Annotated in this window: 120 protein-coding genes and 3 pseudogenes (1 of these 123 running past the window's edge); 64 read left to right on the plus strand and 59 right to left on the minus strand. The window is 67.6% G+C overall.

What is annotated here, in order from left to right; all coding sequences use genetic code 11:
- Positions 1–114: 114 nt before the first annotated feature.
- The 4 genes from IPP98_03980 to IPP98_03995 form a co-directional block, all read right to left on the minus strand.
- Positions 115–519 (minus strand): VOC family protein, encoded by a 405-nt coding sequence (locus tag IPP98_03980; protein ID MBL0178271.1) that lies wholly within the window; start codon positions 517–519, stop codon positions 115–117.
- 71 nt (positions 520–590) lie between these two features.
- Positions 591–1,220, minus strand: coding sequence for a hypothetical protein (locus tag IPP98_03985; GenBank protein ID MBL0178272.1), 630 nt, complete (start codon positions 1,218–1,220; stop codon positions 591–593).
- Positions 1,221–1,312: 92 nt separating this feature from the next.
- Positions 1,313–2,140 carry an SRPBCC domain-containing protein gene (locus IPP98_03990; protein MBL0178273.1) on the minus strand — a complete coding sequence of 276 codons (828 nt, stop codon included), beginning with the start codon at positions 2,138–2,140 and terminating at the stop codon, positions 1,313–1,315.
- Positions 2,137–2,739 carry a helix-turn-helix transcriptional regulator gene (locus IPP98_03995; GenBank protein MBL0178274.1) on the minus strand — a complete coding sequence of 201 codons (603 nt, stop codon included), beginning with the start codon at positions 2,737–2,739 and terminating at the stop codon, positions 2,137–2,139. The genes IPP98_03990 and IPP98_03995 overlap by 4 nt, the downstream gene beginning before the upstream one ends.
- Before the next feature lie 86 nt (positions 2,740–2,825).
- On the opposite strand from IPP98_03995, the gene IPP98_04000 reads away from it, so the two are divergent.
- The 3 genes from IPP98_04000 (at position 2,826) to IPP98_04010 (ending at position 4,174) form a co-directional block, all read left to right on the plus strand.
- Positions 2,826–3,200 carry an STAS/SEC14 domain-containing protein gene (locus IPP98_04000; protein MBL0178275.1) on the plus strand — a complete coding sequence of 125 codons (375 nt, stop codon included), beginning with the start codon at positions 2,826–2,828 and terminating at the stop codon, positions 3,198–3,200.
- 147 nt (positions 3,201–3,347) lie between these two features.
- Positions 3,348–3,689, plus strand: coding sequence for a helix-turn-helix transcriptional regulator (locus tag IPP98_04005; protein MBL0178276.1), 342 nt, complete (start codon positions 3,348–3,350; stop codon positions 3,687–3,689).
- Positions 3,686–4,174, plus strand: coding sequence for an SRPBCC domain-containing protein (locus tag IPP98_04010; protein MBL0178277.1), 489 nt, complete (start codon positions 3,686–3,688; stop codon positions 4,172–4,174). The genes IPP98_04005 and IPP98_04010 overlap by 4 nt, the downstream gene beginning before the upstream one ends.
- A gap of 16 nt (positions 4,175–4,190) precedes the next feature.
- Here IPP98_04010 and IPP98_04015 read toward each other — a convergent pair whose 3' ends face one another.
- The 3 genes from IPP98_04015 to IPP98_04025 form a co-directional block, all read right to left on the minus strand.
- Positions 4,191–6,911 (minus strand): PKD domain-containing protein, encoded by a 2,721-nt coding sequence (locus IPP98_04015; GenBank protein MBL0178278.1) that lies wholly within the window; start codon positions 6,909–6,911, stop codon positions 4,191–4,193.
- Between the two features lie 110 nt (positions 6,912–7,021).
- On the minus strand, positions 7,022–7,435 hold the full coding sequence (locus IPP98_04020) for a hypothetical protein (GenBank protein ID MBL0178279.1): 414 nt from the start codon (positions 7,433–7,435) through the stop codon (positions 7,022–7,024).
- A 56-nt stretch (positions 7,436–7,491) separates the two neighbouring features.
- Positions 7,492–8,145 (minus strand): dihydrofolate reductase, encoded by a 654-nt coding sequence (locus IPP98_04025; GenBank protein ID MBL0178280.1) that lies wholly within the window; start codon positions 8,143–8,145, stop codon positions 7,492–7,494.
- Between the two features lie 218 nt (positions 8,146–8,363).
- On the opposite strand from IPP98_04025, the gene IPP98_04030 reads away from it, so the two are divergent.
- Positions 8,364–8,669 carry a hypothetical protein gene (locus tag IPP98_04030; GenBank protein ID MBL0178281.1) on the plus strand — a complete coding sequence of 102 codons (306 nt, stop codon included), beginning with the start codon at positions 8,364–8,366 and terminating at the stop codon, positions 8,667–8,669.
- Between the two features lie 34 nt (positions 8,670–8,703).
- On the opposite strand, the gene IPP98_04035 is transcribed toward IPP98_04030, so the two are convergent.
- The 5 genes from IPP98_04035 to IPP98_04055 all read right to left on the minus strand — a co-directional run bounded on the left by IPP98_04035 (position 8,704) and on the right by IPP98_04055 (position 13,084).
- Positions 8,704–9,696, minus strand: a complete 993-nt coding sequence (locus IPP98_04035) for an alkaline phosphatase family protein (GenBank protein MBL0178282.1) — start codon at positions 9,694–9,696, stop codon at positions 8,704–8,706.
- Between the two features lie 102 nt (positions 9,697–9,798).
- Positions 9,799–11,037 carry an RNA polymerase subunit sigma-70 gene (locus IPP98_04040; GenBank protein ID MBL0178283.1) on the minus strand — a complete coding sequence of 413 codons (1,239 nt, stop codon included), beginning with the start codon at positions 11,035–11,037 and terminating at the stop codon, positions 9,799–9,801.
- 4 nt (positions 11,038–11,041) lie between these two features.
- A complete protein-coding gene (locus tag IPP98_04045) occupies positions 11,042–11,419 on the minus strand; it encodes a YciI family protein (GenBank protein MBL0178284.1) in 378 nt (125 codons plus the stop codon).
- Positions 11,420–11,568: 149 nt separating this feature from the next.
- Positions 11,569–12,486 carry a hypothetical protein gene (locus tag IPP98_04050; GenBank protein MBL0178285.1) on the minus strand — a complete coding sequence of 306 codons (918 nt, stop codon included), beginning with the start codon at positions 12,484–12,486 and terminating at the stop codon, positions 11,569–11,571.
- A gap of 67 nt (positions 12,487–12,553) precedes the next feature.
- Positions 12,554–13,084, minus strand: coding sequence for a dihydrofolate reductase family protein (locus IPP98_04055; GenBank protein MBL0178286.1), 531 nt, complete (start codon positions 13,082–13,084; stop codon positions 12,554–12,556).
- Between the two features lie 235 nt (positions 13,085–13,319).
- Here IPP98_04055 and IPP98_04060 point away from each other — a divergent pair, with 235 nt between their 5' ends.
- From IPP98_04060 to IPP98_04070, 3 genes are read left to right on the plus strand one after another with little or no spacing between them, the layout of a single operon-like run.
- Complete coding sequence (locus IPP98_04060) at positions 13,320–13,673, plus strand: winged helix-turn-helix transcriptional regulator (GenBank protein ID MBL0178287.1); 354 nt, start codon at positions 13,320–13,322, stop codon at positions 13,671–13,673.
- A 55-nt stretch (positions 13,674–13,728) separates the two neighbouring features.
- Positions 13,729–14,238, plus strand: coding sequence for an SRPBCC family protein (locus IPP98_04065; protein MBL0178288.1), 510 nt, complete (start codon positions 13,729–13,731; stop codon positions 14,236–14,238).
- Positions 14,235–15,086: an alpha/beta fold hydrolase gene (locus IPP98_04070; GenBank protein ID MBL0178289.1), complete on the plus strand. Its 852-nt coding sequence runs from the start codon at positions 14,235–14,237 to the stop codon at positions 15,084–15,086. Before IPP98_04065 ends, IPP98_04070 begins: the two co-directional genes overlap by 4 nt.
- A gap of 87 nt (positions 15,087–15,173) precedes the next feature.
- Here IPP98_04070 and IPP98_04075 read toward each other — a convergent pair whose 3' ends face one another.
- The 8 genes from IPP98_04075 to IPP98_04110 form a co-directional block, all read right to left on the minus strand.
- A complete protein-coding gene (locus IPP98_04075) occupies positions 15,174–15,425 on the minus strand; it encodes a hypothetical protein (GenBank protein MBL0178290.1) in 252 nt (83 codons plus the stop codon).
- A complete protein-coding gene (locus tag IPP98_04080; protein MBL0178291.1) occupies positions 15,406–16,164 on the minus strand; it encodes a sulfite exporter TauE/SafE family protein in 759 nt (252 codons plus the stop codon). Before IPP98_04080 ends, IPP98_04075 begins: the two co-directional genes overlap by 20 nt.
- A gap of 203 nt (positions 16,165–16,367) precedes the next feature.
- On the minus strand, positions 16,368–16,556 hold the full coding sequence (locus IPP98_04085; protein ID MBL0178292.1) for a hypothetical protein: 189 nt from the start codon (positions 16,554–16,556) through the stop codon (positions 16,368–16,370).
- Between the two features lie 119 nt (positions 16,557–16,675).
- Entirely contained in the window at positions 16,676–17,041 is a 366-nt protein-coding gene (locus tag IPP98_04090; protein MBL0178293.1) for a DUF202 domain-containing protein, read from the minus strand.
- Positions 17,042–17,161: 120 nt separating this feature from the next.
- Entirely contained in the window at positions 17,162–17,563 is a 402-nt protein-coding gene (locus tag IPP98_04095; GenBank protein MBL0178294.1) for a hypothetical protein, read from the minus strand.
- Between the two features lie 99 nt (positions 17,564–17,662).
- The gene (locus IPP98_04100; GenBank protein MBL0178295.1) at positions 17,663–18,301 is read right to left on the minus strand and encodes a hypothetical protein; all 639 of its coding nucleotides are present in this window, start codon (positions 18,299–18,301) and stop codon (positions 17,663–17,665) included.
- Positions 18,302–19,020: 719 nt separating this feature from the next.
- A complete protein-coding gene (locus tag IPP98_04105; GenBank protein MBL0178296.1) occupies positions 19,021–19,728 on the minus strand; it encodes a class I SAM-dependent methyltransferase in 708 nt (235 codons plus the stop codon).
- Positions 19,729–19,991: 263 nt separating this feature from the next.
- Positions 19,992–20,351 (minus strand): VOC family protein, encoded by a 360-nt coding sequence (locus tag IPP98_04110; GenBank protein ID MBL0178297.1) that lies wholly within the window; start codon positions 20,349–20,351, stop codon positions 19,992–19,994.
- Between the two features lie 392 nt (positions 20,352–20,743).
- Here IPP98_04110 and IPP98_04115 point away from each other — a divergent pair, with 392 nt between their 5' ends.
- Positions 20,744–22,408, plus strand: coding sequence for an Ig-like domain-containing protein (locus tag IPP98_04115; GenBank protein ID MBL0178298.1), 1,665 nt, complete (start codon positions 20,744–20,746; stop codon positions 22,406–22,408).
- A gap of 60 nt (positions 22,409–22,468) precedes the next feature.
- The gene (locus IPP98_04120; GenBank protein MBL0178299.1) at positions 22,469–25,189 is read left to right on the plus strand and encodes an Ig-like domain-containing protein; all 2,721 of its coding nucleotides are present in this window, start codon (positions 22,469–22,471) and stop codon (positions 25,187–25,189) included.
- 810 nt (positions 25,190–25,999) lie between these two features.
- Here IPP98_04120 and IPP98_04125 read toward each other — a convergent pair.
- The 9 genes from IPP98_04125 to IPP98_04165 form a co-directional block, all read right to left on the minus strand.
- Positions 26,000–26,392, minus strand: a complete 393-nt coding sequence (locus IPP98_04125; protein ID MBL0178300.1) for a hypothetical protein — start codon at positions 26,390–26,392, stop codon at positions 26,000–26,002.
- Positions 26,393–26,506: 114 nt separating this feature from the next.
- Positions 26,507–27,115 carry a hypothetical protein gene (locus tag IPP98_04130; protein ID MBL0178301.1) on the minus strand — a complete coding sequence of 203 codons (609 nt, stop codon included), beginning with the start codon at positions 27,113–27,115 and terminating at the stop codon, positions 26,507–26,509.
- 1,400 nt (positions 27,116–28,515) lie between these two features.
- Entirely contained in the window at positions 28,516–28,818 is a 303-nt protein-coding gene (locus IPP98_04135) for a helix-hairpin-helix domain-containing protein (protein MBL0178302.1), read from the minus strand.
- Between the two features lie 202 nt (positions 28,819–29,020).
- On the minus strand, positions 29,021–29,362 hold the full coding sequence (locus IPP98_04140; GenBank protein ID MBL0178303.1) for a type II toxin-antitoxin system PemK/MazF family toxin: 342 nt from the start codon (positions 29,360–29,362) through the stop codon (positions 29,021–29,023).
- Entirely contained in the window at positions 29,350–29,595 is a 246-nt protein-coding gene (locus tag IPP98_04145) for an AbrB/MazE/SpoVT family DNA-binding domain-containing protein (protein MBL0178304.1), read from the minus strand. The genes IPP98_04140 and IPP98_04145 overlap by 13 nt, the downstream gene beginning before the upstream one ends.
- A 187-nt stretch (positions 29,596–29,782) precedes the next feature.
- Positions 29,783–30,079: a type II toxin-antitoxin system RelE/ParE family toxin gene (locus IPP98_04150; protein MBL0178305.1), complete on the minus strand. Its 297-nt coding sequence runs from the start codon at positions 30,077–30,079 to the stop codon at positions 29,783–29,785.
- A complete protein-coding gene (locus tag IPP98_04155; protein MBL0178306.1) occupies positions 30,076–30,357 on the minus strand; it encodes a type II toxin-antitoxin system Phd/YefM family antitoxin in 282 nt (93 codons plus the stop codon). Before IPP98_04155 ends, IPP98_04150 begins: the two co-directional genes overlap by 4 nt.
- 107 nt (positions 30,358–30,464) lie before the next feature.
- A complete protein-coding gene (locus IPP98_04160) occupies positions 30,465–30,764 on the minus strand; it encodes a type II toxin-antitoxin system Phd/YefM family antitoxin (GenBank protein ID MBL0178307.1) in 300 nt (99 codons plus the stop codon).
- A 1-nt stretch (position 30,765) separates the two neighbouring features.
- Complete coding sequence (locus IPP98_04165) at positions 30,766–31,158, minus strand: type II toxin-antitoxin system VapC family toxin (GenBank protein ID MBL0178308.1); 393 nt, start codon at positions 31,156–31,158, stop codon at positions 30,766–30,768.
- A 250-nt stretch (positions 31,159–31,408) separates the two neighbouring features.
- Between IPP98_04165 and IPP98_04170 the strand changes: the two genes are divergently transcribed.
- Both IPP98_04170 and IPP98_04175 read left to right on the plus strand, forming a co-directional pair.
- On the plus strand, positions 31,409–31,690 hold the full coding sequence (locus IPP98_04170) for a type II toxin-antitoxin system Phd/YefM family antitoxin (protein MBL0178309.1): 282 nt from the start codon (positions 31,409–31,411) through the stop codon (positions 31,688–31,690).
- Entirely contained in the window at positions 31,687–31,968 is a 282-nt protein-coding gene (locus IPP98_04175; GenBank protein ID MBL0178310.1) for a Txe/YoeB family addiction module toxin, read from the plus strand. Before IPP98_04170 ends, IPP98_04175 begins: the two co-directional genes overlap by 4 nt.
- A 93-nt stretch (positions 31,969–32,061) precedes the next feature.
- Here IPP98_04175 and IPP98_04180 read toward each other — a convergent pair whose 3' ends face one another.
- The 3 genes from IPP98_04180 to IPP98_04190 all read right to left on the minus strand — a co-directional run bounded on the left by IPP98_04180 (position 32,062) and on the right by IPP98_04190 (position 33,279).
- Complete coding sequence (locus tag IPP98_04180) at positions 32,062–32,361, minus strand: BrnA antitoxin family protein (protein MBL0178311.1); 300 nt, start codon at positions 32,359–32,361, stop codon at positions 32,062–32,064.
- Complete coding sequence (locus tag IPP98_04185; GenBank protein MBL0178312.1) at positions 32,348–32,644, minus strand: BrnT family toxin; 297 nt, start codon at positions 32,642–32,644, stop codon at positions 32,348–32,350. Before IPP98_04185 ends, IPP98_04180 begins: the two co-directional genes overlap by 14 nt.
- Before the next feature lie 170 nt (positions 32,645–32,814).
- Positions 32,815–33,279: a hypothetical protein gene (locus tag IPP98_04190; protein MBL0178313.1), complete on the minus strand. Its 465-nt coding sequence runs from the start codon at positions 33,277–33,279 to the stop codon at positions 32,815–32,817.
- 807 nt (positions 33,280–34,086) lie between these two features.
- Between IPP98_04190 and IPP98_04195 the strand changes: the two genes are divergently transcribed.
- Positions 34,087–34,410: a helix-turn-helix transcriptional regulator gene (locus IPP98_04195; GenBank protein MBL0178314.1), complete on the plus strand. Its 324-nt coding sequence runs from the start codon at positions 34,087–34,089 to the stop codon at positions 34,408–34,410.
- Positions 34,411–34,515: 105 nt separating this feature from the next.
- On the opposite strand, the gene IPP98_04200 is transcribed toward IPP98_04195, so the two are convergent.
- The gene (locus IPP98_04200; protein MBL0178315.1) at positions 34,516–35,490 is read right to left on the minus strand and encodes an integron integrase; all 975 of its coding nucleotides are present in this window, start codon (positions 35,488–35,490) and stop codon (positions 34,516–34,518) included.
- A gap of 255 nt (positions 35,491–35,745) precedes the next feature.
- On the opposite strand from IPP98_04200, the gene IPP98_04205 reads away from it, so the two are divergent.
- The 6 genes from IPP98_04205 (at position 35,746) to IPP98_04230 (ending at position 41,027) form a co-directional block, all read left to right on the plus strand.
- The gene (locus IPP98_04205; GenBank protein ID MBL0178316.1) at positions 35,746–36,063 is read left to right on the plus strand and encodes an HPF/RaiA family ribosome-associated protein; all 318 of its coding nucleotides are present in this window, start codon (positions 35,746–35,748) and stop codon (positions 36,061–36,063) included.
- Positions 36,064–36,084: 21 nt separating this feature from the next.
- The gene (locus tag IPP98_04210) at positions 36,085–36,354 is read left to right on the plus strand and encodes a hypothetical protein (protein ID MBL0178317.1); all 270 of its coding nucleotides are present in this window, start codon (positions 36,085–36,087) and stop codon (positions 36,352–36,354) included.
- Between the two features lie 410 nt (positions 36,355–36,764).
- Entirely contained in the window at positions 36,765–37,907 is a 1,143-nt protein-coding gene (locus IPP98_04215) for an acyl-CoA dehydrogenase family protein (GenBank protein ID MBL0178318.1), read from the plus strand.
- A 6-nt stretch (positions 37,908–37,913) separates the two neighbouring features.
- A complete protein-coding gene (locus IPP98_04220; GenBank protein ID MBL0178319.1) occupies positions 37,914–38,342 on the plus strand; it encodes a DUF393 domain-containing protein in 429 nt (142 codons plus the stop codon).
- Positions 38,335–40,539 (plus strand): family 20 glycosylhydrolase, encoded by a 2,205-nt coding sequence (locus IPP98_04225; GenBank protein MBL0178320.1) that lies wholly within the window; start codon positions 38,335–38,337, stop codon positions 40,537–40,539. Before IPP98_04220 ends, IPP98_04225 begins: the two co-directional genes overlap by 8 nt.
- Positions 40,540–40,646: 107 nt before the next feature.
- Positions 40,647–41,027 (plus strand): hypothetical protein, encoded by a 381-nt coding sequence (locus IPP98_04230; protein MBL0178321.1) that lies wholly within the window; start codon positions 40,647–40,649, stop codon positions 41,025–41,027.
- A 107-nt stretch (positions 41,028–41,134) separates the two neighbouring features.
- Here IPP98_04230 and IPP98_04235 read toward each other — a convergent pair whose 3' ends face one another.
- The 5 genes from IPP98_04235 to IPP98_04255 form a co-directional block, all read right to left on the minus strand.
- Entirely contained in the window at positions 41,135–41,890 is a 756-nt protein-coding gene (locus IPP98_04235) for a copper homeostasis protein CutC (protein ID MBL0178322.1), read from the minus strand.
- Positions 41,878–43,206, minus strand: a complete 1,329-nt coding sequence (locus IPP98_04240) for a Gfo/Idh/MocA family oxidoreductase (protein ID MBL0178323.1) — start codon at positions 43,204–43,206, stop codon at positions 41,878–41,880. The genes IPP98_04235 and IPP98_04240 overlap by 13 nt, the downstream gene beginning before the upstream one ends.
- A 125-nt stretch (positions 43,207–43,331) precedes the next feature.
- Entirely contained in the window at positions 43,332–44,525 is a 1,194-nt protein-coding gene (locus IPP98_04245; GenBank protein ID MBL0178324.1) for a nucleoside permease, read from the minus strand.
- On the minus strand, positions 44,522–45,172 hold the full coding sequence (locus IPP98_04250; protein ID MBL0178325.1) for a DUF1080 domain-containing protein: 651 nt from the start codon (positions 45,170–45,172) through the stop codon (positions 44,522–44,524). Before IPP98_04250 ends, IPP98_04245 begins: the two co-directional genes overlap by 4 nt.
- A 130-nt stretch (positions 45,173–45,302) precedes the next feature.
- Entirely contained in the window at positions 45,303–47,216 is a 1,914-nt protein-coding gene (locus tag IPP98_04255; protein ID MBL0178326.1) for a family 20 glycosylhydrolase, read from the minus strand.
- A gap of 218 nt (positions 47,217–47,434) precedes the next feature.
- Here IPP98_04255 and IPP98_04260 point away from each other — a divergent pair, with 218 nt between their 5' ends.
- The 9 genes from IPP98_04260 (at position 47,435) to IPP98_04300 (ending at position 54,866) form a co-directional block, all read left to right on the plus strand.
- Positions 47,435–48,226: an MOSC domain-containing protein gene (locus IPP98_04260; protein MBL0178327.1), complete on the plus strand. Its 792-nt coding sequence runs from the start codon at positions 47,435–47,437 to the stop codon at positions 48,224–48,226.
- Between the two features lie 156 nt (positions 48,227–48,382).
- On the plus strand, positions 48,383–49,522 hold the full coding sequence (locus IPP98_04265) for a hypothetical protein (GenBank protein ID MBL0178328.1): 1,140 nt from the start codon (positions 48,383–48,385) through the stop codon (positions 49,520–49,522).
- 140 nt (positions 49,523–49,662) lie between these two features.
- Positions 49,663–51,165 (plus strand): Gfo/Idh/MocA family oxidoreductase, encoded by a 1,503-nt coding sequence (locus IPP98_04270; GenBank protein ID MBL0178329.1) that lies wholly within the window; start codon positions 49,663–49,665, stop codon positions 51,163–51,165.
- 16 nt (positions 51,166–51,181) lie between these two features.
- Positions 51,182–51,628 (plus strand): DinB family protein, encoded by a 447-nt coding sequence (locus IPP98_04275; GenBank protein ID MBL0178330.1) that lies wholly within the window; start codon positions 51,182–51,184, stop codon positions 51,626–51,628.
- 64 nt (positions 51,629–51,692) lie between these two features.
- Positions 51,693–52,394 (plus strand): DUF481 domain-containing protein, encoded by a 702-nt coding sequence (locus IPP98_04280; protein ID MBL0178331.1) that lies wholly within the window; start codon positions 51,693–51,695, stop codon positions 52,392–52,394.
- Positions 52,395–52,499: 105 nt separating this feature from the next.
- Positions 52,500–53,291 (plus strand): DUF481 domain-containing protein, encoded by a 792-nt coding sequence (locus IPP98_04285; GenBank protein ID MBL0178332.1) that lies wholly within the window; start codon positions 52,500–52,502, stop codon positions 53,289–53,291.
- A gap of 37 nt (positions 53,292–53,328) precedes the next feature.
- The gene (locus IPP98_04290; protein ID MBL0178333.1) at positions 53,329–53,934 is read left to right on the plus strand and encodes a YdeI/OmpD-associated family protein; all 606 of its coding nucleotides are present in this window, start codon (positions 53,329–53,331) and stop codon (positions 53,932–53,934) included.
- Positions 53,927–54,454, plus strand: coding sequence for a putative metal-dependent hydrolase (locus IPP98_04295; GenBank protein MBL0178334.1), 528 nt, complete (start codon positions 53,927–53,929; stop codon positions 54,452–54,454). The genes IPP98_04290 and IPP98_04295 overlap by 8 nt, the downstream gene beginning before the upstream one ends.
- 46 nt (positions 54,455–54,500) lie before the next feature.
- On the plus strand, positions 54,501–54,866 hold the full coding sequence (locus IPP98_04300) for a hypothetical protein (GenBank protein ID MBL0178335.1): 366 nt from the start codon (positions 54,501–54,503) through the stop codon (positions 54,864–54,866).
- A 63-nt stretch (positions 54,867–54,929) separates the two neighbouring features.
- Here IPP98_04300 and IPP98_04305 read toward each other — a convergent pair whose 3' ends face one another.
- Together IPP98_04305 and IPP98_04310 are read right to left on the minus strand one after the other, a co-directional pair.
- Positions 54,930–55,493: a RidA family protein gene (locus IPP98_04305; protein MBL0178336.1), complete on the minus strand. Its 564-nt coding sequence runs from the start codon at positions 55,491–55,493 to the stop codon at positions 54,930–54,932.
- Positions 55,490–56,971, minus strand: coding sequence for a bifunctional metallophosphatase/5'-nucleotidase (locus IPP98_04310; protein MBL0178337.1), 1,482 nt, complete (start codon positions 56,969–56,971; stop codon positions 55,490–55,492). The genes IPP98_04305 and IPP98_04310 overlap by 4 nt, the downstream gene beginning before the upstream one ends.
- A 127-nt stretch (positions 56,972–57,098) precedes the next feature.
- Here IPP98_04310 and IPP98_04315 point away from each other — a divergent pair, with 127 nt between their 5' ends.
- From IPP98_04315 to IPP98_04325, 3 genes are all read left to right on the plus strand, one after another.
- On the plus strand, positions 57,099–57,992 hold the full coding sequence (locus IPP98_04315; GenBank protein ID MBL0178338.1) for a hypothetical protein: 894 nt from the start codon (positions 57,099–57,101) through the stop codon (positions 57,990–57,992).
- A 141-nt stretch (positions 57,993–58,133) separates the two neighbouring features.
- Positions 58,134–58,592 carry a DUF411 domain-containing protein gene (locus tag IPP98_04320; GenBank protein MBL0178339.1) on the plus strand — a complete coding sequence of 153 codons (459 nt, stop codon included), beginning with the start codon at positions 58,134–58,136 and terminating at the stop codon, positions 58,590–58,592.
- Positions 58,589–58,804 (plus strand): hypothetical protein, encoded by a 216-nt coding sequence (locus tag IPP98_04325; GenBank protein MBL0178340.1) that lies wholly within the window; start codon positions 58,589–58,591, stop codon positions 58,802–58,804. The genes IPP98_04320 and IPP98_04325 overlap by 4 nt, the downstream gene beginning before the upstream one ends.
- 1 nt (position 58,805) lies before the next feature.
- Here the strand turns inward: IPP98_04325 and IPP98_04330 are convergent, their stop codons facing one another.
- Positions 58,806–59,576 (minus strand): 1-acyl-sn-glycerol-3-phosphate acyltransferase, encoded by a 771-nt coding sequence (locus IPP98_04330; protein MBL0178341.1) that lies wholly within the window; start codon positions 59,574–59,576, stop codon positions 58,806–58,808.
- A 136-nt stretch (positions 59,577–59,712) separates the two neighbouring features.
- Here IPP98_04330 and IPP98_04335 point away from each other — a divergent pair, with 136 nt between their 5' ends.
- Positions 59,713–60,789, plus strand: coding sequence for a M20/M25/M40 family metallo-hydrolase (locus IPP98_04335; protein ID MBL0178342.1), 1,077 nt, complete (start codon positions 59,713–59,715; stop codon positions 60,787–60,789).
- A 12-nt stretch (positions 60,790–60,801) separates the two neighbouring features.
- Here the strand turns inward: IPP98_04335 and IPP98_04340 are convergent, their stop codons facing one another.
- From IPP98_04340 to IPP98_04355, 4 genes are read right to left on the minus strand one after another with little or no spacing between them, the layout of a single operon-like run.
- Positions 60,802–61,845, minus strand: a complete 1,044-nt coding sequence (locus IPP98_04340; GenBank protein ID MBL0178343.1) for a HEAT repeat domain-containing protein — start codon at positions 61,843–61,845, stop codon at positions 60,802–60,804.
- A gap of 9 nt (positions 61,846–61,854) precedes the next feature.
- Complete coding sequence (locus IPP98_04345; GenBank protein MBL0178344.1) at positions 61,855–63,516, minus strand: ATP-binding cassette domain-containing protein; 1,662 nt, start codon at positions 63,514–63,516, stop codon at positions 61,855–61,857.
- Complete coding sequence (locus IPP98_04350; GenBank protein ID MBL0178345.1) at positions 63,513–64,250, minus strand: energy-coupling factor transporter transmembrane protein EcfT; 738 nt, start codon at positions 64,248–64,250, stop codon at positions 63,513–63,515. The genes IPP98_04345 and IPP98_04350 overlap by 4 nt, the downstream gene beginning before the upstream one ends.
- Positions 64,247–64,816 (minus strand): hypothetical protein, encoded by a 570-nt coding sequence (locus tag IPP98_04355; protein MBL0178346.1) that lies wholly within the window; start codon positions 64,814–64,816, stop codon positions 64,247–64,249. The genes IPP98_04350 and IPP98_04355 overlap by 4 nt, the downstream gene beginning before the upstream one ends.
- A 68-nt stretch (positions 64,817–64,884) precedes the next feature.
- Here IPP98_04355 and IPP98_04360 point away from each other — a divergent pair, with 68 nt between their 5' ends.
- From IPP98_04360 to IPP98_04445, 18 genes are all read left to right on the plus strand, one after another.
- Positions 64,885–65,271 (plus strand): PDZ domain-containing protein, encoded by a 387-nt coding sequence (locus IPP98_04360; protein MBL0178347.1) that lies wholly within the window; start codon positions 64,885–64,887, stop codon positions 65,269–65,271.
- Positions 65,268–65,729 (plus strand): GAF domain-containing protein, encoded by a 462-nt coding sequence (locus IPP98_04365; GenBank protein MBL0178348.1) that lies wholly within the window; start codon positions 65,268–65,270, stop codon positions 65,727–65,729. The genes IPP98_04360 and IPP98_04365 overlap by 4 nt, the downstream gene beginning before the upstream one ends.
- Positions 65,726–66,565 (plus strand): alpha/beta hydrolase, encoded by an 840-nt coding sequence (locus IPP98_04370; GenBank protein MBL0178349.1) that lies wholly within the window; start codon positions 65,726–65,728, stop codon positions 66,563–66,565. The genes IPP98_04365 and IPP98_04370 overlap by 4 nt, the downstream gene beginning before the upstream one ends.
- Complete coding sequence (locus IPP98_04375; protein ID MBL0178350.1) at positions 66,562–67,197, plus strand: hypothetical protein; 636 nt, start codon at positions 66,562–66,564, stop codon at positions 67,195–67,197. Before IPP98_04370 ends, IPP98_04375 begins: the two co-directional genes overlap by 4 nt.
- 1 nt (position 67,198) lies before the next feature.
- Entirely contained in the window at positions 67,199–68,917 is a 1,719-nt protein-coding gene (gene polX / locus IPP98_04380) for a DNA polymerase/3'-5' exonuclease PolX (protein ID MBL0178351.1), read from the plus strand.
- Complete coding sequence (nth, locus tag IPP98_04385) at positions 68,917–69,573, plus strand: endonuclease III (protein ID MBL0178352.1); 657 nt, start codon at positions 68,917–68,919, stop codon at positions 69,571–69,573. Before polX ends, nth begins: the two co-directional genes overlap by 1 nt.
- A gap of 99 nt (positions 69,574–69,672) precedes the next feature.
- Entirely contained in the window at positions 69,673–70,122 is a 450-nt protein-coding gene (locus IPP98_04390) for a peptidylprolyl isomerase (GenBank protein MBL0178353.1), read from the plus strand.
- Between the two features lie 89 nt (positions 70,123–70,211).
- A complete protein-coding gene (locus IPP98_04395) occupies positions 70,212–70,538 on the plus strand; it encodes a hypothetical protein (protein ID MBL0178354.1) in 327 nt (108 codons plus the stop codon).
- Entirely contained in the window at positions 70,538–71,128 is a 591-nt protein-coding gene (locus tag IPP98_04400) for an HAD family hydrolase (protein MBL0178355.1), read from the plus strand. The genes IPP98_04395 and IPP98_04400 overlap by 1 nt, the downstream gene beginning before the upstream one ends.
- Complete coding sequence (locus IPP98_04405) at positions 71,125–72,537, plus strand: cardiolipin synthase B (GenBank protein MBL0178356.1); 1,413 nt, start codon at positions 71,125–71,127, stop codon at positions 72,535–72,537. Before IPP98_04400 ends, IPP98_04405 begins: the two co-directional genes overlap by 4 nt.
- 25 nt (positions 72,538–72,562) lie before the next feature.
- Entirely contained in the window at positions 72,563–73,117 is a 555-nt protein-coding gene (locus IPP98_04410) for a sigma-70 family RNA polymerase sigma factor (GenBank protein ID MBL0178357.1), read from the plus strand.
- Complete coding sequence (locus IPP98_04415; protein ID MBL0178358.1) at positions 73,110–73,439, plus strand: hypothetical protein; 330 nt, start codon at positions 73,110–73,112, stop codon at positions 73,437–73,439. Before IPP98_04410 ends, IPP98_04415 begins: the two co-directional genes overlap by 8 nt.
- A complete protein-coding gene (locus IPP98_04420) occupies positions 73,436–74,008 on the plus strand; it encodes a hypothetical protein (GenBank protein MBL0178359.1) in 573 nt (190 codons plus the stop codon). The genes IPP98_04415 and IPP98_04420 overlap by 4 nt, the downstream gene beginning before the upstream one ends.
- Positions 73,995–75,323 (plus strand): TolC family protein, encoded by a 1,329-nt coding sequence (locus tag IPP98_04425; GenBank protein MBL0178360.1) that lies wholly within the window; start codon positions 73,995–73,997, stop codon positions 75,321–75,323. Before IPP98_04420 ends, IPP98_04425 begins: the two co-directional genes overlap by 14 nt.
- A 68-nt stretch (positions 75,324–75,391) precedes the next feature.
- The gene (locus IPP98_04430; protein MBL0178361.1) at positions 75,392–76,078 is read left to right on the plus strand and encodes an ABC transporter ATP-binding protein; all 687 of its coding nucleotides are present in this window, start codon (positions 75,392–75,394) and stop codon (positions 76,076–76,078) included.
- Between the two features lies 1 nt (position 76,079).
- On the plus strand, positions 76,080–77,573 hold the full coding sequence (locus IPP98_04435; GenBank protein ID MBL0178362.1) for an efflux RND transporter periplasmic adaptor subunit: 1,494 nt from the start codon (positions 76,080–76,082) through the stop codon (positions 77,571–77,573).
- 7 nt (positions 77,574–77,580) lie between these two features.
- Positions 77,581–78,786, plus strand: a complete 1,206-nt coding sequence (locus IPP98_04440; GenBank protein MBL0178363.1) for an ABC transporter permease — start codon at positions 77,581–77,583, stop codon at positions 78,784–78,786.
- A gap of 110 nt (positions 78,787–78,896) precedes the next feature.
- The gene (locus IPP98_04445; GenBank protein MBL0178364.1) at positions 78,897–81,206 is read left to right on the plus strand and encodes a carbohydrate binding family 9 domain-containing protein; all 2,310 of its coding nucleotides are present in this window, start codon (positions 78,897–78,899) and stop codon (positions 81,204–81,206) included.
- A 93-nt stretch (positions 81,207–81,299) separates the two neighbouring features.
- Here the strand turns inward: IPP98_04445 and IPP98_04450 are convergent, their stop codons facing one another.
- A complete protein-coding gene (locus tag IPP98_04450) occupies positions 81,300–81,758 on the minus strand; it encodes a hypothetical protein (GenBank protein MBL0178365.1) in 459 nt (152 codons plus the stop codon).
- 152 nt (positions 81,759–81,910) lie between these two features.
- Between IPP98_04450 and IPP98_04455 the strand changes: the two genes are divergently transcribed.
- From IPP98_04455 to IPP98_04465, 3 genes and pseudogenes are all read left to right on the plus strand, one after another.
- Complete coding sequence (locus IPP98_04455) at positions 81,911–83,359, plus strand: hypothetical protein (GenBank protein ID MBL0178366.1); 1,449 nt, start codon at positions 81,911–81,913, stop codon at positions 83,357–83,359.
- A 407-nt stretch (positions 83,360–83,766) separates the two neighbouring features.
- Positions 83,767–86,199 (plus strand): annotated as a pseudogene (locus tag IPP98_04460) (DUF3131 domain-containing protein).
- An 809-nt stretch (positions 86,200–87,008) separates the two neighbouring features.
- Entirely contained in the window at positions 87,009–90,359 is a 3,351-nt protein-coding gene (locus IPP98_04465) for a hypothetical protein (GenBank protein MBL0178367.1), read from the plus strand.
- On the opposite strand, the gene IPP98_04470 is transcribed toward IPP98_04465, so the two are convergent.
- The 4 genes and pseudogenes from IPP98_04470 to IPP98_04485 form a co-directional block, all read right to left on the minus strand.
- Positions 90,343–91,851 (minus strand): peptidase S41, encoded by a 1,509-nt coding sequence (locus IPP98_04470; GenBank protein ID MBL0178368.1) that lies wholly within the window; start codon positions 91,849–91,851, stop codon positions 90,343–90,345. The genes IPP98_04465 and IPP98_04470 overlap by 17 nt on opposite strands.
- Positions 91,852–91,937: 86 nt before the next feature.
- Entirely contained in the window at positions 91,938–92,147 is a 210-nt protein-coding gene (locus tag IPP98_04475; GenBank protein MBL0178369.1) for a hypothetical protein, read from the minus strand.
- A 154-nt stretch (positions 92,148–92,301) separates the two neighbouring features.
- A pseudogene (locus IPP98_04480) lies at positions 92,302–92,911 on the minus strand (response regulator transcription factor).
- A 16-nt stretch (positions 92,912–92,927) separates the two neighbouring features.
- Entirely contained in the window at positions 92,928–94,019 is a 1,092-nt protein-coding gene (locus IPP98_04485) for a GAF domain-containing sensor histidine kinase (protein MBL0178370.1), read from the minus strand.
- A 1,104-nt stretch (positions 94,020–95,123) separates the two neighbouring features.
- Between IPP98_04485 and IPP98_04490 the strand changes: the two genes are divergently transcribed.
- The 4 genes from IPP98_04490 to IPP98_04505 all read left to right on the plus strand — a co-directional run bounded on the left by IPP98_04490 (position 95,124) and on the right by IPP98_04505 (position 96,827).
- Positions 95,124–95,426 carry a hypothetical protein gene (locus tag IPP98_04490; protein ID MBL0178371.1) on the plus strand — a complete coding sequence of 101 codons (303 nt, stop codon included), beginning with the start codon at positions 95,124–95,126 and terminating at the stop codon, positions 95,424–95,426.
- 51 nt (positions 95,427–95,477) lie between these two features.
- Complete coding sequence (locus IPP98_04495) at positions 95,478–95,978, plus strand: hypothetical protein (GenBank protein ID MBL0178372.1); 501 nt, start codon at positions 95,478–95,480, stop codon at positions 95,976–95,978.
- Positions 95,975–96,247 (plus strand): hypothetical protein, encoded by a 273-nt coding sequence (locus tag IPP98_04500; protein ID MBL0178373.1) that lies wholly within the window; start codon positions 95,975–95,977, stop codon positions 96,245–96,247. The genes IPP98_04495 and IPP98_04500 overlap by 4 nt, the downstream gene beginning before the upstream one ends.
- A gap of 199 nt (positions 96,248–96,446) precedes the next feature.
- Positions 96,447–96,827, plus strand: a complete 381-nt coding sequence (locus tag IPP98_04505; protein MBL0178374.1) for a Rieske 2Fe-2S domain-containing protein — start codon at positions 96,447–96,449, stop codon at positions 96,825–96,827.
- Between the two features lie 18 nt (positions 96,828–96,845).
- On the opposite strand, the gene IPP98_04510 is transcribed toward IPP98_04505, so the two are convergent.
- The 6 genes and pseudogenes from IPP98_04510 to IPP98_04535 all read right to left on the minus strand — a co-directional run bounded on the left by IPP98_04510 (position 96,846) and on the right by IPP98_04535 (position 102,407).
- The gene (locus IPP98_04510; protein MBL0178375.1) at positions 96,846–97,271 is read right to left on the minus strand and encodes a hypothetical protein; all 426 of its coding nucleotides are present in this window, start codon (positions 97,269–97,271) and stop codon (positions 96,846–96,848) included.
- On the minus strand, positions 97,268–98,677 hold the full coding sequence (locus IPP98_04515; GenBank protein MBL0178376.1) for an Ig-like domain-containing protein: 1,410 nt from the start codon (positions 98,675–98,677) through the stop codon (positions 97,268–97,270). Before IPP98_04515 ends, IPP98_04510 begins: the two co-directional genes overlap by 4 nt.
- Positions 98,674–99,318, minus strand: a complete 645-nt coding sequence (locus IPP98_04520; GenBank protein MBL0178377.1) for a hypothetical protein — start codon at positions 99,316–99,318, stop codon at positions 98,674–98,676. The genes IPP98_04515 and IPP98_04520 overlap by 4 nt, the downstream gene beginning before the upstream one ends.
- A gap of 374 nt (positions 99,319–99,692) precedes the next feature.
- Positions 99,693–100,739 carry a hypothetical protein gene (locus IPP98_04525; protein ID MBL0178378.1) on the minus strand — a complete coding sequence of 349 codons (1,047 nt, stop codon included), beginning with the start codon at positions 100,737–100,739 and terminating at the stop codon, positions 99,693–99,695.
- Entirely contained in the window at positions 100,667–101,743 is a 1,077-nt protein-coding gene (locus IPP98_04530; protein ID MBL0178379.1) for a protein kinase, read from the minus strand. The genes IPP98_04525 and IPP98_04530 overlap by 73 nt, the downstream gene beginning before the upstream one ends.
- Positions 101,733–102,407 (minus strand): annotated as a pseudogene (locus tag IPP98_04535) (protein kinase). The gene IPP98_04530 and the pseudogene IPP98_04535 overlap by 11 nt, the downstream one beginning before the upstream one ends.
- Between IPP98_04535 and IPP98_04540 the strand changes: the two are divergent.
- Positions 102,406–102,693, plus strand: a complete 288-nt coding sequence (locus IPP98_04540; protein ID MBL0178380.1) for a hypothetical protein — start codon at positions 102,406–102,408, stop codon at positions 102,691–102,693. The pseudogene IPP98_04535 and the gene IPP98_04540 overlap by 2 nt on opposite strands.
- 42 nt (positions 102,694–102,735) lie before the next feature.
- Here the strand turns inward: IPP98_04540 and IPP98_04545 are convergent, their stop codons facing one another.
- A complete protein-coding gene (locus IPP98_04545) occupies positions 102,736–103,365 on the minus strand; it encodes a carbonic anhydrase (protein MBL0178381.1) in 630 nt (209 codons plus the stop codon).
- Positions 103,366–103,513: 148 nt separating this feature from the next.
- Positions 103,514–104,332 (minus strand): zinc ribbon domain-containing protein, encoded by an 819-nt coding sequence (locus IPP98_04550; protein MBL0178382.1) that lies wholly within the window; start codon positions 104,330–104,332, stop codon positions 103,514–103,516.
- Positions 104,333–104,532: 200 nt separating this feature from the next.
- Between IPP98_04550 and IPP98_04555 the strand changes: the two genes are divergently transcribed.
- The 4 genes from IPP98_04555 to IPP98_04570 all read left to right on the plus strand — a co-directional run bounded on the left by IPP98_04555 (position 104,533) and on the right by IPP98_04570 (position 108,839).
- Entirely contained in the window at positions 104,533–105,555 is a 1,023-nt protein-coding gene (locus IPP98_04555) for a hypothetical protein (GenBank protein ID MBL0178383.1), read from the plus strand.
- 68 nt (positions 105,556–105,623) lie between these two features.
- The gene (locus tag IPP98_04560; protein MBL0178384.1) at positions 105,624–106,448 is read left to right on the plus strand and encodes a 4Fe-4S dicluster domain-containing protein; all 825 of its coding nucleotides are present in this window, start codon (positions 105,624–105,626) and stop codon (positions 106,446–106,448) included.
- Positions 106,403–106,993 (plus strand): NAD(P)-binding domain-containing protein, encoded by a 591-nt coding sequence (locus IPP98_04565; GenBank protein MBL0178385.1) that lies wholly within the window; start codon positions 106,403–106,405, stop codon positions 106,991–106,993. Before IPP98_04560 ends, IPP98_04565 begins: the two co-directional genes overlap by 46 nt.
- A 181-nt stretch (positions 106,994–107,174) precedes the next feature.
- Entirely contained in the window at positions 107,175–108,839 is a 1,665-nt protein-coding gene (locus IPP98_04570) for a hypothetical protein (protein ID MBL0178386.1), read from the plus strand.
- Positions 108,840–109,522: 683 nt separating this feature from the next.
- On the opposite strand, the gene IPP98_04575 is transcribed toward IPP98_04570, so the two are convergent.
- Complete coding sequence (locus IPP98_04575) at positions 109,523–109,789, minus strand: hypothetical protein (protein ID MBL0178387.1); 267 nt, start codon at positions 109,787–109,789, stop codon at positions 109,523–109,525.
- Between the two features lie 479 nt (positions 109,790–110,268).
- Here IPP98_04575 and IPP98_04580 point away from each other — a divergent pair, with 479 nt between their 5' ends.
- The 3 genes from IPP98_04580 to IPP98_04590 all read left to right on the plus strand — a co-directional run.
- Entirely contained in the window at positions 110,269–111,048 is a 780-nt protein-coding gene (locus IPP98_04580) for a hypothetical protein (protein MBL0178388.1), read from the plus strand.
- Positions 111,049–111,271: 223 nt separating this feature from the next.
- Positions 111,272–111,688 (plus strand): hypothetical protein, encoded by a 417-nt coding sequence (locus IPP98_04585; GenBank protein ID MBL0178389.1) that lies wholly within the window; start codon positions 111,272–111,274, stop codon positions 111,686–111,688.
- 816 nt (positions 111,689–112,504) lie between these two features.
- Positions 112,505–113,100, plus strand: partial view of a hypothetical protein gene (locus IPP98_04590; GenBank protein MBL0178390.1) — the 5' portion only. The gene runs 490 nt beyond the window's last position; only the first 596 of its 1,086 coding nucleotides appear in the window; it begins with the start codon at positions 112,505–112,507; the stop codon falls past the right edge of the window.

Raw genomic sequence — 113,100 nt, forward strand, 5'->3', positions numbered from 1 at the left:
CAGTCACCGGCTGGCACGCCGGCCGGTCCGATACCCAACGCAGGAATTGCGCCGATCCTGCGGCCGGAATCACCCTCGGCGGCTCCCCGCCTGCCGGTACCCCGGGTGGTGCCCTCACCCCTCCTTGTTCTTGTCGTCCCAGGCCATCGGCTCCCAGAGCTCGACCTTGTTGCCATCCGGGTCCATGATCCACGCGAACTTGCCGTTTTCGTGCGACTCCGGGCCCTTGAGGATCTCGACGCCGCCGGCCCGGAGCTGGGACAGCATCTCGTCCATGTTGTCGATGCGATAGTTGATCATGAAGGCCGACGTGCTCGGGCTGAACCACTTCGTGTCCTTGGCCGCCGCATTCCAGACCGTCAGCCCGCCATCGCTCGCCTTGTCATCAGGCCAGCTGAGGATGGCACCGCCCCAATCCTCCAGCGACAGCCCCAGGTGCTGCTTGTACCACGCGCCGAGCGCGGCGTGGTCGCCCGTGCTCTTGAAGAAGACGCCGCCAATGCCGGTGATCCGTGCCATCGCTCCCCCTGAGTGTGTCGTAGGCATCTGCGCGCCGTGGCGCAGCCAGAGAACATACCTCGCTCGCAGGCTCAGGGGTGGGCGGGCGTTCCATCGGACCAGTTCGCGACCCCGATCAGGAACACCAGCATCGGAGGCAGTCCCTGCATTGGCGCTGTATCCGTCGACGAGAAGAACCAGTACGGGGCGGCCATGAATGGCGAGTCTGCCCCCGCAGCGCCCCAGTCCTCGGCCTCCACGCCCGCGGTGAAGAACATGACATGCGGCATGTTGTGGGTGCCCTCATCGGTGAGGTAGGCCGTGCGCGACATCATGTAGGACATGGCGCCGCTTTGGAGCGCCGGCACCTCACCATTGGTGACCGCTGCCTTGATCGCCGCCAGGATCTCCGCCTTGGGACGACCGGCCATCGCCAGCCGGCTGCGCAGGAGCACGATGGGGAGAATCGTCCGCGCCGCCTGGCGATTCATGCAGTCGGCGGCTCGTACCTTCGGGTTGTAGAACTCCGGCCAGTCGAACGCCGCCATCCAGCTGCGCGCCACCATGCACACAAAGCCGTTCGTCCCTTCGACCGCGGTCCGGTATCCTTGCGGCCCGAGGACCAGGATCGTCGCATTGCTCGAAATCGAGGTGGGCGCCGCGCTGCGGGCGAGCTGAATCTCGGCGCGTTCCTCCATCTGGTACGCACCGATCGCCGCCATCTTCGGGTAGGTCTCCGCCTGCGCCGCGGCTGCTGCCACGGCACAGAGCATCGCGAGCGCGAGGATGCTCAGCGCGCGTGTCGGTGCGCCACTCATGATGCGGCGTCGTCCATGACTGCCGGCATCGGGAAGCGCTCGTGCATCCACGCTTGCCACTGCGGGGTGGCACGTTCGACGTTGGCGATTGCCTGGTCACCGTACAAGCAGAAGGTCAGCGTCGCCATGACGAAGTCACCGAATGCGATGGTGCCGAGCGCGGCAGTGCCGGGGCCGGGCGAGTCGAGCCGCACGAGGACACCGTAGGGGCTGTCGCTGACATGCTCGATGAGTCCGCCGAGCGGAGGGGCGCCAGCTGGTGCGGCCCACGAGGCGCCGACGCTCGCATCGTCCAAGCCGAGTGCTCCGGTCAGTGTGGCCCAGGCCTCCGCCGCCGTTCCCGGCACAGGCACCATGATTCGCATGATCGCCGAGGGCTGCCCGCGGAAGTGCGCGAGGTAGAGCCGCAGGATCCGGGCGATGCCGGGCCACCCTTCTTCGGCGCCGGTCAGCTGCGCGTCCCAGTCGTCGGTGCTGGCGAAGAGGCTCTGGACCACCCGCACCACGCAGACTCCACCCGCGCGTGCCTCGACGCTGAATTCGGTGGCGATCGGCGGCGAGCCCGGAGCCCACCCTGCACCCTCCCGCGCGAACAGCTTCGGCGGATTCCATGCCGTCACCACCGAGCGGGGATCCATCGCCGGACCGAAATCGAGGTTGAGCGCGACCGGCTTTCCGCCTTCCTCCTCGAACTGTGCCGGCACGAACCACGCAGAAATGCCCGGTCCGGTCGCGATCGCTTGCCAGACCTCGTCCGGCGTGCCGGGAACCTCGATCTCGACCTCGATGGAACGACGTCCAGAGGCTTCTCGTTTCACGCTCATGTCAGCTCCTTGGGAGTGGATTGCTGCGGGATGGGGTGTGCCAGGACCATCAGGCGATGCGGCCGTCCGTCGGGGGCGGACGGATCGTGGTACTTCGCGCTGAGCGTCGCGATGGCGCCGGCGAGCTCCTTGCTGAACGCCGCGCGATCCGACGCGGACCGAAAGCAGATCTCGGTGTCGACACTCAGCGTCGCCAGACGCTTCCCCGCCTTCTCCGCACGGCGCACCAGGTCGGCCACTTCGCGGATGATCCTGGCACCCACGGCGATCAGGTAGCTCGCGGAGAGTCGATCGACTTCGCGCTTCGGATCGATGGCGACCGGCCCCATCGCCCCTGGGCTGACGACATACGACGCGGCGGTCGCGACCAGCAGCCGTTCCGTCAGCCCTCCCCACTTCCGCTCCTCGGCCAATCGCACCAATCCGTGCGCCTCGAGGGCGTGCAGGTGGTAGTTGACCTTCTGCCGGGCCAGACCAACCCGGGCGGCCAGCGTTGCCGCTGACGCTGGGGTGGCCAGTTCAGAGAGGAGCCGGTTGCGGATCGGCTCGAGGGCCGAGGAGGCCGCGGCCGGGTCGTCGATGACGTGGATATCAAGCATGGAGAGAGCATACCTTTGACAAAATATATTGTCAATGGTGACCCCAGGAAGTCTTGCCCTCGTCCCGGTTCGCTAGTTTTGAGAGAATGGCCTATCGTGTCCTGCTTCAGATGCCCTACGTCCGGGTCTGGTTCTCCGGAACCCTCACCGGGGCCGACCTCCGCGAGGTTGCGGGCGAGTTGCGCGCCCACGAGCGTGAGCTCGGCCGAGTGCCGGATCGTCTGGTGGACATGTCCGCCATGGTGGCCACGGATACCACCTTCAACCTCGCCATCTTGGCCGCGCGGGTCCGCGGCGTGCAGCGCTTCCCCAATGCCTTCCGTTCCGCCCTCGTGGCCCCGACCGTCGCGGTCGCCGGCTTCGCGCGGATCTTCCGGATTCTGAATCGCAATCCCCAGATCGAGGTCCACGTGTTCGAGGACGTGGACGCCGCAGAGCGGTGGCTGAGCCAACCGTCTTGATGCGCCAACGCACCGCCACTTGATCCGCGTGAGCTCGTCGGCCAGCGGACGCTATGGGACTTAACACTTAGGTATTGACCGAAGTGTTGTCGGGTGCTAGACTGTCTCGCGCAGGTCAGCTCACCCGCCACTCGGATGGTGCCAGACATGGTCCAAACCGCAGCCACCGATGCCGTCTTCCACGCCCTCGCCAACCCGACCCGACGTAAAGTCCTTGAGCGCCTCTCCGCCGGACCCGCGACCGTCACCGACCTCGCAGCGCCGTTCGCCATGCAGCTCCCCTCGTTCGTCCAGCACCTCGCGGTGCTCGAGCAGAGCCGATTGGTGAAGTCGAGAAAGCAGGGGAGGGTCCGCACGTACGAGCTCGCGCCCGAACGGCTCAAGGTCGTCGACGATTGGCTGACCGCGCGGCGTCATGAGTGGGAGAAGCGACTCGACCGCTTCGACGCCCACGTCAAACACCTCAAGCAGAAGGAGTCCGCATCATGAGTCAGCACTTTGGCTTCAATCCGACACTCGACTTCGCAATCGAACGCACGATCGACGCATCACCGCGCCTTGTCTGGGAGGCATTGACCAACCCGGCGCATCTCAAGGAGTGGTACATGCCGAGAGAGTGGGGCAGGGTGGCGCGGGCAGAGCTGGAGTTGCGCCCCGGCGGCATCATCCGCATCGACATTGTCGTGGGTGGCGGGCAGGAGGTGCCGAACGTCGGTTGCGTGCTCGAGGTCGTGCCATGGCAACGTCTCGTCTGGACGTCGATGCTCTTCCCCGGCTATCGGCCGGCAGTCTTCGATGACATCCCGATCACCGCGATCATGAAGCTGGAGGCCGCGGGCACCGGAACGCGCTACGTCTTCACGGCGCTGCACCGGAGCGAAGCCGACCTGACTGCCAACAAGGAGTCGGGCTTCTACCAGGGAACCGAGATCGCCATCGACCAGTTCGTGGCGCACGCCCTGGCATTGAAGTAGTGCGCCCAGACATTCGCTACCGCAGGCGCGTGGCGGTGAACGGGAAACGGTACTCCTGCGGGGGATCTTGCAGCACCTCGTCCTCGGTGACCCACCAGATCCATATCGAAATCGTGCCCGTCATGGTGGTCCCAGTACGCGTGGCCGTGAAACGAGAGGCGCCAGAAGGCCCGGTCTGAACTCCGGCGTCCTTCACAGTGTAGACCATGGTCCCGAAATTCGACTGACCGGTCATCGTGCCGCTGTTCAAGTCGGTCGTGGACTGCGTCCAGAAATTCGTGCCCCACCCAGTGAAGAACGGCCCCAGGGCAAAAACCTCCGTCGGCACATGGCCGAGGGGGAAGTCGAACTCACCTGCGCGACGTGCGACCCCTGGGAACGGGTCGGTCGGGTCCCACGGCGTCGTGAGGATCCGCAGTTCAAGCTCGCTTGTGGTGACGGTCTGCTGACTCACGGAGATCAGGCCCATGCCGGGCGATGCCAGGAGACGCCGCAAAGCGGCATCGTCGGCGAAGTCGTCTGCCGGATCCAGTGGAAGGTAGTGGTTCGGATCGGTGATGGACGTCAGCCGCCAATGCGAGACGGCATTCGCCTGCACCTTGACAGTGTCCGCCGCAAGGCTGGCGCCGCTGGCTTCATCAAAGAGGGTGGCGATGACCGTGTAGTCCTTCACTTCCGGGTACGAATGTGTCGCCGTCGTGGTATTGCGACTCACCGTGGTGCTGCCGGCTCCCCAGTCCCATTCAATGAGATACCCGGTGGCCGGGGGTGAAGACACGGTTGCCGTGAAGGTGAGCGGAGCAAACGCCGCAGTGAAGTTCGAGATTTCGGGCGACACCGTGAACGGGGCCTTGGTGACGGTCAGGAGATGTGCCGACATCTGCCGTAGCAGTCCACCAACCCGCGCGAAGGGCGACACCACCATCTCGGTCGGGACGCCATCGGGAATCGCGGCGAAGTTCGACAGCGAGGTCACCGGTAGATCGGTGCCGTTCGCGCGGCCGACCTCAGCGCCTGTCGTCGGCAAGTTGATCACCCAGCCGGTCGTTCCCCCACCGATGCTCGGCACGCGAATGGTGGTCGAACTGTTCCGAACGACGATGGTGTTGTTGCTGATCGGAGTGAACGAGCCGCCGGGCGCGCTCTGGACTTCAACGGCCACCTCCGGGATACCGGCCGAGGCACCCATCGCATCGTTCTTCTGGCGACGCGCAGTCGCCGCCGATTGCGCGAGGGACGCCAGGTCCGACAGGGTTGCGCTGATCTTGCTGAAGGTGGTGGTGAACGAGGAGACGGGGATCGCGGTACTTACCGTCACGAGGGCCTGGTCGGCGGTGACGTGGGTGGCAAGTGCCGCATATCCCGCTGCCACCGAGCGGCTCCAGATCACCGGGGCGTTCTCCGCCGGATTGAGCAGGGTGAGGTCGGCAGCCGTCCCGGCAATCGCCGTGGCGAACAGCGCCGGGGCTTGGCCAGTGCCAAAAAGTGCCACCGGCACCGGCTGACCCCCGATGGCGAGTGACGCCACAATGTTGTCGTGCAGCAATTCATCGCGCACCGTACTCGACAGTGTCGACAGTGCGGAGAAGATGGAACTGAATGTTCCGCTGCTGGTCTGGACTTCGGCCTGCGCAATCTTCGCCGCGGCGAGCGGTCCCTTGTCTGCATAGAATCCTGGCGTAGCCAGTGGCTTGACAACGTTGCCGAGCAGTACGGAAGCAGTCCCGGCCAGCGACTGCAACGCGGCCAGTCCGGCACTGAAGCCGTTGGGCGCCTGTGCCGATCCATGGTCCAATACGGGCCAGCGGCCGATCGACGGGGCGACCACTGGTCCGGCCGGCGCCACGGGGACGAGCATCGAGACGGGGATCAGTTGACCCACGGAGAAGCCCCGGCTCGTGCTGAGCAGCCCCGGCTGTGCGCCAGGCCCACGGAGCAGATCGCCGCGGAGGTGGGTCGTGACGACGCGGATCGATGTCGAGGTGCGCGCCACCGTCGGCATGACCTCCATGACGCCGCGCGATGGGTCGCGCATCACCAGCACGACATCGGTGCCCGGAGCGCGCGTGATCGGCACGTCGATGGTCATCAGCTGGGCACCGCGCGGCTGGTCGGTCGCAATCTCCAGCATCGGGCCGACGGCCTGGTAGCCGGTTGGCAGGGACGGCGGACTCTGGCCAGCGAGATTTCGCAGTCGAATGACGCCACTCGCGGCGAAGGTCCCCGCCGGCACGGTCACCTGAAGGCCCTGATAGGGTTCTCCTGCGGCCGTGATCTGGATGGTTCCCCCGCCCGTGCCGATGGTGCCCTCCACCCCCCCCGTGCCGGCCACACTCAGCGTGGCCTGAAATGTCACCGCCGCCAATGAGCCCACCTGGGCCGCCAGTCGCTGTGCGCCTGCCGGGCCAAGGGTCCACTGACCCAGACGAGCGACGCCGCTACCATCCGTGAGGGCGTTGGCTCCCGTGATCGTACCGCCCCCGCTGGTCACCGAAAAGTGAACGGTGGCACCAGCCACTGGCGCCTGCGCGGCATCGCGGACGAGTACTGCAGGGGCGACGGGTACCGCCACCCCGGAGGCGGCTTGCTGCTGGTCGCCGGCCGTGATGGCGATCGACGCAGGGCTGCCAGCTGGTGGCGTGGTGCCGGTGCTGCCTCCCCCGCATGCGCCGAGCACCAGGAGCAGTAGCGTGGCAGCGCGGCGGGAGAGCGGGAAGGCACAGGTGGAATGGCACATGGGGTCTCCGGAGATGGCGTACACTACCAGAGACGCGCCGAAATGGCCGGCGGAGGCTCACTCATCGCAGTGAGTCGGCCCCGGCGGCCGCATCATGTGCGGGACCGCCGCTACTTCTTGGTCCGCAACGACTGGATGGTTACCGGCCCAAGCCCGGTATGCACGAACGGGATCCGATTGCGGGCAATGGCCTGATCGACCAACGCCACGACGGCCGGACGCTTCAGGGTCGCCGCGCTCTCCACGGTGATCCACCGGGTCAGCTTGGCAGTGCCCTGCAGGAGCTTCTCCGGATCGGCCAATCCCTTGCCCGGATTGAAGTACACCCGGACCTCGTCCTCGCTCGTGCGGATGCCGAGAATGCCCTCCATGCCGCGTCCGCTCGGCGAAAAGCTCAGGACGACACAGTCGGCATACTCGTAGACCAGTTCATGGGCTGCCGGGAGGCGCGTTCGCAGCCAGCGGCGCACGGTGGCGGTGAGTCGTTCCTGCGTGGGGGCGATCGTGGCCAGCAAGCCACGCATGGTCGATTCCGCTGCGCGTCGCTCGGCCGCAGGCTGGCTGCTTGGCGCTGAGGGGCTCATGAGAGGACCCGCCGCAGAACAACGTGCGTGGCCTTCTCCGTGGCCGCCATCTCGACGCACGCGTAGCCGAGTTCGCGCATGTCGACCCCGTCGAACAGTCTCTCGCCCGCGCCAAGCAGAACCGGGGCAATCGCCAGATGGAGTTCGTCGATGAGGCCGGCACGAAGGTACTGCTGGATCGTGGTCGCCCCGCCGCCGATCCGCACGTCGAGGTCACCCGCCGCGGCGCGTGCCCGGTCGAGCGCCTCGTGAATGCCGCCCGTGACGAAGTGGAAGGTCGTGCCGCCCGCCATCTCGAGCGGTGGCCGCGCATGATGCGTCAAGACGAAGACGGGAAAGTGATACGGTGGATTCTCCCCCCACCATCCCTTCCACTCCAGGTCTGGCCAGGGGCCGCGGATGGGGCCGAACATGTTCCGCCCCAGAATCCATGAGCCGACATTGCGGAAGCCACGCGCGGCGAAGTCATCGTCCACCCCGCGGGTGCCGTCCTCGTTGCCGAACAAGGCGCGTTGCAGGGTGTGGGTCGGGAAGAGCCATTGATGCAGATCGGAGCCGCCAACGCCGAGGGGATTGTCGATGTCCTGCTGCGGGCCGGCGCCGTAGCCGTCCAGGGAGATGGTAAAGCTCTCGACTCGGACTCGCGTCATGGGTAGGTCCCTGTGGGCATCGATCCGTTACTCGTGGCAGTGGCTGGGGGCCGGCGGGGGGTGGTGCACCCAATCTCCAATCCTGTCATCACGTCGGCAAGTGCGGCGACTGTGAGCCTCTCCCGGATCCGGCGACGGGATGTGTTCATGCGGCTCGCCCACCGCGTCTCCGCTCGTGCAAGCCTGATGACACAGCCCCACGACACTGGAGAAGGACCATGAGCAAGGACAAGAGCGGGTACATGCACAGCAGCAGCGACAAGGCGCTCGATGAGGCGGCGCGATCGAAGAAGGAAGTCGCCGAGGCCGACGCGCATGCGCACCCCGGCCATGACGCCGACGACGTCCGCAAGCACGACGACAGTGGCAAGGACCGGATGTTTGAGGGTCGCGAGCAGCACGACGATGCCGACATGAAGAGCGAGAAGAACCGACTGGCCAAGGATCAGGCCAAGCATGATCACCCGACCGAGGGCAAAGGCGCCGTGACCGAGTCCAACATGCACGTCAAACACAAGGACTGATCGCGACGGCAGGCCGACGGAACGGTGTCTCGCCTCAGCGCCCACCCGGCCGCAGAAACGAGATGCCTTCCATCTCCCGTGCCACCGCCGCCGGGACGGTGATGCCCAGATGCTGCAGGATCGAGGGGGCGATGTCCACAATCGCCAGCGCTCCACTCCTGAAGCGCGGATCGAGCGCCGACTGATTGGTCGCGATCCATGTCGTGCGCTCGCGCGCGGATTGTCCGCCGTGGCCCTTGCCGGTGCTGGCGTCGCGCCCGTGGTCGGTAGTCACGACGATCATCCACTCCTCGCCCATCGCCTGACGCTGCTTGACCGCCTCCCAAATGCGCCCCACCATGGCATCCGCCTGCCGCACCGCCGCGAAGAACCCCTCGCCATCGCCGTTCGCGTGCGCGGCATCGTCCGTATGCTGGAGATAGACCCACGAAAGGTCGGGTCCCTTCGCCGCGATGTACGCGGCGGCATCCGTGGCCACCCGTTCGTCGATGGCCAGGATGTAGCTCGACGCAGCATCGTGTGGGAAGGCGACGGTGTCCCGCTCGAAGCCGTCTGCTGTGTGATCGAGCCGGAAGTTGCCCGCATCCGGACGCCCTTCACCGAGCAGCACCGTTCGGTTGTCGAGCCAGGTGGAAAAGAGCGCGGTCTGACGGGACGGGTCGACCGATTCGACGATGCGGAAGATGTTCCAGTAGTTGTAGTTGGGCGACAGCTTGCTGTTCCCGCGGACGTTGTGCTTGTTGGCCCACGTCGCCGTCAGGAGACTCATGTAGCCCGGTGCGGAGATGGTCGGTGTCTCGGTGGGGCCGCCGAGCTCGCCGCCCACATGGGCACGCGCGTAACCGCCGGCTGCGGCGATCGCATCGATCGAAGGCGTGGCGACCCGTTCGATCACGTCGGCCGGGATGCCATCGAGGATGATAAACACCGCCTTGCGGGGTACCGCCGCGCTCCTGACCAGCGGTTGGCTGCACGCAGACAAGGTGCCCACCGCGAGGAGGAATCCGACCATCGGTCTGAGCAGCATCAGTACACTCTTCTGTGGTCCGATCGTTGTGCGGCGTCCGAGGGCCGCGCCTGCCTACGGAAAGCCAGGGTCCGGAATCTGGCGATGCGAGTGGGGTGCTGTCTATCGCCCGTCGAGCAGCCGCGCGCACCGCTGCTCGAGGTACCTGCGTGCCGCGATATCCGTCGTGAGCGAGATGGCGCGCTGGTACGCCTCCACCGCCAGCTCTGAACGCCCCGCCTCGTCGAGCAGGTGCGCGCGCGTCGCCCATGCCGGCTGGAAGCGGTGCGCGGCATCGTCGGTGATTGCCCCGAGCATATCGAGCCCCGCCTGCGCGCCCTCGACTCGTCCGACCGCCGCGGCGTAGGCGACCCGCGCACCGAGCGTCGGCGCAATCGTGACGAGCGCGGCGTGGAGTGTCCTAAGCACCGGCCAGTCGGTGACGCCGGAAGTCGCGCGCGCGCAGTGGACCGACTGGATCGCCGCCTCGATCTGGAAGCGGCCCATCCCGCCGAGTGCACTGGCCCGATGCAGGAAATGTTCGCCGAGCGCGATGAGTTCCGCGTCCCAGCGCGACGCATCCTGCGCGTCGAGTGGCACGAACTCGCCGGCCGCGCCGCGCGCAGGGCTCCGCGAGAAGGACAACGAGATCAGCGCGGCGAGGCCCAGCGCCTCGGGCGCGTCCGGAAGCAGCTCGGCCAACGTGGTGGCGAGATAGTGGGACTCGGCCGCGAGGGAATCGCGCGGCTCGCTGCCAGCAACCAGCGGGAAGTCGATCGCGTAGGTGCCGTAGACCGCTTCGAGCACCGGTGCGAGGCGCTCCGCCATCTGGCTGCGTTCGGGCACGACGAACGGGATGCGCGCGTCGCGAATGCGGCGCTTGGCGCGTACCAGGCGTTGCGCCATCGCCGCCGGCGGGATCGCGAACGCGCGCGCGATCCGGTCGGCGTCGAAGCCGAGGACCGTCTGGAGCATGAGCGGCGTGCGCACCGCCGGGTCGATCGCCGGGTGTGCGCAGACGAAGAGGAGGGCGAGCCGCCGGTCGGGGATCGCGCCGGGGTCGAACTCCGGCACGACCGGCAGCGCACCACTCCGTGCCGCATCGTCGAGCAGGTCGGAGAGTCGATGCGCCGCCGATCGGCGGAGATCGTGGCGTCGATTCCGCGCCACCGTGAGGAGCCAGGCCTCGGGATTCTGGGGGACGCCCGTCGCGCCCCATGAGCAGAGTGCTTCCGCGAACGCATCGGCGAGGCAGTCCTCGGCCAACTCGATGTCACCATCCTTTGCAGCGAGGATGGCGAGCAGGCGGCCGTACGCGGCGCGGGCCACCTCCTCGGCGCGCGCCGCGGCGTCCTGAGTCATTGGTTCATGCCGCGCTCGTCCATGCGCCGTCGACGAAGCGGACCCCCGATGGGCGGATCTCGACGGTGCCCCACTGCGCCGCCGGGCACTTCTCGGCCCACGCGAGCGCGGCGTCGAGGTCGGGGACGTCGACCATGAAGATGCCGGCGAACGCCTCCTTGGTATCGGCGAAGGGGCCATCCTGCACCCGGAGCTTGCCCTGCTGGAGCGACACGCTTGTTGCGCTGGCGATCGTCTGGAGCACCTCGGCCGAGCGGAGGACGCCGGCGTCATCGAGCGCCTTGGCATAGCCGTGGAAGGCGGCCATGCCCGCCTTGACCTCGTCCTCGGTCAGCGTGGAGACGGCGGGCTGCGGGTAGTGGATCAGGAGTGCGTATCGCATCGTCGGATATCCGGGCTGGGGTGGAGTGGGGAGGCTGGGTACCCGAATGACGAAAGAGGGAGGGCGGAATCGACATCAGCCCGGGAGGGCTGCGGTCCCCCCACCCGGAGAGTCCCTCGGGACCTCGAACGCAGCGCACCCCCGAGTTGCTAGTTGCCCTCGCGCCGGTAGTCGAAGCGCCGAGGGGTGCCGCCCTTCATGAAGCCGATCGTGGCGGTCAGTGCGCCGTCGGCCGAGAGCTCGTAGACGATCCGCTTCGGGTAGTCGTGGCGTGGATTGGCAAAGACGGCGCGCGTCGACGTCAGTTCAGTGAGCACGAAGTCGGTCGGCGCGGCCCCGTTGGGCTGGGCGATGTAGACCAGACCGCTGTCACGCTCGACCATGCGCAGGTACTCGAACGCGGACATCCGGCCGCGGGAGACGGTGCGCGAGACGCCGAGCATCGCGCCGCCGAGCGGCGGACTCCACCGCTCCTCGATCGTCGACCCCGAGCTCCGCGTGCCGGTCCACGCGCCGGCCAGCCAGCCGATGCCGCCGATCGTGGCCTTGGCCGGGGTGGGCATCGCGATGTCTTCGGCATGGCGGTAGAGGGCAATCGATTCATACGGGCCGGTCGGTGCGGAGACCGCGCGGACCACGAGCCCCTCGGGCGTGCTGCGGAACTCGCGCCGGATCGTCCCGCTCGGCGTCGCGCTCGTGCCGCGCACGAAGTCGACCTGGTAGCTGAACGCGCCGTCCTTCCACGCGCCACGGTAACGCACCACCTGCGTCGAGTCGGTGATCGTGGTGATCGTGCCGTCGAGCGCGATGCGAACGTTGGCATGCCCGGAGCCGTGGCCGCGGACGAGGATGACCGCGTCCTGCTCGACGCGCATCGAGAATGTCGAGCTCATCGGCGGGCCGAGTTGCTCGAGGGCGCGCTCGGCGGTGCGATCCTCGACGTAGATCCACTCGCCCTCCAGTGCGCGTGACCCCTTGGCCTGCGCGGACAGCGTGCCTGGAGTCGTCGCGGCACCGAGGGTGACGAGCAACGCGAGCGCTGTGGATGGCCGGATGCGGAGCGTCACGGCGAAGCCTCCCTGGGTGAGGCGATCAAGAACCGCTGGCGACCCCGCCGTGCGGAGAGTCGCGACATTACGCCGGAACGTACACCAGCCGGATCACATCCTCGCCCATCGGATCATGCGCGATGAGGCGAAGCGGCGGCCGGGGTCCGGCGAAGTACGGCGTGCCGTGACCGAGTACGACCGGGTGCAAATAGATGCGATACTCGTCGATGAGGCCGAGGGCGGTGAGGCTTCGCGCCAGGTCCGGGCCGGCAACCTCGATCTCGCCGTCGCGTTCGGCCTTGAGCTCACGGATCGCGCGCTCGAGATCCTCACCCAACAGCGTGGCGTTGGGACCGACCGACGGCAACGTCCGCGACACGACCCATTTCGGCTGCCTCCGCCACGCCATCGCGAAGGCGTGCTCGTCCGCATTCCATTCGGGATGGTCGTCGTCCCAGTACCGCATGATCTCATACATGCGGCGGCCGTACACGCTGCCCGCCTGCCCCTCCGCTTCCTCGACGAAGTGTCGGAAGAGCCTGGGACCTGGTGCGAACCCTGTGTGGTCGACATACCCGTCCAGGGACTGATTCATTCCGAATACGAGCTTCGCCATGTTCGCTTCCTCATCCTGCGCTTGGGAGATGGTGTTGCGGGCAAAGGGGTGCGGGGGTCAGGCCCCGATCACGGCGGTCATTGGGGATGCCTCCCGATCCTTGGAAAGCCGCCGCCGCAGATCCAACCGACCACTGGGCACCCAAGAAGAGGCTGAGGTTGAAGTATCACCCCATAGCCTTGACTGGAAAGGTGCACTTTTGTATATAATCATATCCTTATAGAACGTGGCGGTTATGCAAATCTCGGAACACCTCGACCTGACCTTTGCTGCCCTGGCCGACCCCACGCGCCGAGCCATCCTGGCGCGGCTGGCGACGGGGGAAGCCACCGTGACGGAGCTCGCCAAGCCGTTTGCGATGAGCCAGCCGGCCATTTCCAGGCACTTGAAGGTGCTGGAGCGCGCCGGCCTCGTCTCGATGGACGTCGATGCGCAGCGGCGTCCGCGCAAGCTCGAACCGAAGCGGCTGGCGGAGGCCGTCGACTGGATCGAACGGTACCGCGAGCTCTTCGAGCAGAGCTACCGGCGCCTCGATACGCTGCTCGACGAACTCCAGGCCAAACCGTCCGCGCAGAAGACCGCCAGATAGCCCACACCGGCCGGCGCACCGATCGCGCACTCGACACCGTACCCAGGAGAAGCCGATGCCCAAGCCCGCAGAAGTGACCTTGCCGAATGATCGGGAGGTGTGCGTCACCCGGACGTTCAATGCGCCCCGCCAACTGGTGTGGGATGCGCATACCCGTCCCGATCTCGTGCGCCGGTGGCAAGGCTATGACGGCTGGGATATGCCGGTGTGCGACATGGATGTGCGGGTTGGCGGGACGTACAAGTGGCTCTGGAGAAATCGCGACGACGGCCAGCAGTTCGGCTTCTTCGGCAGGTTCACCAGCGTGGACGAACCGTCCACGCTGGTCCACGAACAATTCTTCGATCCGGGCAATGCGGACTTCGCCATGCCAGTTGGCGATCCCTGCGTCGTGGCGCTTGAACTCACCGAGGACAACGGCATCACGACGCTAATCTGCCGGTTGACCTTCGCGTCGAAGGAAGCGCGTGACGAGGCGGTCTCCACCGGCATGGCCGACGGCATGGAGCATAGCTACACCCGCCTCGATGACCTGTTCACGGCTGCGGCGCCAGGGGGCGGATGACCATGCGGCTCACACCATTCCTCCTGCTGATGCTGGCGACCACGGAGCTGCCGGCGCAGCAGGGTCCAACGACCGGGTACGCGCCCGTCAATGGACTCAACATGTACTACGAAGTGCACGGCAGCGGTGCCCCCGTGGTGCTGCTGCACGGGGCGTTCATGCCGATCACGGTCAATTGGGGCGGGTGGATCGACGAACTGTCCAAGACCCGCCAGGTCATTGCCGTCGAAATGCAGGGTCACGGACGAACGGCAGACATCCCGCGCGACCTCACCAGCGAGAACCTGGCCGATGACGTGGCGGCACTGCTCACCGTTCTCAAGATCCCCCGAGCGGACCTGATCGGATACAGCATGGGTGGCGGCGTCGCCATGCAGGTTGCCGTTCGACATCCAGACCGGGTGCGCCGCGTTGTGGTCCTGTCGGCACCGTTCCGCCGTGACGGCATGGTGCCAGGGGCCCTCGAGCTCATCCGGACCCTCACGGCGGACGCCTTCAAGGACTCGCCGATCGAGACGGAGTACAAGCGACTGAGCCCGACGCCGGATCGATTTGCGACGTTTGTTGAGCGCGTGGTTGCCGCTGCGTCCACGGGCAGCGATTTGCGTGTCGATCAGCTGCGGTCAACGACCGCCCCGATGCTCTTCGTCCAAGGTGATGCGGATGGCATTCTACTCCAGCACGTCGCGGAGATGTTCCGCGCGAAGGGTGGCGAGACGCACGGCGACATGGCCCCGCGCTCGGCGTCGCGACTCGCCATCCTGCCCAACACCACTCATGTGACGCTGCTGCAGCGCTTCTCCCTCATCGTCCCGATGGTGAACGACTTTCTCGACGCCCAGCCGTAGCCCTGAGGGGCGCGGCCCCCCCCCGTCAACGCCGTTCGCTGCGGCTCGGCACGGAGGCCGTGTGCGCAGTGGCGCGACATCGTGTGGCTATCGTCCCAGCAGCGCTCCCATGAGGGCGATCGCCACCGTGATCAGTGCGGTGACGCCGACCCGCGGGGCATGGCGCAGCATCGCCACGCCGACGCCGGCCAGGACAACCAGCGGAGCGGCTACGACGACCAGCACGGCGACGGGGAGCAACCGCGGGTGTCCCGCGAGTCCCGCCAGGATGAGGGCGAGTGCCAGCAGGCCCAACGCGCCGAGGGCCCGCGCCACCTGTTCAGGGTAGCGCGAGTCCACGCCGCACCATCTGGATGGCCACCCCCGCGAGCACGATCGCGAACACCGCTTTGAGTCCACGCGAGTCGATCCGGTGCCCGACGCTCGAGGCGCCGAACGATCCCAGCACCGTCCCGAGCATCACTGCCACGGTGAGGTGGACATCCACGTCGCCCCGCACCGCGTAGACGAGGGCCCCTGCCGCGGTGGTGATCCCGATCATGTAGATGCTGGTGGCCGCGGCGCGATCGAACGGCAGGTCGAGCATCAGATTGAGCACCGGCACCTTGAGCACCCCACCGCCGACGCCGAGCAGCGAGGAAACCACGCCCGCGCCGAGGGACGAGGCGCGCGCGAGCCCCATGCGGCGCCGGGTCGCAGGTGCCCGTTCCGTGCGGCCGAGCGGCCACATATGCCAGGCGGAGAAGAGCAGGATCAGGGCGAAGCCGAGAAAGAGCGGGCCGGCGGGGATCACCGCGGCAAGGAGTCCGCCGATCATGGCGCCGCTCACCGTGAATGCCTCGAGGTCGATCGCGAGGGGAATGTCCACCCGTCCCCGCGGCAGGTGCACCACCGAACTCGTGATCGACGTGGCGACGATGCACACCAGTGACGCCGCCGCCGCGGCGCGGAACGGCACCCCCGCGATGAGGGCGAGGCCGGGGACCAACAACACCCCACCGCCAATCCCCAGCAGCGCGCCGAGCGCCCCCGAAGCGGCGCCCAGCGCCATCAGTTCCAGGAATTCGCGGAGTGGCATTCCCGCAATCTAGCCCGACGGCACGCATGGGCCGGAGATCAATCAGACAGCCGAAGCCCGACGTGTCGAGCGCCACGGGGCGGATCATTCCAGCAATCATGGACACGCTGGCGCCGCGCGGACCTCGTGTCGAAACCGTCCGTCGCGCGATGGAACGCGGTGTATGGCACGCGCCGTTGGGCGTCACGCCGCCGCGCCGCTGACTACTTCGAACGTGCCCAGGCAAGTGCCATGAGGGCGCCGCCAAGACACATGCCTGTGCCGATGAGATGCACGAAATCCACCGTCCGAATGGTGGCGAGGCTCGGGCGAGTGAGCATGCTGCCAAGGCTCAGGAGACCAAAGGCGGCGAGCACGAAGACGACTCGAAGCGATTCGCGGCGTGAGCTCATGGACTATCACCTCTTGAGCGTGGTGGACGAGGAATCGGAACGTCAGGTGACGGTGGCGCTCGAGCTCACTCGAGCGTGTGATGGCATCCCTCGCGTCACCCCAATGGCCCGTGGGTCGGTCATACCAGCAAGACCACGCCGAGTACCACCCCGACCACCATGATCGCCAAGGCCAAGCTCAGGACCACGCCCGGGCTGCCGGAGAGTGGACGCTGGCTTTGGGGTAGTTGTCGCAGGAAGCGACGCCACTGAACTGCGCCCGCCGCGATGGCAAGGACACCCAGACCGACCAGGGCGGCGCCGAGATAGGGTGACAATCCATGTGAGGGACTCGCTCCACCCTGAACGGGGAGGAGGCGGAGGAAGAGGCCGAACCGCGCCACCACGAAGCCGAAGGCCATGATGGCGATGCCGGTGCGCAGCCATGCGAGCATGGTCCGTTCGGCCGCAAAGTACGTTCGCGGATCGGGCGACGGTTCAGACATGCTGGACTCGGACCATGATGGGGCTCTCCGTGGAGCGGCCTAACGTAGGGCGGGTCTGCCGCGGGGCGTGGTCCGAGGCGTCAGGCCCCGACCGCGCCGACCGCGTGTTGGGCCGACCGCCTACGCCGAAGGACAGAGCCGCGCCCGTACCGCCGCGGCCAAGGTAGCTGGCTCGATGGGTAGCCACTCCTTCCCACCGGTGACGGAGCCCGTGAGCCTGCCCGAAGCATCGACCGCCGACGCGAAGATGAAGCGCCACTGGGCGTGCTCGCAGTTCACCTGGAGGTTCATGGCGGTCCATGGATCTGTCTCTGGGGCGATGGTGGGATCCTGCTTGAGCACCACCGCGCGGTCCCGGCGAACCGAGACCGACAGGACGCCTGATGCCACCTTGACGCTCGACTGCAGGAATTCCACGTCCCGTGGGCCGTTGGCGGCTTGCCATCGAAGTGGCACCCAGTCGGGGGTCGGGACGCTGGCAAGCGCGATCGCGAGGAAGGCGCTCGTAACAATTGATGGCATGGGTCCTCGCAGGGGCGGGTGGACGTGTTCAAAAGCAGATCATCAGGTCGAGTCACGCACGACGTCAGGCCGTCCACTGAATACCCGTGCGGGCAAGTGCTACTGAGGCTTCACTGCCGGGCTCAGCGTCATACGGTACAACTGGATCATGAAATCGCCATCTGCCGCTTCCTCGAGTGCGTACGCGAGGTCAGGCGCGGCAAATGCCATGAGTGGCTTGGCGATGATCCCACTTCCGAGCGATTGCCCGTTGCGGACATCCAGGAGGTCGTAATAGAAGGACAGGTAGCGCCCCATGTCCAAGGCTGGGGTTCCATCTCCCTCTTTGGACGTTGCCCGCCGCCGCGGGGCTGCGGGCGCCCAGTTCGGCGCGGCTGCCGCATGCAACACAACCAGTGTATCTGCGCCGCGCATGCTCAGGGCGAGGATGCGCGGATAGGGCCTCGCGATATGCGGCGGCCGATTGTCGACCGAAATGATCTTCGCCGAGGGAAAGCGTGGGCTCTTGACTGGCACCAGGGTCGCGCGTCCGGTGGTGACCTCGAACAGCGCGAATTCGTACGCGGTGACGGGACTCACGACGATCGAACGATTGCTGTGCCGGGCAAGGCGACGAAAGGGAACATCGCCGGCCATATCGGAGAATGGATCCTTGATCGTCCTCAGGGAGTCGAGGGTCCCGCTCCACACTGCGAAGGGATCGCCTTGGCCACCAGGCATGATCAGTTTGGTCTGCACAATCGTGTTCGGGGGTCCACGCCCACCCAATCGCGACCGTCACGACTGTCGACTTGCCGTTCAGCGAGATCTGTCATGGCCGTGACGATGGAGAAGCGTGCGTCGCCCACAGCAACGCGACCGTCCGGCAACGCCGTGACGGAATGGATGGCGCCGAGTTCTCCCGGGCCCTCACCGCGGCGTCCCGTCAGCCGCTGGAAGCGCCCCTGTGCGTCGAACCACGCGATGCGGCCTACCTCGCTGATCGGTCCAACCACGTAGCCGCCGCTCGGCAGCCGACTCACTTTGGTCTGCTCGGTGAAGCTGAAGCTTGAGGTCGCAGCGACTTTCAGTTGGAGCGTGGGTGTGAAGGTGGCCGTGACCTGAGCCGATGACGGTAGTGCCGAGAGGCATACAAGTGCCGCGGCGCCGGCGACGACCCGTGCACCACGGAGAGGGAGTTTGCATCGAGAGGAGATCGTTCCCGTCATGGTGCCTCCACTCCGTTCGCTGGGACGTCGTCCGCAGTGGTGGAACGCCGTGGCCAATCGGCCGAACGACCTTGGCCATCGGCCGCGAGCGCCGCTGCCGCGATCGCCGGCGGCACGGGCTCGTTGGCCTGTCACGCTGTCCGACGATCAAGTCCGCGGCTTCGTGGCGCCGGCGATCCCGTCCGGGCCACGTACACCGACGAGCAATCGGCGGTTGACGATTGCTCCGGGCCGACCAATCTGCGCCGTCTAACCTGGCCCCGCCTTGCTGCCGATCACGTAGCCGAATTGAATCGATCCAAACGTGATCGCGGTCAGCAGGTATGAGATGATTCCCTGAACCCCCTGCGCATCGAGGCCGGCATCGCGCAGGGTGGCGGCGTATTGCCGGATGTGGCGCACGTCCACGATCAGCACATGGCCGCCGGGCTTGAGCACGCGCGCGATCTCGCGCACGGCGGTGTGCCGCTCGCCGGCGTTGTAGATGTTGTGCAACGCCATGCTCGAGAGGACGACGTCGAAGCTGGCGTCGTCGAAAGGCAGCTGGCGTGCATCACCGGTGTGCACCTCGACCTTGTCGGCCACGCCCTCGATCACCGCGTTGTGGAGTGTCCCCGCGGCGTTGTTGTCGCTCAGATCTTCTTGCTGCCACTTGTCGATCCCGACCGCGCGGCCGGTGGAGAGCCGCTTGGCGGCGCCGATCAAGAACAATCCGAGACCGCACCCCACATCCAGCACGCGCTCGTCACCCCGCCAGGCAATCATGTCGAGGAATTGTTCGCGCTCGCGCGCCTTGCCGATCTTGCTGTCGCAAAGCATCCAGGCGCCCATCGCGCCGCTGCCCAGGCCAGCCGCGATCAATGGCCGCCCGATCACCGCGATGAGGTCCTCCCTTGACCACACGCCGAGCAGCCGCGTGATCAGCGCGATCACTCCCAGCGCCGCCACGATGAACAAGTTGCGCACCGCGACCGGCGCGTCGATACCGTAGTTGGGGGCGGGAGTGGCTTTCATTCAGCGGCACCATTCAAGGTTTGTTTGCGCACGATGCCACCAGGTGACGGGACGCTGACCAAGCCAACGGCGTGCGTGTCCGAGGATCAGGCCCCGTCCGCCGCAAACGCTTGTTCGACCGCAACTCCATACAGTCCAACAGTGTCAAGCAAATCCAGAACCCACACTTCCACATGCAACGCCGTATGCCGGGATTTGAAGCGATCCTACGTCAGGCCTCGGCTCGATATCTGGATGGAGTTGCCGGCAGGGTCCTTGGCGTTTGCAAACTCGTGATTTGGTGCTTCATGAACGACGCCAAACTTCAGGCCAAGGGCCGCCTGTTGTGCCTTGAACGCGCGCACATCGCTCACGGCGAAGACAATCTTGATTTCTGACCCTCGCTTCTGGGACACAGCTGCCTGGTGCAGGGCGATCGTGCAGCCGCCGGCGGGGGACGCCATTTCTTGCCAACCAACCTCGGTTTCAGGCAACACCGTGAAGCCGAAATGCTTCTGGTAGAAGGCCCCGACCTTCGCGATATCTCGAACGTAGAGGATCACTCGAGCGACGGCCACAGGTTTCATCATCTGCTCGCACTTGTGAGAAAAAGGGGCCCGACTCAGGAAGTCGCGGTCTAACGTCGTGCGTTTCTGCGGCGGGGCCTGCCGAGGCCCGCGCGTACCTCAATGAGTCTACAGCGCGTGGGCCGAGGTGTCAGGCCCCGACCGCAGCAAAGGCTTGTCAGGCGGGCGGACACTCGAAGTGTGCGTCGGAATGATACGCCATGCACGATCAGGACACGTCGTCCGGACCGATCCCGGCACGCGTCGCCCGCCCTGCCAGCGGGCGGGTGACACAACGTCCTGCACCGCGGGACAGTCGGGTGGCCTCCCTCCAACCTCCCCCTCGCATCCCCCGTGACACACCACCACGGGCTTTCCCGCTTACAGGGTAGCGTACTCCTATCGAGGCCATCATGTCCCGCATTTTCCGACCCCTCTCCTTCGCCCTCCTCCTCCTGGCGGGTGCCTGTTCTGATCCCGGCGTGACGAGCCCGCCTGATGCGGTCGTGTCGAGTATCACGCTCAGCCAGAGCGCTGCGACGCTGACACCGTTACAGAGTGTGACGATCACCGCGACTCCCCGTGACGCTGCTGGCGATCCCCTCACGAGCCGCACCGTCACCTGGTCGACCACCGCCGCGTCAGTGGCGACGGTGGCCGGTGGCGTCGTGACGGCCGTGGCCGCCGGAAGCGCGACGATCACGGCGACGAGTGAGGGGAAGAGCGCCTCGGCGGCGATCACGGTGGAAACGACGGTGGTCCCCGTCGCCTCAATCGTGCTCAGTCAGACATCGGCCACGCTCGACGTCGGCACCACGACAACGCTCACCGCCACCCTTCGCGACGCGGCGAATGGCACGCTCACCGGTTGGACCGTGACCTGGAGCACCAGCAATGCCGCCATCGCGACCGTCTCGCAGAGTGGCGTCGTGAACGGTGTGGCGGCCGGCGGGCCGATCACCATCACGGCGACCAGTGAAGGAAAATCAGCGACGGTGAACATCACGGTGACTGCGGACTTTCGTCTTGCAAGCCTTGCGATCGGCAAGGACCACAGTTGCGGCATCACCTCCGCTGGTGTGGCCTGGTGCTGGGGCAGCAACAACGCCGGGCAGATCGGGATCCCGACCACCACGGCGCAGGTGGCACATGCAACGCTCGTGAGCGGTGGCAATATCTTCGCCTCGATTGCCACAGGCTCCGCGAACAGCTGCGGGTTGACCGCGGCAGGCGCCGCGCTCTGCTGGGGCGTCGATCTGACTGGCGCGCTACCAGGTGGGGTGAGCAGCACCCCCACCGCACTCCCCGGCGGATTCGCATATACCACGCTCGGGCTCGGAAGCCTGCACGGCTGCGGACTGCTGAGTAGCGGCATCGCACGCTGCTGGGGCAGGAACGATTTCGGCTCCCTGGGTGACGGGACCAACCTTGATCGCCCAACGCCGACGCTGGTGGCGGGCGGCAAGGTCTTCAAGGAGATCGATGCCGGCATTCTCTTCACCTGCGCACTGACCACCACTGGCGAAGCGTGGTGTTGGGGGCTGAACGACGCCGGGCAACTCGGCAACAACACCACTGCAGCGAGTGCCGTCCCGGTGGCCGTGAGTGGTGGACACATCTTCGCGTCATTGTCGTCCGGGGCGCGCCACACCTGTGCGCGCAAGGCCAACGGTGAAGTCTGGTGCTGGGGGCGAGGCAACGACGGTCAGATCGGCGATGGCTTCGCCGTCAACCGACTCGTCCCAACCAAGGTCAGTGGCAGCGGTGTCTTCCAGTCGATCGTCAGCGGCGAAGGCCACTCCTGCGGCCTGCTGGTGAGCGGGCTGGCAAGCTGCTGGGGCTACAACGCCAGTGGTGCGCTGGGTGATGGCACGCTCGTGCAGCGTTCGACACCGATCATGGTCTCCGGCGGCATGGTGTTCACCGCCATCTCCGTGAATCAGGGCGATCATACCTGCGCACTCGCGGCTGGGGGCATCCCATGGTGCTGGGGCGGCAACATCCACGGTGAATCGGGCGACGGGACACTGACGGATCGCCCGGTACCTGTCAGGGTGCGCACCGCGCCACCGACCTGAGCCACCATGCCGATGCAATGCGCCTTCCAGAGCACACCTCTCCTATCCGGGACCGTCGCCATGCGCGTCTGCAGCCTTGCCACACTCGCTTCACTGCTCCTCGTCGCCGCCTGCAAGGACAGCGGTACCACCACGCCCGGTGCGACCGTGGCGAGCGTCACCCTCAATCAGAATGCCGCGACGCTCACGCCCGGCGGAAGCGTGACACTCACCGCAACCGCACGTGATGCCGACGGGGACGCGATCACCGGACAGACGATCGCCTGGTCGAGCAGCGCGCCCACCGTGGCAACGGTCTCCGGTGGCGTGGTGAGTGCGCTCGCCGTTGGCGCAACCACCATCACCGCATCGAACAGTGGCAAGAGCACCACGGCTTCGATCACCGTGACGGCCGCACCGCCCGCGTCGGTTACGATCGCGCCGAATCCGGTCGATCTCCCCTTGGGGATGCAGGTGCAACTGACCGGCGTCGCCAAGGATGCCCTCGGCAACGCATTGCCGGGGAAAGCGATCACCTGGACATCGTCGGCTGGCGGCGTTGCGACCATTGCACCGACGACGGGCCTGGTGAGCTCCGTTGCGATCGGCGCCACCATCATAACCGCGACGAGCGAAGGCATCACCGCACAGATGACCCTCAACGTGCGCAGCGATCCCTCGACCCGCACCATGGCGACTGCCACCGGCGGCGGCACGACCTATGTTCCGGGGCGCGGCGTGTACGTGGTTCCTCTTTCGACCGTGTCGACCTGTGCGATTGCCACCACGCAACGCGCCTACTGCTGGGGTCAGAACTACATCGGCGAACTCGGCGACGGCACCTATCTCGACCGCGCCGTCCCCACCCCCGTGTCGCTCCCGGCATCACTCCTGGCGATCACCGTCGGTCAGCTCCACGCCTGTGCCCTCGACACCTCGAAGCACGCCTGGTGCTGGGGCAACAACTCGGCCGGCCAGTTCGGCAATGGCGGCACGCAGAGTAGCCCGGTCCCCGTGGCCGCAGGCGGGGTGCACAGTTTCAATGACATTGCGGCCGGCAACAATTTCGTCTGCGGAATCACCACGGCGGCGGCAACGTACTGCTGGGGCAGCAGTGATCACGGATCACTCGGCAATGGCGTCGTCGGACTCAACTCCCCCGCAACCGTGAACTCCACTCCGATTCGGATCACTGGCGACCCGGGCCTCGTGTCGCTCAGCGCCGGATCATATTCCGCCTGCGGCCTCACGGCCCTGGGAGCGGCATGGTGCTGGGGCTCTTATGAGCTCTTCGCTTCACCCGGCAGCACGGTGTTCCCGAAGCTGGTGACCGGCGGGCCCGCCTTCGCGAAAATCTCGGTCGGTGTCAATCACCGCTGCGCACTCAGCATGGACCGACACCTGTACTGCTGGGGTGAGAACTACGCCGGTCAGCTCGGTGATGGCACCACGACCACGCGCCTCACGCCGACGCTGATCGCCGCCGCAACCACCTGGCGCTCGGTGTCGGCAGGAAATACGGGCACCTGCGCGATCGCGACCGACGGCCGCACCTTCTGCTGGGGGCAGAATGCACTGGCAACCGGGGTCAGCGGGCTGGTGCCGAGTCAGGTGACCGGCGCACCGGCCTACGCGGTCGTGAGTGCGGGCGTGTCACAGACGTGCGGCATCACGCTCGAAGGCAGCGGATACTGCGCGGGGCGGCGCGGCGGCCTGGGCAATGGCGAATTCTTCTATGCCGCGGCGCCAGTGCAGGTGCTGAGCGCCAGCAACGCGGTCGATATCGCGCGCGGCTATCCAGCAGGGTGCTATGTCAGTACCGCAAAGCTGGTCCAGTGCTGGGCCGAGACGCCTGATGCGACCAGCGCGCGCCTCCCGTCGTTCGGATCACTGGCGGTCAAGGCGGTGACGATGCGTGCGCTCTTCGAAGAGGGCAGCGGCGGCTGTGCCATCCGGGACGCGGACAGCAGAGTGGTGTGCTGGGGAAGCAACAACTTCGGTGAACTCGGCAACGGCACCACCACGACGGCCGCGACTCCGACCCTGATCGCATCGACGAGGTCGTTCGTCTCAGTCGCCTCCGCGCTCTTCAGCGCGTGCGGAACCACCACGGCAAAGGAGCTCTTCTGCTGGGGTGGCCGACCAGGGGTCGGCTCCGCATTCCTCACGCCGGTGCAGATGCAGGCGGGGATCAATTTCACTTCGGTCTGGGGCACGGGCGGCGACATCTGTGCCATCTCCGATGTCGGGAAGGCCTACTGCGGCACACTCCCCAACGTGCCGACGCTGGTTGCTGGATCGCAGCAATGGATGGCGATGACGACTGGCAACGATTTCAAGTGTGGCCTCACCAGCACCAACGATGCGTGGTGCATGGGGAGCAATGCGCTGGGGCAACTCGGCGACGGCACCGCGACGGATCGCACCGTCATGACGGCAGTCGCTGGTGGACTCAAGTTCTCACAACTCGTGGGTGGCAATGCCTCAGCGTGCGGACTGACGCTTGCCGGCGCCGCCTACTGCTGGGGAGACGGACAGAACGGTGCACTCGGCGCAGCGCCTGGCGTGTCATCGCTGGTGCCGAGGGCCGTGCCAGGCGGACTCGTCTTCACGAAGCTTGCCTCGAGCTGGTCCGGCACCTGTGGTGTGACCAGTGCCGCCACGGTGTACTGCTGGGGAGATCGCACGTCCAGTGGGCTGGGCAATGGGGAAACCGATTCGCGGCCGACACCAGTCCCGATGACGGGAGGGACGCGCTTCCTGCTGTATGAGCCAGGAAGCGCGGGGTTCCGGGCGCAGTAGAACGAGACACGAGAGACGACTGGTGCGGCCCCTCTAGAAGCCGCACTGGATTCTCCAGGTGGTAGCCCTCGGGTGACATTGCTCCCGCACGGCGTGCGTTGTTGCGGCCGAGGCGTGAGGCCCCGACCGGAACAAACGCTTGTTCGGCAACGCCGGTCAGGCTCGTCACCTCGACCACGCCAGACCGAGCCCCGCTGACACGAGATGCATGTCCTTGCGATACACACCGGCGCCGGCCATCCCACCTAGCGAGCGATCATAGCCGGCCCAGAGGACCGGGCGCAGCGTAGAGCGGACGGGGAGCAGCGTACCGATGGCCACCGAGGCAGCGGGCGCTCGGCGAACTGAATTCTCGCCACAACCCGACGCGCCCTGGAGGCACAACGTCGGTGTCGACCAGAAGGCCACGCCCCCGCTGACGCGGACGAACAGGCCCGCGCGCGGGATGACAGAGCCAATCACCCCGGCAGAGATCGTTGAGAAGCCCTCGGAGGGATTCGTCCATCGGATCCCGCCGAGCCACGGCCGGAGCCGGTGACCAGTCGGCAGACTGGCGCTGACTGTTCCTGCCCAGCCCCCTTCCGGAAAACCACTCAGGCACGTGGCGCATTTCCACGCGAACCCTCCGCGTGCGGCGCCAACACTGAGCGTGGGGAGATTCGGTGAGACACTCTGCGCGACGCCGACGCGGATGACGAAGAGCGTGGAGAGCAAGGTCAAGTTGAGAGTGCGCAAAGGAGCTCCTTCCGATTGCCTAACGTCGTGCGTTTCTGCCTCGGGGCTTCTGGACTCGTCCGCAGCAAGCGCGGGTTAGACGGCCTGCTCACGGAATTGAAGCACGTTGCCTTCCGGATCAATGCCATCGCACACCTTCACGCCGTTGTACAGCCACTCCTTCTCTATCCCATTCAGAAGACCACCATGCGTCTCGGCCGCCGTGCGTACCTTGGCGATACTGGGTACGAAGAACACCAATTTCACGGCAGCGTCCGCTCGGCGAACGGGGGGCGCAGCAATGTGAATCCTCGCCGCGATGTGGTTCGGCATGGTTCGGACCACGAGCTGAAAGCCTGGCGACTCGAGCCGCACGTGCTCCTCGTCATGCTCCGCCAGTGTGAGGCCGAGGATGGCGGCGTAGAAGGACGCGACAAGTGCCATATCCTTCGAATAGAGAACTGCACCCGCTCTGAGGCCCTCGCTCACGTTTCTTGCTCCGCTCCGAGTAGTGCTGGTGAGTCTTGAACGTCTAACGGCGTGCGTTTCTGCGGCGAGGCATCAGGCCCCGACCGCAGCACGCGCTGGTTAGGCGGCTTGCCGTCACCCTGATGCCCTTGCAATGCGATACCTCCCCACGCCCTGAAGCCCGCTCTCGTCTTCCTCGAGCGTCCAGATCTGGTCTCGATCTGCCACTTGAAGGATTGCAGACTTCGGGAGCTGGAGCGTCCCGACATGGCGCCCCGTGGCATCCAGTACCCACCACAAGTGGCCTCCGCCGGCCGTGTCGAGCTCAAGCCACACCGATCGGTCTCGGCCGACCACAAGCCCCAGCAGCGGCGGGAAATACTCCCGGAGCTTCATCGTGCGATAGAGAGGTACGTTTTCTGGGTGTGACGTATGGGACATCCGAAACGCGAGGACACTGTCCGCGAACGCCCGGGTGAGTGCCCGAGCCGGCACGGGAAGCTCTCGAGTGAAGACCGTGCCCCCGGCGCTGTCGATCGCCGTCACCCGGGCTCGGACATTGCCGATCTTCTCGCCGACGGCCAAGGCAGAGACGACCCACGATCCATCGTCGGCGAACGCCCTCGTCTCAGGTTCGCAGAAGGGTATCGGTATGCTGCGGCCACCCTTGCCGAACTCACACGGGTCATCGTCTGACTCCTTCACGACAATCCGCTGCAGGTTGCCGTTCGCATCGAGCTTCACGACTCCACGGAGGTTGCCCCCTTGGTCACCGCTCGACGTGCTATTCCGCCATTGCGACAACGCGAGGAATGCGCCGCCTCTAAACATCCGTTGCGGAAACGCGTGGATGAGGCGAACCGCCGACCCATCTGGCGCTCTTGCCAAGGGAAAAGCCACCGGCAGTCGGCGGCTTCCCAGCAGGACGCCTTGATCAGAGAACTCCGTGACTCGTCCGAGGACCCGGTCTGGCACCACGAGCGTATCACCAACCCATTGAACGGGTCCGGGGAGGCGAAACTCTCCGGGCCCTGCTCCGGCCCGCCCCAGCACCCGCTTGGCGCCTGACGCCGAGTAGACCAGGACCGTACCATCTTCGGGTTGACCAATCGCGATCTGGCCATGGGGCCCGACCGAGAAGTTGCCCACCCGACTCAAGTCCGCTGTGTCCGGACTGATGAACAGCTCCCGCTTCGCGAGCAGTGTGGCCACCCGAGACTGCGCCGGGAGCGGGTGAGGCATCAGCATCACGGTCAGGACCGCGCTCCAGCCACCCACGATCAGGTGGGCGAAACTCCTGGGGCGTGACGCCCGCTGCACGCGGTTCACCATGATCACCCTCACCAGTATCTGTCCCGCTCAATGCTGCCGCCTAACGGCGTGCGTTCCTGCGGCGAGGCGTCAGGCCAAGAGAGCAGCAAACGCGGGTTAGGCCGCCTCGTGGGTCCTATGCTCTACGACGAGGCGGCGGCGATTCGCGGCGGCCATAACGTGCGACACCGCAACCCCCGCGTTGGCGAGCATGAACGCTCCGGTCGCGAGCCCCAACCAACCGGGCGTCGTCGGCGAGCCAAGGAGAGCGATCCACAGACCGATCGGAATCAGGGGCACGAGGCCCCACGTGACCCCGACGAGGGCGTAGAGTCCTGGCGAGGGGACGCGGGGAGCAACCCAAGCTTCCAACCACGCCATCGCTGGACGAGCAGCAAGTTCCATCGTCAATGCGACCACACCGCAAAACAGCGCGTGTTGGGCGATCGACGCTCCAACCGAGGTTGCAGTGCTGGCCCCCGCCCGCCAGACCCCGCCGCCCAACATGACGCCGGCGAAGCTCCACATTCCAACTGCGGGCGCGAGATAATGGGTCAACCAGACACGAGTGTCGGGGCGGTCCGAAGACGTCTGGAGGTTAGACTCACCCATCATGCACCTCCACGGCGTATCGCTGGATTACTAGGTTGGCCTAACGGCGTGCGTTTCTGCGGCGGGGCCTGCCGAGGCCCGCGCGTGCCCTCGTAAGACTACAGCGCGTGGGCCGAGGCGTCAGGCCCCGACCGCAGCAAACGCTTGTTAGGCGGCCAGTCGTCGGGCCGATGCACTGAGCGCCTGGTCCATCGCGGCGACGCCGCGAGTGGAACAGCGCGCTACTTCGCCTGCGCTCTCCGCCGCCCCACAGCCTTCCGCTCCGCCGTGAACGACCACCACGTTTTCGGCTCGCCGCCATTGATGAATGCGGTCACCGAGAGGAACACATCGATGACGCACGGATCCTGATTCGATCGGGTGATCGCACAGAGCTGATCAAACATTTCGTAGGGGTCGCGCCCCCGCAGATCACGTGGCTGCTCGATGCCCAGCAGTCGTAAATCGCCGGCAGTGGCCTCACCGACATTGGGGAGGTCAGTGAGTGTGACCACGTTGCTCCGGACGACTTTCGCTGGATTCACTCTGGCCACCTTAAGGGGCTAGATGTAATCGTGCTGCCCAATCCCCACGAACGCTACCGCCGTATGGCAACTCACGGAAGCCGCGGATAACGCCGGGTCCTCCCCGTCCGTCGGCGGCAACCAGAATCCAGCGACGCTCATCCCCCGCCGGGCACTTGACGCGTCAGGCCCCGTCCGCAGCAAACGCTTGTTAGCATGCCGACTACGCGGCGAACATCTCCTGGAGGACCCCCAGCACCCGCTCCAGAGTCGATGGACCGAGCCGCCCGACCTTCTTCGTGAGCCGGGCTCGATCTACGGTCCGCAGCTGGTCAAGCACCACGTGGCCGGACTTGCCGGCGAAGCGACAGGGAATCCGAAATGGATACGGATGCGGCCCCGTGGTGAGTGGCGCCACGATGAACGTGGTGAGCGCGCCATTCAGCTCATCGGGTGACACGATCACGCAGGGGCGGGTCTTGCGGATCTCTCGGCCGAGTGTCGGGTCGAGCGCCACGAGGAAGACGTCGCCGCGGGTGACCAGCTCCGAACTCACCACGTCCATTCATCCTGGTCGAAGGCGGTCGGACGGACGGCGTCGAGCAGGCCCTCCTCGGTCGCCGCCAACTCGGCGGCTGCGGCGGCCCACCCGGCGCGCGTCGAAGCCAGTGGGCGGATCACCACGGTGTTGCCGTGGACTTCCAGCTGCACGTCCTCGCCGAGTCCGGCCTGCTCGATCAGGAGTTTGGGCAGGCGGATACCACGGGAATTGCCGATACGGACCAGCTTGGTCTTCATGGGAGGCTCGGGAAGCGATGTAGTTACAATGTAACTACGGTCCCCCCGGACGCAAGTGACGGGTGTCGGTCACGCTAACGGCGTGCGTTTCTGCGGCGGGGCCTGCCGAGGCCCGCGCGTGCCTCAATGAGTCTACAGCGCGTGGGCCGAGGCGTCAGGCCCCGACCGCAGCAAACGCTTGTGAGGGCTACGACTCCAAGGTGTGCTCCTCGAACATCCGCCGACCATGCCGGATACTCAAGATGAACACGTGCTTCGGGTCACGACGGTACATCACGCGATAGGGCCGCACGATCAGTTCCCGGAGCTCAGGGCGACCCACTTCAGGAATCGCCCGGCCGCCATCGGGAAACTCGGCGAGCGTCGCGACTCCCGCGAGTAGCTGGTCGAGCCAACGCACTGCCGCCGTGGGTCGGTCGGCTTGGATGTACGCAAAGGCCTCGGCAGCCTGGTGCTCGGCCAAGGCGGTCCACGTGACCTTCACTTGAGCAGGCGGGCCTTGAGTCGACGGGCCACGACACTGTGCGGTGCCACCTTACCGGCCTCGATCTGGCCTTCGGCAGTCCGGATATCACGTAGCAACGCGACCTCGTCCAACAGAGCCTCATACACCCCAACGTCCAGCAGCACCGCGGCACTGCGTCCGTGCTGGGTGAGGACGACCGGGCGCTTGGTGCTCTGGACCTGATCGAGAAAGGCGGAGGCGTTGGCCCGGAATTCGGTGACCGGTCGGACGTCAGTGGAGGGGCGGATGCGGGACATGCGGGCTCCGGGATAAGGACGTTGCAACGTACAGTATACCGTACGTCCGTCTGCCCAGCAAGTCAGGCCACATCACGATGTCGGTCGTTAGCCTAACGGCGTGCGTTTCAGCCGCGGGCCTTGCGCTTCGGTGTCGCCCGCTTGGGCGATGGCTTCGGGCCCGTCGGCTGCAAACGCTTGTTAGGCAACCCGGCTTCGCGGCCTTCGCGAATGAATGCGAGGATTTCCGGCAAGGTGACGTCCGTCGTCACCGCTGGGATGTCGAGCGGGGACGCCACCGAGCGTACCGGCTGGAGCGCGAAGAGCCGGCCGTCGCGTCGACGGATGCGCACTTCTCCCTTGCGTGATGCCTCATCGAGGAGGCCCGCGAGCTGCTGCCGGGCTTCGGTGTACGTGTACGTCTTCATCTCACACCTCGAGGACGGAAATGCGGCTTGCCACAGCCGCCTTGTGCAAACTCTGGTCAAGCGTGAGCAAGGGCGCACGCAGCGCCAGACAGGTGGCGAGGAGATACGCATCGTACGCGTAGAGCCGATGACGGTGGGCCAACTCCAAGGCCGTCGCCAAGTCCACCGGAACCAACCGAATGGGAATCTTCTCGTAGGCTGCCGCGGCGGCTTGCGCGATGTCGAGGGAGAACCGCCGCCGCTTCAGGCTGGCACTCAACGCATTGCCCATCTCCCAGGGCAGGGAGGCCGGCGCACAGAGGGTGGCCCCGGCGGTGACCGCCACGACTTCGTCCCGGTGGGGCTCATTCAGTAGAACGGCGAGCAAGGCCGACGCGTCTACCACGATCTGCACGGGCAACTCCGGTGACATGTACAGTGGTACAATACCACTTAGGGCCGGGTCGCGCCAGTCTTGGTGCCAGTTTGCCTAACGGCGTGCGCTTCTGCGGCGGGGCCTGCCGAGGCCCGCGCGTGGCCTCGTAAGACTACAGCGCGCGGGCCGAGGCGTGAGGGCCCGCCCGCAGCAAACGCTTGTTAGACCGTGCCTTGACAGGAATGTCCATCCTGTACAGCTTTCCTGTACAACTATGCCGGAGCCCTTCATGACGGTCAAAACAAGCTACAGCCATGCCCGCGAGAACCTCGCTACCCTCTGGGATCAGGTCGAGGATTCGCGGGAGGCTGCGGTGATTCAGCGGCGTGGCCATGAGGACATGGCCCTCATTCCTGCTGACGAGCTTTCCACTCTTCGCGAAACCGCGTACCTCCTTCGCTCCCCCGAGAATGCAGTGCGATTGCTTTCCGCCCTGACCCGAGCGCGCCGCGGGCGCACCAAGGCCACCGACCTCGCGGCACTCCGTCGCGAATTGGGGGTGGCCCCCTGACTGCCCGTCCGAAGCGTGCTCGCGTGGCGGTGATCCAGGACGAATGCCTGGAGGATCTTCGCTATTGGGTCGACACGAATCGGAAGACGGCGCTTCGCGTGTTGGACTTAATGGAAGCAACACTTCGGGACCCAACCGACGGGATCGGCAAGCCGGAGCATCTCAAGCATTTCGGCGGCAATGTCTGGTCTCGCCGGATCAATGAGGCGGATCGGTTGGTCTATGAGATCTTCGCCGACCGCGTCGAATTCCTCCAAGCCCGCTACCACTACGGATGATGAAGGCTTCGGTCTAACGGATTTGCAAATCAGCGGCGAGCGCGTGGGCGGCGCAGCCGCATCACAAGCGCGCTCGTCCGCTGCATTTGCCGGTTAGGCCTTCGTCTTGCGACGGTGTCGGCCCCGCTCCTCCGCAACGCGCTCCGCCAGGTAGACCTTCATGAGGCTCTGGTACGGGACGTCTTGCTCGTTCGCGAGCCGCTTCAGGTCCGTGAGCAGCGTCTCGGGCAAGCGCATCGAGATGGGGGTGGTCGTGGGCTTCAGGTTGGGGAAGACGACACGACGCGCCTGCGTCCAATCGAAGTACTCCGTCGTATCCGCCGTGGCCCAGAACTTCTGCTCAGCGGCTTCGGTCGCAAACTTCGGGATCGGCTTGAGCTTAGGCTTCGGCATATCGCTGACGCTCCTTCCGGTTCATGTCGCGCGCGGACAGAGGGCGGATCCGGTCGCCCCGCAGGGTGAAGACAATCGCAAGGGTCCGCCCCTCCGCGGTCTGGCCCCACGCGGCCCACCGCTCTTCGACCTTCGAATGCCGAGGGTCCGGGGCAATGAGCAGGGGCTCGTGAAAGAACACCTGCTCGCATTCCCCAGGTGTGACCTGATGGCGCGCCACGACCTTGGGAGCATTGCCGGCGTCCCACTCAAAGCCCGTGCACTGGGCCAATCGGTCAAAGATGTCGGCGGCCACGGTGGATGTATATACCCGGTCTATACGAGGCGCAAGAGTCCGGCGATAGGCCTAACGTCGTGCGTTTCTGCGGCGGGGCCTGCCGAGGCCCGCGCGTACCCTCGTAAGACTACAGCGCGTGGGCCGAGGCGTCAGGCCCCGACCGCAGCAAACGCTTGTTATACCGCAGCCACGCTCACCAGGCGGAACGGGCGTGACTCGTGGCCTTCGCTACTTGGTGACGTCCGGGGCTCTTCCGCGCTGGGCATGAGCACGCGCGCTGACTCCCCATTCGCCGGGTTCGAGTCGTGACCACGTCGAGTCAGCGTGCGGCTGAGCGCGGCGACCGCTACGCCGAGCAGTCCGGCCATGAGCACGGCGAAGTACGTCGGCCCACCCTGCGCTGCCTCGATGCCGAAGATCAGGTGAATCACCAGGAGGGAAATCAGGGCGACGGAAAGGCCGCCCAATGCGATTTGGGCCACCCTGGCACGGAACCGGAACGCAAACCACACCCCGATGCCAGCGGCCAAGATGTTGCGCACGGCGGAGACCGTCCAATCTGGGGGCACCAGGTGGCCCAACCTGGTCAGAATGGTGAGCGCGACCCAGAAGGCGAAGGCGGCCTTCAAGTTGGCGGCCACCGGAGCCCAGCGCGAAGGTGGGACAGGCGGATGGACAGTCGGCACGACGGAATCTGGCCCAAGCTCGGCCGCGGCACGATCGAACGCTAGGGGATCGATCCCTGCTTCGATCGCGGCGGCGCGGAGCTCGACAAGGGAGACGGCGTCTCGATGCTGCGAATCAAGAGCCACTGCACGCGCGAGTAGTTGGTGCGCCTGCTCCTCCGTGAGCCTTGGAGATGGTACCGTGGAATCGTCCATCCTAGCTCTCCCAAGTCTTGGTGTGTCATGCGGTATAACGTCGTGCGTTTCTGCGGCGAGGCCAGGTGAGGCCGCCGCGTACCTCAATCTAGATCGGAAGCGCGGCGGCCGAGCCGCCATGGCCTCGACCGCAGCAAACGCTTGTTAGGGCGTCGCTTCGCACTTGCCTCCCCTGAGGACATCAGCTGGCGCGTAGGACCCGGCGGCTCGCGCAGGATACTGGAAAGCATACTTGACATAATGGAAAGGATGCTTTACAGTTAAGGCAACCCTAGCTGTGAGGCTTCTGTGAGCGAGTACGCAGACACCAAGTGGTACCAGTACCAGCGGACCGCCGGCACCACCTTGGCAGGACCGTGGCTGCTGGCCTGGATGGTCTCGACGATTGCCTTGGGATATCTGGATGCATCGAGCCCGCTTCGGGTAGTGGTGGCACTCTTGCCGCTCCCATTCTTCGGGTGGTTCCTGTGGCGCTTCCTGCAGTTGATCCGCAAGGCGGATGAGCTGGAGAGTCGGATCCAGCTCGAGGCCCTTGCGATTGCATTCCCGCTGTCGATCGCGACGGTGATGGTCTTCGGACTCTTGGAGCGGGCGGGATTGCAGCCGGTCAGTGGTTGGCCCCTGAAGGGATTGTGGATCTACTTCGTGGTGTTCTACTTGGTCGGCCGAAATGTCGCGCGCCGGCGGTACGCCCTAGGTGCCGGCCAAGAACACGGTCCGCCAACTGCGGACCAGCCACAGTGGTCACAAGCCGAGTTGGCGAGCCGGCTTGAGGTGTCCAGGCAGACCGTAAACGCGATCGAGGCCGGGCGATACGAACCGAGCCTCACGCTCGCACTAAAGATTGCGCGTGTCTTCAGTAAGCGAGTCGAAGAGGTCTTTGAGCTTTAGGTCGCACTGCCAGGCAGTCACCAGAGTGCAGTGCGATCGGCCCTAACTAACAATTCAACTCCGCCGTCTACGGCGGAAACCGTCCCTACGCTACGCCCGTGCAAGCTAAACCGCCAACCCGCCGAGAAGGTCGCCAAGACCGCCTCCATCCGCCGGACTCGTCACCCCCAACCCGCCACGATTCAGGACATGCGTGTAAATCATCGTCGTCGTCACACTCCGATGCCCGAGCAGCTCCTGCACCGTCCGGATGTCCGCCCCACTCTCGAGAAGATGTGTTGCAAACGAATGTCGCATGGTGTGGCAACTCGCCCGCTTCGTGATCCCACTCCGCCGAACCGCCGACGTCATCGCCCGCTGCATCGCCGACTCGTGCCAGTGATGCCGCACCCAATGCTCGCTCCCCCCGTCGCGATAGCGCCGGCTCGCCGGAAAGAGCCACTGCCACGCCAGGCTCCGACCCGCCCCCGGATACTTCCGCGCCAACGCCTCCGGCAACATCACCCACCCCCCGTCACCCCCCGCCGCGCAGTCCTCCCGATGCAACGCCGCCACCCGCCGGATCTGGTCGCCGATCGCCCCACGTACCGCCCGAGGCAGCACCGTCACCCGGTCCTTTGCCCCCTTCCCACGACGGATCCGGAACTCCCCCCGCTCCAGGTCGACGTCCTTCACCCGCAACGTGAGACACTCGGTCAGCCGCATCCCGCTTCCGTACAGCACCACGCCAATCAGCCGAGCCACTCCGTCCAGCTCCGCCAACACCCGCCTCACCTCCTCCCGCGTCAACACCACCGGCAATCGCTCCGGCTGCTTCGCCCTCGGCAACGGCCCCAACGCCTCCAAGGGCTGCCGCAACACCGCACCATAGAGAAAGAGCAACGCCGCCAAGGCCTGGTTGACGCTGCTCGCGGAGAGCTGCCGCGCCCCGGAGAGGTGGGCAAGAAAGGCCCGCACCTCCTCCGCTCCCAGCTCCCGCGGATGGCGCAAGCGGTGAAACCGGACATACCGAACCACCCAGGCCAGATAGACCTCCTCGGTCCGGGGTGAGAAGTGCCTCAGGCGCAAATTGGACTGCATGGCGCGCAGGAGGGGCGAATTGTGCTGCACAGGGAACTCCGCGATGAGAACGCGGAACCATCGCCGGCTACCCGGACGACCATCGGCACCCAGAAATGCGATCCGGTACCCCGTTCACCGTTCACCCCTCACCCCTCACCCCTCACCGTTCACCGCTCACCCGCGCCGCCTCCGGCGGCGCGCTGTCCATCCTCCGACCGATTGCATCGTCTCCACTCGGCATCGACATTCGAACACCTCACCACGGAGCACCCCATGCTCGTCCAGTTCAACAGCGATCGTCACATTGCCGGCGGCGAAGCCCTCGCCGACGCCTCCGAGACATCGGTGCGCGGCGCCCTCGGCGGATTCGTCGAACAGATCACCAGGGTGGAGATTCATGTCAGCGACGAGAACGGCGCCGACAAGGGTGGCATCAACGACAAGAGCTGCCGGATCGAGGCGCGGCTCAGTGGCCGCCCGCCGATTGCCGTGCACGCCGTCGCCGACACGGTGGCGAAGAGTGTCGACGGCGCCGCCGACAAGCTGCGCCATGCCGTCGAGAGCATCATCGGTCGCAGCCACCAGCACTGACCACCACCAGGAGTCCTGTCGATGTCCAGACCGAAGAAGCCCCGCCGCAAGTACAGCAAGCTTCCCACGGCGTTGCGCCGCGCCGCCCCGTCCGATGATGGCACCACGACGCAGCCCGAGTATCCCGCGCTCGAAGGGCGTGACCCGCTCCCCGAGGAGATCACCGGTCGTGCCTCCGGCACGCGGGACGATCTGGTCGCCTTGTTCGACAGCACCGACCGCGATCACCTCGCGGACGGCTTCCGCGGTGGCAGCGAAGACGACGATGCCGCCGAGGATCCCCCAACCTAGCGCTCGCCCTCCTGACCGCTCACGATCGCACTCGCTCCCGCCAACTCTCAGATCATCCCTTCGGTGGATGCACCGATCATCGGCGCCGGCACCATGTCGCAGCCGCTGACCGTGGTGGCACCAGAGGCGCGCGCGGTGACGTTGCAGTTCGATACTGGGATTCGGTGAGGACTGAGACTGAGCAGTGAGGGGTGAGGGGTGAGGGGGCAAACGCCGTCATCCCGAGCGCAGCGAGGGACCTGCGTATTCGCGAATACGCAGGTCCCTCACGTTCTTCGGGATGACAGGCCCCCCCTCACCCCTCACCTTCCGTCCCGTTCACCATTCACCGTTCACCCATCATCCACCCTACCCTCAAACGTCCCGTCCGGCGATCTTCCGCGCACCTTTTTCCTTCGAGTTTCGCAGTCATGGATTTCAGTCTGACCCCCGAGCAGGAACAGATCAAGCAGATGGTGCGCGATTTCGCGGCCACCGAGATCCTTCCGCACGTGATGGAGTGGGATGAGGCGCAGCACTTCCCGCTCCCCACCGTGAAGGCCCTCGGCGACCTCGGTCTCCTCGGCGCCGTCTTCCCGGAGCAGTACGGTGGTGCGGCACTCTCCTACATCGACTACGTCAACATCCTCGAGGAGCTGGCCGCAGTGGAATCGGGGATCGCCCTGATCGTCGCCGCGCACAACTCCCTCGGCATCGGCCACATCAACGTCGCCGGGTCGGACGAGTTGAAGCAGCGCTACCTGCCGAAGCTCACCACCGGTGAGTGGATCGGCTGCTGGGCACTGACCGAACCGGGTTCCGGCTCCGACGCTTCCGGGATGCACACCGTCGCCGTGCGCGATGGCGATGACTGGATCCTCAACGGGACCAAGAACTTCATCACCAACGCCACGCACGCGCAGCTCGCCACCGTGCTGGCGGTCACCGATCGCAACGACCAGAAGCACGGCATCACGGCGTTCGCGATCGAGATGAGCACCCCCGGCATCCGCGCCGGCAAGAAGGAGAACAAGCTCGGCATGCGGATCTCCGACACCGCCGAGCTGATCCTCGAGAATTGCCGGGTGCCGAACGCCAACGTGATCGGCCAGGTCGGCTACGGCTTCAAGGATGCCATGAAGACGCTCGACGGCGGTCGCATCTCGATCGCCGCGATCGCCCTCGGCATCGCGCGCGGCGCCTACGATGCGGCCCGCAAGTACGCCTCGGAACGCACCGCGTTCGGGCAGCCGATCGCCGGTTTCCAGGCGATTCAGTTCATGCTCGCCGACATGGCCACGGAAATCGAGGCGGCGCGCCTCCTCTGCTACAAGGCCGCCACCATGAAGGATGCCGGCGAGCGCGTCACCACCGCCTCGGCGATGGCGAAGTTGTACGCCTCGGAAGTCGCGGTGCGCGCCACCGAGAAGACGGTGCAGATCTTCGGTGGCTACGGCTTCATCAAGGAGTTCCCCGCCGAGAAGTTCTATCGCGACGTCAAGCTCACGACGATCGGCGAGGGCACCTCGGAGATCCAGCGCATGGTGATCGCCCGCGCCATTCTGGCGATGTAACGCATCATGGTTCCCGGACCGGTGCTGCTCTACGACGGCCAGTGCGGCTTCTGCAACAGCACCATCCAGTGGATCCTCCGGCACGATCCGCACGGCTCGCTCCGCTTTGCGCCCCTCGATGGGGTGTTTGGCAAGGCGCTTCGCGTGCGGCACCCCGAGCTGGCCACCCTCGACTCGTTGATCTGGGTCGTGCCGGGCCACGGCGACACCCCGGAGCGGCTGTTCACCCGTTCCAACGCCGCGCTCGAGGTCGTCCGGTACCTCGGCGGCCGTTGGCGACTCGCCGGGCTCGTGGCCATCATTCCCCGCCCGCTCCGCGATGCCGTGTATGACCTGATCGCGAAACACCGTCATCGACTCACCCGCGGCGAGCGATGCGTGCTTCCGACCCCGGCCCAACGGGCCCGTTTCCTCCCGGATGGTGCCGATGCGTGATCCTGCCGCCGTGCTCCTCGCCGCCGTGCTGGTCGCGGCCCCGCTCGCCGCGCAGCACCCCGCCACCCGCATCATTCCGAAGATCGAACAGGTTTCGCCTCGGGCCGGGTCGTGGCGCATCGGCGACACGCTGGTGATCATTGCCACCGATTCGCTGTCGCGCACGGAAGCGCTGCGCTTCGCCGTGACCCAGCTGCGCGAGGCCAGGCGCGTGGTGCGCGTGGTCGGCACCTCGCAGCCCGCCGCGCTCCGGCTCGCGATCCAGGGCGGGGCGGCCACTGACGAATCGTACGCGATGTACGTCGACAGCATCGGCGGATTGATTGCTGCGCCCAGCGTGCAGGGCATCAGGTACGGGCTGCAGACGCTGCGGCAACTGCTCCCGGCGCAGGGCAGCGGTCGCATCGAGGGCGTCGAGCTGCACGATGCACCCCGCTATCCCTGGCGTGGTGCGATGCTCGACGTGGGGCGCCACACCTTTCCCGTCGCCGACATCTTCCGCTGGATCGACCTGCTCGAGCGCTACAAGCTGAACGTCTTCCACTGGCACCTCACCGAGGACCAGGGATGGCGGATCGCGATCGACAAATATCCCAAGCTGACCAGCATCGGCGCGTTCCGGACCGAGACCGACAGCAGTCGCTACGGCGGCTTCTTCACCAAGGCGGAGATCCGTCAGGTCGTGGCGTATGCGGCGGCACGCGGCATCACCGTGGTGCCGGAGATCGAGATGCCGGGCCACGCGCGTGCCGCGATCGCGGCGTACCCCGAGTTGAGCTGCACCGGTGCGCCGCTCCCGGTCCCCGCCACCTGGGGTGTCTTCGGCGATGTCCTCTGCCCGACCGTCACCACCTTCCGCTTCCTCGAGGGCGTGCTCACCGAAGTGCTTGAGCTCTTCCCGTCCCACTACATCCATATCGGGGGCGACGAGGTGCCGAAGGATCGCTGGAAGGCATGCACTGAATGCCAGGCGATCATGCGACGCGAGGGGCTCAAGGACGAACACGAGTTGCAGCGCTGGTTCATCGCACTGATCGGCAGCTGGCTCTCGGAGCGCGGTCGGTCGCTCACCGGCTGGGATGAGATCCTCGACGGCGGACTGCCGAAGGGCGCCACCGTGCAGGCGTGGCAGGGCAGTGACCGCATCGCCGCGGGACTCGCGGCCGGCGCCGATGTGATCGCCTCACCCTCGGAGTGGGTCTATCTCAATCGTCCCGCCAATGAACTGCCGCTCGCGCGCGTGCTGCAGTTCGACCCCTCCGCCAACCTCGGCACCGTGGCCGGGCCGGGGAAGTTGCTCGGCGGCGAGGCACCACTCTGGACCGAACATGTGACCTCGCCGGCCAACGTGGAGTTGATGTGGCTGCCGCGATTGCTCGGCTTCGCCGAGACGATGTGGCGCGGACCGGCGGAGATCACGGAATTTCAGGCGCGCCTGGATGGCGGGGAACTCGCGCGGCTCGCTCGCGCCGGCTACGCCATCGGCCCGGCCGACGAGGACCTGCTCCGGATCGCGTTCGACTGGGACAGCGCCGCGGGCGGACTGCGCGTGCGCACCACGTCCGTCCCGGGCGTGACGGTTGCGATGCGACGCGCCGACAGCCAGACCTTCGCCGACGTCGCCGACGGCGCCCTCTTCAAGGGACGCGGCGAGTGGATCATCGAGGGGCGCTACGACGGTCGGATGGTGCGCGAACCCCGCCGGGTCACCATGGTGTCGCATCTCGCCGTCGGCAAGCCGGTGCAAATCGCCCGACCTGCCGACCCCAAGTACCCCGGCACTGGCAACTTTACGCTCACCGACGGCGTGCAGGGGAGCGCCTTCGCCGACGGCTTCTGGAATGGCTGGTTGGGGATGGACGTCGATGCCACCATCGACCTCGGCGTCGCCATGCCGGTCAAGTCGGTCGTGGTCTCCATGCTCGAGGAGGTCCGGTCGTGGATCCTCCTGCCGAAGGAAATCCGCGTCTCGGTCTCGGAAGATGGTGTCCGGTGGGAAGATGGCGGTGTGCGGTCGGTGCAACAGGAGGTCACGCCGGATGGCCGGTCGCGGCCGCGCATCACCCTTCCGCTGCCGCCGGCGACGCGCGCGCGCTACATCCGGGTCGTCGCCATCAACGGCGGGCGGCTCCCCCGTTGGCACAGCGGCGCAGGCGAAGCATCGTGGGTCTTCCTCGATGAAATCGAGGTCCACTGACCCTGGCCCTACAGGCACGCTCCTTGAAGACGATACTGGCTTATTCGCTGCCGCTCCGACGGGAGGCTCCCCGGCAGCTTCAGCAACGTCTTCCTGGAGATACCCTCATGACCATCGCCCTTCGCCAACGCGTCTCGCACGCGGGCATGGTCGGTCTCGTCGCCGCCGTCCTGGCAGTGTCGATCCAGTACTTCGTCGCGTTCCCGGTCGGCAACCAGCCCAATTGGCTGGCGCTCTTGAGCGCCGCCGCCGCCGCACCCTCCGCCTACATCATCGTCCCCATCCGCGCCCCGATCGAAGGGTGGATTCAGATGGAAGTCGGCGGCACCTCGCTCCGTGAAGCGACCACGCCGTTCGGTCCAGCGCTCCGCGCCGGGACGGATGACTTTCTCCTGATCGCGCTGGGGACCATCATCATGGTGGGGATCGTGGCGTATCTGGCGGAGGGAGTGCAGGAGATGGTCACGGAAAGAGGTGGGCGCAGGTGAACGGTGAGCAAGGTGAGACGTGAAACGTGAAAGGTGAAACGGAGCCGAACCTGGCACCCGTTTCACCTCTTACGTTTCACCTCGTGCGGCCATCGGCCGCGCCCCGTTCACCGTTCACCGTTCACCCTCCCCACAATCTCCCTAATCCTCGCTGCATCCGTCACCATCCTGATCGACTCATCCTCCGGCCAGTTCTTTCGAAACGGCACCGGCTGCGGATTGAACGACATCGTCTCGTGCAACGGCGCGGTGCCGCGCACGTGGATCTCGTGCACGCCGGTGGCGGCGATGAGCTCGGCGGCATTGTGCTCGTCGACGCTACCACCTGCCATGATCGAGATGCGGCCTGCCGCCTGCTGCACGGCGGCGGCGAGGTTCGCGCGACCATCCCAGGCGTTCTCGCGCTGGCCCGACGACAGGACGCGCTGGACGCCGAGGCGGATGAGCGTCTCGAGCGCGCCGACGGGATCGCGGCAGACATCCCACGCCCGGTGGAAGGTGAGCGGCAGACCGTCCGCCGCTTCCTTCCACGCCAGCACCGCGGCTTCGTCGACGTCACCCTCGGGAGTGAGCGCACCGATCACGATGCCGTGCACACCACACGCTCGGGCATGGGCCACGTCCGCCGTCATGATGGCAATTTCGTCGGCATCGTAGATGAATGAGCCGCCGCGGAGCCGGATGATCGGGAAGACCGGAATGCGGAGCGCATTCACCGCGGCCACGAGCACTCCGTGGCTCGGCGTGGTGCCCGCGTCGGCGAGATTGTCGCAGAGTTCGACGCGATGCGCCCCGCCGCGCTCGGCCTCGATGGCCGAGGCGACGCTGTCGACGCAGGCTTCGATGGTGATCAGAGCGACCACCCCGCGCGGTAGGTCGGCGTGATCCACTCCGGCGGCAGCGGCGTCTTGATCACGCCCTCGGGCGAGATCTCGATGATCCGCCCCGAGCGCACCGCGAGGCAGCCGTAGAGGACCATCTCGGTGAGCGGCCCCGAGTAGTCGACGAAGTTGGAGAGCGGCGCCGGGCCTTTCCCCATGATTGCGTTGATCCACTCGGCGTAGGCACCGGGCGAGCGCGCATAGGTCGGCTTCGGCGGCGTCTTGACCCACTGCTCGTGGCGCTTCGGATTCAGGATCCGGAGCGAATCGCCGTAGGCATCGGCGACCATCGCCCCGTCGGTGCCGACCCACATCTGACCACCCACCTCGCCGATCGGCCACTGATCCTTGTCGCCAAGCTCGGCGGGGCGGGCCGGCCAGATCGAGCCATCGCGCCAGACCACCTTGACTGCCGGGCGCTTCGCGGTGGCCGGGAAGTCGTACTGCACTCGTGACTGCTTCGGCGCCGTCTCTTCGAACATCTGGCTCGACTCGGGCGTGATGCGCGCCGGATTGCGGAGGTCGAACGCCCAGAAGGCGGCATCCATGGCGTGGCAGGCAATGTCGCCGAGCGCGCCGGTGCCGTAGTCCCACCAGCCACGCCACTTGAACGGCGCGTACACGGGCGAGTAGGGACGTTCGGCCGCCGGACCCTGCCAGAGATTCCAGTCGAAGGTCGGATGTGGATTGTGCGCCTCGGTCGGACGGTCGAGCCCCTGCGGCCACACCGGACGATTGGTCCAGTAGTGAATCTCGCGGATCTCGCCGATCAGGCCGGCCTCGTACGCCTCGCGGATGATCCGCGTGCCGGCACCGGCATGGAACTGGTTGCCCATCTGCGTCGCGACCTTCCGCACCTTCGCCTCGGCGACCAGCGCGCGAACCTCGTGCATCGTTCGCGTCATCGGCTTCTGCGTGAACACCGGCTTGTTGAGCTTGAGTGCCGCCATCGTCGCCACGGCGTGCGTGTGGTCCGGCGTCGACACCGAGACGGCGTCGATCTCGTTTCCCATCGTCGCCAGCATCTCGCGGTAATCCTTGAACTGCTTGGCGTCGGGGTAGCGCGCAAACGACTTCGCTCCCGACCGCCAGTCGACATCACAGAGCGCTGCGACCGACGCGCCAGCCTTCACCATCTCGGTGATGTCGGACTCGCCCTTGCCGCCGATGCCGATCGACGCGAGTCGCACCATATCGCTCGGTGCCGTGAAGCCGCGGCCGAGCACATGCCGCGGCACGATGTGGAAGGCGGCGCCAACAGCGGCGGCGGATTTCAGAACTGAGCGACGAGTTGGCATGTCGGGCCTCGGTAGGAGGATGATGGATGATGGATGATGGATGATGGATGATGGATGATGGATGCCAGCACCCCATCACTCCTCGTCCCGCATCCACCATCGATCATCCATCATCCATCATCCAATCAATGCGCTTCCACGACCGTCTTCGGCTTGAACGCCACCGCAAAAATCACAAAGATCACCACTGCCCCCAACGCCGGAATCTTCCAGATGGCGGTCCAGTCGTGGGTGCCGTCGGCGAGCTTGTGCGCGTCGACGATCCGTCCCGAGAGCCAGGAGCCGGCGAAGTTGCCGAAGCCGAGCGTGACCAGCGCGATGAAGCCCTGCGCGGCGGCGCGCACCTTCGGGCCGGCCTGCTGGTCGACGTAGATCTGACCCGAGACGAAGAAGAAGTCGTAGCAGACGCCGTGCAGCAGCAGGCCGGCATAGAGCAGCCACACCTTGGCGTCGGCGTTGCCGTAGGCAAAGGCGTAGTAACGCGCGGCCCAGGCGGCCATTGCCACCAGCAGGATCGTCTTGATGCCGTGCTTCCGGAGCAGTACCCCGATGAAGAGCATGAAGAAGACTTCGCTCATCTGCCCCATCGTCATCTTGCCCGCAGCGCTCGCCACCCCGATCTCGTTGAGGAAGGGATTGGCGAAAGCGTAGTAGAACTGGAGCGGGATGCAGAGCAGGAACGAGCCGAACAGGAAGACGGTGAACGACCGGTCCTTCATCAGCGCCAGGGCATCGATCCCGGCGGCGTCACGCCACGAGAAGGGCTTTCCCTTGCTCGGCGGCGGCGTGTGCGGAAGCAGGAAGGAGAAGAGGCCGAGGGCCACCGAGGCCATCGCCGCAATGCGGATCGGCGTGGCCGTGGCGTCGACACCGAGCTTGCCGAGCAGCAGCCCGACGGCGATCCAGCCGATCGTGCCGAGGACGCGGATCGATCCGAACTCGGCGGCAGGGTCCTTCAGGTGGCTCATCGACAGCGAATTGGTCAGCGCGAGCGTCGGCATGTAACAGAGGGCGTAGAGCAACATCCCGATGTACATCGAGTCGAAGGTGCTCAACGTCGAGACATAATAAAGCAACGCCGCCCCGATCAGGTGGAGGGCGGCGAGCATCTTCTCGGTGGGAAGGAAGCGGTCGGCGATCGTGCCGAGGCCGAAGGGCGTCACGATCGCGGCGATCGCGGTGGTGCCGTACATCAGGCCGATCTGTGCACCCTCGAACTTCAGCGTCTGGCCGAGGTAGGTGCCGAGGGTGACGGCCCAGCTCCCCCAGATGAAATACTGGAGGAACATCATGATTTGGAGCCGGAGGCGAGTGCTCACTTGATCTCCCGGATCTTGATGTTGCGGTACCAGATGGTGTTGCCGTGTTCCTGCAGGCCGATGCTCCCCTTCCGCGCCAGGCCATACGTGGGCCACTGCGCAAACTTGGTCTTGCTCACCGCCGCCTTGAAGGCGCGCGAATCGAAGTCGACCTGGTCGGCGATCTTGGTCCCATTGAACCACGTCTCGACGATCGAGCCATGCGTCATGATCCGCATGGTATTCCATTCGCCGAGCGGCTTCACGAGGTCGGGGGCCGCAGGCGCCAGGCCATACAAGGCACCGGCCGACGTGAGCGGCGAGAGGCCGTCGCGGTGGCCGATGTTGTCGAGCACCTGGATTTCCGGGGCGTTCTCGTAGACCACTTCGGTCCCTTCAGTGGCCCAGAAGAAGATGCCGCTGTTGCCCTTCGATTCGATCTTCCACTCGAGCACCAGCTCGAACGAATCGAACTGCTTGTCGGTCATGATGTCGCCGGTGGTGGCGGTCTTCACCATCATCCCGTCCTTCGCTTCCCACCCGGTCATCTGCCCCGGCTTCTGGTAGAGGTGCCAGCCCTTCATGCTCTTCCCGTCGAAGAGCAGCGTCCAACCGGCCTGCTTCTCGGCGGCGGTCAGGGTGTTCGGGGTGGCATGCATGGCGCTCATGTCATGTTGGGCGTGGGCGGTTGCCGCACCGGCAACCATCGCCACGGCGCAGGAAACGAGCACGCGAGCAGGCGCGCGTCGGAACATCGGCTGGCCTCGGAGCAAAGGGGAGTGGAGGGAACCCCGAAGCTTACGGGACCGAGGAGACTGGCGCAACGAGACGCCGCACCGCCTCCGCTCCCACCGGCCGCAACAGCCCGAAGGTCTTCCCCTCGATCGTCTTGAGCGTCGAGTCGGTGCTGGCGAGCCACGTGGCCGTCGGCTGCACCTTCCGCATCCGGTAGTCGAGGGCCTCCAGGCCGATCCGGCCCAGCGTGTTCAGCGCGCGCGCGACCGGGAGGCCATCCGTTGCCATCGGAGTCCGCCCCTTCATCGCGTCGAGCGGTGCGGTGAAGCCCTGCATCGTCTGGAAATGCTCCGCCAGCATTCTGCCTGCGCTGGCATCGCCCTGCACGGCCTGCTCGGCGAGCGCCTGCAGCCGCCATCCGTTCCACGGGTCGGGCCGTGCCGCATCGATCAGCCGGGTGAGCGGCGAGAACTGGTTGGTGCCGCGCCCCGCGAAGCCGCGCGGCCGGGCGTAATCCAACAGCCCGATCAGGGTCGCCGCATCGTCGCCCTCGGCAAAGCGGCGCACCATCCGCGCGGTGTGCGACTCATGGGTTGGCCCGACCTCCTCGAGACGGCGCGAGAACACTTCCAGCCGGCGATACATGTCGGGGACATCGCGCACCGACGCCGGCGACCAGAAGCGCTCGGCGACCCCCGCCAGCCGCGGCCAGAGGCGCGAGTCGATCGTCTCCTGCGTGATGTACTCGCCCCACATGCACGCCTCGCCGCCCAGCACCAGCGCCTGCTGCGCCGGCGTGAGGTCGTGTCCCGCGGGGAGCGGATCGCTCAGGTACATCTCGGTGGTGGTCTTGATGTGGTCCAGGTAGTAGGGCGCCGAGAGGATCGCCTGACGGCCCTGCTTGGCCGCGGTGATCAGGTAATTGGTGCCGCGCCACGACTGGATCACCGCGCCGGCAGGGAGATTGGGGGCGAGGATCTCGTCCCAGCCCACCGGCTGGCGGCCATGCTTCTTGAGGATCGCGAAGAGCCGGGTGTTGAAGTGGGTCTGCAGCGCATGCGCATCGGCGATCCGGTTCGCCTTCATCCATGCCTGAATCGTCGGGTTCGCCTTCCACTCCGTCGGCTCGACCTCGTCGCCACCGATGTGCCACGACTTGTCGGGGAAGAGGGTGACCATCTCGGCGATGAAGGTGTCGAGGAAGCGGTAGGTGCTCTCGACCGTCGGGTTGATCGCCGGATGCGACACGCCCCACTTCCGGTCGATCTGGTACGGCCCCTTGCCGCTCGCCAGCCCGGGGTAGGCCGCAAACCACGCCGTCATGTGGCCCGGCATGTCGAACTCGGGCACCACGCGGATGCCGCGATCCGCGGCATAGGCCACCACGGCCCGCACCTGCGCCTGCGTGTAGTAGTCGCCGTCCGAGCCCAGTTCGTGGAGCTTGGGGAACGCTTTCACCTCGACCCGGAAGCCCTGGTCCTCGCTCAGGTGCCAGTGCAGCACGTTCAGCTTCGCCATCGCCATCCCGTCGATGGTGCGCGTGATCACCTCGACCGGGATGAAGTGGCGGCCGGCGTCGACCAGGACACCGCGCCAGCGGAAGCGCGGCGCATCGCTGATCGTCGCCATCTGCAGCGAGGCCCCGCTGGCGTCCTGTTGGTAGAGCTGAAGGAAGGTCTCGAGGCCACGGATTGCCCCGACCACCGTCGGGGCCGTGAGCGTTGCAGTCTGCTTGGTCACGTCGAGGCGGTACGACTCATCGTCGTCGAGCGACGGCACCGCCGGAGACGCGCGTCCCACCTGCACGATCAGTCCCTTGATCGGCGCCGTGCCGCCGATGCTGCGCGGCAACGCCACCACCATCCGCGCCTCGAGTCGCCGCATCGCCCGCTGCACCGCCCGTTCCAGCCGCGGGTCCCGGTAGCCGGTGATCGCCGCGGTGAACGTCGAGTCCAGCAGCAGGGAGCCCGCCCCCATCGTCACCGAGGCCGGGACCGGGAGGAGGTTGTGCTGCTGGCCGGAACAGGCTGGCCGAAAAGGCCCGCCATCAAGGCAAGGGGTGCGAGGCGCATGGTCGGTCGGGGTTGGAGTAGTCTCAAATGTAGTCGTTAGTCGTTAGTCATTGGTCGTTAGTCATCCGTTCAGGCCCTCCTAACGACTAACGACCAACGACCAACGACTATACTACTTCCCGAATGCACCTCACCTCGCTCCACCGCTATCCCATCAAGGGCTGCCGCGGCCATGCGCTCGCCTCCGCCGAGGTCGATGCACTCGGCCTCGTCGGCGATCGCCGCTTTCTGGTGGTCGACAGCAACGACCGCTTCGTTTCGCAGCGGGAGGCCGCGGTGCTGGCGACGGTCACCCCGACCTTCGATGGCAGCATCCTCACCGTCGAGGCGCCAGGGGTCGAGGCGCTGGTGCTTGAGCTCGATCCGCAGGGCGCCTCGCGCGACGTGACGATCTGGGATGACCAGGTCACCGCCACCGACCAGGGCGACCATGCGGCCGAGTGGTTTGCCGAGGTGGTCGGCCATCCCTGCCGGTTGGTGCACTTCGGCGGCGAGGCGACCAGGCGGCTCGATCCGCGCTACTCGCCCAGGCCCGACGCGGAGACCGCCTTCGCCGACGGCTATCCGGTGCTGGCGGTGTTGCAGGAATCGCTCGACGACCTCAACCGTCGCCTCGCGGTACCAGTCCCGATGGAGCGCTTCCGTCCCAACGTCGTCCTCACCGGCGCGCCGGCCTGGAGCGAGGACACGTGGACCACGCTCACGCTGGGCGACGTCACCTTCGACGCGGTGAAGCCGTGCGCGCGCTGCACCGTGCTCACCGTCGATCAGCAGACCGGCGCCCGCGATCCGCAGCAGGAGCCGCTCCGGACCCTCGCGACCTTCCGGAACATTCCCGGACGCGGCACGATGTTCGGGGTGAATCTGGTGCCGAGAGGAAGTGGAGTTGTGAGCGTTGAGCAGGATGATCGATGATCGATCGGTGTGGGGGCCCTGTCATCCCGAGCGAAGCGAGGGACCTGCGTAGTCGCGGGCACGCAGATCCCTCACGTTGTTCGGGATGACACGCTCCATCGATCATCGATGATCGATCATCGATCATCCCTGTCACCTCTTATCGACCTACGGCCCATGACCCTCCGCCTCTACTACAGCAACGCCACCCTGCGCGACTTTCCGGCCACCATCATCGGTCACGACGGCGACCTCACGCGCGTCGTCCTCGATCAAACCGCCTTCTACCCCACCTCGGGCGGCCAGCCGCACGACACCGGGATGCTCGGCGGCGTGCCGGTGGTCGACGTGATCGACGACGAGGAGCGGATCATCCATGTCCTGGCAGCGCCGCTGCCGCTGGGCGCGGTGCGCGGCGTGGTCGATGCCGTGCGGCGCACAGATCATATGGAGCAGCACACCGCGCAGCACCTCCTCTCGGCGATCGCGGCCGACACGTTCGGGTGGGAGACGGCGTCGGTGCATTTCGGGGCCGAACACTCGACCATCGAGTTCGCGGTGGCGTACGGCAGCGGGGCACAGCTCGCCGAGCTGGCGTCGCGCGCCCAGGCGGCCGTGCGCGCGGCGTTGCCGGTCACCGTGACCTTCGAGGCATCGGCCGACGCGGTCGCCGCCGGACTCCGCAAGGCGCCGCCGCGCGAGGGTGAGTTGCGCGTCATCACCATCGCCGGGCTTGATCGGAGCGCGTGCGGCGGGACGCATGTGGCGAGCACCACGGAGATCGGACCGATCGTGCTCACCGGCGTCGAGAAGGTGCGCGGCCATCTGCGCGTCGGCTTCCTCGCGGGCGGGAGGGTGCTGGCGCATCTGGCCGAGCGTGACGCGCTGGTCGCGGCGTTGGCGCGGGCGCTCTCGTGCGCCGAGGATGAGCTGGCGGTGCTGGTGCCGAAGCGGCAGGAGGAACTCCAGGCGTTGCGTGTCCAGCTCGCGGCACTCGAGACGGAGCTCGCGGGGCATCGGGTGCGGGCATTGCTCGCCGCCGCGACGCCCGATGCCGATGGCGTTCGCCGCCTGGTGCATCACGCCACCACCGAATCGGCCACACTGCTCAAGGCGATGGCTCAGGCGGTGGCGGCCGAGCCGAAGGCCGTCCTGATCCTGGTCTCGACCCCGTCGGTGGTGCTCGGCAGCAGTGCCGACAGCGGGGTCGACGTCGGGGCCCTGCTGAAGGCCGCGATCGCGGCGCACGGCGGCAAGGGTGGTGGCTCGCCGCGGCTGGCGCAGGGGGTCGTGCCGTCCGGATGGCCGATGCCGTAGGGGCGACGCCTGCGTCGCCCTCTCGGTCGCGATCCTCGTACGGGCGACGCATGCGTCGCCCCTACACCCACTCGGAATGCCGATGTAGATTGGGCTCAATCCCCGCCACAACATCGTTACCCTCAACGCCAGGGCCGCTCATGTCGCGTCGCAAGGTCAATCGTCGTGATTTCATCGCCACCTCCGGAGCCGCTGCTGCCAGCGCCATGATCGTGCCGCGGCATGTGCTCGGCGGTCAGGGCTTCACGGCGCCGAGCGACATCGCCAACATCGCGGTGGTGGGCGCTGGTGGCATGGGCGCCAGCAACACGACGCAGATCCTCTCCGAGAACCTGATCGCCGTTGCTGACGTCGACTTCGATTACGTCGATCGGCGCGTCGGGCCCGCGGTCAACCGCGACGGGACGCCGAACAAGCTCCATCTGGCGCATGCCAAGGCGCGCCGCTATGCCGACTTCCGCGAGATGCTCGACAAGGAGAAGGGGATCGACGGCGTCATCATCGCGACGCCCGACCACACGCATGCCGTCGTGGCCAAGGCCGCGATGGAGTTGAAGAAGGCGGTCTACGTCCAGAAGCCGCTCTGCGCGACGGTCGCCGAGGCGCGGATGCTCGCCAAGCTGGCGGCGTCGAGCGGCGTGGTGACGCAGATGGGCAACCAGGGGCATTCGCGCGAGGACACGCGCCTGATCCGCGAGTGGATCCAGGCCGGGCTGATCGGCGCGGTGAAGGAAGTGCACATCTACACCGACCGCCCGCTCGGCTACTGGCCGCAGGCCGTCCCGCGGCCGATCGCGGAGGGCGGGAAGATGCCGCCGATGCCGGCGCCGGGCTCGCAGTGGAGCCAGGGCACCATCAACAACATCCTCGCCAACGGGATGTCGGCCAACGTGGTGAAGCCCGATTCGCTCAACTGGGATCTCTACCTCGGCCCCGTCCCCGAGATCCCCTATCACCCGATCTACCACCCGTTCACCTGGCGCGGCTGGCTCGACTTCGGCGGCGGCGCGCTCGGCGACATGGGTGCCCACCTCGTCGACGGCCCCTTCTACGCGCTCGGCCTCGACTACCCGACCACCGTCGAGGGGTCGTCCACCCCGTTCGGCGGGCCGCGCACGAATCCGGCGTCATTCCCGATGGCGACCAACGTGCAGTGGGAGTTCGCCGCGACGCCGACGCGCCCCGCCTTCAAGATGTTCTGGTACGACGGCGGCCTCATGGCACCGCGGCCGGCCGCGCTTCCCGACGATTTCAAGTACGTCACCGAGGGTGGTGTCTTCATCGTCGGCGAGAAGGGAGTGCTGGTGCATCAGACGTATGGTGCCAAGCCGCAGCTCTTCCCGGCCGCCCTCATGGAAGAGGCCAAGAAGGTTCCCAAGACCGAGCGACGCGTCACCACGACCCACGAGATGAACTGGGTCAATGCGATCAAGGGCACCGACGTGACGTCGTCGCCGATCGAGTACGCCGCGAAGCTCGTCGAGACGATGCACCTCGGCGTCGCCGCGGTGCGTCACGCGGCCGCACTCAACTCCGGCCCGCAGAAGCTCCAGTACGACGGGGCGAAGATGGCATTCACCAATCAGGTCGGCGCCAACCAGTACCTCACGCGGCCCTATCGTGCAGGATGGAACGTGGTCTGAGGCGCATCCACCCCCGATGCTCACTCGCCTCCTCGACCACCTGATCTGGGCCGACCTCCGCACCGCGGATGCGCTCGCCACATTGCCGATGCCCGACGCCGAGCTGCTGCGGCTCTACGCCCACCTGCTCGGCGCCGAGGCGGTGTGGCTGGCCCGGATTGCCGGGCGCAGCGGTGATGTGCTGGTGTGGCCAACGCTCTCCCTCGAGGAATGTCGCCAGCTCGCGGCCACCAATCACGCCGAGTTCGTGACGATGCAGGGCGCCCTCGACGATGGTGACGGCGAGCGGGTGGTCAGCTACGCCAACACGCGCGGTGAGCGCTTCGACAACACCGTGAACGAGATCCTCCATCATGTCTGCCTGCACGGGATGTATCATCGCGGCCAGGTGATGCTCGGCATCCGGCAGGAAGAGGGGACGCCAATCTCGACCGATTTCATCGTCTTCGCCCGCGGCGCATAACCACCCCGCAGGACCGCCGGCCGAGGCAGGGAACTCCCTGCCTCGGCCGTTTTATTATTGGCGCATGATCACCTTCCTTCTGGCGATGAGCGCCCTCGCGCCCGCCGACACGGCCAAGACCGTGAAGTTCACCGTGGACGCCGGCTTCGTGAACACCACCGGCAACACCGAGATCACCTCCGTCAACCTCGGCAACAAGATCGAGGCCACCCAGCGCGGCTGGAAGTTCACCCAGACCGGCGGCGTGGTCTACGGCAAGAACGACGGCGAGGTCAACACTTCACTCTGGCTGGCCTCGCTGCGGGGCGCACGCGATCTCTCCGCGAAGGTCTCGCTCTTCGTCGTGACGGAGTTCGACCGCAATACCTTCGCCGGCATCTCCTCGCGCTATGCGCCGCAGCTCGGCGTCGCCGCGAAGCTCGTTGATGCGGAGAAGGACAAGCTCCGCGCCGAGGTCGGCGGCGGCTACACCTGGCAGAACGCCGTGGCGGTCGGAAAGAGCGCGGAGTTCGCGGCCGGTCGCGGGGCGCTGCTCTATGCGCGCCAGCTCGGCCCCAAGGCGAGCTTCGGGCAGACGCTGGAGTTCCTCCCCAACTTCAAGACCAGCGACGACCTGCGCATCAACAGCGAAACCGCCCTCACCGCGCCGCTGGCGAGTGGCGTCGCGATGAAGGCGAGCTACGTGATCCGCTACGACGGGCTCCCCGAAACGGGCTTCCGCAAAACGGATCGGATTCTCACCACGGGGCTGCAGCTGGCATTCTGATTGGGCCGGGGGCGTCCGGGCCGCGGAAGGGTTACCTTCTGGGGATCCGGGCGCCTGGCTGGTGGCGGGCGTCGTCCTGTCGCGTCGTGCCCGCCGGAGCCACCTATGCTGCATGTCGCCCGCTGCGCCCTCCTGCTCGCCCTGCTTCCCGCAGGGCTGGTGGCGCAGGCGGGCACCACACCGCCGCCGACGGGCGCGGTGCCCCCCGCAGTGGCGCCGGCGCCTGCGCCGAAGCCCCCCAGCGTGATCAAGTTCACCGGCGATCTCGGCTACGTCAGCACCGCGGGCAATTCGTCGGTCCAGACCTTGAACCTCGGCGACCGGGTCAGCGCCAAGTTCGGCGTGGTCACCATCTCGCAGCAGTTCTCGCTGGTCCACGGTCGCAGCAAGGGGAAGACGGTCACTTCGCTCTATCGGGCGCAGGTGCGCTCGGACTATTCCCTGCAGGCCACCTTCGGGCTCTATGCCCAGGTGAACTACGAACGAAACGTCTTCGCGGGCCTGGCCTCGCGGGTCGCGACCAACACCGGGCTCACGGCACTGCTGCACGCCGACCCACGCCACCGCTGGTTGCTTGAGGGCGGCGTATCGGTCACCGCGCAGCGCTCGGTCGATCCGGTCACCCGGCCGAACCAGGACTTCCTCGGTGGGCGTGCGGCGACGTCGTACACCCACAGGCTCGGCGCCAAGGCGTCATTCGCACAATCGGTCGAGCTGCTGCCGAACTTTCGTGACCGGGAAGACCTGCGCATCAACACCGAGAGCACCGTGGTGGCGCCGATCACCAAGGAGGTCGGCGTCAAGCTGAGCTACGTGATCCGCTACGACGGCCTGCCGCAGCCGGGCTTCCTCTCGACGGACCGCCTCTTCACCTCCGGCATTCAGATCACGCTCTGATGGGGATGCGCTCGATGTCTGGTTGCGAGCCACGCGCATGACGTCGCCCCGCCCGCCGCTGGCCGAGCCGCCCGACCTGCGAGCGGCGCTCCGAGCAGAACCGGCGCTGCGCAAGGTGTTCAGCGCGCTCGCCTATACCCATCAACGGGAACACATCGAGGCGCTGCTCACCGCCAAGAAGCCGGAGACGCGGGCGCGGCGGCTGGCGAAGACCCTCGACATGCTCCGCAGCGACCAGCCAGCGCGCGTTGCCACCAATTCCACCCGGCCGACCGTCGCCAAGATGGGGCTCCGCGCCGGGCAGCGGCTGCTGGTGCTCGATGCCGACACAGCGGCGCGCGCGACCTTCGCCACGTTGCCCGCCGGTGTCGAACGCCTCAGTCGCGCGGCAACGGCAAATGCCGACGTGGTGGTCCTCTACGCCCTCACGGCCGAGGCACTCGTCCGCCGACTCCCGACGGCGCTCAAGGCGCTCGTGGCTGGTGGCACGCTCTGGGTGGCGTATCCGAAGCAGTCCTCCGGCCGCGCCACGACGCTCACCCGCGACCACGGCTGGGCGGCAATGCACGCCGCCGGCTGGCGCGGCATCACCCTGATTGCCTTCGACGACCACTGGTCTGGAGAGAAATGTCGCCATGAGTGACCCACGTTATCCCATCGGACCCTTCGTCGCGCCCACCGGGTGGGACGACCATCTCGTGGCGATGTGGCGCGGCGCGATCGCCGAACTGCCGCGCGCGCTCCGCGCCACCGTCTCGACTCTCGACGATGCCGCGCTCGACACCCCGTATCGCGACGGGGGCTGGACGGTGCGCCAGATCGTCCACCATCTGGCCGACTCGCACCTCAATGCCTACCTGCGCTTCAAGTTGGCGCTGACCGAGGAGAATCCGGTCATTCGCCCCTATTCGCAGGAGGCGTTCGCCAAGCTCCCCGACTCGACGCACCTCACGGTGGCGCCGTCGCTGGAGATGCTCGAAGGACTCCACGTTCGCTGGGGGATGCTGCTGTCCACCCTTGACGACGCGGCGTTGCACCGCACCTTTGTGCACCCCGAGTACAACAAGACCTTCACCCTGGGCCACACCCTGGCGCTCTATGCCTGGCATGGCCAGCACCATACTGCGCAGATCATCGCCCTGTGCAACAGCCGGGGTTGGTAGCGGCACCGCAGCTCACGCTCGTTTCTTCCTTTCTTGGAGATCGCAGATGGAGCGACAGAAGGTCGTCGGAATCGGGGGCATCGTCCTCTTTGCCGACAATGCGGATTCCCTCGCGCACTGGTACGAGCGCCACCTCGGCCTCTTCTTCACCCGCGAACCCGGCAGCCACGAGTGGTGGTGTGACTTCGGCGGCCTCTCCTTCTCGATTCATCAGGCAAAGCACCCGCTCGCACACGACCGGCGCCAGGTCGAGATCACCTGGTACGTGAACGACCTCGACGCCCTCACCGAACAGCTCGGCGAACTCGGCGTCACCCTCGCCGAACGGCAGGAAACCATCGACGGCGACTTCGCCTGGCTCGATGACCCGGAAGGGAATCGGGTGGAGTTGTGGCAGGCGCCGGGCAACTGAGCTGATTTGTAGCGACTGGTTATCGATCATCGATGATCGATCATCGATGATCGATGGCCAGATTCATGACCCCGGACCCATCCTGCTCCGATCCGGAAACTCACTCCTCAGCTGTGCCGTCCCCTCGATCATCACCCGCATCGCCGCTTCGGGCAGGGCACTCACGCCGACCACGGTGAGGGCCGGTGGCGCGTCCTTCCCGAGCACGTCGAGGATGGCGGTGCGCACGGTCTCGACGGCCTCGGTCGAGGGATCACGGAGGTAGACGGTCAGGCGGACCACGTCGCCGGGGACGCCGCGCGCGGCGCGCACGACGGTGACGAAGTTCCCAAGTGCCTGGCGGACCTGACCATTCAGGTCGGTGCCGACGAGGCGGCCGGCCGAATCGACCGGCACCATCCCCGAGACCTGCACCGTGAAGCCGACGCGGACCGCCGCCGGCATGCCGTCGAGCGTCGGGACGGAGGGTGCCACGATCCGCTCTGGTGTGGCGGAGGGCGTCGGCATCATCCCCGGCGGGGTGCGCGGCGCGGCGGGCGCGCAGGCGGTGAGGGTCAGTCCGATGGTGAGCAGGGCAGCGGCAGTCGGTCGCATCGTCGTCCGGGGGATGAGGGGAAGGAGTCTCATGGAGCGCCGTACACCGCACGCAGCCGATCGATCACGGCTTGGCGGATGTCGCGGTACGTGGTGATCGGTCCGAGCCCGGCGTTGCCCGGGGCGAGGTAGCCGAGGCCTTTCTCCTTGCCGGTGAGCAGGAAATCGGTGGTGGCCACGGTGTAGCGCCTCGTCGGGTCGAGTGGTGCGCCGCCGACCAGCCAGCGGTCACCGTCGCGCGTGACACCCACGGGATGGAGATAGCCACCGGTGCCGCGATTGGCCTCGCCCTGCTCCAGCACCTGCGCGAGCAGCGCACCGGTCATCGTCGTGCCGCTGACACGGCCCCCGAAGGGGAGGATGCGGATCACGTCGTACTGGGTCACCGGACCCGGAGCCAGGACATCGTCGATGCGGATCGAGCCGCCGTTCATCAGGCCGACCTCCGCCCCGGGCACTTCGGCGCGCAACGCCTCGGCGATCACCGTCGTGAGCCGACCCGGCCGTACCCGCACCGTGGCCTCGCGGCCATCCAGTGCCTCCGTCAGCGTCGTGACCGTGGCCCGCGGCTCCATCCCGGCCGCGCGGTAGGCCGAGTCGCCACGGGCGACCCAGGTGCCCACCTCCCGCGCGACGGCCGGATCTTCGCGCAGGGACGAATCGATCGGCACGAAGCGCACATCGACCACCGGCCGGGCACCGCGGCCCGCCACCGTCAGCCGGACCAACGCAACGCTACGGACATTGGCATCCGCCTTCACGATCGGCGTGAAGTGCGCGCCGCGGCGGATCAGGTAGTTCTCGTGCTCATGGCCGCCAATGATCAGCGCGATCTCGGGCAACCGTTCCGCCAGTTGCTGGTCGGCCGCGAGCGTCTGGTGCGTCAGCGCAATGATGACGTCGACGTTGCTGTCGGCGAGGGCGGCAACCTCCCGGGTGGCGGCGGTCAGCGGCTCCTCGAAGCGCGTCCAGGCCGGAGCGTTGTCACGCAGCATGACCGCGAAGAGTCCCACCCGAAGGCTCCCACCCGGGGTGCGCACCCGCAGCACCGTGCTGGCCACCGTGTTGGGAAAGCGCTTCCCGCTGCTGTCGACGACGTTGGCGATCACCACGGGGAAGCGGGCTTCCGCCATCCGGGCCCGGAACTCCGCCTCCCGCAGGTCGAATTCGTGATTGCCCAAGGTGGCCCAGCTCACGCCGACGGCGTTCAGGACCGATACCATCTGGCGGCCGGCCAGTCGCTCCCCCCCGATCTCTGCCAGGCCGAGGGCCGACGGAGAGAGGAAGTCACCACCGAGGGTGGTCACCACCCCGGGCAGGGTCCGGCGCAGCTGCTTGGCGAGGGTCGCCACTCGGGCCAGACCGCCGATCTGCCCGCCATCGATGGCACCGATCTCGTAGACGTCGTTGAAATGCAGGAAGGTCGCCGTTCTGGGCGCCCGCCCCTGAGCCGGGGTGGCTCCCGGGAGGGTGACGAGGAGGGCGAGCAGCAGGCTCAGGGCACGGCGCATGGCGGGTCCGGGAAAGAGGCAACTCCGCAATCTGCCCCCCCGGGGGGCTGGCCCGCCAGCGCTCGTCTGTGCATCGTTCCGCCCGCGGGGCGTCCCCCCCGTCGTTCACCTTACAGAGGATGTTGCCATGCGGAAGATCGGTCTGGCCCTTGCGGCCGTCGTTGCCCTGAGCGGCTGTGTCAGCAAGAAGTCCTACGACCAGCTCGTGCTCGAACAGCAACGGGTCACCGAACAGAAGGACTCGCTCGTCGCGGATGTGCTCGCGGCCACGCAGATGGTCACCGAGATCAACACCGATCTCGCCCGCGTCAAGGCGCTGGGCGTCTCGCCGGTCGCCGGCGGGGATCGGCCGCTCGCCGGCCGCGCCGAAGAGCGCGCGGTCCTCCTCGGCAAGGTGCGCGAGGTGATCGCCCGCCTCGACGCCGCCGAGCAGCAGATCGCGGCCCAGAAGAAGCGGATCGGCGGGCTGTCGGCCGAGCGGACCAAGCTCGTTGCCCAGCTCGATACCTTCCAGAAGTCGATCAATGACCTCCGCGTCGCCGCGCAGGAGCAGGAGGCGATGATCTCGGAACAGAAGGTCCAGATCGCGACGCTGACGTCGCAGGTCGACACGCTGAACCAGAAGACGGTGCAGCTGACCACCGAGAAGACCGCGGTGCAGGACACCCTCGTCCGCGTGATCGACGAGAGCAACGTCGTGTACTATGCCGTCGGTACCAAGGAGGAGCTGCTCAAGCGCGGCATTCTCGTGACCGAGGGGAGCAAGTTCCTGGTCTTCGGGAGCAAGACGCTGCAGCCGGCCCGCGACCTCAAGCCGGAGCTCTTCCAGCGGCTCGATCGCCGTCGCGACACCATCCTCACGGTGCCGGAGCCGAACAAGGAATACCGCATCGTGACGCGGCAGAGCGCCTCCTTCCTCGCCTCGACCGTGATGTCGAACGGCAAGGTGAAGGGTGACCTGCACATCTCGTCGCCGGAGTTCTGGGACGGCGGGAAGTTCCTGATTCTGGTCAGGGATTGATCTTTAGGCGTTAGTCATTAGTCGTTAGTCGTTAGTTGCGTGATCGGAGGTCGCTACCCGTGGTTCATGATTCGGGTGTGACTAACGACCAACGACCAACGACTAACGACTAACGACTTTCGTCTCCAACCGAGCACTCCCATGCGCCTCCGCTCCCTCCTCCCCACCCTCCTTCTCCTCGCCGGCGCCGCATCCGTCGCGGCGGCCACTCGCGCTCCGGCTCCGGCACCGCTGGCAATCCGCGTGGTGAAGTCGCCGTCCTGCGGCTGCTGCACGGCGTGGGTGGACTACCTGAAGACCAAGGGCTTCACCGTCACCGTCGAGGCGCGTGAGGAATTCACGGCGCTGAAGCGGGCGAACGGCGTGACGCCGGCGCTGGAGTCGTGCCACACCGCCTTCATCAACGGCTATGTCGTGGAGGGACACGTCCCGGCCGAGCTGATCAAGCAGTTGATCGCGACCAAGCCGGCGGGTGTGAAGGGCATCGCGGTCCCCGGGATGCCGATCGGGTCGCCTGGGATGGAGCAGGGGCCGCCACAGCGTTACACCGTCTACACCTTCGATGCGAAGGGGAAGGCGACGGTCTTCGCACAGCGATGAGTGAGGATCGGGTGGCGCAGATCCGCGCCGCTGTGCTTCGGATGGTGATCGGCGTCATCGCGGTGGATGCGGTGGCGCTGATCGTCTTGTATGTGGGGCACATCGACCAGCGGCCGAGTTGGCGCTGGCCGATGCTTGGCGTCTGGCTGCTCGCGACCCTCGCCGTGGTGCTCCCCGGGTTGCGCGCGGTGCGGATCGCCCGACGCGGCTAGCCTACTGCGGCTGCGGCTCCCGTGCCAGTTCGTCCCGGAGCCGGTTCCGCGCCGTCAGGATCCGCTCCCGCACCCGCTCCCGCAGCGCCGGCACATCCGCCATTGTCAGCCCTGCGGTCGGCTCGGCCGCCAACACCTCGACAATCGCGTGGGTCGTCCCGATGCGCCAATCGTGCTTGGCGATCGCGTGGCGCGTGCCGTAGAGCGCCAACGGGAGGATCGGGACGCCGGCCTCGACCGCCAGCCGGAACGCGCCGTCCTTGAACGGCAGCATCGCCTCCTCCGGTGAGCGCGTCCCCTCGGGGAAGATCATCACCGAGACATGGTCCTTCAGCCGGCGCTTGCACTCGTTCATCGCGTCCTTCGCGCTGGTGCCGCGCCCCCGCTTCACCCCGATGTCCATCGCCGCCCAGAGCAGCCAGCCGAGGAACGGGATCCGGAAGATCTCGACCTTGCTGAGCCACTTCATCTCCCACGGCAGGTGGGTGAGCAGCAGCATGTCGGCGAACGACTCGTGGTTCGACACCACCACATACGGGTGCCGCGGATCGGCCGGCATCACGCCCCGGGTCTCGAAGCGCCAGCGCGGCGTGATGAACGCCACGAACGGCCCGATGTTCCGGAACCAGCGGCCACCCCGGTAGTTCCAGCGATCCCACGGCCACGCCACCGCCCGGTAGAGCAGCACGCACGGCAGGGTCACCACCAGCGCCATGGCCAGGAGGGTCCAGGTCCAGATGGAGGCGAGGGTGGTTCGGAAGCGGGTGGGCATGGGGAGCAAACGTAAACGGTGAACGGTGAACGGTGAACGGGGGTGGGGGCCATGGGGTAAGGCCCCGTTTCACGTTTCACCCCTCGCCCCGGCCGTCACCGTTCACCGTTCACCGTTCACCATCTATTATCCCCGCATGAACCAATCTTCCATCGACCTCCTCTCCCGCCTCCTCGACGCCCCCGGCCCCTCCGGCTTCGAGCGGGCCCCGGCCCGCCTCTGGCGCGAGGCCGCCGCCTTCGCCGATGACGTTCACGCCGATGTCGGCGGCAACTCGTTCGCCACGGTGCACCCGGCGAGCGGGCCCTCCGGGGCGCTTCGGGTGATGTTTGCCGGGCACATCGACGAGATCGGCGTGATGCTCGTCCACGTGGACGAGCACGGCTTCTGTTACTTCGAGCCGATCGGGGGCTGGGATCCGCAGGTCTTCGTCGGGCAGCGCGTCGTCCTGCTGGGCCGCAACGGCGCCGTTCCCGGGGTGATCGGCAAGCAGGCGATCCACCTCATGGATCAGGTCGACCGCGACAAGCTGTCGAAGCCGCACGACCTCTGGATCGACATCGGCGCCACGTCGCGGGCCGAGGCGCTGGCGCTCGTCGCGATCGGCGATGCCGGGGTGCTCGGCTCGACCGTCACGCATCTGCCGAACGGTCGGATCGTCTCCCGCTCGCTCGACAATCGCATCGGAGCGTTCGTCGTCCTCGAGGCGCTGCGCCGACTCGCCGCCGATCGTCCCGCCCTGTCCGTGACCGCCGTAGCGACCACCCAGGAGGAGATCGCCTACAGCGGCGGTGGGGCGCGCACCTCGGCCACCTCGTTGGCGGCCCATGCCGCCATCGTGGTCGATGTCACGCACGCGACCGACTCGCCAGGGATCGAAAAGAAGCGCCATGGCGAAGTGAAGCTCGGCGGTGGCCCGGTCCTCTCGCGTGGCGCCGCGGTGAATCCGGTGCTCTTCGACCTCTTGGTGGAGACGGCGACGGCAGAAGGAATTCCATTCACGGTGCAGGGCGCGGCGAGGTACACCGGCACCGATGCCGATGCCATCTTCACCGCGCGCGGCGGCGTGGCGACGGCCCTGGTGTCGGTGCCGCTGCGGTACATGCACTCACCCAACGAATTGGCGGCGTTGAGCGACATCGAACATGCCGCAGCGCTGTTGGCCGCCACGGCGCGTCGACTCGAGCACGCCACCGACCTCATCCCGCGCTAGCCGGAGCGCGCGTCAGGCCAAGGCGCGCCGGGCATCCGGGGTGTCGATGTGTTCGAGGGCCCGCCAGGCGGCGGTGCGCACCATTTCCTCGTGGTGTCTCAGCAATCGCGCGAGCGTCGGCACCGCCGTGACCATCATCCGACGGCCTGCTGCTTCGGCCACGTCCGACACCACCTGCGGGTCGCTGCCCGTCAGTGCCGCCAGGATGGTTCCCTCGGCGTCCGGCATCTCCGCCAGTGCGGCGATGTAGGTACGTCGGGCGGCGCGGTGATGGGCGTCGCGCATCACTTCGACAATGGCGTCCGCGGCTTCGGCCCCGAAGGTCGTCAGCGCCTTGGCAATCACGCCAGGGGACGTCGGCTCGGTGAGTCGACGCGCCATCGCCTCGAGCACGCGGGGCGGGGCCAGTCGACGCCGCTCCGCACGCACGCTCACGGCATCGACGGCCGAGACGTCAAGGTTCGACAATTCGAGCAATACCTCGGCCAGCGTTGCCTCGTCGTTGTCATCCGCTGCCGCCCGACCACGTTCGAGGATCGGGTCGAGGCGTGTCGACATCCCCGCGCGCTCGACATCGGTGGTCCCGAGGGTGAGCATCTCGCCACCACCCCACTCATCGGTCGGTATCAGGCGCGGGGCGACGCCCGCGACACCGCCCGGCGCGCGGGCGGCAGACATCGGTTGCACACTGGCGCCCGGGACAATGGCGAGCAGTGCGGCGACGAACGAGGCCGGGTCGGGGTATTGGACGGGCGCCCCGACGAGCAGTTCGACGAGATCCCGCCACCGCGATGACTCCACCTGGGGTGGAATGCTCAGGCCACCCAGGCGGAGTTTGGCCAGCGCCTCGACGACCTGGGGGACGCCCGGCGCATTCGAGGGAACCGGGATGCCATTGACCAGGAGACCATCGTCATTGACCGCGATGGCGACCGCCGAGCCCCCGACGGCGCGCGCCAGCAACGACACCGCGCGCGCGTAGCTGGCCGGATCCTTTCCGGAGGCACTCGCCTCATGCAACGACGAGGCGAGCAGGGCGATGAGTGGCACGGGCATTGGTGGAATCTAGCGCGTTTGGCGGCGCGAAAGCGCGGCCGCGACCGCCAGCTGACGATCCGCCCCGGGCGGAAGGTCGAGGGCGAGGGCGGCGACCAGTGTGGCGGGAAGGTCATGCCCACCGGCGGTGAGGATACTCCGGGTCGCCCCGTCGCGAACGATCTGCCCATCGCGCAACCAGAGGGCCCGGTCGAGTGCCTCGTGGGCGAAGGAGGCGTCGTGCGTGATTGCCACCACCGCCCGCCCGCGCGCCACTCGCGCTCGGACGACGCCCGCGACTCGGCTGCGGGACGCCCCGTCCAGCGCGGCGGTCGGCTCGTCGAGCAGCAGGAGTTCCGGGTCGGTCGCCAACACCGCGGCCAGTGCCACCAGGCGACGCCGTGGCACGGGCAGGTCATAGGGGTGTTCGTCGATCACGTCGTCGAGCCCGAGCTCGGCGAGCACCGCAGCGACGGCCTCGTGAACGCGTGCGCTGCTCCACCCCGCGAGCCGGGGTCCGACCGCGCACTCGGCCCGCACCGACGCCGAGAAGAGTTGTCGTTCCGGTTGCTGAAAGAGGAATCCCACAGCGGGGGCCAGCTCTTCCGGGTGGCGGCCGCGCGTCTCGAGGCCGCGCACCGTCACGGTGCCGGAGGTCGGGTGGTCGAGTGCCATCGCCAGCCGCAACAGCGTCGACTTGCCGGCGCCGTTCGCGCCGAACACCCCGACCGCCTCGCCGGCGTGCACCGAGACCGAGACGCCGCGAAGCACCGCGGGGCCATCGCGATAGGCGAACTGCACATCGCGGCATTCGAGCAATGGTGTGCCGGCCGCGAGCGGCGCCGCGATCATCTCGACGACCCCGGTCCGTGCCGCGAGGCCAACGGCACCCAGCAACGGCGCAGCGAGGATCGGGCGCGGGGCCGGCATCTGCGCCGCGGCCGCCAGGGCGGCTGCCTCGGTCGTCGCCGCACCGGTGGCGAGGATCGCATCGCCCGCGAGTAACGGCGCCGGCGCACCGTCGAGTGCCACGGTGCCGTGTTGCAGCACCACCAAGCGATCGGCGATCTCGACGATCGTGTCGGCTTCGTCGCAGGCGATCACCACGGTGGCACCGCCCCGCGTCAGCCCGCGCAGCCACCGCTGCACGTGGGCACGGCTGGTCGCGTCGAGGGCGGAGAATGGCTCGTCGAGCAGCCAGAGCGTGGGTGACGTTGCAGCGAGCGCCGCGAGCAGCACGCGCTGCTGTTCGCCACCGGAGAGCGCACGAGGCGCCCGATCGGCGAGATGCCCGATGCCAAGCCGCTGCATCGCGTCGTCTGCGGCGGCGCGAATCTGCTCCACCGGCCAGCCGAGATTCATCGGCCCCACGGCGATCTCGTCGCGCACCGTTGCGGCGATCCCGCTCAACTGCAAGGCGGGAGTCGGACCGAGATACGCGATGCCGTGCGGGAGCGGGGCGAGCGTTGCGACGTCCCGACCGTCGAGCAACACCTCGCCGCGGCGTTCGCCACCGGTGAGACGCGGCGCGAGCCCGGCCATCGCCAGCAGGAGCGTGCTGGTGCCACTGCCGAGCGCGCCGGTGAGCCAGGTCACCGCGCCGGGCGCGACGTCGAGCGTCACGCCGTCGAGCGCCCAGTGTGATTGCGCCGGATAGCGAATGCGCAGTGCCCGCGTCGAGAGCGTGCTCATCGCATCACGCGCCACCAGAGCGTCACCAGCACCACCGCGAGTGCGCTCCAGCGGACCAGCCGATCGAGGGCCCCGTCAGCGGGTGGATCCAGCGCCGTGCGGCGTCCCGGCGCGGTGAGTCCGCGGGTCTCGAGCGCGAGCGCCTGCTCGTCGGCCTCGGTCAGCGACGCCAGCAACAACGGGAACACCAGGGCGGGGATGGCGCGCGCGCGCGTCGCGATCGATCCGCGCACCTTGAGGCCGCGCGTCCGTTGCGCTTCACGCAGCCGGGTCGCCTGTTCGCCGAAGCGACTCATGGCGTCGAGCGTGGCGACGACCAGGAACGCCACGCTGAAGGGCCAGCGCCGTGCAATCGCCGCCTGCAGAAAGCGGTGCGGGTCGAAGGCGCGGGCAAAGGCGAGCGACGCGGTGACGATCGCGGCGAGTCGGCTCCCCTGCTCGACGGCCCATGCCATGCCGGTCGCGGAGAGGGTCCCGCCCCACGGGGCGGCAATCCGCGGCCCCTCGCCCAGCACGCCATGCATCAGGAAGAGGAGGACCCAAAGCGGCGCGGCAAGCAGCATTCCGTGCCGCACGGCGCGCCCGACGCCGGTCAGGAGCGCGACGAGGCAGACGGCGGCGTAGAGCAGCGGCGGGCCATTTGGTGCCGGAACCAGCACCGCCAGCAGCACCATCGCCAGCGACACACTCCCGGCGGTGAAGGGGTGCGCCCGCGCGGCGAGGCCTCCGCTCATCGGCCGACCGCCTTGGCGCCGAGCGGGAAGCGGCCGAGAATCCGCCGCGGCAGGGCGCGCAACAGGGCGCCGACGACGAGGAAGGCGGCCGTCTTGTCGAGGACATCCGTCGAAAGGGAGGCGGCGGTGACCGCCACCGAGAGCGGCGCCCCCAGCGAGCGGAGCAGGGTGCTGACCGCCGTCACCCCGCCGGCCGTGACACCTCGAAACAGCAGGTAGGAGATCACCGAGGAGGCCGCGCCGCAGGCCAGTCCGGTCCCGACACCCCAGAGGCCCGTCCGCCACGACCCTCGGAAACCGCCGCTCCGCGCCGCCGCCACGGCCAGCACGGCGACCAGCCACTGGAGCGGGGTGAACGCCATCCACTGGTACCCGGAGAGCATCCCCGAGAGCAGTTGGGAAATCGTTCCCACCAGTAGTCCGCCGGGGAGGCCAGCCAGGACCGCGACCAGCATCGTCCCGAGGGTATCGAGGTAGACCGGGAGCGAGAGCTCGTTCACGATCCGCCCGATGACCAGGTTGATGGCGACGGCGGCGGGGATCAGGGCGAAGAGGCGTGGTGACACGGCACCCGGCGTGGTCTGGGGGGAGTGGAGCCACTAGAATCTAGGGGTACCCTAACCTGGAACGCCCAATGCGCATCCTGACCGCGCTTCTTGTCCTTGTGCTTGCTGCCTCCCCGCTGGTCGCCCAGCAGACGGTCGACCCGAAGAAGCCCGCCCCGGCGCCCGCCATGCCGACCACCGGCTACGGCGCCTGGTTCGGCTCGATCCCCGACATGGACAACTCCACGACCGGGATCTTCCTGAACGGCGTCACCGCCGGATCGCCCGCCGAAAAGGCCGGGCTCAAGGCCGGGGACACGCTGCTCAAGATGGCCGGCAAGCCGACCATCGACCTGCAGTCGATGACCGAGGTCCTCCGCGCCCACAAGCCGGGCGACACCATCACCGTCGTCTTCCAGCGCGAAGGCGCCGAGAAGTCGGTGGCGGTGATTCTCGGCGTGCGGCCCGGTTCGTGAGTCAGCCGGTGCTCGATGCCGATCGCGTCGTCACGCGACTGCGCTCGGCGTTCAACCACGCGGCCCCGCGGCAGGAGATGCTGACCCTCGCCGCGGAGCTGATCCAGGGGGCGGGCGCGCCGTACACCTCGGTGTACCTCTACATGCTGCACGGCAACGAGCTGGTGCTCGAGGCCTACAGTGGGCGCGACACCGAGCACGACCGCATCCCGGTCGGCAAGGGCGTCTGCGGCACCGCCGTTGCCACGGGGCAGGACCAGAATGTCGGCGACGTGCAGGGCCGCGAGAACTACATCGCCTGCAATCTCTTCACGCGCTCGGAACTGGTCGTGTTGATCCGCCGCGGTACCCAGATCCTCGGCCAGATCGACGTCGACTCCGATGTCCTCGATCCATTCACCCCCGAGGAGGAGCGCGCCGTGCGGCAGGTGGCGGAGGCGCTCGCCGTCCTGCTGTGACGGAACGCACCATCACGCGCCACGTGCGCGGCGTCTCGCTCTTCGAGCGGCGCATCGGCGAAGGACCCGAGGTCGTCGTGCTGCACGGCGGCCCCGGTGCGCATCACGACTATCTCCTCCCCGGCATGGATGCCCTCGCAACCCACCGCACGCTGGTCTACTACGACCAGCGCGGCGGTGGCCGCTCGCCGGTGGCGCGCGATGTTGCCGTCGGGTGGCGCGAGCAGGTCGCCGATCTCGAGGCACTGCGCGATGTCTGGGGGCTCGAGCAGCTGGATCTCCTCGGCTACTCGTGGGGCGCGCTGTTGGCCATGCTCTACGCGGTGACGCATCCAACGCGCGTCGCCTCGCTCGCGCTGGTGTCACCGGCGCCGGCCGCCAAGCAGGAGCGCGCTGTCTACGAGGCGGCACTCGCCGCCCGCAATGCCACGCCCGCGCTCCTCGCCGAGCGCAAGGCGCTGCAGGAGAGCGGGCTCCGCGCGCACGACATTCCGGCCTACAATCAACGCCTCTTTGAACTCGCCGTCGCCGGCTATTTCCACGATCCGTCGCGCGTCGGCGAGTTGACGCCGTTCCGCCTCACGGGTCGGACGCAGCAGGAAGTCTGGAACTCCCTCGGCGAAGACTTCGACCTCCGCCCCGCGCTCCGCGAGCTCGACGTGAAGGCGATCGTCGTGCACGGTGACGACGATCCCATCCCGCTCGCGACCGCCGAGGCGACCGCGGCCGCCCTGCGCGCGCCCTGCATCGTGCTGCACGACTGCGGGCACGTGCCGTATGTCGAGGCACCCGCGGAGTTCCTCGCCGCGCTCGACCCGTTCCTGCCGCGCGCATGAGCGACCGTCCGCATCCGTTCACCCTCGTCTTCGGCGGGCTCGCGGCGGAGCACTTTCCCGCGGTGCGCGACGCCGTGGGCGATGCGCCGGATCTTGACCACTTCCTGCTGGCCGAGGCGGTGGTGGACCTGTTGCACGGGATGCGGCCGGACGAGGGCGTCGGCGAGGCGATGGATGACTTCGTCGCCTTCACGCACGCGGCCTACTGCTACTGGGCGGCCGGATGCGTGACGCGGCACGTCGACCAGGCCACGACGGAGCGCCTCTGCGCGCCGACGATGGCGATCGGCACGCCGCCGCAGACCACGCAGTACATTCAGATCGCCCCGCGGCTGGTCTGGGCCCAGTTGTCCGATGGCGAGCCGCACGAGCCGCTCGACGGCTGGTTTGTGCTCCCCGATGGCGACGGGCTCCGGATGGTGGCGTGCTTCGGCGTGCATCCCGAACGTCCCGGGCTGGCGGTGGTCGTGGTGCAAGGTGATGCCCCTGGGCCGATGGCCCGCGAGGATGGCGTCGCGCTGTTTGCGCCGACGATGCCCGGCGGCGATACCGCAGGATTGCATTCGGTCGCGGCCCCTGAGGAGTTGATGCTGCTCGGGTGGCGCGCGGCCCGGATCGGAGAGGAGCGCTGAGATGGCGGTGATGGATCGGACGGCAGTCGCGCGCGCGCTCGACCAGATCGCGGACTACCTCGAACTGAAGGGCGAGAACACCTTCCGCGTGCGCGCCTTCACCGCCGCCGCCAAGACGGTGGAGGGCTTCGCCGCACCACTCGAAGACGCCATCGCCGACGGCTCGCTTGCCGACGCGAAGGGCATCGGCCCTGCCATCCTGCAGACCATTACCGAACTGGTGCAGACCGGGCGTGCCGAGCTGCTCGAGGAGTTGCGGCGCGAGGTTCCGCCCGGGCTGGTCGAGATGCTGCAGCTCTCTGGCCTCGGCGTTTCCAAGGTGCGCGCCATCCACCAGACGCTGGGCATCAACACGCTGGCCGAGTTGGAAATTGCCGCGGGCGATGGTCGCCTCGCGGCGCTGCCACGGTTCGGCGAACGGACCGCGCAGAATGTCGCCAAGGGGATCGCCTTCCTGCGGCAGGCAAGTCAGTCGCGGCTGATCCACCATGCACACGACGAGGCCGAAGGGCTCGCCGAGGCGCTGAGCCGCGTGCCGCACGTCGTGGCGGTGCACATCGCCGGCGAAGTCCGCCGCCGGATGGAAACGGTGCGCGAGCTCGTCGTGGTGCTGGTCGCCGACGTCCCGCCGGAGGAGATCTTCCGTGCGTTGAGCGCCCTGCCGGGTGCCCGCGAAATCGCCGGGCAGGACGAGCGTCGTGCCACGCTGCGGCTCGCGGCCGGCACCGCGGTGCAGGTCATCGTGACCCCGCCGCAGAATCTCGGCGCCGTCCTCGTGCAGGCCACCGGCAGCGCGGAACACCTCGCCGCCCTCGCGGCCCATGCAACGTCGCGCGGCTTCACGCTCGCCGGCACCGCGCTCTGGCAGGGCAGTCGCTTCGTCCCGACGCCGAGCGAGGAGTCGCTCTATCACGCGCTCGGCCTGCCCTGGATTCCGCCCGAACTCCGCGAGGCCGGCACCGAGCTGACGGCACCGGTGCCCCGGCTGCTTGAGCGCAGCGACCTCCGCGGCTTCCTGCACTGCCACACCGTCTACTCCGATGGCAGCAACACGGTGGCGGAGATCGCGGCGGCCTGCCTGGCTGAGGGCTACGCCTACTGCGGCATCACCGACCACTCGCGCGCCGCGGCGTACGCCGGCGGGATGCAGCCGGATGACCTGCGTCGGCAGTGGGACGAGATCGATGCGGTCAACGCGGCGATGCCGGGGATCCGTGTCCTCAAGGGGATCGAGAGCGACATCCTCGCCGATGGGGCGCTCGACTATCCCGACGACATCCTCGCCGGCTTCGACTTCATCATCGGCTCGGTGCACTCCCGCTTCACGCTCACGCGCGAGGAGATGACCGAGCGGATCTGTCGCGCCCTGACCTCGCCGTATCTCGCGATCCTCGGCCACCCCACGGGGCGGCTGCTGCTCGCGCGCGAGGCGTACCCGATCGACCTTGATCGCATCTTCGAGGTGGCCGCGGCCAATCAGGTGGCGATCGAGATCAACGCCGATCCGCACCGGCTCGATCTCGACTGGCGCGTGCTGCGCGCGGCGCGTGCCGCCGGCGTGATGATCACCATCGGGAGCGATGCGCACACGGTGGCGGGACTCGCCAACGTGCGCTGGGGCGTCGGTGTGGCACGGAAGGGCGGCCTCGGCCGGGACGACATCCTCAACTGTCGCGACGCCGACGGCTTCCTCCGCTTCGCGCGCGCTCGTCGCCCCTGATGGCGCGGGAGACCAGGGCCGCCAAGGCGAGCCGCGTACTGGAACTGCTCGCGCGGCTCAAGGCCGAGTATCCCGACGCGCACTGCGAACTCGACTACCGCAACGCCTTCGAGCTGCTCGCCGCCACGATCCTCTCGGCGCAGTGCACCGACGTGCGGGTCAACCTGGTCACGCCGGCGCTCTTTGCCCGCTACCCCGATGCGCACGCGCTCGCCGCCGCGAAGCAGGAAGACGTCGAGGAGCTGATCCGCTCCACCGGCTTCTTCCGCAACAAGGCGAAGTCGCTCATCGGGATGGCCCAGGGATTGGTGGCCGAGTTCGACGGCGAGGTGCCCCGGACCATGGCCGAGCTGCGGCCGCTCCCCGGTGTCGGCCGGAAGACGGCGAACGTCGTCCTCGGCAACGCCTTCGGCCTCAGCGAGGGGATCACGGTGGACACCCATGTCCTCCGTCTCTGCCGCCTGCTGGGCCTCTCCCGGGCCACCGATGCGGTCAAGTTGGAACAGGAGCTGATGCCGCTCATCCCTCGGGACGACTGGGCGCTGGTCTCGCACCTGCTGATCTGGCACGGGCGGCGGGTGTGCATTGCGAATCGACCCAAGTGTGGGGAGTGCGTGCTGAATGACCTGTGTCCGAGCCGGCAGGATGATGGATGATGGATGATGGATCATGGATGATTGATCGGCATATTCATCATCTATCATCCATCATCCATCATCCTATATTTGACGCTTCACCTTTTGAGGATCTCCACGATGTCCAAGACTGCCACTCTCGTCACCGCCCGCGGCACCATCACGGCCGAGCTCTATCCAGAGGCCGCGCCGGGGACGGTCGAGAATTTCGAGAAGCTTGCCAACAGCGAGTTCTATGATGGCGTGCGGTTCCACCGCGTCATCAACAACTTCGTGATTCAGGGTGGCGATCCGCTCTCGAAGGATCCGAACAACCCGCGCGTCGGCACCGGTGGCCCGGGCTGGACCATCAAGTGCGAGACCAAGGGCAACCCGCACAAGCACGCGGCCGGCTCGCTCTCGATGGCGCATGCCGGCAAGGATACGGGTGGCTCGCAGTTCTTCATCGCGCACTCGCCGCAGCCGCACCTCGATGGCATCCACACCGTCTTCGGGCAGGTGACCGAGGGGATGGACGTGGTCAATGCGATCAAGCAGGGCGATGTCATCACCTCGATCCGGGTGAGCTGACCCTGCACGTCGAACTCGCAGCCCTCGCCGACTATGCCCTGGTCGATCAGTACGGCAAGCTCTCCATCCTGGGGATCTGGCGGCACCTGATGGTCGGGCAGTTTCCTGGCGTCCACCCGCGCGCGCACCTGGTGGTGCATGTGCGCGGGCGGCGCACGGAGGTCGGCCAGCATCAAGTCACCGTGCGATTGGTCGATCCCAATGGCGACTCCCTGTTCGAGCAGAACGGGATGATGGAAGTGAACGAGCCGCCGGCCGGCGTCATGGATCTGGACGCGCCGCTGGTGCTGGTCTTCGACGTGCCGCTGTCGGTGCCGGGTGAATACGCCTTTGTCGTCTTCCTCGACGGCGACGAGGCGGCGCGCGTGCCGTTTCTCGCCTCCGCCGCCGCGCCCCAGGGCGGGATGGTGCACTGATGACCGCCACGGCGTGGCCCCGCGAGCGCGCCTGGCAGCTCATGACCGAATGGACGGCGTCGCCCGCACTTCGGGCGCACATGCATGCCGTGGAGCTCTGCATGCAGCATCTGGCGCCCCGCTACGACGGTGATCCGGCGTGGTGGGGCGTCGTCGGCCTGCTGCACGACTTCGACTACGAACGCTTTCCCAACGCCGATCAGGCCGCCGACGCGGAGCACCCATCGGAGGGCGTCCGTCACCTCCGCGCGCTTGGCTTCCCCGATGAGGGGTGCGAGGCGATCCTCGGCCACGCGGCCTTCACCGGCGTGCCCCGCGTGACCTCGCTGGCCAAGGTGCTCTTCGCCGTCGACGAACTCGCCGGCTTCCTGGTGGCCTGTGCGCTGGTGCGGCCGTCGAAGTCGCTGGCCGATCTCGAGGCGCCCTCGGTGCTCAAGAAGCTCAAGGACAAGGGCTTCGCACGCGGCGTCTCGCGCGACGATGTCCGGGTCGGCGCCGAGGAGCTGGGCGTGCCGCTCGACGCACTGATCCGCGACCTGCTCGTCGCCCTTCGCCCGCACGAACAGGCCCTCGGTCTGGGCATCGCATGACCCCCTCGCCCGTGCGCCTCCGCGCGGGAAGCGGTGGGCTCGTGCGCGCGCTGGATCGCGCGGCCGGCATTCAGGTCATCCCCGGCAACGCGGTCACCATCCTGGTCGATGGTCCCGACACCTACGCCGCCATGCACGCGCAGATCGCCGCGGCCACCCGACGGATTCATCTCGAGAACTACATCATCCACGATGACGAGGTGGGTCAGGGCTTTGCTGATGCCCTGATGGCGAAGGCGCGGGCCGGCGTGACGGTGCGGGTACTCTATGACTGGGCTGGGTCGTTCGGCACGTCGCGGCGCTTCTGGCGTGCCCTCCGCGAGGCCGGCGTCGACGTGCGGGCGTTCGGACCGCCGCGTCTCCGCGATCCGCTGCTCTTCTTTGCCCGAGACCACCGGAAGCTGTTGGTCGTGGATGGCGCGGCGGCGGTCACGGGCGGCCTCTGCATCGGAGATGAGTGGGTCGGCGATGTGGCCAAGTCGCGGCGCCCCTGGCGGGACACGGCGGTGGCGATCGTCGGCCCGGCCGTCCGTGCCCTCGAGGGGGCCTTCATTCGGGCGTGGACCTTCGCCGGGGGAGCCCCCCCGGATGACACCAACGAGCTCCCGCCCGACGTCGAGGAGGCTGGTGACACCGCCGTTCGGGTCGTGGCGACGGAGCCGGGTCGGGAACGGGCCTACCGGACGATCGACCTGATGTTGGGGGTCTCCGGGGAGCGGATCTGGGTCACCGAGGCCTATCTTGCGGCGCCCCAGCGGATGTATCAGGCGTTCCAGGACGCCGCGCGGGACGGGGCCGACGTCCGGTTGCTCCTCCCCGGATCGAGCGACCTGCCGACGATCAGAAACCTCGCGCGGGTGGGCTATCGTCCGTTATTGCGGGCTGGGGTCAGGATCTGGGAGTGGACCGGCCCGATGCTTCATGCCAAGACGATCGTCGCCGATCGGCACTGGACCCGGGTGGGCTCCAGCAACTTGAATGCGTCTTCGCTGTTGGCGAATTGGGAACTCGATATCTTTATCGACGATGAGGCTATTGGCGAAGCGATGGAACAGCAGTTTCGGTTGGACCTGACCATGGCTCGCGAGGTCCTCCTCCGGCCGCGCCGCCTCCCAGCCCTCTTCGGTCGGGTGGTCCCTGGCAAGCTTGACCTCGCGGCCCCCGCCGGGGAGGTGCCTGCCCACGCCCGGAGCGGTTGGGAGCGGGTCCGGGTGGCTGCGGTGATCGCCGGGGGGCTGGCCCAGGGGGCGCGGGCGGCCGTCTTCGGCCCCCTCGCCCTGGTCCTGTTGCTGCTGGCCGTCGCTTTCGTGCTCTTCCCGGCGACGATGGCGGTGGCGGCCGCGATCCTCTCGGGATTGGCAGGGGCCGCGCTCGCAACCCGGGCCCTCAGCCATCGGGAGCGGGGATGATCAACCTCCCCCAGCGGGGAAGCGTATGACGGGCGTGGATGAAGCCGCGCTCGCCGCGCGTGCCGCCAAGGGAGATGCCGAGGCCTTCGGGGCCCTCGTGGACCGGCACGCACCGATGGCTCGACGGGTGGCCTACACCATCCTCGAGGACCGGGAAGACGCCGACGACGCGGCTCAGGAAGGGTTTCTCTCCGCCTGGCAGGCGATCGCGCGGTACGACCCCCGTCGGGCCTTCCGGCCCTGGCTGATGCAGATCGTGGTGAACGCCGCCCGGGACCTCCGGCGGCGGCGCCGGGTTCGAACGACCGAGATGCTCGACCATGTGTCGGCCGCCTCTCGGGACGACCCGGCGAGGGAAGTGGGAGCGATGGATCTGGGCGAACGGCTGAACGCCGCGCTGGCCACCCTCCCCGAGCGGCAACGATTGGCAGTAGTCTTGTTCGATGCAGAAGGGTATCCGCAGGCCGAAATCGCGGCGATGTTGGGGATTCCCGAAGGGACAGTGAAGTCGGATGTGTTCCATGGACGTCGGGCGCTCAGAAAGGTGCTCGGCTCGGTGAAGGAGGAGTGGGATGAGTGACATCAGTCCGTTTTCGGCGACGCGGGACGACGAGCTTGGCTCGGCGGTCCGTGCTGCGTTGGAGCCGATGCATCACGAGGCGTTCGTCGCCCGGGTGCGCGCACGGATCGGCCAACAGGGGCGCGCCTGGGAAGACGAGCTGGCCGGCTGGTTCTGGCAGGGTCTCGTGGCCGCCTCGCTGGCCACGGTCCTGGCGGGCTGGGGCTGGAGCCGCCCTGCAACCAATACCACGGTCGAAGCATCGGTTGCCAGTGAGCTCCTGGACGGCAAGCGGCCTGGCGCCGACATCCTGCTGGTCGCGATGACGTCGGGGGATCGTTGACCACCTCGCGCACCCGCGCGGTCACCCTGCTGGTCACGGCCCTCGTGGTCGGGATCATCGTGGGCGGCACCGCGTTGACCGTGGCGGTGCGCGAAGGCAAGGCCGACTTCGTCTTCCGGGGGATGCGTGGTCCCGGCGGACGCGGCAATGGTGGTCGCGACGGTGGCGGGAAGCACACGGAGTGGCTGGCCCGGGAGCTCAACATCACGGTTGACGCGGTGGTGGCGGACAGCATCAACGCGATCTATTGCCGACGGGTCGTCGGCATCGATTCGGTGCTCGCCTCCTATCAGGAACGGAATCGCCCGATGATGGACTCCCTCTATGAGGGGATCCGTCCGGAGATCGAAGCCCGTCGCGATCAATCACGCTCCGGCATCCGGGCACTCCTGACGCCCGACCAACGTGCGAGGTACGACTCGATGATCGCTGTGGACGATTCCAGCCGCCGTGCAATGCGCAGCTCTGGCCCGCGACCGTTCCGCCCTGCAGGACCCTGTTATCCGGGCACCACTGACGGACCGAATGCACCGACTGGACGAGGAGGATCACCCCGTGGCACGCGCTGAACATCTCTTCCGCGCCGCGACTGCGGCGCTTTTGTTGACGGCTTCGGCCACCGCCCCGCTCTCGGCCCAGCAGGCCCCCGCGGCGATCACGCTGGCCGAGGCGCTCCGCCGCACCGAAGAGGTGACGCCGGGCGTCGTCTCGGGTCGCGGCTCGGTGCGCAGCGCCGAACTGGCGGTGCGTCAGGCCAAGTGGGCGTTCGTGCCGCAGATCACGCTGCAGCCGCAGGCCAACCTGCAGATGAACTCGGGGCAGTCGCGCGTCGACCCGATCACCGGCGCGGTCGTCAGCGGCAACACGACCAACCCGAGCTACGGCATGAACGTCTCGGCGTCGCTGCCTTTGTTCGACGGCTTCGCGCGGAACCACTCGCTCCGCGCCGCCCGCGCCCGCGAGGACGCCGCCGACGCCAACTACACCACGTCGCGCTTCTCGGCGGCACTGGCGGTGACCAACGCCTTCTTCGACGCCCTGGCCAACAAGGAGCTGCTGCAGGTGAGCGCGGCGGCTGTGGCGCGCGCCGAGGAACAGCTCAAGGTGGCAACTGCTCGGCTTCGGTCCGGATCGGGCCAGCGTACCGACTCGTTGACCGCCCTGGTGACGCTCGGCCAGGCCCGACAGAACCGCCTGACGGCCCAGGCCAACTTGGCGAATGCCGAGGCGAACCTCGGCCGTCTGGTGGGCAGTGAGTCGCGCGTCGCCGCCATCTCGGATTCGGCATTCTATCGGACACCGGCGGCGCTCGACACCACGTCCCTCCGCGTTGAGGCGATGCAACAGGCACCGGCGCTCCGCAGCTCGGATGCCAGTCTCCGTGCGGCGAAGGCGCAGCTTGGGCAGCAGAAGGCGGCGTATTTCCCGACCCTCAACGTCTCGGCGTCGAACAACTACAACGCCAGCAAGACCAACGATTACACGCTTGAGGCCCGCCGGCAGCTGTTGGTCGGTTTCAGCATCACGCCGTGGACCAACTATCAGCGCGAGACGCAGATCGAGAATCAGTCGATCGCGGTCGACAACGCCGAAGCGACATTGGCCGACCAGCGCCGGCAGATCTCCGCGCAGTTGACGCAGAATTTCGCGTCCTTGGCCAATGCGCAGGAAGCGATCGAGGTCGCCAAGGCCTCCGTGCAGGCCTCGGAAGAGAACGTGCGGGTGGCGGAGCAGCGCTACCGGCTCGGCGTGATGACGATCGTCGAGATGATGCAGATCCAGGAACAGCTCACGCAGGCGCAGGTCAACGAAGTGCAGGCCCGCTTCACCTATCTGCGCACCAAGGCGCAGATCGAGTCGATCGTGGGCCGGAGGTTGCCGTAATGGCGAAGGACATCAGCACGACCGCCGAGCGCATGGCGATGTTGCCGGCGGACGTGCCGCGGGATGCGATCATCGTGACCCGCAATCTCAAGCGCGAGTATGTCATGGGCACCGAGGTGGTCCGCGCGCTGCAGGGCGTGGACATGACGATCCGGAAGAACGAGTTCGTCGCGATCATGGGCCCGTCGGGCTCCGGCAAGTCCACGATGATGAACATGATCGGCTGTCTCGACACGCCGAGCGAAGGCGAGTACTGGCTGAACGGCTACCGGGTGAGCGACCTCGACGACGACGCGCTGGCCCGGATCCGGAACAAGGAGATCGGCTTCGTCTTCCAGACGTTCAACCTGCTGCCGCGTGCCTCGGCGCTGGCGAACGTCGAACTGCCGATGGTCTACGCCGGCGCCTCCTCGAAGGAGCGCCGGAGCCGGGCGGAAGAGGCCCTGAATCAGGTCGGCCTCGGCAACCGCATGCACCACCGCCCGAACGAGCTGTCGGGCGGGCAGCGCCAGCGCGTGGCGATCGCCCGCGCGCTGGTGAACCGTCCGTCGATCATCCTGGCGGACGAACCGACCGGCAACCTGGACTCGGCCACCTCGGTCGAGATCATGGCGCTGTTCGAGACCCTGCACCAGCAGGGGCAGACGATCATTCTCGTGACCCACGAACCTGATATTGCCGCGCACGCCAAGCGCCAGATCGTCCTCCGGGACGGCAAGGTGGCCAGCGACGCGAGCAGCATGGAGAAGCACTAAAGTGAAGCAGCCCATCCGCCTCCTCGCCGTCCTTGCCCTCGTGACGGCCACCGCCTGCAAGAAGGAAGAGCCGGCGCCGGTCTACGAGGCCGTGGCCATCGGCAAGCGCGACATCATCGTGACGGCGCAGGCCGCCGGCGCGATCAATCCCGACACGATCGTGGACGTGAAGTCGCGCGCCTCCGGCGAGATCACCGACCTCGCGGTCGAGACGGGGCAGCTGGTCCGGCGTGGCGCCCTGCTGGCGCGCGTCGATCGGCGCGTCCCGCAGAACCGGGTGTCGCAGGCGGAAGCGGCGGCGGAAGTGGCGACGGCGCGGCTCCGGAACGCCGAGGCGCAGCTGCGCCGGGCCAAGGAGCTCTTCGCGTCGCGGGCGATCACCGAGCAGGAACTCGAGACCACGACACTCGACGTCGCCAACTCGAAGGCCGCGGTCATCTCGTCGACCATCGACCTCGAGAACGCCAAGATCGCGCTCGAGGACACCGAGGTGCGCGCCCCGATCAACGGGACGATCATCGCCAAGAACGTCGAGCGCGGCACCGTCATCTCGTCGCCGGTGAGCGACGTTGGCGGCGGCACCGTGCTCCTCAAGATGGCCGACCTCACCCTGGTGCAGGTCAAGACCTTCGTCGACGAGACCGACATCGGCAAGCTGCGCGTCGGGCTCGAGGCGAACGTCACGGTCGACGCCTATCCGAACCGGCCGTTCAAGGGCGAGCTGCTCAAGATCGAGCCGCAGGCCGACACCATCCAGAACGTGACGATGTTCCCGGTGCTGGTGCGGATCGACAACAAGGACGGCTTGCTCAAGCCAGGGATGAGCGCCAACGTCCGGATCGGCGTCGGCGAGCGGCGTGACGTGCTCGCGGTGCCGAACGCAGCGCTGCGGACCGAGCGTGACGTGGCCAGCGCGGCCACGGTGCTTGGCCTGGCCGAGGCCGATTTCAAGACGATGCTCGAAGCGGCCAAGGCCGCGGCGGCGCCGCCGGCCGGCACGCCGAGCCCCGATGGCGCGCTCGAATTGCAGGGCAAGGGTGGCGCACCGGTCGACGCCAAGCCGGCGACGGATCCGAAGGCCGCGGCGGGGGCCACCGGCCAGCGTGGCGCGGCGGGTGGGCAGACCGGCCGCGGCGGCGCCGGCGGGCAGACGGGTGGCCGGGGTGGACGCGGCGGCGGCAACGGCGACGCCTTCAGCGGCGGCACCTACATCGTCTTCGTGCAGCGCGACGGGAAGCCGACGCCGGTGTACATCAAGACCGGGTTGACCGACCTCGACTACTCGGAAGTGAAGAGCGGGCTCAAGGAAGGCGACATGGTGCTCATGCTGCCGAGCGCCTCGCTGATCCAGGGCCAGCAGAACCTGCAGAACCGGATGAAGTCCATGAGCGGCGGCCTCCCGGGCCAGTCGAACACCGCGGCGCCGGCCGCTGGTGGGGCGGGCAAGGGTGGGGCGACGCCGGCGGCTGGTGGCGCGAAGCCCGGAGGGCGTTGATATGCTGATCGGCGAGACGATTCGAGTCGCGTTGGCCTCGATCCGGGCCAACAAGCTGCGGGCCCTGCTGACCATGCTCGGCGTGATCATCGGCGTCGCGGCAGTCATCACCGTCGTGGCGATGGGGACCGGGGCGCAGAAGGCCGTCGAGGACAAGATCAACTCGCTCGGCGCCTCGCTGGTGCAGATCAACGCCGGCCAGGGGATGAACCGCGGCGTGGCGACGCAGGATCGCGCGGCATTGCTCGTGGCCGACTACGAGGCGCTGCGGCGTGACGCGACGACGCTGAGCGAGGTCGTCCCGGAGCTGCAGAAGAACCAGCAGGTCCAGCTGGTGTCGACGAACATCAACACCTCGATCGTCGGCACCACGGCCAACTATCCCAAGGCGCGGAACTACACCATCACCACCGGCCGGATGTTCACCGATGGCGATGATGCGGCGCGGCAGCTCTATGCCGTCGTCGGCTCCGACGTGCCGAAGATGCTGAACGTCAACGCGGGCGCCATCATCGGCCAGCAGATCCTGATCCGGAAGCTGCGCTTCGAGGTCATCGGCGTGCTGTCGTCGAAGGGCTCGCAGGGGTGGCAGAATCCGGACGAGCAGATCCTGATCCCGCTGAACACCGCGCGCTACCGCGTCTTCGGCACCGACCGGCTCCGCTCGATCGCCGTCGTCGTCCGCGACAAGGTGCCGATGGAGCAGGGGATGGTCGAGGCCGAGCGGATCATGCGCCGCGAGCACAAGATCCGCCCGGGCGCCGACAACAACTTCCAGATCGTCTCGCCGAAGGAGTTCCTCGCGACGCAGCAGCAGACGTCCGAGACCTTCTCGCTCCTGCTCCTCGCGATCGCCGGCGTCTCGCTGCTGGTCGGCGGCATCGGCATCATGAACATCATGCTGGTCTCGGTCACCGAGCGCACCAAGGAGATCGGCATCCGGAAGGCGCTCGGTGCCACCAAGTTCACGATCATGGGCCAGTTCCTGATCGAGGCGCTGGTGCTCTGCCTCGCCGGCGGTCTCGTCGGCATCCTGCTCGGCTGGGGCGCCTCGTCGATCGTCTCGCAGAAGCTCGGCTGGAGCACGGTGATCTCGCCGGTCGCCGTCGGCGTCGCCTTCGCCTTCTCGGCGCTGGTCGGCCTCTTCTTCGGCCTCTGGCCGGCGCGGCGCGCCGCGAGCCTCGATCCGATCCAGGCGTTGCGGTACGAGTAATCGGCGATCAGCGAACAGCGAACAGCGAACGGCGGTGTCGAGGGAAGATCTCCTCCCGACACCGCCGTTCGCCGTTCGCCGTCCGCCGTTCGCTCCACTATCTTCGCCCCATGAAATTCCTCCTCCCCGCCGCCCTGCTGCTCCCCGCGCTGCTCCCGGCGCAGTCCCCGACCCATGCCGTGACGCCACCACGGGTCGAGGCCGAGGTGGTGATCGACGGCCGTCTGGATGAGGCGGTCTGGCGGCAGGCGACCCGGCTCGATGGTTTTCATCAGTTCCAGCCGGTGGACTCGCGCCCGGCCGAAGACTCGACGGTGGTGCTGGTCTGGTACTCGCCCACGGCGATCCACTTCGGCGTCCTGGCCTACGACCGGGTCCCTGAAGGGGTGCGGGCCACCGTCTCCGACCGCGACAACATCGGCAGCGACGATCAGGTCACCGTCTTCCTCGACACCTTCAACGACCGTCGCCGTGCCTACTTCTTCGGCGTGAACCCCTACGGCATCCAGGACGATGGGGTCAGGAGCGAGGGCGGCTTTTCCACCAGCAGTGGCATGTCGGGGAGCACCGACCGCAATCCCGATTTCCTCTGGCAGAGCAAGGGGATGAAGACGGACTTCGGCTGGGTGGCCGAGATTCGCGTCCCCTTCAAGTCGTTGCGCTGGGGTGGCGGGGAGATGCTGACGTGGGGACTCAACGTGCAGCGCACGACGCGCCGCACGGGGTACGACGACACCTGGACCGATGTTCGCCGCGCCAGCGCCTCGTTTCTCGGGCAGGCTGGTACGATCACCGGGATCCATGACATCAAGCGCGGGGTCGTCACCGAACTCCAGCCGACGCTGACGGCGGAACTGCCGGGGACCAGGTCGTCGAACGGCAGCTTTGACCGCGGCGACGTGCGCACCGAAATCGGCGGCAACTTCCGGCTGGGCTTCACGCAGGTGACACTCGACGGCACCATCAATCCGGACTTCTCGCAGGTCGAGTCCGACGCCGGGCTGGTGACGATCAACGAACGCTTCGCCCTCTTCTTCCCGGAGCGGCGCCCCTTCTTCCTCGAGGGGATCGAACTCTTCGCCTCGCCGAACAACCTGGTCTACACCCGCACCGTGGCGAATCCGCTCGCAGGCGGCAAGGTGACCGGCAAGTACGGCGCGTGGACGGTCGCCCATTTGACGGCGCTCGACGAGTTCGGCGCGGCGCGTGACGGCAGCGCGACCGCCGACACGCGCAGTCTCGCGAATCTGACCCGACTGCGCCGCGATGTCGGCGACAACTCCGTGGCCGGGATCACCCTCACCAACCGGGACGAGGATGGCCATCACAATCGGGTCATCTCCGCCGACACGCGGATCGTCTTCAACAAGCTCTACTACTTCCAGGGGCAGCTGGGCGCGTCGTTCACCAAGGACGACCGCTCCGACAAGTTCCGTTCCGATCCGCTCTGGGATCTCGAGGTCGACCGCACCGGCCGCGCCTTCGGCTTCAACTACAAGATCACCGCGATTGGCAATGACTTCGAGACGTGGAGCGGCTTCGTCAATCGGACCGGCATCGCGACGGCGCGCGCCTTCAATCGCTACTCGGTCTACGGCTCGCGCGGCGCGCTGGTCGAGCAGGCGACCGTGTTCGGCGGCATCTCGCGGATCTACCGCTACAGCGAACTCGGCGGCAAGGCACTCGAGGGCGGCCAGGAGCTGAACGCCTCGATGCGGCTCCGCGGCGGATGGAATCTGAGCAGCCGGGGCGAACTGGCCTTTGTGCGCTTCGATCCTGCCGCGTATGCCAACTACACGGTCGATCGAACCACTGTCGGCCTTGGCGCCGTCCCGCAGCCGTTCCCGCTTTCCTCCGGCATCTACGATGCGCTTGGCGCCTCCCTGTCGATCTCCACGCCGACCTGGCGGCTCTGGCAGGGCTCGCTGCGTGTCGAGCGCGGTACCAAGGCGATCTTCCCCGAAGCCGCCGAGGCGCGCGGAACGTCGGCCACGGCGTCGATCACCATGCGCCCGTCGCCGGCAGTGCGCGTCTTCGGGACGCTCGCGGTGCAGAAGCTCGAACGGAAGCGTGACGGCAGCGAGTTTGCGCGCACGGTCCTGCCGCGCCTCAAGGTCGAGGTGCAGCCGAACCGGTCGCTCTTCTTCCGCATGGTGGGGGAGTACCGCAGCGAACGGCAGTCGATGCTGATCGATCCCGTCTCCGGGGATCCCATCCTGATCAACGGCAGCGCCTCGCCTGCTCGGCAGACCGACCGCCTCCGCGTCGACTGGCTCGCGTCCTACGAGCCGACGCCCGGCACCGTCGCCTTCCTCGGCTACGGCTCGACGCTGCGCGGCGACCGGCCGCTGACCTTCCGCGCGCTGGAGCGGACGGAGGATGGATTGTTTGTGAAGGTGGCGTATTTGTTCAGAAGGTGAACGGTAAGCGGCAAGACGTGAGACGTAAGAGGTGAAACGGGTGCCCCACTGACTCCGTTTCACCTTTTACGTTTCACGGCCGTTGTTCACCGTTCACCCCTTCGCTCTCGTCCCCGTAATCGGCTGGGCCCCACCCATGTCGAGGTTCAGCCCCTCGATGTTCCGTTCGAGCGTTCCCTTCAGCGTGTCGCCGTCGACCTCGAAGCGATAGGTGCTGATCGAGGTCCGCACCATCTCCTCGCCATTCATGTTCATCTTCGCCTCGCCGATGGAGACGAAGGTCACCGCGCCAGCGGTGAGCTTGGCGGCGACCCGCTTGGCCGGGCGCTCCGGCTGGCCTTCGATCGGGTCGTTCTTCAGCATCCCGATGATCGAATCGCCGACCACCGAGAAGGCGAAGCTCCCCTTGGCCATGATGGCGGTGGGGCCCTCGGGGCCGATCCGCATCCCGGCGGGGACGGTCACGTTCCACGTCCCGACGAGGGGATGGGACTGGGCGGCGAGGGCGCCCGGGAGGAGGAGGAGGGCGGCAAGCAGCAGGGGACGACGCATGGCGAGGCAGCTCCGGTAAGAAGAGGATGGGCGACTCCCCGAAGGATGCACGGCCGGGGCACACAGTCGCGTTATCGGCCGGTCAGACGTCTCCATCAGACGATGGAGCGTCGGACATGTGCCGCGCCCCCCACTCGGGACGCCGGACTATCTTGCGAAGCCTGCGCCAGAGGCGACGGGGGAGACATGTCGGCGCACCGCTGACCGCCATTTCCCGCTACCCGCCACCCGAGGTCGCTGTCATCAATATCACCTTCCCGCCGCGCTTTCTGGCGCGGCTTTTCCGGTCGCCGGATGGGCAGGACGAGATGCTCGCCGGGCCGATCCGCGGCGAGCTGCTGGGGAGCGAGCACCTCGCGGCCCGGGTTCGTGATGCGGCCCGTGCCCAGCGACTGACCAAGGCCCGCCGTCCGCGCACGACACCCCGCCTCCTCGCGCGCCTCGACGACACGCGCCACATTCTCGACGACGCGCATGCTCGGCTGATGACCGTCGCCGACGACGTCGACATCTCTCCCGCCGGCGAATGGCTGCTCGACAATTATCACGTCGTGCAGGAGCAGATGCGCGAGGTGCGCACCACGCTGCCACGCGGGTACTACCGTGAGCTGCCCGAACTCGCGAGTGGCCCGCTGGCGGGCTATCCGCGCGTTTACGAGCTGGCGATCCTCCTGATTTCGCACAGCGAGGGGCGGCTCGACGCCGAGAACATCGCGCTCGTGCTGGGTGCCTTCCAGGAGGCAACCCCGCTGGCGATCGGCGAGCTCTGGGCCATCCCCGCGATGCTCCGCCTCGGCCTGCTGGAGAGCGTGCGCCGCATGGCGCTCCGGACGGTGCAGCGTCTCGACGAGATCGGCGGCGCCGATGCGTGGGTGGCGCGGATCCTTGCCGCTGACGAGGAACGCCCCGAGGCCCTCCGCGAAGTACTGGGCGAATTCGTCGCCGAACCCCCGGTGCTCTCGGCCGTCTTCATCTCGCGCCTCCTGCGCCAGCTTCGCGCGAGCCGCGGCGCGTTTCCGCCGCTGGCCCGCCTGGAGGCGTGGATCGGCGATCACGGCCTCCCCGCCGAGGAGGCCGACGCTCAGGCGACGCAGCGGCTGGCGCTCACGCAGTTGATGATGGCCAACAGCATCACCTCGATGCGGGCGATTGCGCAGATCAACTGGCGCGACCTGGTCGAGCAGCAGAGCGTGATGGATGCCGTGCTGCGCGGCGATCCGTCGGGCGACTATCCGCGGATGACCTTCGCCACGCGCGACTGGTATCGCCACGAAGTGGAGCGGATCGCGAAGCGAACGAGGCTGCGCGAGGAGGTGGTGGCGGCGCACGCCATCGCCCTGGCCGAGCAGGCGGAGTCCGGCGCGGCCGATGACTGCCGCCGGCACGTGGGCTACTACCTCGTCGATCACGGCTGGCGTCACCTGGTCGAGCGCACCGGGTACCGGGCCGGCCCCCGGGAGGCGTTGCATCGCTGGGTCTGCCGCCATCCGACGGCGGTGTTCGCCAGCGGCCTCGTGGCCGCCGCGTGTGCCGCCGTGGCCGCGGTCCTCTGGCTGGCGGAGCCCGCCGCGCACCCGACTGGCCCGTGCTCGTCCTGCTGACCCTGCTGCCGGCGATCGATGTCGCCGTGAACGCGCTCAATCAGCTCGTCACGGCGGTCCTGCCGCCGCGGGTCCTCGCGAAGCTCGACTTCCGCGAACACGGCATTCCCGACGGCTGCCGCACCGCGGTGGTGATTCCCACCCTCTTCGACAGCGTCGCCGCGGTCGAGGACGCGCTGGAGAATCTCGAGGTGCAGTTCCTGGCCAATCGCGAATCGAACCTCCACTTCGCGCTGCTGAGCGACTTCACCGATGCGGCCACGGAAGTGGTCGACGGCGACACCGCGATCGTGGACGCGGCGACCGCGGGGATCCGCCGTCTCAACGCGCGCTACGCGCCCGACACCGAGGACGCCTGCTACCTCCTCCATCGCCCCCGCCAGTGGAACGCGGCCCAGGGCGTCTGGATGGGATGGGAACGAAAGCGCGGCAAGCTTGGCGATTTCAATCGCTTCGTCCGTGGCGACGACCATGGCGCCTTCAGCGAGACGATCGGCAACATGATGGCGCTGCGGCAGGTGCAATACGTCATCACGCTCGATGCCGACACGATGCTGCCGCCGGACGCCGCCCCGCTCCTCATCGGGACACTGGCGCATCCACTCAACCGCGCGGTGTACGACGCCGACCGCGGCCGGGTCGTGCGCGGCTACGGCATCCTGCAGCCGCGCGTCGCCGTGTCCCTGCCGAGCGCGCACGCGTCGCACTTCGCCGCGATCCACTCGGGACATCCCGGCGTCGACCCGTACACGACCGCCGTGTCGGACGTGTACCAGGATCTCTATGGCGAGGGTTCCTTCACCGGGAAGGGGATCTACGACCTCGACATCTTCGAGCGGGCGACCGGCAGCCGCTTCCCCGAGAACACGTTGCTCTCGCACGACCTGATCGAGGGGAACCACGCCCGCGCGGGGCTGGTCACCGACATCACGGTCTACGACGACTACCCGACACGATACCTGACCTGGACGCGTCGCAAGCACCGGTGGATCCGCGGCGACTGGCAGCTGCTCTCCTGGTTGCGCCGTTGGGTACCGAGCCCCGGAGGCCGCGAACGAAACCGCCTCCCCTGGCTGTCGCGCTGGAAGATCGTCGACAACCTTCGCCGCAGCATCGTCGAGATTGCCTTGCTCGTGATGCTCATCGTGGGATGGGCGGTGGTGCCGGTCACGCCGCTCCGCTGGACGCTGCTCGCCCTCGGCGCGATCGCGGCCCCCTGGCTCATGGCACTGCTGCTGGCCGCCCTGCGCCCACCGCTCGATGCCTCGTGGCGGGCCTACTATGGCGCGGTTGGTCGCGACGCACTGACCTCGCTGCAACAGCTGGCGATCGCGGTGGCCGTCCTGCCGCACCAGGCCTGGACCTCAGTCGATGCGATCGGGCGCACGCTCTACCGGCTCGGCATCTCGCACCGCTTCCTCCTTCAGTGGCAGACCGCGTCCCAGGCGGAGCAGGGCACGGCCGACAGCCTCGATGCCACTTGGCGCGCCATGGCGCCCGCCCTGACCGCCACCGCCGCCCTCGTCGCGCTCGCCGCGTGGGTGGCGATCCGACACGGCGTGGACGGCACGGCCCTGGTGGTCGGCATTGTTCCGCTGCTGCTCCTCTGGGCCGCGGCGCCGGTGGCCACTTGGCGGTTGAGCGCGACGCAACACGTCGAACCGCAGCTTCGGCCAAGCGACCGTCCCGATCTGGAGCGCTATGCCGCGCTGCACTGGGCGTACTTCGAGCGCTTCGTCACGGCCGAGACCCACTGGCTGGTGCCCGACAATTTCCAGGACGATCCGGAACCGGCGATCGCCATGCGGACGTCGCCAACCAACATCGGCCTGCAACTGCTCGCGACGGTGAGCGCGCACGAGCTCGGCCTCATCTCCCTCGAGGTGATGACGGGCCGGCTCGAGGCGACGTTCGCCTCGCTCCGGGAGATGGCGCGCTATCGTGGCCACTTCTACAACTGGTACGATCTCCACACGCTCACGGTCCTGCCGCCGGCGTACATCTCGACGGTCGACAGCGGAAACTTCGCGGGGCACCTGGTGGCGCTCCGGCAGGGCTGCCTCGCCCTCGCCGGCACAGGTGACTGTCAGGCGCGGCTCGAGGCGATCGCCGAGCAGGCCTACGGCTTCGCGATGGCGATGGAGTTCGGCTTCCTGTACGACAAGGAGCGGCAGCTTCTGTCGATCGGCTATCAGGAAGGGAGTCATGCACTCGATCCGTCGTCGTACGACTTGCTCGCCTCCGAGGCACGCCTCGCCTCTTTCTTCGCCATCGCCAAGAATGACGTCCCGGTGGAGCACTGGTTCCGCCTCGGACGGACGCTCACCCGCGCGTCGGGAGCGACCGCGCTGGTCTCGTGGAGCGGGAGCATGTTCGAGTACCTGATGCCGTCGCTGGTGATGCGCGCGTTCCCGTCGACGCTGCTGGACCAGAGCTGTCGTGGCGCCGTGGCCAGGCAGGTCGCCCACGGGGCGTCGCACGGCGTCCCCTGGGGAATCAGCGAGAGCGCCTACAACCTCCGCGACCGGCACTTCATCTACCAGTACCGTGCCTTCGGCGTTCCCGACCTGGCCCTCAAGCGCGGGCTTGGTCGCGACCTGGTCGTCGCGCCCTACGCGTCGGCGCTCGCGATGCAGGTGGACGCGCCGCGCGCGCTGGCCAATCTTCGTCTCCTCGAGCGCGAGGGGGCGATCGGCCGATACGGCTTCCGGGATGCCATCGATTACACCCGTCCCGTTCCCGGCGAGCGACTCGCGGTGGTGCAGTCATTCATGGCGCACCACGTGGGGATGGGCCTGGTCGCCTTCACCAACGTGCTGCGCGGCGACGTCTGGCAACGGCGCTTCCACGCCGACCCGCTCGTGCAGGGGGCCGAGCTCCTGCTGCACGAACGGATTCCGCGGCGCGTCGCGCTGCAGCCCACGCAGTCGGCGCAAACCGCCGAGGCCAGGCCAGCGGCCGACGCCGACCGGCCGTCGATCCGGACCATCACCGACCCCGACCTCGGCCCGCCGCGCGTGGCGCTGCTCGGGCGGCTTCCGTACACCATCATGGTCAGCAGCGGGGGGGGTGGCTACAGCCGCTACGAGGCGCTGGCCGTGACGCGCTGGCGCGCGGATGCCACGCGCGACGCGACCGGGCAGTTCTGCTACCTGCGGGATCTCACGACCGATCGGCGCTGGTCGGCGACGCACCAGCCGATGTGCATCCCCGCGGACTGGAGCCACGCGACCCTTGCCAGCGACCGCGTCACCTTCCATCGTGGCGATGGCGACATCGAGAGTCGTACTGAGATCGCGGTCGTGCCGGACGACTCGGCCGAAGTGCGCCGGGTGACGCTGACCAACCACGGCGACGTGCCGCATGAGATCGAGCTGACGAGCTACGGGGAGATCGTCCTGGCACCGGGCGCCTCCGATCGGGCACACCCGGCGTTCTCCTCGCTCTTCGTCCAGACGGAATGGCATCCCTGGTGCAGCGCCATCACCGCGACGCGCCGCCCGCGCGCGGCAACCGATGCGGTGCACTGGTGCGTCCACGTGGTGGCGACCAGTGCCGAGCAGGTCGGCACCGTCAGTTGCGAGAGTGATCGGGCGCGCTTCCTCGGGCGTGGCCGCACGCTGCGCGACCCGGCGGCACTCGCAGGTCGATGGTCCGCTCTCAGGGGACCACCGGCCCGGTGCTCGACCCGGTCTTCGCCATTCGGATCCGGATCCGGCTGGCGCCCGGGCAGTCCGGCTCGGTGGCCTTCACCACCCTGGTCGCGACCACCCGCGCACGCGCCTTCGAGCTGGCGGGTCGCTATCACGATCCACACGCCGCGCAACGCGCCCTCGACCTGGCGTGGACCTCGACACAGGCCGAATTGCGCGAGTTGCAGGTGACCCCGCTCGCAGCATCCCTCTTCCAGGACCTGGCTGGGCACCTGCTCTACTCGACGGGCCAATTTCGGGCGCCGCAGGAGGAGCTCTTCCGCAGTCGCGGGTCGCAGCCACTCCTCTGGGCTCATGGCATCTCGGGGGATTGGCCCATTCTCCTCGCGATCATCGATGGCGACGAGGGGATGTCCACCCTGCGCGAACTCCTCGCGGCACACCACTACTGGCGCCGACGCGGCATGATGGTCGACCTCGTGGTGCTGAACGCGCAAGCGTCCACCTACCTGCAGGCGGTCAACGACAGCATCACGGCGATGATGTTCTCGCTCGGTGAGGCCACCGTGCTCGATCGTCCGGGCGGCGTCTTCCTGCGGCGCGCCGACCAACTTGGCGCCGACGACCTCCTGATGCTGCGCACCACCGCGCGCGTGCTGATCACATGCGATGGTCGGTCGCTCGAGACGATCCTTCGTGACGGCACCACCGAGGCGCAGGCCACGCCGACCGCCGAACCGGAACGGCGGGCTCCGGCGCCTCGTTCCTCCACCCAGCGTGCCTCGCGCGGGAGCCGGATGCGGCAATGGCTCGGCGTGCCGATGTCGGGGGCCGTGGCGCCAGTGCCGGCGGTCCGGCCCGCCGAGCGGGCGGGCGCCCTGCCATCGCGCGGTGCTGCTGGTCCGCCGCTGCAGCTGGACAACGGCTTCGGCGGCCTCACCGCGCAGCACGACTACCAGATTCGCGTCCAGGGCGACGACCTGCCGCCGGCGCCCTGGGTCAACGTGGTCGCCAATCCGCTGGGTGGCTTCGTCGTCAGCGAGCGAGGCGCCGGCTTCACCTGGGCCGGCAACAGCTACTTCTATCGCCTCACGCCTTGGCACAATGACCCGGTCAGCGACCCGATCAGTGATGTGCTCTACCTCCGCGACGAGGAGAGCGGCGACCTCTGGAGTGCGACGCCGGCGCCGGTCGGCGACGACATCGCCTACGTGGTGCGGCATGCGCCGGGGCGGTCGGTCTTCCAGCACGAGCACCGGGACATCAGTACCGAACTGACCCTTGGCATGGTCGAGGGAACCTCGGTCCGGGTGTCGCGTCTCCGCCTGACCAACACCGGGACGGTGTCCCGCCGTCTCTCGGTCACGGCGTATGTCGAGTGGACTCTCGGCGTGCGGCGTGAGCAGACGCAGCACCACGTGCGCACGGAATTCGTTCCGGCGCTCAACGCGATCCTGGCGCGCAACCCCTTCGATCCGCAGTTCGCCGATCAGGTCGCGTTCTGTGCACTGGGTGATACGGCGGTCTCGCACACCGGCGATCGGCGGGCCTTCCTCGGGCCCAATGGCACTGTGGCCCATCCCGCTGCCCTCGCCGGGCGCCCGGGCACTGGCCCCGCCCTGGATGGCCGGACTGGCGCCGGCATGGACCCGTGCGCCGCGCTGCAGTGCGTGATCACGCTGGCACCCGGCGAAACGCGGGAGATCGTGAAGTTGCTCGGCGCGACTGGCAGCGAGGCGGAGGCGCGCGCCGCTGTCGGGACCTGGGCCACGACCACCGCAGCCAACGATGCCCTTGGCCTCGCCGACGCCACCTGGGCGGCGCGACTCTCCGTGGTGACGGTTGCCACGCCGGAGCCCTCGTTCGACGCGTTGCTCAACCGCTGGCTGCTCTATCAGACGCTGGCCTGTCGACTCTGGGCGCGGTCGGCGCTGTACCAGAGTGGTGGCGCGTACGGATTCCGCGACCAGCTGCAGGATGTGATGGCACTGGTCTACGCCGAGCCAGCCATCGCGCGGGAGCACATCCTGCGGGCGGCGGCGCGGCAATTCGTGGAGGGCGACGTCCAGCACTGGTGGCACGCGGAGAGTGGCCGGGGGACCAGGACGCGCTTCTCGGACGACCTCGCCTGGCTTCCGTACGTCGTCGATCACTATGTCCGCGTGACTGGCGACCGCGCGGTGCTCGACGAGATGGTGCCGTTCCTCACCATGCGCGCGCTGGAACCGCACGAGGACGAGCTGTACGATCAGCCGAGAATCAGCCGGGAGGTCGCCAGCGTCTACGAGCACTGCCTGCGGGCCATCCGCAAGGCCGCCACCCAGGGGCCGCACGGCCTGCCGCTCATCGGCTCGGGCGACTGGAATGACGGGATGAGCCGAGTCGGTGTCGGGGGAACCGGGGAGAGCATCTGGCTTGGCTGGTTCCTGGTCACGGTCGCCCGGGGCTTCGCCGCGCACGCCGACGCGCGCCAGGACCACGTGGCAGCCGCGATGCTCCGCACGCAGGCCACCGCATACGTCGAGGCGGTTGAACTGCATGGCTGGGATGGCGACTGGTATCGGCGTGCCTACTTCGATGACGGCACCCCGCTCGGCTCGGCCAGCAACGAGGAATGTCGCATCGATGCCATTGCGCAGAGCTGGAGCGTGCTCTCGGGTGCGGCGCGGCCGGAGCGTCAGGCCAGGGCGATGCGGGCCCTCGAAGAACAGCTGGTGCGCGAGGACGGCCGCTTGATCATGCTGCTCACCCCGCCGTTCGATCGCGGCACCAGCGACCCCGGATACATCAAGGGGTACCTGCCGGGGGTGCGCGAGAACGGGGCGCAATACACCCATGCGGCGCTCTGGGCGGTACTTGCCGTGGCGGAACAGGGCCGCGGCGCGCGCGCCTTCGAACTCTTCCAGATGCTCAACCCGCTGATGCATGCACGGACGCCGGAGGAGGTCGCGACCTACAAGGTCGAGCCGTACGTCGTGGCGGCTGATGTCTATACGGTGGCCGGACAGCTCGGTCGCGGAGGATGGACCTGGTACACCGGCGCGGCGAGCTGGATGTACCGCGTCGGCCTCGAAGGGATCCTCGGTTTCCGGAAGCGTGGCAACGCCTTCACGATCATGCCGACGGCGCCACCCGCCTGGCCCGTGTACTCCATCGACTACCGCTTCGGCGCGAGCCACTACCACATCGAGGTGCGGAATCCCGAGGCGCTGGTGTCGGGCCACATGCGCATCACCGTGGATGGCGCGCCGGTCGAGGGCGGCGAGGTGCCGTTGATCGATGACGGGCGGACGCGGCAGGTAGTCGCGATCCGAGAGCCGGGGCGGACGGCTACCGTCTTCGGCTGACGATCGCCCGCCGCACCGCCTGCATCTCGGCATCGATTCCCGCCGCGATGTCGCGCGGCGTCGGCGTCACCTGGATGTCGGGCACCACGCCGGCGTCGGGCTGCGGGGTGGTCGGGAAGCCGGCGATGAGCGGGAGGTCGACCTCGAGCCCCGTCGTCGGCAACCGAAGGAAGAAGAAGGCGCCGCCATTGATGCCGCGACGATTGCCGCCAGTTGGCTGCCCCACCAGGGTCGCGACACCGCTCTCCTTGACCGCCAGCGCGAACTGAAAGGTCGCCGAGGAATTGACGGCGCCGACGAGAACCCAGACGCGGCCACGATACCGTGTGGCAGCCGGGGCAATCACGTCGGCGCCGTCCTTGGTGTCGTCGAAGCGCACCAACCGATAGAACAGGGAGTCGACCGGACCGACAGCTGCCGCCCCCCAGTCGCGGAAGGAGGGATCCCAGGTGTCGAGGTACGGCGCGAGGTCGTCGGGCACACGGCGATAGCGCACGTGCCGCTGATAGATGGGCAACTGGAGCGGGATGTCGATCAACCGCGCGAGGATCTGATTGCCGGCATCGACGCCACCTTCATTGGCCCGCAGGTCAACCACGAGATCGGGAAGCTTGCGGGCCGTCGCGGCATCGAGCACCGAATCGAGCCAGCGCGTCCCATTCCACTTCGAATTGAAGGTGGCCCAGGTCGGCATCGTGAGCACCCCGATGCCATTCGCCTCTGCGTAGCGCCAGAGTGGGGCATCTTCGGCCGGTTCGGCGCTGCCACCACCCTGCGCGCGCCGCTCGACGGCGGTCAACGCCGCCACAACCACGCGCCGCGTCGCCGTCGTGCCCGGTCGGCGCACCACCAGAGCGAAGCGCGGCTCCCGCACGGGAAAGACGAGTGGGTACAGCACATCGAATGGTTGGAAGCGCTCCGGCCCCTGCACCTCGAGGTAGGCCACGCGCTTGGCGTCGTTGCCGCCATCCGCGCGCGCGAGCGGCATTAGTGAGTCGAGGATGGTGCGCGCGGGGACGCCGTTGATGGAGAGGATCTCGGTGCCGCGCGGCAGGTCGGCGTCGGGGGCGTGGTCCGCGGTGACGATCATCCGGCCTCCAAGCCACCGGAAGGCCACCGGCACCTTGTCCTGCCCCTCAAACAGAGCTTCCCGGATGGCCTTCGACTGGTTGTAGAAGTTCGGGTAACTGTGCCCGCACTGGATCGCGGCCGTCAATCGCGTCAGCGCGAGGAATGCCTCGGCCACCGTGCGGTCGGTGGCGAAGTACTGGTCGACCGCCTCGAACCGCCTGTCGACATCATCGCGGGTGCGGTAGCGATAGAGGCCCGGGTGGAGCGTCTCGTACGCGCGTCGAAGCACGCCGAGGTCGGCACGGAGCGAGGCCGCGGCGAGCGGGGTGTCACGCCGGAGGGTGTCCCGTTGTGCCGGAAGCGGGCTGGCCGCCGCGATGCTGGCGGCCAGGATCAACGTCTGGGTGAGGCGAGACAGCATCAGGGGGGCTCCAGGGGGAGGGGTGCTCCCTGACGGTTCGCCATGGAGGTCGCGATGGATGCAGGATGGCCGGTGGGCCAACCCAATCAGATGTCGCGGTCCTCCCAGTCGACCTTCTTCATCAGGTGGTGGACCCCGGGGGCGAGCAGCAGGCCGGTCACGGCGATCACCACCAGACCGCAATAAAGGGCGTAGATCCCCGCGAAGAGCTTGCCGGATTCCGAGAGCTGCACGGCCACCGGCCCCATCCCGCCGAGCAGCATCGCGCTGTTGAGGAAGGCGTCGAGCCAGCTCATCCCCTCGAAGTGTCGGTAGCCTACCATGCCGATCACCAGCGAGAAGGCGAGCGGCGAACGACACGACGAGTGCAGCAGTTGTCGCCGGAAGAAGCGACGACGATTGGGCTGGGCGACGCCCGGCGCCGTCATGTCCGCCGCCTCGCGACGAGGAGAAGCCGACCCCGCGCATCGTCTGCAGGAGCGGCACGCCGGCCGCTTCGTTCAGCTTGCGTGGAAGTGAATGTCCCAGACCTTCTCGAGCAGGGTGGTTCTTCGGATCACCTCTTCGGCGTGCAGCAGGAAGAACTCCAGCAGCTGGAACTCCTTCGGCGTGAGGTCGAGCGGGGTCCCATGGGCGGTCGCTCGATGCTGCAATCGATCCATTCCCACGCAGTCATACTGGAGCGCGTCGAGTCGCTGTGCGCCGCCTCGACGGGTCAGCGCCCGCAGCCGTGCGAGCAACTCGTCGAAGCGGAACGGCTTGGAGAGATAGTCATCCGCCCCGGCGTCGAGCCCGCGGACCACGTCCTCCGGGGCATCGCGGGAGGTGAGCATGAGGATCGGCGTGGTTCGGCCCTCCCGCCGCAGCTCGATCGCCACCTGGAAACCGTTCTTCTTCGGCAGCATCACGTCGAGCAGGATCGCGTCTAGTCGCCCACATGGGCCAGCAGCGTGGCCTCCTCCCCATCGACCGCGACGTCCACCGTGTATCCCTCTTCCTCGAGGCCGTGCTTGATGAAGGAGGCAACCTTCCGCTCGTCTTCCACGACCAGCAGCTTCATGAGTGGGTGCTCCAGGTCATGAGGACTTCCGGGCAATCGGAAGGTCGAGGTGGAAGAGCCCGGCGCCAGCGCGGGGCATCGTGTCGAGGTCCCCGCCCAGGAGGCGGGCCAATCGTCGCGAGAGCGGCAGCCCGAGCCCGACCCCTGTTTCTCCCCTTCGGCGGTGGTCACGACACGTCGAAGATCCGCTCGCCTCCTCCTCGCGGATGCCGGGGCCCTCATCCTCCACGAGATAGCGACCATCGCGCCCTCGGGGCGGACCGAGAGCCGCACCGGGTCCCGCGGGGCTGTACCTGATGGCGTTGGTCAACAGGTTCATCAGGATCTGTTCCACGCGGCTGGCGTCGGTCTCGATCGTGGGCAGGTCCTCCGCGAGCTCCATCGCCAGCCGGATCGACTTTGGCCTGGCGGCGGGTGTCGCCCGTCCGGCCGCACGGTGGGCCAGCGCGACGGCGTCGACCCGCCGAACGACCGGCTTGAGCCGATCCTCGTCGAGTCGGCTCAGGTCGAGGAGGTCGCTGATCAGGTCGATGGCCTGCTGGGCGGCGTCATACACCTCGAAGGCCTCGCGCGGAGCCGTCGCGCGATCCTGCTTGCGAACCAGCAGCTCGGACCAGCCATACACGGCGGCGAGGGCATTGCGCAATTCGTGGTTGACCATCGCGAAGAACCGCTCGCGGGTCCGTTGCAGGAGATGGACTTCGGCCAGCAGCTGCGCGCTCTCTTCGTGCAGGCGCGCGTTCTCGACCGCCGCCGCCGACATGGCGGCGAGCAGGATGGCGACGTGCTCGTCATCGGCGGTGAACTGGCCGTTCCCCTGCTTCTCGGTGAGGTACAGATTGCCGATGATGCCACGGCGGCCGGTGATCGGGACGCCGAGAAAGGAGTGCATGGGAGGGTGATGCGGGGGAAAGCCGTGGGAAGCGGGGTGGCGCACCAGATCGGGCAGGCGAATGGGGCGCCCCTCTCGCAGCAGGAGCCCGAGCACGCCATGCCCCACGGGAGGCGGGCCCATCGCCTCGCGTTCCTGGTCGCTGATGCCATGGGTGACGAACCGCTCGAGGACTCGACCATCCGGCGCCAGGACGCCGATGGCCGTGTAGCGCACCGATCACCTCGGCAGCGATCGCCACGACGCGGTGCAGCACGCCGTCGAGTGACGCCTCCGAGGTCAGGGCGAGCCCGGCCAGGACCAGTCGCTCCAGTTGATCGTTTTCCGGCATGGCAGGGGTGTTCGTGGGCGTCGCCTCCGTGAGTGTCTGGTGCCGACTGCCTTGTGCTGGCGATGAAGAAAGCTTCATCCCCGGCCCATCCTCCCTTCCCGTGCCACCGTGCACTTTTCCTGCGTGAACGTCTCCGTCTTACCCTTGCCGTGCGGGAGTCCCGAGATGTCGCTTCGCGATGGCGACGCAGCGACGGCAGGTTCAGGGCATCCACGCTCCGTCGATGCCGGGCCGCGCTGGGGCTGGCGGAGCTTTGACCACCATCCGCGGCAATGGCACGAGGCCCTTCGCCACGCCCTCCCGACCGGGTGGGGTCAGATGCGATCCGAAACCTATCTACTGTCGCGACGGTCCACGAGTCTGGTGAAGCTCCAGCAGGGCCGAGTGGACGTCAAACGGAGGATGGCGACGGAGCCAAACGGACTGGAAGCCTGGCAAACAGTGCGGCGGGTGGGGTTTCCGATCCCACCCGAGGACATCGCGGCACTCTGCCGCTGCTGGCAGGTCGACCCCCCAGGCCCGTCCCGGGTGATTGCGACGCTCGACGAGTTTCATGCCCTTCTGGCACAGCAGCTTCCCGAGGTGCACGTCCTTCCGGCCAGAAGCTGGTGGCGCGAGTATGGCCTGCTTGGGTGTCTGGTGCAGCGGCGCACAGTATTGGTGCGCGGGACCGTGCTCGAGATGCTGGCTGTCGAGCACCCGGAACTGGCCACCCTTCGCACCGCGCTGCAGGCGATGCAACTTACGGAGGGTGCCCACACCTCGTCCCGGACGGCGCTGCGGCAGTTGCTCGGTGGCCAACGCATGACGGTCACTGAGCGACGGCCCCGATCGCGCGAACCGGGAATGATTCGACGACTGATTCGGTCCCCATTCCGTGGCCGTGTTGGCGGTTGCCGATCACGCGTCCTTGGTAGTGATTGCACACCGGCGCGTGAGTATCGCTTCCGTGGTGATGCTCGAATCACGCTGACCTCTGGGAGCCGCTCATGCGCAGGTTCGCCTTTCTCCTCGCCATCTCGTCGTCGTCGGCGATCTCGCTCGCCGCGCAGCAACTCGCCACGTCGACGACGCCCCTTCGTGAGTGCGGCGCGTGCGCGGCCTCGCTTGCCGTCGGCATTCATCAGGCGCCTGCGGACACCGGTCGCCTCAGGGCGATCGAATACAGCGATGCGTACGCCGTCCGGTTGAAGATCCATCGCATCGCCAGTTACGCGGAATTGCCGCTCTTCGCGGCAGAGTACTTCCTTGGCGAGAAGCTGCTGCGTGACCAGCGCAACGGAGTGAACTGAGGTGGCGAGGACGGCGGGAACTGATCCAGTGCGCGTGGCGCGCACTCGGCGGTGGCAGCCGGACTCGGGGTGCTCTTCACCGTCAACACTGTCACGGGCGGCTGGAATCTCTACGAGTCGCGGAAGGATCCCTCGGGACGGACTCGCAAGTGGATCCACACCATCGCCATGCTCGCGGCCGATGCCGGATTCCTGTGGACCGCTGCGGCGGCCGAAGGGGCGCGCGAATCGGATGCCGGCGCGGACGCACCGCACGCGGGCCATCGCCTCGATCAGTCTCGCGACGGCCTCCACCGTGATGATGTGGCTCTGGATGGATTGATGCTCGCCACGCTGATCGACACGCTCACCCGCTGGTGTGCGCCATGGCAGGCGTTCTATGCCGATTCCCGACTGACCGAGATCGCGGTCACTTCGGTGCACGTCGTGGCGATGCTGGTGGCGGCGGCTTCGCCGTCGCGGCGGACCGACTCACGCTGCGCACGACGCGGCGCGAGACGGCCGACCGGATGGCGATGCTTGAGGAATTGCAGTCGGTGCACCGGCCGGTGAAGATCGGATTGGCGGCGCTGTTCGCGAGCGGCGTGGCGCTTGCGGCTTCCGATGTCGAGACCTTCTCGGCCTCGCCCGCGTTTCTGGTGAAACTGGCGTTGGTCGCGCTCCTCTCGGTCAACGGGCTGGTCATGTTGCGTGCCGAGCGGTTGCTCCGGCGCGATCCGACCGACGCGCGATGGGGAACGTTGCGCCGGGTCAGTTGGTTCTCGCTGATGCTCTGGATCAGCACCGCCGTCGTCGGGGTCGTGCTGGTCAATGCGGCGTGAGTGCGCTGCACCGACGTCGGTCCTCCACCATTGTCCTGCCCTGAGGTTGCCGTGAACGATAGCAGCGAACACAACGATGACGCCGCCTGCGAAGGCTGCGAATTGACCCGGCCCCGCCGGGAATTCCTGAAGGAGATCGGCGCGGCCGCGATGGGCGCGCTGCTGCCTGGCTGGCATTCCGGCCGAGGTGGCCGCGGCGATGGAGCCGCGTCGCGTCACGGCCAGCGGCCGCGTCGGGGCAGATCCGACCTATCCGGTACCGGCCGCCGACGGCGTGCAGATCGACAAGGTGAACGAGGTGATCCTGGTCCGCTGGCAGAACAGTGTCTGGGCCTTCAACCTCTCCTGCCCGCACCAGCGGACGGCGTTGCGGTGGACCGAGGCCAAGCACGAGTTCCAGTGTCCGAAGCACAAGTCGCGCTACCAGCCCGACGGCACCTTCATCGCCGGCCGCGCCACCCGCCACATGGATCGCTTCTCGATCACGCGGACCGGGACCGACGTCATCGTGCACGTCGGGGCGATGCACAAAAGCGACGCGGACCAGGCAAGCTGGTCCGCGTCGGTGGTGAAACTCTGATCGGTATCGCGCGGCGCCCTAGCGCGCCCGGCCCAGCCGGCGATCTTCCGGGTCCGTGGTAAACCGGCCGCGCACGATCAGGGCGACGCTCTTCCGGAAGATCGAGGCGCTCGGGAAGGGCAATGCGGACTGCGTGGCGGAGCACCCAGGCGGCGGTGAGCAGTTCTTGCCCGGCGCGCAGGGGCCGCCGTTGAAGTTGATGCGCCGACCATACCCGCCATTCGGCAGCTGGAAGCGGAGCACCAGCTCGGGCTGACGGTTTCGCGTCACCAGCTGCGCGTTCGGCAGCGGGCCGATGTCAAACTGGAAGGTGACCAGCCGATCGACACCGCCGTTGCCTTCACTCTCGCCCCCCAGGAACGCGATCGCCGAGGCGCTGAACGACTGCGTCTGGGGCGCACCCGTCGTAGCGTTCTTCACCACCCGCTCGGCCACCAATGTCATTGGGTACGCGATCGGACCGCTCTGCCCAGCGTTGCCTCGGCCGAGAGGTACAGGCCGATGGAACGCACCAATCCGCCGGCACCCACCGGACCGGGAATGGTGAAGTAGTACGCGGCGATGTCGTCCCGAAACGCGGCGGGGGTGCAGGCGTTGATGGTCGTGTAGGCGGAGGAATGCGTCGCGGTGTAGAAGAGCTCCGCGCCCCCCGGCGTCGACTGCAGCGAGGCGCGCAGTTGATTCTCCCCTTCGCCAGGGCACCCGGTGACCGACGCACTCCCGTCGGCCCCGGTGGGGGTCGTGGCCGTCAGCGGCGCGCCGTTCACGGTGGCACCCATGGCGCCGCCTGGTGTCCAGAAGACCGGGACACCAACCTGCGGGTTGTTGAATTGGTCGGTGACCCGGACGGTCGGCGTCGGGCTGACCGCACCGCCGTTCACCTTGCCATACGCCGTGGGGCCGACCGCCACAAACCGCAACGCGGCACCGGGCGCGACATCGAAGAGGTTGCTCCCCGTGGTGCTGGACACGAGCCCCGCGTCGCCGAGCGTCGCAGCGGCAGCGAATCGATAGCCCGTGGCCGCCTGCAGGATCGTGGTGCTGAAGGTGGCCACCCCGTTGACCGCATTGGTGACCTTTGTCGTGGCACCGCCGTCAAAGCTGTTCTTGTTCAGCGATAGCGTCACCGGGTTCGACGCGGTCGGCACGATCGTGCCCAAGTCGGAGCGCACCTCGACGCGGGCGGGGATCAACGCACCGGCGCTGTAATTGCCCGCGGCCGGTTGGGTGAAGACGAGGCTGCTTGCCCCATACGCGGCGATCAGCCAGCTCGGCGCCTCCGGGACAAACTCGATCACAGTCGGGTCGAGGTTGGCCGGTGGCGTGAGCGTCGCAGTCAGCTTGGTGTAGGCGGTGCGGAGGTCGGACGTCGTGCCGAAATTGATGCAGCCGACGGCCGCAGTCCCGGCGGCGTTGGTGGCGGCGTCGGCGCCGCAGACCGAGGCGTTACCCGGCTTCGCGCTGTAGGGCGCCACGGTGGACGGTGCCGTCGTCCAGGCGGCGGTGACGCCCGGAATCGGCGTCCCCTGGCGGGTCTTGACCGTGATCGTCGGGAGGCCCGCGCCGGTGCGGGTCGTGCCGACGGTGCCATCGATCGTGGTCACGAGGAGGGCGTCGCGGACGAACTCGCTGGTCGACCCGCCGACGCCGCCCGAGGCGAAGAGCTGCGGGTCAACCGGCTCGAACGGCGAGAACTCGCTGGTCGCGCCGCCGATGCCGCCGCTGCCCGCGAAGCGACCGGCAGCGGCGAGCGGTGCGGGGCGCACCACGCTCGCCAGCGCGTCGAGGAGTCGACCACCCCAGCTCGACGGGATCGCGGCCGAGGTGATCGCCCCGCACGCGAGCGTCATCTCCGGCGGAATGTTGACGCGCGGAGCACCTCGAAGGTGGCCGGGTTTTTCTGGTGGGCGAGCACCAGCCGCGCCAGCAGCGAGTCGATTTCATTCGCCGGCACGTTGATGAGTTCTACGGGATCCGGGCAGACGCCGACGATCGCCTTCGTGCCCGGCTTCAGCGTCTGGGCAGGCGACACCGTCCACTCATAGATGAACGCGTACTTGTCGAGCGGCGTCGTGAGGGCGTTCGGGTCAGTGAGCCGGCGCGCCGTCACGATGGTGTTCTCGACGACCGCATCCGGCGGGAACTGGGCTCCGGACTGGCGGTCCAGCGTCTGCAGCGTGGTCATCGGGTCGCCGACGTGCACGACCCACGTCTCCTTGGGGTTCGCGATCCCGGCGTCGATGCCGACGTAACAGAAGATCTGGTTCAGCACCGAGGCGAGGGTCGCCGGCGACAACGCCACCTGCTGGTTCGCGTCGTTGGCGAGGAGGAAGTCGACCAACTCGAACGCCTTCGCCTTGGCCAGCGTCGCATTGTTCGCGTTCGTCGCCTGCACGACGGCGTTCCAGGTGCTCGTGGCGGTGAAGCTGTTGGCGAGCGACGAGAAGCCGCTCGACAGTGCGCCCGGATCTGCACGGGGTCCGCCGTGCACGCGGCAGCGTCCGCCGCGCGGCCGCGCGTCGGGACGGCGCCAGTGGCCTGATCGGCCAGCGAGGCGGAGTCTCCGCATGCCGTGGCAAGCAACAGCACCGCGAGCAGCGGCAACCGGGTGGAACGAAGCACGACGCCTCCAGGGGGAATCAGGAGGGAGTGCGGTGGGATGGACGCCGAGCGTACCGCCTCGGCGATTCATCCTGCCACCCCCAATGGCGATTGATATACGCCACAGTCGAAAAGTCCGCAATGGTGTTGCGCGCGCGTTACACCCATGTGGGCCAGTTGCGACGGGCATTTCCCGGGTCCCGGATGCCAAACGCCCCACCCGGTGGGGGGTGGGGCGCCGTGGGATCCGCTGGCCGGTGCCGGCTAGTTGGCGAGCAGCTTCTTGAAACCGGGAGTCTCGGCGATCGGGCGATACCACCACCCCGGGTAGGCCACGAGCGCCTTCCGCCGATCGTCGCTCTTGGACAGATAGGTCTTCAGGTCGGCCAGGGCAGCCGTCGTGTCGCCGCGGAGCGCGCCGACGAAGGCCGCGAACTGTGGCAGTTCGAGATTGGGGTCGATGTCCGGGTTGCCGCGCGACCGGTCGACCACCCGCTTGGCACTGTCGCCGAGGCCGGCGCGCGCGAGCACCGCCGCCACCAGCAGGTCGCTCTTGAAGCGCTCGAACTGCTGCTGCGGCTTCGGCGCCATCGCCGTGATCGAGTCGGCCAGCTTCCACGCGAGCGGGACGTCCCACTCCTTCTTCTTCGACGTCTCGAGGTAGAGCTTGCAGCGCGGCGCCTGGGACGAGGCGGGGTAGCGGCGCTGCATCTCGTCGCACCAACGCGTGGCAGTTGTCCACTCCTCCGTGTCATACGACGCGAGGATGAGCCGGTTCAAGACCACCTGCGCGTTGCTGAGGAAGGCGTCGGCCTCCCACGCCTTCTCGGCAGCCCGGTAGATGTCCCTTGGTGAGACTTCCGGAATCGCGTAGTAGAGGTGTGAGAGCGACGCCCACGCCCCGGCCTGATTGGGGTTGAGCTCCGTCGCCTTCTCGAGGTCGGCGCGCGCCGCCGTGAGCAACGCCGACTGCTTCTCCTTCTCGGCGTCAACCTTCACCAGATAGCGCCAGTACTGCAGGTTGCCGCGCAACTCCAGTGCGTTCGGGTCCTGCGGCTGCAGCGCCAGCGCCCGGTTGATGTGCGCGAGGCCCGCGTCGATCGGCGCCTTTGCCTCGAGTGGATCGGCGTTGCGGCGCGACGTCTCGTACGCCAGCCGGGCCCGTCCGATGATCGGGTCGGGCCACTTCGGGTCGAGGGTCTCTGCCTGGGCCAGCAGCGTGTCGGCCTGGGCGCGGATCAGCAACGCGCTGTCACCCTTCGTGGCCGCCGCGCTCTTCCGGAGTCGTTCGGCCGCTGCACGAGCAACCACGCATCGTTGTTCGACGTGGCTCGGCGTTGCTCCTTCAGCAGCACCTCGCCGCCGATGCGCTCACGGATCAGGGTAGCCACTTCGGTCACGGTCGAATCGCGCACCGCCGCGAAGTTGCGGCCATCCACCATGAAGCTCTTGGGGTCGCCGAAATCGACGCCGGAGTTGCCGTCGAGCAGGCGGATCGACACCCTGATCTTGTCGCCCTGCTGGTCGAGCGTCCCCTTGACCAGCGTCCCCGCATTCAGCGCCTTGCCGATGTCCTCGGGCGGGATCGAGTCATTGCCGCGATACTGGCCGACACCACCCGCGGAGATCACGGCGAGGCCCGGGATGGTGTTCAGGTTCTCGATCAGCGCTTCGGTCAAACCATCGGCGAGCGTGGCGAGTGAATCGCCAGTCTGGAAGTAGAGCACCGCGATCCGCTTCTTGGACAGCCCGCCGCTGTCGGCCAGCGGCACCGGCTTGCCACCCGCCGTCAGCTTGTACGCACCGAATCCGCCCCCGGCCAGCACCAGCAACGCGACCCCGAGCACCATTGGCCGCTTCCAGAGCGGCACCGGCATCGGAGCGGCGACCCCGAAAGCGCTCGTCATCCCGCTGGTGGTGCGGCGCGCCGTGGTGTGCCGCATCGTCATCATGCGGGTCGACGTCGCGCCCGCCGGCATCGGCGCCGCGACCAGCAGGGCGGCAAACGCCGCCGCGCTCTGGGGCCGATCGGCCGGCGACTTCCCCAGCGAGCAGAAGATCGCGTACTCGACTTCCTCGGGTACCGATTGCCGGATGATCCGGAGCGACGGCACCTGCTCCATCACGTGCTTCGCGAGGATCGCCGAGGCGTTCTTCCCGCTGAACGGCGGCTCGCCGGCGAGCATCTCGAACAGCATGCAGCCGAGCGAGTAGATGTCCGCGGTGACGCCGACCTTCTCGCCCATCCCCTGTTCGGGGGCCATGTAGGTCGGCGTGCCCAGCGCCATCCCGGTCTGCGTCAGTTGCTGCGCCATCCTCGACCGCGCGGGCAATGCCGAAGTCGGCTACCAGCGCGTGGCCGCCGCTGAGCAGGACGTTCTCCGGCTTGATGTCGCGGTGGATGACCTGCTGCTTGTGGGCGTACTCGAGGGCGTCGGCCACTTCGAGCGTGATCTGCAGCGCATCCTCGACGGAGAGCTGGCCTTCACGGTCGAGCCGGTCGCGCAGCGACTCCCCCTCGACGAACGGCATGACGTAGTAGAGCAGCCCGTCGGAGACGCCCGAGTCATACATCCCGAGGATGCGGGTGCTGCAGGCGCCCGGCACTGCGGATCTCGCGCTCGAAGCGCTCGCCGCCGATCGAGGCGGAGAGGTCCGGGTGGAGGACTCACGGCCACCTTGCGGTCGTGCTTGATGTCGCGGGGTCGGGAAGACCGTGGCCCATGCCCCCACGGCCAAGCTCCCGCCCGAACGCATAGCGATCGGCGAGGTGGGTTTGCAGTCGTTCGAGGTGGTATCGGCCAAGCTGGAGGCCTCGGGCCGGAGAGGGTTCGGAGCCAGCGATAAGTCCGGCCCCGAAGAACGCGCCAGCGGTGGAGGGCCAATCCGCCGCCGGAGGCTCGATTCCGGGTACCCCCGCTTAGATTTCCCCTGCGGCCACTTTGCCGTCCTTCGTCCCCGGCACGAGTGAGTTCGCATGAGCGCCTACAAGACCCTGCAGCGTCGCCTGACCCTTGGCGGACGCGAGTACCATTTCGTCACCTGCGAGGGTCAGCGGGCCAATCCGTCGCGCAATCACCCCGAGGTGCCCCCCACCTGGGCGCTGATGGCCGCCGGCAAGCGCTGGACGGTCATGCCGGAGCTGGCGGATCAGGACGAGGCCGAGATCGACCGCCAGTTGCTGGCGTGGCTGGGCGAGCACATGGGCAGCGAGCCGGGGATCATCGCCGACCGGGGCGATCCGGCCAGCGGCCGGAAGGGATAGCAACCCGCCGGTCCTGCCGCCGCTCCCCGCAGCGGCGACCGGTCACCCCGGCATCCCGTCGAAAAAGGTGACCACCCCGGTCTCCAGCGAATATTCCGCCCCCACCACCAGCAGACCATCCTCCCGAATCAACTGCTCCAGGATCTCCGAGCCATGCCGCAAGTGGTCCGCGGAGGCGCGGATGTTGGCGCGGACCGCTTCGGCCACCAGGGCGTCGTGGGCCTGCGCGAGCGGCGTGTCGAGGAGCGACTCGACCGACGGCCGCACCAGGTCGACAATCGCCCGGATGTTGCGCGAGTGGGTTGAGCTCGGCGAGGGGTGCTGCAGTTCCTCGATGGTCGCCACGATCGCTCCGCACTGGGAATGGCCCAGGACCACCACCAGCCTGGTGTGAAACCGCTCGGCCGCGAACTCGACGCTCCCTACCAGCGAGGGGGCGACGATGTTGCCGGCGACCCGGATCACAAAGAGATCGCCGAGTCCCTGGTCGAAGACGATCTCGGCCGGGACCCTGGAATCGGCGCAGCCGAGGATGATGGCGAATGGCTCCTGCCCTTCGGTCAGCTCCGCTCGGCGGGCCTGATGAAGCACCGGCGCGCCGCCGCTGACGCTGGTATTGAAGCGGAGATTGCCGGCCCGGAGTCGGGCGAGGGCTTCGTGGGCAGGGATCATGGAGGAAGGGTACTACCGCGGCGGGGTGGGCGGTGAGGGGATGGTCCGAAGTTCTCCGGAGGGAACGACGAACGGCCTGGTGAGAGTAGGTTCTCGCCAGGCCGCCAAAAGTGTCGATTTTTAATACACTTTGCTGGTCACTTATTGATCAGCCGTTCGCGCCATTACCTGCTACTTCGTCGGCGTCGTCTTCAGGAAGTCGTCGAGCAGAGAGCGGTGGGCCAGATACTCGGGGCGCTTCAACGCGACCTCGGTATCGAAGTGTTGTCGGAACGCGAGCCGCGCCGCGCGCCCGGCGGCGACGTTCCCCTGATAGTCCGCGATGAGTGCGCGGAGATAGTCGACCAGGAGATGATTCTCCGCGCTGGCGACGATCGTGTCGACCTGCGCGACCGCACCAGGGAAGTGACCGACCTGCGCACGCAGCAAGGCGAGATGAAAGCGCAAATCGTTGTTGCGATCGGCAGTCGGGAGATTGGTGAAGGCCTGCTCCATCATCGGGAAGAATCGGACGACCGTGGCGGTGTCGCCGGACTGCACCGACGTCTCGGATTCGATCCGACAATCGCAGGAATTGCTCTTGGGGACTGAGTTTCGAGAGATCTGGCGGGGTGCCATCCGATACCACGGCTCCACTCGGCGACGTGGTCTCACCGCTGGTGACGGTTGGACTCGGACGCGATGCGGCCCACCCCAATGCCGCAATCGCCGCGACCCCGAGCATCGCCGGTATGGTCCAGCTGCGCGTCCCGCGCGGGGTGGCCACGCTCGGTGTGTCGGGGGCCGACGGTTGCGCGTCACCACCGAAACTCGTCCCACAATTCGCGCAGAACATCGCACCCGGCGGCGCCACGATGCCGCATTGCCGACAGGCTGATTCGGCGATCGCCGTGCCGTAGCTCTCGTAGAATCTGCCGTGGACCGATGCGCCGCACTGGGGACAGGATGTCGAAGATGAATGGTGCAATGGGCCTCCGCCGCATCAACTGATTGACCTGAATCATTCACGGGGCACGCTCGAATCCGGCCCGCAATCTGCTTCACGTACAAGTGTACAAAGAATGCACACCGATTCCGATACTGCCGGGTTGTAAGATCCGTATCCGACCGGATAGGATGACCCCCGTTGAACCACTTGCCGATTCGATGCACGACCTGAGGGAAGGCATGACCGATCCTGCGCGTCAACTCCACCCCGCCTATGAGATGCCCCGCCACCCTGAACTGGTCCGGGCGCCTCAAGTATCGACGGCGGTCGATGCTCCCCCGAGCACCGCGGGCCGGCCGACGCCAACGCCGTCAGCGACCGACGCTGCGCGCCGGGGCCGTTGGAAGATCTGGGGCTGGACCTTTGGCGTGGCGTTGCCGTTGGCTGCCGTGAACCTGATCGGTGCCCCGTACTACCTGGAACCGATGGCCGAGCGGGTTCGCCATCCGTGGCACGCCATGCTCCGCCCGTCGGGGACCGTCGGCCTGACCGCCGGGATCATTGCGGTGGCGATCTTCATCTTCCTCTGGCTCTACCCGCTCCGGAAGAAGTACAAGCGCCTCGCCTTCCTCGGCTCGCTCGGCAAATGGATGGATGTTCACGTCGCCACGGCCCTGGCGATGCCCCTCCTGTTGGCGATTCATGCGACCTGGCGCGCCGATGGCGTGATCGGACTCGGGCTCCTCTCGATGATGGTGGTGGTCGCCAGCGGTGTGATCGGCCGCTACCTCTACGTCCGGATTCCGCGCGCCCGGAATGGCGTCGAGCTGACACGCGAGGAAGTCGCCGGGCGGCGGCGCGAGTTGATCGGTGAGCTGGCCGAGACGACCGGACTCGGCGTCGACGTGGTCGAACGCACGCTCGCGGTCGGGGCGCCGGTGGAGGCAGAACAGAGCCTCGGCAAGATCTTCATGCGGCTGCTCGCCGACGATCTCACGCGGTGGCGCCGCACCTCGGAGCTGCAGCGCCGGTGGGCCGGTGTCGCGCCTGCCGGCCGGCCGCTGAGCAAGGCTGCGCTCGGCGAGGCGGTGCGCCTGGCGTCGCAGGAGATGTCGCTGGAGCAGCAATCGCGCATGCTCGAGGCGACCCATCGGGTCTTCCGGTTCTGGCACGTGGCTCACCGTCCCTTCGCGGTGACGGCAATGGTTGCGGTCATCATCCACATCGTGGTCGTCCTCGCCGTCGGCGTGGTGCGGTACTAGGCCGCGACTACGGAATCCTCGCTGCGACCCTCCTCGCCTTCGTCCTGATCACCGGGCTCGCCATCCGCATGCACCTGCGCGCAACGGCGAAGGCCGGTGGCGGGTCGGCCATGATGCCGAATTGTCCGCGCTGCGGCACGGCGCTCCACGTCGGGGCGATGCGGTGCCGTCAGTGCGGTGCACCGCAGCAGGCCTACGAACTGGTCTCGGCGCCGGTCGTCGAGGGTGAACTTCGCGGCCGGGAGCGGGCGCCGAAGGCGATGGTGCGAGCCGACGTCTGTGTCGGCTGCGGCACGTGCGTCGACGCCTGTCCGGAGCCGGGCGCGATCACCATGCACAAGAAGCTTGCGGTGGTGGATGACGCCCTGTGCAAGGGCCACGGCGAATGCGTGGCGGCCTGCCCGGTCGGTGGCATCCTGGTGACGACGGGCGCGGCGGTGAACCGGGTCTCCGTCCCGCTGGTCAATGCCAACTTCGAGAGCAATCTCCCCGGCCTCTACATCGTCGGCGAACTCGGCGGACGCGGGCTCATCAAGAACGCCGTGAACGAGGGCCGACTGGCGGTCGAACACATCGCGTCGACGCTGGCACCGGCGACGGCCGACGAACGCGATGCGGTCGACGTGCTGATCGTTGGCAGCGGTCCGGCCGGCCTCAGCGCCGGTGTCGAGGCGATCCGCAGCGGGCCCAAGTACGTCATGGTCGAGCAGGGCGCGTTGTCGGAAAGGTGCGGAAGTATCCGCGGCACAAGTTGCTGCTGGCGGAGCCGATCCAGATGCCGCTCTACGGCAACCTCTGGGTGGCAGATACCTCCAAGGAGTCGCTGCTGCGCGCATGGGAGAGCATCGTGGCGAGCAGCGGACTCCAGGTGCGCACCGGTGAGCGCGTCCTGAAGGTCACGCCCGAAGGGACGCTCTTCGACGTCGAGACGTCGGCCGGCCGCTATCGGACGCGCCGCGTGGTGCTCGCGATGGGGCGCCGTGGCTCACCGCGGAAGCTCGGCGTGGTCGGCGAGGAACTGAGCAAGGTCGTCTACGAAATCGTCGAGATGGAGCAGTTCGCCGGGCGGCGGGTCTTGGTGGTCGGTGGCGGCGACAGCGCGATCGAATCAGCAGTGGGTCTCGGGAATCAGGATGGCACCACGGTGCAGCTCTCCTACCGTGGTGAGTCGTTCCCACGGATCAAGCCGCGCAATCAGGAGAAGCTCGATCGGGCGGTGGCGGCCGGGCGGATCACCTTGCTGCTGCAGACGCAGCTGCGCGAGGTGCGCGCCGACGTGGCGGTCCTCGAGGGGCCGGCCGGGGCGATGATCATCCCGAACGATGACGTGGTGATCCGGATCGGTGGTGATGCGCCGTTCGCATTCCTCGAGCAGATCGGCGTGCGCATCGTGCAGAAGGACGTGCCGATCCCTCGCGACGTCGAGAAGGTGAGCTGATTGCGCTGGCTTCGGTGGCTTGGGCTGGTGGTTCTGTTGCTGCCGGGACGAGTGGATGCGCAGATCTCGCCGGGTGCGCTGGCGAAGGCGCACCAGGCGCTCGAAGGGGCGACCAAGTGCTCGCAGTGCCATGGCCCTCGGAAGGACGCGATGCCACGACTCTGTCTGAGTTGCCAAGGAAGTGACGCTGCTGGTGTCGCAGGGGCGGCGGTATCACGCGCGCGAGGCGAAGACGTCGGGGAAGAGTTGCGCGTCGTGCCATCCGGACCATGCCGGTCGCGAATTCGCGATGATCGCCTGGCCGGCCGGCGGCCGCGACCGCTTCGATCACCGCGGCGCGGGGTGGGCGTTGGAGGGAACGCATGCGCCGCTCGCCTGCGCCAAGTGTCACGTGGCGAAGTACCGGACCGATCCGGCGGCGCTGATCTCGCCGCGGAAGGGATCACCGGGGTGGATGGGGCTGGAGACGGCCTGCGCGTCATGCCACGCCACGGACGACCCGCACCAGAAGTCGCTGGGGCCGAAGTGCGAGAAATGCCACACCGCCGATGCATGGGATCCGGCCCCGAAATTTGATCACATGAATTCCCGATATCGTTTGACGGGGGCCCATGAGCAGGTGACCTGCAACGCCTGTCACCTCGCGCCGACACTCCGTATTGCACCGGATGCCACGGGGAAGCGGAACCCCCTGTACCGCCCCCTGCCGTTCGCCGAATGCGCGAGTTGCCATGCCGACCCTCACAAGGGACGGCTGTCATCGAAATGCAGTGATTGTCACGTTACGCAGGGGTTTGATGTGCTCGATCGTCGCGGCTTCAACCACTCGCTGACTCGCTACCCACTCCTTGGCAAGCATCGCCAGGTGGGGTGCGACGCATGTCACGGGCGGGACATGGCGAAGCCACGACCGGTTTCCACCACCTGCACGTCCTGCCATGCCGACCGGCATGCCGGGGAGGCGACGCTTGCCGGCGCGGTGGTCGACTGCGCCGCCTGCCATCGCGTCGAAGGCTTCGCCCCATCGACCTTCACCGTGGCCCAGCACGGCACGGCGCGGTACCCGCTCGGCGGCAAGCATCGCGTGGTCCCCTGCGCCTCCTGCCACAAGGCGACCAAGGCGCCCGGGGCTGCGGCGGCGGCCAGCGTGACGCACCTGCGGGTCGCCTTCGCCACCTGCACGTCGTGCCACGTCGAGCACACGGCGCGCAGCTCCCCGGGACGGCGTGCGAGAGCTGCCACAGCGATCTCGGCTGGAAGGAGCTCCGGTACGATCGGGCCACGCACAGCACGACGACGCTGCCCTCGAGGACGGCACGCGGCGATTGCCTGCGCGGATTGCCGCTCGGCGTCCCGCAGCGGCCTGCCGACCTTCGCGAAGACGACCGCGCTCGGTACCGCCGGCCTCCGGTTCAAACTGCCAGAGACCCGCTGTGCCGCCTGCCACGCCGATCCGCACGCCATTGCCGGCGAGACGCGCCGTCGTGACACGACCCTCACCTGCGGCGACTGCCACTCGGCGACGGCGTTCCGCCCGTCGACGGTCGGGATGGAATCGCATGCGCGGTTCTCGTTTGCCCTCGAAGGCGCCCATCGCGCGGTGCCCTGCCGAGAGTGTCACAGCGGACTGCCGGCGTCGAGCGGGGTCGCCACGGGCCGGGCGTCGCTCGTCGGGGCGTCCAGGACGATGCCACGGGTGGCGCTGGGCGTGCCGAAGGGGGACCAGCTGCGCCAGCTGCCATCAGACTCCGCACGGCACGCAGTTCGACGCGAGGGCCGACAAGGGCCGGTGCGAAGCGTGCCAGCACCAGCGATCGCTTTGTCGGGCGCTCCGCTTCGATCATGAACAGCAATCGGCGTTTTCGGCTCAGGGGGCGCACGCCACGGTTCCTGCGCCAAGTGTCATCGCACCGAACAGGTTGGTGGAACCGCACGGGTGATCTACCGCCCCGTCGCCACGAGCTGCGAAAGCTGTCACACGGCCAAGCCGGCTGGAGGGGTGCAATGACACGCGTCTTGCTGCGCGGGCCTGTCGGCCGCCGTGGTGCTGCTGTCGCTCCTCGTTGGCCGCGCCCCGGCGCAGTCCGGCGCCAACCCGCATGGTCCCGCGATCGGGGCCTGCGCCACCTGCCATCGTCCCGAGGGGTGGAAGCCGGTGCGGATCGCAGCCACGTACCGGCACGCCGAGCGGACCTTTCCGCTCGACGGGGCGCACGCGACGGCGACGTGTACCGCCTGCCATACGACCTTGGAGTTCTCGAAGACCAAGGCGACCTGCGCCTCATGTCACCAGGACGTCCACCGCAGCGAGCTTGGCACCGGAGTGCGCGATGCCATACCACGCGCAGCTTCACCGACCAGGCGCGGCTCTCCCGCCTGCACGAGGAGAATCGCTTTCCGCTCCGCGGGGCGCACGTGGCGACGGCCTGTGAGGCGTGTCTCCACCGATTGCACCACCTGCCACACCACCACGGTATGGCGCGGGGCGACCTTCGACCACAATACGACCACCTTCCCGCTGACCGGTGGTCACCAGGCGACGCAGTGCGCCGCCTGCCATACCGATGGCGTCTTCAAGGGGAAGGCAACCAGCTGCGTTTCCTGCCATCGCCCGAATTTCGACCAGACCAAGACGCCGCCGCACGGCGCGGCCGGCTTCTCGACCGATTGCACGACCTGCCACACGACCAGCCGCTGGCTCGGGACACCGTTCAACCACACGACCACGCGCTTCCCGCTCACCGGTGGACACCAGCCGCTGACCTGCGCCTCCTGCCACGCTGACGGCGTGTACAAGGGGAAGGCGATGACCTGCGTGTCGTGTCACCGGCAGAACTTCGACCGCACGACCGTGCCGCCGCACGTGGCGGCCGGCTACTCCACCGACTGCACCAGCTGCCACAACTCGACGGCCTGGCTCGGTGCCGGCTTCAATCACAACACCACCCACTTCCCGCTGACCGGCGGGCACCAGGCGGTGACCTGCGCCTCGTGCCATGCCGATGGCGTCTACCGCGGCCGGTCGATGACCTGCGTCTCCTGCCATCGGCAGAGCTTCGATCAGGCGCGGACCCCGCCGCACGCGTCCGCCGGGTTCTCGACCGAGTGCACCACCTGCCATACCACCACCCGGTGGCAGGGCGGGACGTTCAACCACTCGACGACGCAATTTCCGCTGACGGGCGGCCACCTCACCGCCACCTGCGCCTCGTGTCACGCGGATGGCGTCTACCGCGGCAAGTCGCAGAGTTGTGTGTCGTGCCATCGCACCAACTATGACGCCACGCGCACCCCGGCCCACGCGGCGGCCGGGCTACTCGACCGACTGTACCACCTGCCACACCACGACCCAGTGGCTCGGCGCGACGTTCAACCACAACACGACCCGCTTCCCGCTGACCGGCGGGCACCTCACGGCGACCTGCGCCTCGTGCCATGCCGACGGCGTCTATCGGGGCAAGCCGACGACGTGCATCTCGTGTCACCGGACCAACTACGACGCCACCCGGACGCCGGCCCATGCGGCCGCGGGGTACTCGACCGACTGCACCACCTGCCACACGACGACGCAGTGGCTCGGCGCCAACTTCAATCACAGCACGACCCGCTTCCCGCTGACCGGTGGCCATCTCACGGCGACGTGCGCCTCCTGTCACGCCGATGGCGTCTATCGGGGCAAGTCGACGGCGTGCCTGTCGTGTCACCAGGCCGACTTCACGCGCACCACCACGCCGCCGCACGCGGCCGCAGGTTTCGCAACCGATTGCACCACCTGCCATACCACGACCCGGTGGCAGGGCGCGACCTTCAACCACGGGACTACGCGGTTCCCGCTGACTGGCGGTCACCAGGCGGCCTCGTGCGCTTCCTGCCACGCCGACAACGTCTACCGCGGCAAGTCGATGACCTGCGTCTCGTGCCACCGCACCGACTATGACGGCACGCGGACGCCGGCGCACGCTGCGGCAGGCCATTCCACCAAATTGCACTGTCCGCCACCACCACGGTGGGGCGGTGCGACTGCTCCAACCACAGCACCACGCGGTTCCCGCTGACCGGCGGCCATCTCACGGCGACGTGCGCGTCCTGTCACGCCGATGGCGTCTATGCCGGGAAGTCGACCACCTGCGTGTCGTGTCACCGCACCAACTACGACGCGACCCGGACCCCGGCGCACGCGGCGGCCGGCTACTCGACCGACTGCCACTTGCCATACCACCACCCAGTGGCGGCGACGTTCAATCCAGCACACCATTCCGCTCACGGGCCCACCTGGCCGTGAGCTGCGCGAGCTGCCACGCCGACGGCGTCTATCGCGGCAAGCCGACGACCTGCATCTCGTGCCACCAGACGGACTTCAGTCGGACCACGACGCCCCCGCATGCCGCGGCCGGCTTCTCAACGACCTACAGTCCGCCACACGACGACGCGGTGGGGAGGGCGACCTTCAACCACGGCACGACTGCGTTCCCGCTGACCGGCGCGCACATCACGACCAGCTGCGCCACGTGCCACCTGAACAACGTCTATCGCGGCTTGCCGGCGACGTGCATCTCCTGCCACCAGCAGGACTGCACCTCGGCGACCAATCCGTCGCACCCGGGGTCGGCGTTCCCGACGACCTGTGCCACCCCTGCCACACCACGACGCGCTGGCAGGGTGCGACGTTCGACCACGACGGCCCGTACTTCCTGATCTACTCGGGCACCACCGTGGCCGTTGGGCGAGCTGTGCCACCTGTCACACGGCCCCGGGCAACTACACCGTCTATACCTGCATGAGCTCGGGCTGCCATTCGCGCACGAGCACCGACTCCGAGCACCGCGGCCGAAACGGGTATCAGTACGTCGCGACCGCCTGCTACTCCTGCCACCCGCGGGGTCGCTCATGAGCAATGCGACGGAGCCACTTCAGGGTGGTGGCGATGGTGATCCTCGGTCTCGGCCTCCCTTCGGCGTGCCTCACTGCGCAGATCACGGCGCGAAGACGACCCCGAAGAATGCCGCCGAAGCCCACGCCTGGCCTCCGCCGCCAAGGGCACCAGGCAGAAGCCTGGCGCGCCCGCGAAGACCCTGGTCACGCCGCCTCCCGGTCCTCCGCGGAGCTGGGCGGCGGTGACCTACGTCAGCGGTTCGACCATTTATCTGGAGGTCGGCAGCAAGCAGGGCGTCAAGGAAGGGACGATCTTCACGGTCGTGCGCGCCGGGCAGACCATCGGCGAACTCTCCGCGAGCTTCGTCTCTCGAGCCACACCGCCTGTGCCGTCACGCGGAGCAGCAGCGCGATCACGGTGGGCGACTCGGTCTCCTTCGTCCCCGTCGTGGTGGAACAGGTGCCCACCACGCTCACCGCCGCGGGGAGCCGGCCCGTCACACGTGCGGGGACTCGTCGGTCCCCAGTGCGCGGGCGGGTCGGACTCCGCTACCTGACCATCAATCAGCCTGGTGGCAGCACCTGCGGCAGCCGTCGGTCGACTTGCGGCTCGACGGCGCACAGATCGGCGGTTCATCGATGGGGCTTGCCGTCGATGTGCGGATGCAGCGCACCAGTGTCACCGGCGGCTCGTCATCCGCCACCTCGGCACCAGCCGGGGCGACCCGCGTCTACCAGGCGGCGCTGATCCGGCAGAGCTCGCCGACCGGAACCCGACTCGCCATGGGTCGCCAGTTCGCGACCGTCCTCTCGCCGATCGGCATCTTCGATGGCGTTGCCCTCGACGTGAATGGCAGCAAGTGGAGCGGCGGCGGCCTCGTTGGCACCATGCCCGATGGCGGCAGCTTCGCGCCGTCGGCGGCGACCACCGAGGCCGGGCTCTGGTTGCAGCGGCACAGCGCCCAGGGGAGTGCATCGCCGTGGAGTGCGACGGTCGGCGCCATCGGCTCCTACAATCGTGGCGAAATCGATCGCGAGTTCGCGTACCTGCGCGGGACGCTCAACACGCGGGTGGTCTCGATCTACGCCGCCGAGGAGATCGACGTCAATCGCGGCTGGAAGCGGCAGGCCGAGGGGTCATTCGCGACCTTCACCTCCACCGTATTGACCGCCCAGGTGAGCATGAGCCGAGCGCTGTCGATCTCGGGCGGCCTCGACTCGCGCCGCAGCGTCCG

The sequence above is a fragment of the Gemmatimonadota bacterium genome (assembly GCA_016720805.1).
Taxonomy (GTDB): domain Bacteria; phylum Gemmatimonadota; class Gemmatimonadetes; order Gemmatimonadales; family GWC2-71-9; genus Palsa-1233.

Bases quoted from the DNA above. Each gene is read 5' to 3' on its own strand.
- IPP98_03980 (MBL0178271.1), bottom strand. From the start codon at position 519: ATGGCACGGATCACCGGCATTGGCGGCGTCTTCTTCAAGAGCACGGGC.
- IPP98_03985 (MBL0178272.1), bottom strand. From the start codon at position 1,220: ATGGCGGCGATCGGTGCGTACCAGATGGAGGAACGCGCCGAGATTCAG.
- IPP98_03990 (MBL0178273.1), bottom strand. From the start codon at position 2,140: ATGAGCGTGAAACGAGAAGCCTCTGGACGTCGTTCCATCGAGGTCGAG.
- IPP98_03995 (MBL0178274.1), bottom strand. From the start codon at position 2,739: ATGCTTGATATCCACGTCATCGACGACCCGGCCGCGGCCTCCTCGGCC.
- IPP98_04000 (MBL0178275.1), top strand. From the start codon at position 2,826: ATGGCCTATCGTGTCCTGCTTCAGATGCCCTACGTCCGGGTCTGGTTC.
- IPP98_04005 (MBL0178276.1), top strand. From the start codon at position 3,348: ATGGTCCAAACCGCAGCCACCGATGCCGTCTTCCACGCCCTCGCCAAC.
- IPP98_04010 (MBL0178277.1), top strand. From the start codon at position 3,686: ATGAGTCAGCACTTTGGCTTCAATCCGACACTCGACTTCGCAATCGAA.
- IPP98_04015 (MBL0178278.1), bottom strand. From the start codon at position 6,911: ATGTGCCATTCCACCTGTGCCTTCCCGCTCTCCCGCCGCGCTGCCACG.
- IPP98_04020 (MBL0178279.1), bottom strand. From the start codon at position 7,435: ATGCGTGGCTTGCTGGCCACGATCGCCCCCACGCAGGAACGACTCACC.
- IPP98_04025 (MBL0178280.1), bottom strand. From the start codon at position 8,145: ATGACGCGAGTCCGAGTCGAGAGCTTTACCATCTCCCTGGACGGCTAC.
- IPP98_04030 (MBL0178281.1), top strand. From the start codon at position 8,364: ATGAGCAAGGACAAGAGCGGGTACATGCACAGCAGCAGCGACAAGGCG.
- IPP98_04035 (MBL0178282.1), bottom strand. From the start codon at position 9,696: ATGCTGCTCAGACCGATGGTCGGATTCCTCCTCGCGGTGGGCACCTTG.
- IPP98_04040 (MBL0178283.1), bottom strand. From the start codon at position 11,037: ATGACTCAGGACGCCGCGGCGCGCGCCGAGGAGGTGGCCCGCGCCGCG.
- IPP98_04045 (MBL0178284.1), bottom strand. From the start codon at position 11,419: ATGCGATACGCACTCCTGATCCACTACCCGCAGCCCGCCGTCTCCACG.
- IPP98_04055 (MBL0178286.1), bottom strand. From the start codon at position 13,084: ATGGCGAAGCTCGTATTCGGAATGAATCAGTCCCTGGACGGGTATGTC.
- IPP98_04060 (MBL0178287.1), top strand. From the start codon at position 13,320: ATGCAAATCTCGGAACACCTCGACCTGACCTTTGCTGCCCTGGCCGAC.
- IPP98_04065 (MBL0178288.1), top strand. From the start codon at position 13,729: ATGCCCAAGCCCGCAGAAGTGACCTTGCCGAATGATCGGGAGGTGTGC.
- IPP98_04070 (MBL0178289.1), top strand. From the start codon at position 14,235: ATGACCATGCGGCTCACACCATTCCTCCTGCTGATGCTGGCGACCACG.
- IPP98_04080 (MBL0178291.1), bottom strand. From the start codon at position 16,164: ATGCCACTCCGCGAATTCCTGGAACTGATGGCGCTGGGCGCCGCTTCG.
- IPP98_04085 (MBL0178292.1), bottom strand. From the start codon at position 16,556: ATGAGCTCACGCCGCGAATCGCTTCGAGTCGTCTTCGTGCTCGCCGCC.
- IPP98_04090 (MBL0178293.1), bottom strand. From the start codon at position 17,041: ATGTCTGAACCGTCGCCCGATCCGCGAACGTACTTTGCGGCCGAACGG.
- IPP98_04095 (MBL0178294.1), bottom strand. From the start codon at position 17,563: ATGCCATCAATTGTTACGAGCGCCTTCCTCGCGATCGCGCTTGCCAGC.
- IPP98_04110 (MBL0178297.1), bottom strand. From the start codon at position 20,351: ATGAAACCTGTGGCCGTCGCTCGAGTGATCCTCTACGTTCGAGATATC.
- IPP98_04115 (MBL0178298.1), top strand. From the start codon at position 20,744: ATGTCCCGCATTTTCCGACCCCTCTCCTTCGCCCTCCTCCTCCTGGCG.
- IPP98_04120 (MBL0178299.1), top strand. From the start codon at position 22,469: ATGCGCGTCTGCAGCCTTGCCACACTCGCTTCACTGCTCCTCGTCGCC.
- IPP98_04140 (MBL0178303.1), bottom strand. From the start codon at position 29,362: ATGGACGTGGTGAGTTCGGAGCTGGTCACCCGCGGCGACGTCTTCCTC.
- IPP98_04145 (MBL0178304.1), bottom strand. From the start codon at position 29,595: ATGAAGACCAAGCTGGTCCGTATCGGCAATTCCCGTGGTATCCGCCTG.
- IPP98_04155 (MBL0178306.1), bottom strand. From the start codon at position 30,357: ATGTCCCGCATCCGCCCCTCCACTGACGTCCGACCGGTCACCGAATTC.
- IPP98_04160 (MBL0178307.1), bottom strand. From the start codon at position 30,764: ATGAAGACGTACACGTACACCGAAGCCCGGCAGCAGCTCGCGGGCCTC.
- IPP98_04170 (MBL0178309.1), top strand. From the start codon at position 31,409: ATGACGGTCAAAACAAGCTACAGCCATGCCCGCGAGAACCTCGCTACC.
- IPP98_04180 (MBL0178311.1), bottom strand. From the start codon at position 32,361: ATGCCGAAGCCTAAGCTCAAGCCGATCCCGAAGTTTGCGACCGAAGCC.
- IPP98_04195 (MBL0178314.1), top strand. From the start codon at position 34,087: ATGGTCTTCGGACTCTTGGAGCGGGCGGGATTGCAGCCGGTCAGTGGT.
- IPP98_04200 (MBL0178315.1), bottom strand. From the start codon at position 35,490: ATGCAGTCCAATTTGCGCCTGAGGCACTTCTCACCCCGGACCGAGGAG.
- IPP98_04205 (MBL0178316.1), top strand. From the start codon at position 35,746: ATGCTCGTCCAGTTCAACAGCGATCGTCACATTGCCGGCGGCGAAGCC.
- IPP98_04210 (MBL0178317.1), top strand. From the start codon at position 36,085: ATGTCCAGACCGAAGAAGCCCCGCCGCAAGTACAGCAAGCTTCCCACG.
- IPP98_04215 (MBL0178318.1), top strand. From the start codon at position 36,765: ATGGATTTCAGTCTGACCCCCGAGCAGGAACAGATCAAGCAGATGGTG.
- IPP98_04220 (MBL0178319.1), top strand. From the start codon at position 37,914: ATGGTTCCCGGACCGGTGCTGCTCTACGACGGCCAGTGCGGCTTCTGC.
- IPP98_04225 (MBL0178320.1), top strand. From the start codon at position 38,335: ATGCGTGATCCTGCCGCCGTGCTCCTCGCCGCCGTGCTGGTCGCGGCC.
- IPP98_04230 (MBL0178321.1), top strand. From the start codon at position 40,647: ATGACCATCGCCCTTCGCCAACGCGTCTCGCACGCGGGCATGGTCGGT.
- IPP98_04240 (MBL0178323.1), bottom strand. From the start codon at position 43,206: ATGCCAACTCGTCGCTCAGTTCTGAAATCCGCCGCCGCTGTTGGCGCC.
- IPP98_04250 (MBL0178325.1), bottom strand. From the start codon at position 45,172: ATGAGCGCCATGCATGCCACCCCGAACACCCTGACCGCCGCCGAGAAG.
- IPP98_04255 (MBL0178326.1), bottom strand. From the start codon at position 47,216: ATGGGGGCGGGCTCCCTGCTGCTGGACTCGACGTTCACCGCGGCGATC.
- IPP98_04260 (MBL0178327.1), top strand. From the start codon at position 47,435: ATGCACCTCACCTCGCTCCACCGCTATCCCATCAAGGGCTGCCGCGGC.
- IPP98_04265 (MBL0178328.1), top strand. From the start codon at position 48,383: ATGACCCTCCGCCTCTACTACAGCAACGCCACCCTGCGCGACTTTCCG.
- IPP98_04270 (MBL0178329.1), top strand. From the start codon at position 49,663: ATGTCGCGTCGCAAGGTCAATCGTCGTGATTTCATCGCCACCTCCGGA.
- IPP98_04275 (MBL0178330.1), top strand. From the start codon at position 51,182: ATGCTCACTCGCCTCCTCGACCACCTGATCTGGGCCGACCTCCGCACC.
- IPP98_04280 (MBL0178331.1), top strand. From the start codon at position 51,693: ATGATCACCTTCCTTCTGGCGATGAGCGCCCTCGCGCCCGCCGACACG.
- IPP98_04285 (MBL0178332.1), top strand. From the start codon at position 52,500: ATGCTGCATGTCGCCCGCTGCGCCCTCCTGCTCGCCCTGCTTCCCGCA.
- IPP98_04290 (MBL0178333.1), top strand. From the start codon at position 53,329: ATGACGTCGCCCCGCCCGCCGCTGGCCGAGCCGCCCGACCTGCGAGCG.
- IPP98_04295 (MBL0178334.1), top strand. From the start codon at position 53,927: ATGAGTGACCCACGTTATCCCATCGGACCCTTCGTCGCGCCCACCGGG.
- IPP98_04300 (MBL0178335.1), top strand. From the start codon at position 54,501: ATGGAGCGACAGAAGGTCGTCGGAATCGGGGGCATCGTCCTCTTTGCC.
- IPP98_04305 (MBL0178336.1), bottom strand. From the start codon at position 55,493: ATGAGACTCCTTCCCCTCATCCCCCGGACGACGATGCGACCGACTGCC.
- IPP98_04310 (MBL0178337.1), bottom strand. From the start codon at position 56,971: ATGCGCCGTGCCCTGAGCCTGCTGCTCGCCCTCCTCGTCACCCTCCCG.
- IPP98_04315 (MBL0178338.1), top strand. From the start codon at position 57,099: ATGCGGAAGATCGGTCTGGCCCTTGCGGCCGTCGTTGCCCTGAGCGGC.
- IPP98_04320 (MBL0178339.1), top strand. From the start codon at position 58,134: ATGCGCCTCCGCTCCCTCCTCCCCACCCTCCTTCTCCTCGCCGGCGCC.
- IPP98_04325 (MBL0178340.1), top strand. From the start codon at position 58,589: ATGAGTGAGGATCGGGTGGCGCAGATCCGCGCCGCTGTGCTTCGGATG.
- IPP98_04330 (MBL0178341.1), bottom strand. From the start codon at position 59,576: ATGCCCACCCGCTTCCGAACCACCCTCGCCTCCATCTGGACCTGGACC.
- IPP98_04335 (MBL0178342.1), top strand. From the start codon at position 59,713: ATGAACCAATCTTCCATCGACCTCCTCTCCCGCCTCCTCGACGCCCCC.
- IPP98_04340 (MBL0178343.1), bottom strand. From the start codon at position 61,845: ATGCCCGTGCCACTCATCGCCCTGCTCGCCTCGTCGTTGCATGAGGCG.
- IPP98_04345 (MBL0178344.1), bottom strand. From the start codon at position 63,516: ATGAGCACGCTCTCGACGCGGGCACTGCGCATTCGCTATCCGGCGCAA.
- IPP98_04350 (MBL0178345.1), bottom strand. From the start codon at position 64,250: ATGAGCGGAGGCCTCGCCGCGCGGGCGCACCCCTTCACCGCCGGGAGT.
- IPP98_04360 (MBL0178347.1), top strand. From the start codon at position 64,885: ATGCGCATCCTGACCGCGCTTCTTGTCCTTGTGCTTGCTGCCTCCCCG.
- IPP98_04375 (MBL0178350.1), top strand. From the start codon at position 66,562: ATGAGCGACCGTCCGCATCCGTTCACCCTCGTCTTCGGCGGGCTCGCG.
- polX (MBL0178351.1), top strand. From the start codon at position 67,199: ATGGCGGTGATGGATCGGACGGCAGTCGCGCGCGCGCTCGACCAGATC.
- nth (MBL0178352.1), top strand. From the start codon at position 68,917: ATGGCGCGGGAGACCAGGGCCGCCAAGGCGAGCCGCGTACTGGAACTG.
- IPP98_04390 (MBL0178353.1), top strand. From the start codon at position 69,673: ATGTCCAAGACTGCCACTCTCGTCACCGCCCGCGGCACCATCACGGCC.
- IPP98_04395 (MBL0178354.1), top strand. From the start codon at position 70,212: ATGGTCGGGCAGTTTCCTGGCGTCCACCCGCGCGCGCACCTGGTGGTG.
- IPP98_04400 (MBL0178355.1), top strand. From the start codon at position 70,538: ATGACCGCCACGGCGTGGCCCCGCGAGCGCGCCTGGCAGCTCATGACC.
- IPP98_04405 (MBL0178356.1), top strand. From the start codon at position 71,125: ATGACCCCCTCGCCCGTGCGCCTCCGCGCGGGAAGCGGTGGGCTCGTG.
- IPP98_04410 (MBL0178357.1), top strand. From the start codon at position 72,563: ATGACGGGCGTGGATGAAGCCGCGCTCGCCGCGCGTGCCGCCAAGGGA.
- IPP98_04415 (MBL0178358.1), top strand. From the start codon at position 73,110: ATGAGTGACATCAGTCCGTTTTCGGCGACGCGGGACGACGAGCTTGGC.
- IPP98_04445 (MBL0178364.1), top strand. From the start codon at position 78,897: ATGAAATTCCTCCTCCCCGCCGCCCTGCTGCTCCCCGCGCTGCTCCCG.
- IPP98_04450 (MBL0178365.1), bottom strand. From the start codon at position 81,758: ATGCGTCGTCCCCTGCTGCTTGCCGCCCTCCTCCTCCTCCCGGGCGCC.
- IPP98_04465 (MBL0178367.1), top strand. From the start codon at position 87,009: ATGGTCCGCTCTCAGGGGACCACCGGCCCGGTGCTCGACCCGGTCTTC.
- IPP98_04470 (MBL0178368.1), bottom strand. From the start codon at position 91,851: ATGCTGTCTCGCCTCACCCAGACGTTGATCCTGGCCGCCAGCATCGCG.
- IPP98_04475 (MBL0178369.1), bottom strand. From the start codon at position 92,147: ATGAGCTGGCTCGACGCCTTCCTCAACAGCGCGATGCTGCTCGGCGGG.
- IPP98_04490 (MBL0178371.1), top strand. From the start codon at position 95,124: ATGCGCAGGTTCGCCTTTCTCCTCGCCATCTCGTCGTCGTCGGCGATC.
- IPP98_04505 (MBL0178374.1), top strand. From the start codon at position 96,447: ATGGAGCCGCGTCGCGTCACGGCCAGCGGCCGCGTCGGGGCAGATCCG.
- IPP98_04510 (MBL0178375.1), bottom strand. From the start codon at position 97,271: ATGACATTGGTGGCCGAGCGGGTGGTGAAGAACGCTACGACGGGTGCG.
- IPP98_04515 (MBL0178376.1), bottom strand. From the start codon at position 98,677: ATGACGCTCGCGTGCGGGGCGATCACCTCGGCCGCGATCCCGTCGAGC.
- IPP98_04530 (MBL0178379.1), bottom strand. From the start codon at position 101,743: ATGGCGCAGCAACTGACGCAGACCGGGATGGCGCTGGGCACGCCGACC.
- IPP98_04540 (MBL0178380.1), top strand. From the start codon at position 102,406: ATGAGCGCCTACAAGACCCTGCAGCGTCGCCTGACCCTTGGCGGACGC.
- IPP98_04545 (MBL0178381.1), bottom strand. From the start codon at position 103,365: ATGATCCCTGCCCACGAAGCCCTCGCCCGACTCCGGGCCGGCAATCTC.
- IPP98_04555 (MBL0178383.1), top strand. From the start codon at position 104,533: ATGACCGATCCTGCGCGTCAACTCCACCCCGCCTATGAGATGCCCCGC.
- IPP98_04560 (MBL0178384.1), top strand. From the start codon at position 105,624: ATGCACCTGCGCGCAACGGCGAAGGCCGGTGGCGGGTCGGCCATGATG.
- IPP98_04580 (MBL0178388.1), top strand. From the start codon at position 110,269: ATGACGCCACGCGCACCCCGGCCCACGCGGCGGCCGGGCTACTCGACC.